This window comes from Prochlorococcus marinus str. GP2 (genome assembly GCF_000759885.1).
Lineage (GTDB): Bacteria > Cyanobacteriota > Cyanobacteriia > PCC-6307 > Cyanobiaceae > Prochlorococcus_A > Prochlorococcus_A marinus_J.
In genome coordinates this window covers 57,672-167,745 of record NZ_JNAH01000008.1, presented here as the reverse complement: position 1 = coordinate 167,745, position 110,074 = coordinate 57,672, and the positions used below count along the sequence as shown (strand labels likewise).

At 31.0% G+C, this 110,074-nt stretch carries 135 protein-coding genes, 4 tRNA genes and 1 other RNA gene (2 of these 140 only partly in view); 63 read left to right on the top strand and 77 right to left on the bottom strand.

From position 1 onward, the window contains the following. Window positions 1-1,318: the 5' portion of a F0F1 ATP synthase subunit beta gene (gene atpD / locus EU91_RS01505; protein ID WP_032524980.1), read on the bottom strand. Its footprint begins 143 nt before the window's first position; only the first 1,318 of its 1,461 coding nucleotides appear in the window; the start codon lies at window positions 1,316-1,318; its stop codon lies beyond the left edge, outside the window. Between the two features lie 220 nt (window positions 1,319-1,538). Between atpD and groES the strand changes: the two genes are divergently transcribed. Beyond that, window positions 1,539-1,850: a co-chaperone GroES gene (gene groES, locus EU91_RS01510; protein ID WP_032524979.1), complete on the top strand. Its 312-nt coding sequence runs from the start codon at window positions 1,539-1,541 to the stop codon at window positions 1,848-1,850. A gap of 51 nt (window positions 1,851-1,901) precedes the next feature. Next, a complete protein-coding gene (gene groL, locus EU91_RS01515) occupies window positions 1,902-3,539 on the top strand; it encodes a chaperonin GroEL (RefSeq protein ID WP_032524978.1) in 1,638 nt (545 codons plus the stop codon). Window positions 3,540-3,611: 72 nt separating this feature from the next. On the opposite strand, the gene secG is transcribed toward groL, so the two are convergent. Then, window positions 3,612-3,839: a preprotein translocase subunit SecG gene (gene secG, locus EU91_RS01520; protein ID WP_032524977.1), complete on the bottom strand. Its 228-nt coding sequence runs from the start codon at window positions 3,837-3,839 to the stop codon at window positions 3,612-3,614. Window positions 3,840-3,863: 24 nt separating this feature from the next. After that, window positions 3,864-5,486 (bottom strand): 2,3-bisphosphoglycerate-independent phosphoglycerate mutase, encoded by a 1,623-nt coding sequence (gene gpmI / locus EU91_RS01525; protein WP_032524976.1) that lies wholly within the window; start codon window positions 5,484-5,486, stop codon window positions 3,864-3,866. A 137-nt stretch (window positions 5,487-5,623) separates the two neighbouring features. Here gpmI and pyrR point away from each other — a divergent pair, with 137 nt between their 5' ends. Further along, window positions 5,624-6,160 carry a bifunctional pyr operon transcriptional regulator/uracil phosphoribosyltransferase PyrR gene (pyrR, locus tag EU91_RS01530; RefSeq protein WP_032524975.1) on the top strand — a complete coding sequence of 179 codons (537 nt, stop codon included), beginning with the start codon at window positions 5,624-5,626 and terminating at the stop codon, window positions 6,158-6,160. 7 nt (window positions 6,161-6,167) lie between these two features. Here pyrR and EU91_RS01535 read toward each other — a convergent pair whose 3' ends face one another. Beyond that, the gene (locus tag EU91_RS01535) at window positions 6,168-7,736 is read right to left on the bottom strand and encodes an Hsp70 family protein (RefSeq protein WP_032525254.1); all 1,569 of its coding nucleotides are present in this window, start codon (window positions 7,734-7,736) and stop codon (window positions 6,168-6,170) included. Window positions 7,737-7,834: 98 nt separating this feature from the next. Here EU91_RS01535 and EU91_RS01540 point away from each other — a divergent pair, with 98 nt between their 5' ends. The 3 genes from EU91_RS01540 (at window position 7,835) to EU91_RS01550 (ending at window position 9,008) form a co-directional block, all read left to right on the top strand. Next, entirely contained in the window at window positions 7,835-8,071 is a 237-nt protein-coding gene (locus EU91_RS01540) for a DNA-directed RNA polymerase subunit omega (RefSeq protein ID WP_032524974.1), read from the top strand. 2 nt (window positions 8,072-8,073) lie between these two features. Continuing rightward, a complete protein-coding gene (locus EU91_RS01545; protein ID WP_032524973.1) occupies window positions 8,074-8,445 on the top strand; it encodes a DUF1818 family protein in 372 nt (123 codons plus the stop codon). Between the two features lie 311 nt (window positions 8,446-8,756). After that, entirely contained in the window at window positions 8,757-9,008 is a 252-nt protein-coding gene (locus EU91_RS01550; protein WP_032524972.1) for a DUF2811 domain-containing protein, read from the top strand. Between the two features lie 4 nt (window positions 9,009-9,012). Here the strand turns inward: EU91_RS01550 and EU91_RS01555 are convergent, their stop codons facing one another. Beyond that, window positions 9,013-9,471 carry an EVE domain-containing protein gene (locus tag EU91_RS01555; RefSeq protein ID WP_032524971.1) on the bottom strand — a complete coding sequence of 153 codons (459 nt, stop codon included), beginning with the start codon at window positions 9,469-9,471 and terminating at the stop codon, window positions 9,013-9,015. A gap of 248 nt (window positions 9,472-9,719) precedes the next feature. On the opposite strand from EU91_RS01555, the gene EU91_RS01560 reads away from it, so the two are divergent. From EU91_RS01560 to EU91_RS01575, 4 genes are all read left to right on the top strand, one after another. After that, window positions 9,720-10,502, top strand: coding sequence for a GTP-binding protein (locus EU91_RS01560; RefSeq protein WP_032524970.1), 783 nt, complete (start codon window positions 9,720-9,722; stop codon window positions 10,500-10,502). 7 nt (window positions 10,503-10,509) lie between these two features. Beyond that, on the top strand, window positions 10,510-11,325 hold the full coding sequence (locus tag EU91_RS01565; RefSeq protein ID WP_032524969.1) for a metallophosphoesterase family protein: 816 nt from the start codon (window positions 10,510-10,512) through the stop codon (window positions 11,323-11,325). Next, window positions 11,322-12,041, top strand: coding sequence for a phosphoesterase (locus EU91_RS01570; protein WP_144010883.1), 720 nt, complete (start codon window positions 11,322-11,324; stop codon window positions 12,039-12,041). Before EU91_RS01565 ends, EU91_RS01570 begins: the two co-directional genes overlap by 4 nt. A 234-nt stretch (window positions 12,042-12,275) precedes the next feature. After that, window positions 12,276-12,470 carry a hypothetical protein gene (locus tag EU91_RS01575; RefSeq protein ID WP_032524968.1) on the top strand — a complete coding sequence of 65 codons (195 nt, stop codon included), beginning with the start codon at window positions 12,276-12,278 and terminating at the stop codon, window positions 12,468-12,470. Window positions 12,471-12,697: 227 nt separating this feature from the next. On the opposite strand, the gene EU91_RS09550 is transcribed toward EU91_RS01575, so the two are convergent. Together EU91_RS09550 and EU91_RS09545 are read right to left on the bottom strand one after the other, a co-directional pair. Continuing rightward, on the bottom strand, window positions 12,698-12,841 hold the full coding sequence (locus EU91_RS09550; RefSeq protein WP_158078868.1) for a hypothetical protein: 144 nt from the start codon (window positions 12,839-12,841) through the stop codon (window positions 12,698-12,700). A gap of 135 nt (window positions 12,842-12,976) precedes the next feature. Then, window positions 12,977-13,114, bottom strand: coding sequence for a hypothetical protein (locus EU91_RS09545; RefSeq protein WP_193741644.1), 138 nt, complete (start codon window positions 13,112-13,114; stop codon window positions 12,977-12,979). A 227-nt stretch (window positions 13,115-13,341) separates the two neighbouring features. Here EU91_RS09545 and EU91_RS01580 point away from each other — a divergent pair, with 227 nt between their 5' ends. After that, entirely contained in the window at window positions 13,342-13,524 is a 183-nt protein-coding gene (locus EU91_RS01580; protein ID WP_032524967.1) for a hypothetical protein, read from the top strand. A 4-nt stretch (window positions 13,525-13,528) separates the two neighbouring features. Further along, window positions 13,529-13,660, top strand: a complete 132-nt coding sequence (locus tag EU91_RS09700) for a hypothetical protein (RefSeq protein WP_257472148.1) — start codon at window positions 13,529-13,531, stop codon at window positions 13,658-13,660. A gap of 472 nt (window positions 13,661-14,132) precedes the next feature. Here the strand turns inward: EU91_RS09700 and EU91_RS01585 are convergent, their stop codons facing one another. From EU91_RS01585 to EU91_RS01605, 5 genes are all read right to left on the bottom strand, one after another. Continuing rightward, window positions 14,133-14,393 (bottom strand): hypothetical protein, encoded by a 261-nt coding sequence (locus EU91_RS01585; protein WP_025932146.1) that lies wholly within the window; start codon window positions 14,391-14,393, stop codon window positions 14,133-14,135. A 61-nt stretch (window positions 14,394-14,454) separates the two neighbouring features. Continuing rightward, on the bottom strand, window positions 14,455-14,721 hold the full coding sequence (locus EU91_RS01590; protein WP_032524966.1) for a hypothetical protein: 267 nt from the start codon (window positions 14,719-14,721) through the stop codon (window positions 14,455-14,457). 628 nt (window positions 14,722-15,349) lie between these two features. Beyond that, entirely contained in the window at window positions 15,350-16,210 is an 861-nt protein-coding gene (locus EU91_RS01595; RefSeq protein WP_032524965.1) for an LOG family protein, read from the bottom strand. A gap of 1 nt (window position 16,211) precedes the next feature. Continuing rightward, on the bottom strand, window positions 16,212-16,730 hold the full coding sequence (locus tag EU91_RS01600) for a hypothetical protein (protein WP_032525251.1): 519 nt from the start codon (window positions 16,728-16,730) through the stop codon (window positions 16,212-16,214). A 72-nt stretch (window positions 16,731-16,802) separates the two neighbouring features. Further along, window positions 16,803-16,985: a hypothetical protein gene (locus EU91_RS01605; RefSeq protein WP_032524964.1), complete on the bottom strand. Its 183-nt coding sequence runs from the start codon at window positions 16,983-16,985 to the stop codon at window positions 16,803-16,805. Between the two features lie 1,458 nt (window positions 16,986-18,443). Here EU91_RS01605 and EU91_RS01610 point away from each other — a divergent pair. Together EU91_RS01610 and EU91_RS01615 are read left to right on the top strand one after the other, a co-directional pair. Next, the gene (locus EU91_RS01610) at window positions 18,444-19,670 is read left to right on the top strand and encodes a hypothetical protein (RefSeq protein WP_032525250.1); all 1,227 of its coding nucleotides are present in this window, start codon (window positions 18,444-18,446) and stop codon (window positions 19,668-19,670) included. 343 nt (window positions 19,671-20,013) lie between these two features. Further along, entirely contained in the window at window positions 20,014-20,121 is a 108-nt protein-coding gene (locus EU91_RS01615; protein WP_206538273.1) for a high light inducible protein, read from the top strand. A 21-nt stretch (window positions 20,122-20,142) separates the two neighbouring features. Here EU91_RS01615 and EU91_RS01620 read toward each other — a convergent pair whose 3' ends face one another. Both EU91_RS01620 and EU91_RS09695 read right to left on the bottom strand, forming a co-directional pair. Next, window positions 20,143-20,331 (bottom strand): hypothetical protein, encoded by a 189-nt coding sequence (locus EU91_RS01620; RefSeq protein WP_032524962.1) that lies wholly within the window; start codon window positions 20,329-20,331, stop codon window positions 20,143-20,145. A gap of 271 nt (window positions 20,332-20,602) precedes the next feature. Then, window positions 20,603-20,728: a hypothetical protein gene (locus EU91_RS09695; RefSeq protein WP_275040675.1), complete on the bottom strand. Its 126-nt coding sequence runs from the start codon at window positions 20,726-20,728 to the stop codon at window positions 20,603-20,605. A 2,328-nt stretch (window positions 20,729-23,056) separates the two neighbouring features. Between EU91_RS09695 and EU91_RS01625 the strand changes: the two genes are divergently transcribed. After that, entirely contained in the window at window positions 23,057-23,215 is a 159-nt protein-coding gene (locus EU91_RS01625; protein ID WP_241433951.1) for a 3-phosphoshikimate 1-carboxyvinyltransferase, read from the top strand. Between the two features lie 27 nt (window positions 23,216-23,242). Here the strand turns inward: EU91_RS01625 and EU91_RS0108855 are convergent, their stop codons facing one another. After that, window positions 23,243-23,623 carry a DoxX family protein gene (locus tag EU91_RS0108855; protein ID WP_032524960.1) on the bottom strand — a complete coding sequence of 127 codons (381 nt, stop codon included), beginning with the start codon at window positions 23,621-23,623 and terminating at the stop codon, window positions 23,243-23,245. A 199-nt stretch (window positions 23,624-23,822) separates the two neighbouring features. Between EU91_RS0108855 and EU91_RS01630 the strand changes: the two genes are divergently transcribed. Further along, entirely contained in the window at window positions 23,823-24,299 is a 477-nt protein-coding gene (locus EU91_RS01630) for a carbon storage regulator CsrA (RefSeq protein ID WP_032524959.1), read from the top strand. A gap of 401 nt (window positions 24,300-24,700) precedes the next feature. Then, entirely contained in the window at window positions 24,701-24,844 is a 144-nt protein-coding gene (locus EU91_RS09540; RefSeq protein ID WP_193741643.1) for a hypothetical protein, read from the top strand. 131 nt (window positions 24,845-24,975) lie between these two features. Here EU91_RS09540 and EU91_RS01635 read toward each other — a convergent pair whose 3' ends face one another. Continuing rightward, window positions 24,976-26,181, bottom strand: a complete 1,206-nt coding sequence (locus tag EU91_RS01635; protein WP_032524958.1) for an LptF/LptG family permease — start codon at window positions 26,179-26,181, stop codon at window positions 24,976-24,978. Between the two features lie 960 nt (window positions 26,182-27,141). Between EU91_RS01635 and EU91_RS01640 the strand changes: the two genes are divergently transcribed. Beyond that, window positions 27,142-27,348, top strand: coding sequence for a high light inducible protein (locus EU91_RS01640; protein ID WP_032524957.1), 207 nt, complete (start codon window positions 27,142-27,144; stop codon window positions 27,346-27,348). A gap of 684 nt (window positions 27,349-28,032) precedes the next feature. Here the strand turns inward: EU91_RS01640 and EU91_RS01645 are convergent. The 5 genes from EU91_RS01645 to EU91_RS09690 all read right to left on the bottom strand — a co-directional run bounded on the left by EU91_RS01645 (window position 28,033) and on the right by EU91_RS09690 (window position 30,753). Further along, a complete protein-coding gene (locus EU91_RS01645; RefSeq protein ID WP_032524956.1) occupies window positions 28,033-28,173 on the bottom strand; it encodes a high light inducible protein in 141 nt (46 codons plus the stop codon). Next, the gene (locus tag EU91_RS0108850) at window positions 28,173-28,280 is read right to left on the bottom strand and encodes a high light inducible protein (protein WP_032520188.1); all 108 of its coding nucleotides are present in this window, start codon (window positions 28,278-28,280) and stop codon (window positions 28,173-28,175) included. Before EU91_RS0108850 ends, EU91_RS01645 begins: the two co-directional genes overlap by 1 nt. Window positions 28,281-28,942: 662 nt before the next feature. Then, window positions 28,943-29,104, bottom strand: coding sequence for a hypothetical protein (locus EU91_RS09535; RefSeq protein WP_193741642.1), 162 nt, complete (start codon window positions 29,102-29,104; stop codon window positions 28,943-28,945). A gap of 117 nt (window positions 29,105-29,221) precedes the next feature. After that, window positions 29,222-30,385, bottom strand: coding sequence for a fatty acid desaturase (locus EU91_RS01650; RefSeq protein WP_032524955.1), 1,164 nt, complete (start codon window positions 30,383-30,385; stop codon window positions 29,222-29,224). 236 nt (window positions 30,386-30,621) lie between these two features. Continuing rightward, window positions 30,622-30,753, bottom strand: coding sequence for a hypothetical protein (locus EU91_RS09690; RefSeq protein ID WP_275040674.1), 132 nt, complete (start codon window positions 30,751-30,753; stop codon window positions 30,622-30,624). Between the two features lie 192 nt (window positions 30,754-30,945). Here EU91_RS09690 and EU91_RS09530 point away from each other — a divergent pair, with 192 nt between their 5' ends. After that, window positions 30,946-31,086, top strand: a complete 141-nt coding sequence (locus EU91_RS09530) for a hypothetical protein (RefSeq protein WP_193741652.1) — start codon at window positions 30,946-30,948, stop codon at window positions 31,084-31,086. Window positions 31,087-31,370: 284 nt separating this feature from the next. Here EU91_RS09530 and EU91_RS09525 read toward each other — a convergent pair whose 3' ends face one another. Together EU91_RS09525 and EU91_RS09520 are read right to left on the bottom strand one after the other, a co-directional pair. Then, window positions 31,371-31,523 (bottom strand): hypothetical protein, encoded by a 153-nt coding sequence (locus tag EU91_RS09525; protein WP_193741641.1) that lies wholly within the window; start codon window positions 31,521-31,523, stop codon window positions 31,371-31,373. Beyond that, window positions 31,516-31,674, bottom strand: coding sequence for a hypothetical protein (locus EU91_RS09520; RefSeq protein ID WP_193741640.1), 159 nt, complete (start codon window positions 31,672-31,674; stop codon window positions 31,516-31,518). Before EU91_RS09520 ends, EU91_RS09525 begins: the two co-directional genes overlap by 8 nt. Before the next feature lie 305 nt (window positions 31,675-31,979). Here EU91_RS09520 and EU91_RS09515 point away from each other — a divergent pair, with 305 nt between their 5' ends. After that, complete coding sequence (locus tag EU91_RS09515; protein WP_193741639.1) at window positions 31,980-32,132, top strand: hypothetical protein; 153 nt, start codon at window positions 31,980-31,982, stop codon at window positions 32,130-32,132. Window positions 32,133-32,135: 3 nt separating this feature from the next. Here the strand turns inward: EU91_RS09515 and EU91_RS01660 are convergent, their stop codons facing one another. From EU91_RS01660 to EU91_RS01665, 3 genes are all read right to left on the bottom strand, one after another. Next, window positions 32,136-33,242, bottom strand: coding sequence for a fatty acid desaturase (locus EU91_RS01660; RefSeq protein ID WP_032524953.1), 1,107 nt, complete (start codon window positions 33,240-33,242; stop codon window positions 32,136-32,138). A gap of 83 nt (window positions 33,243-33,325) precedes the next feature. After that, complete coding sequence (locus tag EU91_RS09510) at window positions 33,326-33,481, bottom strand: hypothetical protein (protein WP_193741638.1); 156 nt, start codon at window positions 33,479-33,481, stop codon at window positions 33,326-33,328. An 86-nt stretch (window positions 33,482-33,567) separates the two neighbouring features. Next, window positions 33,568-33,786 carry a M protein gene (locus EU91_RS01665; protein ID WP_011818999.1) on the bottom strand — a complete coding sequence of 73 codons (219 nt, stop codon included), beginning with the start codon at window positions 33,784-33,786 and terminating at the stop codon, window positions 33,568-33,570. A 206-nt stretch (window positions 33,787-33,992) separates the two neighbouring features. Here EU91_RS01665 and EU91_RS01670 point away from each other — a divergent pair, with 206 nt between their 5' ends. Continuing rightward, window positions 33,993-34,310, top strand: coding sequence for a hypothetical protein (locus tag EU91_RS01670; protein WP_032524952.1), 318 nt, complete (start codon window positions 33,993-33,995; stop codon window positions 34,308-34,310). 11 nt (window positions 34,311-34,321) lie between these two features. Here the strand turns inward: EU91_RS01670 and EU91_RS0108845 are convergent, their stop codons facing one another. From EU91_RS0108845 to EU91_RS01675, 3 genes are all read right to left on the bottom strand, one after another. Next, on the bottom strand, window positions 34,322-34,657 hold the full coding sequence (locus tag EU91_RS0108845; protein WP_025913812.1) for a DUF805 domain-containing protein: 336 nt from the start codon (window positions 34,655-34,657) through the stop codon (window positions 34,322-34,324). A 65-nt stretch (window positions 34,658-34,722) separates the two neighbouring features. Then, window positions 34,723-34,890, bottom strand: coding sequence for a hypothetical protein (locus EU91_RS09505; protein ID WP_193741637.1), 168 nt, complete (start codon window positions 34,888-34,890; stop codon window positions 34,723-34,725). A 575-nt stretch (window positions 34,891-35,465) separates the two neighbouring features. Beyond that, entirely contained in the window at window positions 35,466-35,648 is a 183-nt protein-coding gene (locus EU91_RS01675) for a hypothetical protein (RefSeq protein WP_032524951.1), read from the bottom strand. A 283-nt stretch (window positions 35,649-35,931) separates the two neighbouring features. Between EU91_RS01675 and EU91_RS09685 the strand changes: the two genes are divergently transcribed. Further along, a complete protein-coding gene (locus tag EU91_RS09685) occupies window positions 35,932-36,063 on the top strand; it encodes a hypothetical protein (RefSeq protein ID WP_257008698.1) in 132 nt (43 codons plus the stop codon). A 64-nt stretch (window positions 36,064-36,127) separates the two neighbouring features. Here EU91_RS09685 and EU91_RS09500 read toward each other — a convergent pair whose 3' ends face one another. Together EU91_RS09500 and EU91_RS09605 are read right to left on the bottom strand one after the other, a co-directional pair. Further along, a complete protein-coding gene (locus EU91_RS09500) occupies window positions 36,128-36,298 on the bottom strand; it encodes a hypothetical protein (protein WP_011863490.1) in 171 nt (56 codons plus the stop codon). 92 nt (window positions 36,299-36,390) lie between these two features. After that, the gene (locus EU91_RS09605) at window positions 36,391-36,534 is read right to left on the bottom strand and encodes a cupin domain-containing protein (protein ID WP_275040677.1); all 144 of its coding nucleotides are present in this window, start codon (window positions 36,532-36,534) and stop codon (window positions 36,391-36,393) included. 251 nt (window positions 36,535-36,785) lie between these two features. On the opposite strand from EU91_RS09605, the gene EU91_RS09680 reads away from it, so the two are divergent. Next, window positions 36,786-36,920 carry a hypothetical protein gene (locus tag EU91_RS09680; protein WP_012008254.1) on the top strand — a complete coding sequence of 45 codons (135 nt, stop codon included), beginning with the start codon at window positions 36,786-36,788 and terminating at the stop codon, window positions 36,918-36,920. 195 nt (window positions 36,921-37,115) lie between these two features. Here the strand turns inward: EU91_RS09680 and EU91_RS01680 are convergent, their stop codons facing one another. Both EU91_RS01680 and EU91_RS0108835 read right to left on the bottom strand, forming a co-directional pair. Then, entirely contained in the window at window positions 37,116-37,988 is an 873-nt protein-coding gene (locus EU91_RS01680) for an EamA family transporter (RefSeq protein WP_032524950.1), read from the bottom strand. A gap of 138 nt (window positions 37,989-38,126) precedes the next feature. Beyond that, window positions 38,127-38,363 (bottom strand): hypothetical protein, encoded by a 237-nt coding sequence (locus EU91_RS0108835; protein WP_025954851.1) that lies wholly within the window; start codon window positions 38,361-38,363, stop codon window positions 38,127-38,129. A 185-nt stretch (window positions 38,364-38,548) separates the two neighbouring features. Here EU91_RS0108835 and EU91_RS01685 point away from each other — a divergent pair, with 185 nt between their 5' ends. From EU91_RS01685 to EU91_RS01705, 6 genes are all read left to right on the top strand, one after another. Next, window positions 38,549-39,796, top strand: a complete 1,248-nt coding sequence (locus EU91_RS01685; RefSeq protein ID WP_032524949.1) for an NAD(P)/FAD-dependent oxidoreductase — start codon at window positions 38,549-38,551, stop codon at window positions 39,794-39,796. Between the two features lie 112 nt (window positions 39,797-39,908). Further along, complete coding sequence (locus EU91_RS01690) at window positions 39,909-40,658, top strand: GAF domain-containing protein (protein ID WP_032524948.1); 750 nt, start codon at window positions 39,909-39,911, stop codon at window positions 40,656-40,658. Window positions 40,659-40,745: 87 nt separating this feature from the next. After that, window positions 40,746-41,231 carry a DUF2214 family protein gene (locus EU91_RS01695; RefSeq protein WP_032524947.1) on the top strand — a complete coding sequence of 162 codons (486 nt, stop codon included), beginning with the start codon at window positions 40,746-40,748 and terminating at the stop codon, window positions 41,229-41,231. After that, window positions 41,228-41,770: a DUF1643 domain-containing protein gene (locus tag EU91_RS01700; protein WP_032524946.1), complete on the top strand. Its 543-nt coding sequence runs from the start codon at window positions 41,228-41,230 to the stop codon at window positions 41,768-41,770. The genes EU91_RS01695 and EU91_RS01700 overlap by 4 nt, the downstream gene beginning before the upstream one ends. Window positions 41,771-41,835: 65 nt before the next feature. Then, complete coding sequence (locus EU91_RS09675) at window positions 41,836-41,964, top strand: hypothetical protein (RefSeq protein WP_275040673.1); 129 nt, start codon at window positions 41,836-41,838, stop codon at window positions 41,962-41,964. Window positions 41,965-42,056: 92 nt separating this feature from the next. Further along, complete coding sequence (locus EU91_RS01705) at window positions 42,057-42,788, top strand: pirin family protein (protein ID WP_072012906.1); 732 nt, start codon at window positions 42,057-42,059, stop codon at window positions 42,786-42,788. A 14-nt stretch (window positions 42,789-42,802) separates the two neighbouring features. Here the strand turns inward: EU91_RS01705 and EU91_RS01710 are convergent, their stop codons facing one another. Then, window positions 42,803-43,117, bottom strand: a complete 315-nt coding sequence (locus tag EU91_RS01710) for a hypothetical protein (protein ID WP_032524945.1) — start codon at window positions 43,115-43,117, stop codon at window positions 42,803-42,805. Between the two features lie 86 nt (window positions 43,118-43,203). Continuing rightward, window positions 43,204-44,634: a UDP-N-acetylmuramoyl-L-alanine--D-glutamate ligase gene (murD, locus tag EU91_RS01715; RefSeq protein ID WP_032524944.1), complete on the bottom strand. Its 1,431-nt coding sequence runs from the start codon at window positions 44,632-44,634 to the stop codon at window positions 43,204-43,206. Between the two features lie 100 nt (window positions 44,635-44,734). Between murD and EU91_RS01720 the strand changes: the two genes are divergently transcribed. Beyond that, the gene (locus EU91_RS01720) at window positions 44,735-45,001 is read left to right on the top strand and encodes a hypothetical protein (protein ID WP_032524943.1); all 267 of its coding nucleotides are present in this window, start codon (window positions 44,735-44,737) and stop codon (window positions 44,999-45,001) included. Here EU91_RS01720 and EU91_RS01725 read toward each other — a convergent pair. Together EU91_RS01725 and EU91_RS01730 are read right to left on the bottom strand one after the other, a co-directional pair. Further along, on the bottom strand, window positions 44,996-45,925 hold the full coding sequence (locus EU91_RS01725) for an oxidoreductase (protein ID WP_032524942.1): 930 nt from the start codon (window positions 45,923-45,925) through the stop codon (window positions 44,996-44,998). The genes EU91_RS01720 and EU91_RS01725 overlap by 6 nt on opposite strands. Before the next feature lie 108 nt (window positions 45,926-46,033). Further along, window positions 46,034-46,783 carry an NAD-dependent DNA ligase gene (locus EU91_RS01730; protein ID WP_032524941.1) on the bottom strand — a complete coding sequence of 250 codons (750 nt, stop codon included), beginning with the start codon at window positions 46,781-46,783 and terminating at the stop codon, window positions 46,034-46,036. A 273-nt stretch (window positions 46,784-47,056) separates the two neighbouring features. Between EU91_RS01730 and EU91_RS01735 the strand changes: the two genes are divergently transcribed. Beyond that, a complete protein-coding gene (locus EU91_RS01735; RefSeq protein WP_032524940.1) occupies window positions 47,057-48,211 on the top strand; it encodes an FAD-binding domain-containing protein in 1,155 nt (384 codons plus the stop codon). A gap of 136 nt (window positions 48,212-48,347) precedes the next feature. Then, entirely contained in the window at window positions 48,348-48,899 is a 552-nt protein-coding gene (locus EU91_RS01740) for a DoxX family protein (RefSeq protein ID WP_032524939.1), read from the top strand. On the opposite strand, the gene EU91_RS09495 is transcribed toward EU91_RS01740, so the two are convergent. The 6 genes from EU91_RS09495 to EU91_RS01765 form a co-directional block, all read right to left on the bottom strand. After that, a complete protein-coding gene (locus EU91_RS09495) occupies window positions 48,891-49,064 on the bottom strand; it encodes a hypothetical protein (RefSeq protein ID WP_193741636.1) in 174 nt (57 codons plus the stop codon). The two genes, EU91_RS01740 and EU91_RS09495, sit on opposite strands and share 9 nt — an antisense overlap. Before the next feature lie 74 nt (window positions 49,065-49,138). Continuing rightward, the gene (locus EU91_RS01745) at window positions 49,139-49,690 is read right to left on the bottom strand and encodes a pyridoxamine 5'-phosphate oxidase family protein (protein WP_032524938.1); all 552 of its coding nucleotides are present in this window, start codon (window positions 49,688-49,690) and stop codon (window positions 49,139-49,141) included. Then, entirely contained in the window at window positions 49,683-50,300 is a 618-nt protein-coding gene (locus EU91_RS01750) for a methyltransferase family protein (RefSeq protein WP_032524937.1), read from the bottom strand. Before EU91_RS01750 ends, EU91_RS01745 begins: the two co-directional genes overlap by 8 nt. A 68-nt stretch (window positions 50,301-50,368) precedes the next feature. Continuing rightward, window positions 50,369-50,440: transfer RNA gene (locus tag EU91_RS01755), tRNA-Val, on the bottom strand. Window positions 50,441-50,488: 48 nt separating this feature from the next. After that, window positions 50,489-51,280 carry a photosystem II S4 domain protein gene (locus tag EU91_RS01760; protein WP_032524936.1) on the bottom strand — a complete coding sequence of 264 codons (792 nt, stop codon included), beginning with the start codon at window positions 51,278-51,280 and terminating at the stop codon, window positions 50,489-50,491. Beyond that, window positions 51,281-51,847: a hypothetical protein gene (locus EU91_RS01765; protein WP_032524935.1), complete on the bottom strand. Its 567-nt coding sequence runs from the start codon at window positions 51,845-51,847 to the stop codon at window positions 51,281-51,283. It lies immediately after the preceding gene. Between the two features lie 99 nt (window positions 51,848-51,946). Between EU91_RS01765 and serA the strand changes: the two genes are divergently transcribed. The 4 genes from serA (at window position 51,947) to EU91_RS01785 (ending at window position 55,343) form a co-directional block, all read left to right on the top strand. Next, entirely contained in the window at window positions 51,947-53,533 is a 1,587-nt protein-coding gene (gene serA, locus EU91_RS01770; RefSeq protein WP_032524934.1) for a phosphoglycerate dehydrogenase, read from the top strand. Between the two features lie 17 nt (window positions 53,534-53,550). Next, window positions 53,551-54,462: a 50S ribosomal protein L11 methyltransferase gene (gene prmA, locus EU91_RS01775; RefSeq protein ID WP_032524933.1), complete on the top strand. Its 912-nt coding sequence runs from the start codon at window positions 53,551-53,553 to the stop codon at window positions 54,460-54,462. Window positions 54,463-54,596: 134 nt separating this feature from the next. Further along, window positions 54,597-54,896, top strand: a complete 300-nt coding sequence (locus EU91_RS01780; RefSeq protein ID WP_032520210.1) for a ferredoxin — start codon at window positions 54,597-54,599, stop codon at window positions 54,894-54,896. Between the two features lie 78 nt (window positions 54,897-54,974). After that, the gene (locus tag EU91_RS01785; RefSeq protein ID WP_032524932.1) at window positions 54,975-55,343 is read left to right on the top strand and encodes a hypothetical protein; all 369 of its coding nucleotides are present in this window, start codon (window positions 54,975-54,977) and stop codon (window positions 55,341-55,343) included. Window positions 55,344-55,352: 9 nt separating this feature from the next. Here EU91_RS01785 and EU91_RS01790 read toward each other — a convergent pair whose 3' ends face one another. Both EU91_RS01790 and rnz read right to left on the bottom strand, forming a co-directional pair. Continuing rightward, the gene (locus EU91_RS01790; protein WP_152556182.1) at window positions 55,353-55,913 is read right to left on the bottom strand and encodes a pentapeptide repeat-containing protein; all 561 of its coding nucleotides are present in this window, start codon (window positions 55,911-55,913) and stop codon (window positions 55,353-55,355) included. A gap of 74 nt (window positions 55,914-55,987) precedes the next feature. Further along, the gene (rnz, locus tag EU91_RS01795) at window positions 55,988-56,926 is read right to left on the bottom strand and encodes a ribonuclease Z (RefSeq protein WP_032524931.1); all 939 of its coding nucleotides are present in this window, start codon (window positions 56,924-56,926) and stop codon (window positions 55,988-55,990) included. Window positions 56,927-57,014: 88 nt separating this feature from the next. Here rnz and EU91_RS01800 point away from each other — a divergent pair, with 88 nt between their 5' ends. Beyond that, window positions 57,015-58,400: a SpoIID/LytB domain-containing protein gene (locus tag EU91_RS01800; protein ID WP_052041310.1), complete on the top strand. Its 1,386-nt coding sequence runs from the start codon at window positions 57,015-57,017 to the stop codon at window positions 58,398-58,400. 3 nt (window positions 58,401-58,403) lie between these two features. Here the strand turns inward: EU91_RS01800 and truB are convergent, their stop codons facing one another. After that, complete coding sequence (gene truB, locus EU91_RS01805; protein WP_032524930.1) at window positions 58,404-59,327, bottom strand: tRNA pseudouridine(55) synthase TruB; 924 nt, start codon at window positions 59,325-59,327, stop codon at window positions 58,404-58,406. Between the two features lie 143 nt (window positions 59,328-59,470). Between truB and EU91_RS01810 the strand changes: the two genes are divergently transcribed. Continuing rightward, a complete protein-coding gene (locus EU91_RS01810) occupies window positions 59,471-60,145 on the top strand; it encodes a class I SAM-dependent methyltransferase (protein WP_082303045.1) in 675 nt (224 codons plus the stop codon). Here EU91_RS01810 and rpmA read toward each other — a convergent pair. Both rpmA and rplU read right to left on the bottom strand, forming a co-directional pair. After that, the gene (gene rpmA, locus EU91_RS01815) at window positions 60,138-60,398 is read right to left on the bottom strand and encodes a 50S ribosomal protein L27 (RefSeq protein WP_025937540.1); all 261 of its coding nucleotides are present in this window, start codon (window positions 60,396-60,398) and stop codon (window positions 60,138-60,140) included. The two genes, EU91_RS01810 and rpmA, sit on opposite strands and share 8 nt — an antisense overlap. Before the next feature lie 9 nt (window positions 60,399-60,407). Next, window positions 60,408-60,848 carry a 50S ribosomal protein L21 gene (gene rplU, locus EU91_RS01820; protein WP_032524928.1) on the bottom strand — a complete coding sequence of 147 codons (441 nt, stop codon included), beginning with the start codon at window positions 60,846-60,848 and terminating at the stop codon, window positions 60,408-60,410. Between the two features lie 144 nt (window positions 60,849-60,992). Here rplU and kaiB point away from each other — a divergent pair, with 144 nt between their 5' ends. Together kaiB and kaiC are read left to right on the top strand one after the other, a co-directional pair. Next, complete coding sequence (kaiB, locus tag EU91_RS01825; protein WP_011376985.1) at window positions 60,993-61,310, top strand: circadian clock protein KaiB; 318 nt, start codon at window positions 60,993-60,995, stop codon at window positions 61,308-61,310. Between the two features lie 82 nt (window positions 61,311-61,392). Further along, window positions 61,393-62,922 (top strand): circadian clock protein KaiC, encoded by a 1,530-nt coding sequence (gene kaiC, locus EU91_RS01830; RefSeq protein ID WP_032524927.1) that lies wholly within the window; start codon window positions 61,393-61,395, stop codon window positions 62,920-62,922. Here kaiC and EU91_RS01835 read toward each other — a convergent pair. Together EU91_RS01835 and purD are read right to left on the bottom strand one after the other, a co-directional pair. Then, on the bottom strand, window positions 62,919-64,985 hold the full coding sequence (locus EU91_RS01835; protein ID WP_032524926.1) for a HAMP domain-containing sensor histidine kinase: 2,067 nt from the start codon (window positions 64,983-64,985) through the stop codon (window positions 62,919-62,921). The two genes, kaiC and EU91_RS01835, sit on opposite strands and share 4 nt — an antisense overlap. Before the next feature lie 4 nt (window positions 64,986-64,989). Continuing rightward, the gene (purD, locus tag EU91_RS01840; protein ID WP_032524925.1) at window positions 64,990-66,321 is read right to left on the bottom strand and encodes a phosphoribosylamine--glycine ligase; all 1,332 of its coding nucleotides are present in this window, start codon (window positions 66,319-66,321) and stop codon (window positions 64,990-64,992) included. 136 nt (window positions 66,322-66,457) lie between these two features. Here purD and purC point away from each other — a divergent pair, with 136 nt between their 5' ends. Genes purC through msrA form a run of 7 tightly spaced genes read left to right on the top strand, consistent with a single transcriptional unit; the run spans window position 66,458 to window position 73,313 of the window. Then, window positions 66,458-67,186: a phosphoribosylaminoimidazolesuccinocarboxamide synthase gene (purC, locus tag EU91_RS01845; protein WP_032524924.1), complete on the top strand. Its 729-nt coding sequence runs from the start codon at window positions 66,458-66,460 to the stop codon at window positions 67,184-67,186. A 43-nt stretch (window positions 67,187-67,229) separates the two neighbouring features. Beyond that, entirely contained in the window at window positions 67,230-69,359 is a 2,130-nt protein-coding gene (locus EU91_RS01850; RefSeq protein WP_032524923.1) for a BamA/TamA family outer membrane protein, read from the top strand. Beyond that, complete coding sequence (gene lpxC / locus EU91_RS01855) at window positions 69,360-70,196, top strand: UDP-3-O-acyl-N-acetylglucosamine deacetylase (RefSeq protein WP_032524922.1); 837 nt, start codon at window positions 69,360-69,362, stop codon at window positions 70,194-70,196. Window positions 70,197-70,213: 17 nt separating this feature from the next. Beyond that, window positions 70,214-70,672 (top strand): 3-hydroxyacyl-ACP dehydratase FabZ, encoded by a 459-nt coding sequence (gene fabZ, locus EU91_RS01860; RefSeq protein ID WP_032524921.1) that lies wholly within the window; start codon window positions 70,214-70,216, stop codon window positions 70,670-70,672. Window positions 70,673-70,676: 4 nt separating this feature from the next. Beyond that, on the top strand, window positions 70,677-71,519 hold the full coding sequence (gene lpxA, locus EU91_RS01865; protein WP_032525246.1) for an acyl-ACP--UDP-N-acetylglucosamine O-acyltransferase: 843 nt from the start codon (window positions 70,677-70,679) through the stop codon (window positions 71,517-71,519). Beyond that, window positions 71,516-72,694: a lipid-A-disaccharide synthase gene (gene lpxB, locus EU91_RS01870; protein WP_032524920.1), complete on the top strand. Its 1,179-nt coding sequence runs from the start codon at window positions 71,516-71,518 to the stop codon at window positions 72,692-72,694. The genes lpxA and lpxB overlap by 4 nt, the downstream gene beginning before the upstream one ends. Window positions 72,695-72,710: 16 nt before the next feature. Beyond that, the gene (msrA, locus tag EU91_RS01875) at window positions 72,711-73,313 is read left to right on the top strand and encodes a peptide-methionine (S)-S-oxide reductase MsrA (protein WP_032524919.1); all 603 of its coding nucleotides are present in this window, start codon (window positions 72,711-72,713) and stop codon (window positions 73,311-73,313) included. An 11-nt stretch (window positions 73,314-73,324) separates the two neighbouring features. Here msrA and EU91_RS01880 read toward each other — a convergent pair whose 3' ends face one another. Then, entirely contained in the window at window positions 73,325-74,797 is a 1,473-nt protein-coding gene (locus EU91_RS01880; RefSeq protein ID WP_032524918.1) for a leucyl aminopeptidase, read from the bottom strand. 24 nt (window positions 74,798-74,821) lie between these two features. After that, window positions 74,822-75,427, bottom strand: a complete 606-nt coding sequence (locus tag EU91_RS01885; protein ID WP_032524917.1) for a hypothetical protein — start codon at window positions 75,425-75,427, stop codon at window positions 74,822-74,824. 151 nt (window positions 75,428-75,578) lie between these two features. On the opposite strand from EU91_RS01885, the gene EU91_RS01890 reads away from it, so the two are divergent. From EU91_RS01890 to pyrF, 3 genes are read left to right on the top strand one after another with little or no spacing between them, the layout of a single operon-like run. After that, on the top strand, window positions 75,579-75,902 hold the full coding sequence (locus EU91_RS01890) for a DUF1825 family protein (RefSeq protein ID WP_032525245.1): 324 nt from the start codon (window positions 75,579-75,581) through the stop codon (window positions 75,900-75,902). A gap of 19 nt (window positions 75,903-75,921) precedes the next feature. Continuing rightward, a complete protein-coding gene (gene tyrS, locus EU91_RS01895) occupies window positions 75,922-77,160 on the top strand; it encodes a tyrosine--tRNA ligase (RefSeq protein WP_032524916.1) in 1,239 nt (412 codons plus the stop codon). A 6-nt stretch (window positions 77,161-77,166) separates the two neighbouring features. Next, the gene (gene pyrF, locus EU91_RS01900) at window positions 77,167-77,895 is read left to right on the top strand and encodes an orotidine-5'-phosphate decarboxylase (RefSeq protein WP_032524915.1); all 729 of its coding nucleotides are present in this window, start codon (window positions 77,167-77,169) and stop codon (window positions 77,893-77,895) included. Here pyrF and plsY read toward each other — a convergent pair. Genes plsY through EU91_RS01925 form a run of 5 tightly spaced genes read right to left on the bottom strand, consistent with a single transcriptional unit; the run spans window position 77,882 to window position 82,044 of the window. Continuing rightward, complete coding sequence (gene plsY, locus EU91_RS01905; RefSeq protein ID WP_032524914.1) at window positions 77,882-78,472, bottom strand: glycerol-3-phosphate 1-O-acyltransferase PlsY; 591 nt, start codon at window positions 78,470-78,472, stop codon at window positions 77,882-77,884. The two genes, pyrF and plsY, sit on opposite strands and share 14 nt — an antisense overlap. Window positions 78,473-78,477: 5 nt before the next feature. Then, on the bottom strand, window positions 78,478-79,488 hold the full coding sequence (locus EU91_RS01910; protein ID WP_032524913.1) for a DUF3086 domain-containing protein: 1,011 nt from the start codon (window positions 79,486-79,488) through the stop codon (window positions 78,478-78,480). Window positions 79,489-79,523: 35 nt separating this feature from the next. After that, entirely contained in the window at window positions 79,524-79,928 is a 405-nt protein-coding gene (locus tag EU91_RS01915; protein ID WP_032525244.1) for a DUF3119 family protein, read from the bottom strand. A 4-nt stretch (window positions 79,929-79,932) separates the two neighbouring features. After that, on the bottom strand, window positions 79,933-80,688 hold the full coding sequence (locus EU91_RS01920; RefSeq protein WP_032524912.1) for an MlaE family ABC transporter permease: 756 nt from the start codon (window positions 80,686-80,688) through the stop codon (window positions 79,933-79,935). A 9-nt stretch (window positions 80,689-80,697) separates the two neighbouring features. After that, window positions 80,698-82,044 (bottom strand): MFS transporter, encoded by a 1,347-nt coding sequence (locus EU91_RS01925; RefSeq protein WP_032524911.1) that lies wholly within the window; start codon window positions 82,042-82,044, stop codon window positions 80,698-80,700. 109 nt (window positions 82,045-82,153) lie between these two features. On the opposite strand from EU91_RS01925, the gene EU91_RS01930 reads away from it, so the two are divergent. Next, a tRNA-Gly gene (locus tag EU91_RS01930) sits at window positions 82,154-82,224 on the top strand. Between the two features lies 1 nt (window position 82,225). Here the strand turns inward: EU91_RS01930 and EU91_RS01935 are convergent. Continuing rightward, complete coding sequence (locus EU91_RS01935) at window positions 82,226-84,259, bottom strand: glycogen debranching protein (RefSeq protein WP_032524910.1); 2,034 nt, start codon at window positions 84,257-84,259, stop codon at window positions 82,226-82,228. A gap of 625 nt (window positions 84,260-84,884) precedes the next feature. Between EU91_RS01935 and EU91_RS01940 the strand changes: the two genes are divergently transcribed. From EU91_RS01940 to EU91_RS01955, 4 genes are all read left to right on the top strand, one after another. Next, window positions 84,885-85,160 (top strand): HU family DNA-binding protein, encoded by a 276-nt coding sequence (locus EU91_RS01940; RefSeq protein ID WP_011132955.1) that lies wholly within the window; start codon window positions 84,885-84,887, stop codon window positions 85,158-85,160. Window positions 85,161-85,294: 134 nt separating this feature from the next. After that, window positions 85,295-85,606, top strand: coding sequence for a hypothetical protein (locus tag EU91_RS01945; RefSeq protein WP_032524909.1), 312 nt, complete (start codon window positions 85,295-85,297; stop codon window positions 85,604-85,606). A 55-nt stretch (window positions 85,607-85,661) separates the two neighbouring features. After that, window positions 85,662-85,904, top strand: a complete 243-nt coding sequence (locus EU91_RS01950; RefSeq protein WP_032524908.1) for a hypothetical protein — start codon at window positions 85,662-85,664, stop codon at window positions 85,902-85,904. 60 nt (window positions 85,905-85,964) lie between these two features. Next, window positions 85,965-86,222 (top strand): hypothetical protein, encoded by a 258-nt coding sequence (locus EU91_RS01955; RefSeq protein WP_032524907.1) that lies wholly within the window; start codon window positions 85,965-85,967, stop codon window positions 86,220-86,222. Here the strand turns inward: EU91_RS01955 and EU91_RS01960 are convergent. From EU91_RS01960 to EU91_RS01990, 7 genes are all read right to left on the bottom strand, one after another. Further along, window positions 86,217-86,429 (bottom strand): hypothetical protein, encoded by a 213-nt coding sequence (locus EU91_RS01960; protein ID WP_032524906.1) that lies wholly within the window; start codon window positions 86,427-86,429, stop codon window positions 86,217-86,219. The two genes, EU91_RS01955 and EU91_RS01960, sit on opposite strands and share 6 nt — an antisense overlap. Window positions 86,430-86,431: 2 nt before the next feature. Further along, entirely contained in the window at window positions 86,432-86,677 is a 246-nt protein-coding gene (locus tag EU91_RS01965) for a chlorophyll a/b-binding protein (RefSeq protein ID WP_032524905.1), read from the bottom strand. Window positions 86,678-86,719: 42 nt separating this feature from the next. Continuing rightward, a complete protein-coding gene (gene cbiB, locus EU91_RS01970) occupies window positions 86,720-87,748 on the bottom strand; it encodes an adenosylcobinamide-phosphate synthase CbiB (RefSeq protein ID WP_032524904.1) in 1,029 nt (342 codons plus the stop codon). Beyond that, on the bottom strand, window positions 87,736-88,725 hold the full coding sequence (gene ilvC, locus EU91_RS01975) for a ketol-acid reductoisomerase (protein ID WP_032524903.1): 990 nt from the start codon (window positions 88,723-88,725) through the stop codon (window positions 87,736-87,738). The genes cbiB and ilvC overlap by 13 nt, the downstream gene beginning before the upstream one ends. A gap of 117 nt (window positions 88,726-88,842) precedes the next feature. After that, entirely contained in the window at window positions 88,843-89,448 is a 606-nt protein-coding gene (locus EU91_RS01980) for an ATP-dependent Clp protease proteolytic subunit (RefSeq protein WP_032524902.1), read from the bottom strand. 26 nt (window positions 89,449-89,474) lie between these two features. Then, the gene (locus tag EU91_RS01985) at window positions 89,475-90,137 is read right to left on the bottom strand and encodes an ATP-dependent Clp protease proteolytic subunit (RefSeq protein ID WP_032524901.1); all 663 of its coding nucleotides are present in this window, start codon (window positions 90,135-90,137) and stop codon (window positions 89,475-89,477) included. A 40-nt stretch (window positions 90,138-90,177) separates the two neighbouring features. Then, window positions 90,178-91,287, bottom strand: coding sequence for a PIN/TRAM domain-containing protein (locus tag EU91_RS01990; protein WP_032524900.1), 1,110 nt, complete (start codon window positions 91,285-91,287; stop codon window positions 90,178-90,180). A 95-nt stretch (window positions 91,288-91,382) separates the two neighbouring features. On the opposite strand from EU91_RS01990, the gene hemW reads away from it, so the two are divergent. Then, window positions 91,383-92,606 carry a radical SAM family heme chaperone HemW gene (gene hemW / locus EU91_RS01995; protein ID WP_032524899.1) on the top strand — a complete coding sequence of 408 codons (1,224 nt, stop codon included), beginning with the start codon at window positions 91,383-91,385 and terminating at the stop codon, window positions 92,604-92,606. On the opposite strand, the gene panB is transcribed toward hemW, so the two are convergent. Then, the gene (panB, locus tag EU91_RS02000; RefSeq protein WP_032524898.1) at window positions 92,599-93,372 is read right to left on the bottom strand and encodes a 3-methyl-2-oxobutanoate hydroxymethyltransferase; all 774 of its coding nucleotides are present in this window, start codon (window positions 93,370-93,372) and stop codon (window positions 92,599-92,601) included. The two genes, hemW and panB, sit on opposite strands and share 8 nt — an antisense overlap. A 47-nt stretch (window positions 93,373-93,419) precedes the next feature. Here panB and ffs point away from each other — a divergent pair. Beyond that, window positions 93,420-93,516: signal recognition particle sRNA small type (gene ffs, locus EU91_RS09070), an RNA gene on the top strand. Between the two features lie 12 nt (window positions 93,517-93,528). Here ffs and ftsZ read toward each other — a convergent pair. The 6 genes from ftsZ to EU91_RS02030 all read right to left on the bottom strand — a co-directional run bounded on the left by ftsZ (window position 93,529) and on the right by EU91_RS02030 (window position 98,572). Continuing rightward, complete coding sequence (ftsZ, locus tag EU91_RS02005) at window positions 93,529-94,644, bottom strand: cell division protein FtsZ (RefSeq protein WP_032524897.1); 1,116 nt, start codon at window positions 94,642-94,644, stop codon at window positions 93,529-93,531. Window positions 94,645-94,823: 179 nt separating this feature from the next. Further along, the gene (locus EU91_RS02010) at window positions 94,824-95,543 is read right to left on the bottom strand and encodes a cell division protein FtsQ/DivIB (RefSeq protein ID WP_032524896.1); all 720 of its coding nucleotides are present in this window, start codon (window positions 95,541-95,543) and stop codon (window positions 94,824-94,826) included. Next, complete coding sequence (locus EU91_RS02015) at window positions 95,540-95,950, bottom strand: hypothetical protein (protein WP_032524895.1); 411 nt, start codon at window positions 95,948-95,950, stop codon at window positions 95,540-95,542. Before EU91_RS02015 ends, EU91_RS02010 begins: the two co-directional genes overlap by 4 nt. Window positions 95,951-95,960: 10 nt before the next feature. Then, the gene (locus EU91_RS02020) at window positions 95,961-97,022 is read right to left on the bottom strand and encodes a D-alanine--D-alanine ligase family protein (protein ID WP_032524894.1); all 1,062 of its coding nucleotides are present in this window, start codon (window positions 97,020-97,022) and stop codon (window positions 95,961-95,963) included. Between the two features lie 9 nt (window positions 97,023-97,031). Continuing rightward, window positions 97,032-98,426, bottom strand: a complete 1,395-nt coding sequence (miaB, locus tag EU91_RS02025) for a tRNA (N6-isopentenyl adenosine(37)-C2)-methylthiotransferase MiaB (protein ID WP_032524893.1) — start codon at window positions 98,424-98,426, stop codon at window positions 97,032-97,034. 73 nt (window positions 98,427-98,499) lie between these two features. Then, window positions 98,500-98,572: transfer RNA gene (locus EU91_RS02030), tRNA-His, on the bottom strand. Between the two features lie 129 nt (window positions 98,573-98,701). Between EU91_RS02030 and EU91_RS02035 the strand changes: the two genes are divergently transcribed. After that, window positions 98,702-99,937 (top strand): amidohydrolase family protein, encoded by a 1,236-nt coding sequence (locus EU91_RS02035; RefSeq protein WP_032524892.1) that lies wholly within the window; start codon window positions 98,702-98,704, stop codon window positions 99,935-99,937. Window positions 99,938-99,975: 38 nt separating this feature from the next. Then, window positions 99,976-101,331 (top strand): FAD-binding oxidoreductase, encoded by a 1,356-nt coding sequence (locus EU91_RS02040; protein ID WP_032524891.1) that lies wholly within the window; start codon window positions 99,976-99,978, stop codon window positions 101,329-101,331. On the opposite strand, the gene EU91_RS02045 is transcribed toward EU91_RS02040, so the two are convergent. From EU91_RS02045 to murA, 4 genes are all read right to left on the bottom strand, one after another. After that, window positions 101,328-102,560, bottom strand: coding sequence for a bifunctional folylpolyglutamate synthase/dihydrofolate synthase (locus EU91_RS02045; RefSeq protein WP_032524890.1), 1,233 nt, complete (start codon window positions 102,558-102,560; stop codon window positions 101,328-101,330). The genes EU91_RS02040 and EU91_RS02045 overlap by 4 nt on opposite strands. 11 nt (window positions 102,561-102,571) lie before the next feature. Next, the gene (locus tag EU91_RS02050; protein WP_032524889.1) at window positions 102,572-103,747 is read right to left on the bottom strand and encodes an aspartate aminotransferase family protein; all 1,176 of its coding nucleotides are present in this window, start codon (window positions 103,745-103,747) and stop codon (window positions 102,572-102,574) included. 5 nt (window positions 103,748-103,752) lie between these two features. Continuing rightward, a tRNA-Leu gene (locus tag EU91_RS02055) sits at window positions 103,753-103,834 on the bottom strand. Window positions 103,835-104,362: 528 nt separating this feature from the next. Next, window positions 104,363-105,733 (bottom strand): UDP-N-acetylglucosamine 1-carboxyvinyltransferase, encoded by a 1,371-nt coding sequence (gene murA, locus EU91_RS02060; protein WP_032524888.1) that lies wholly within the window; start codon window positions 105,731-105,733, stop codon window positions 104,363-104,365. A 159-nt stretch (window positions 105,734-105,892) separates the two neighbouring features. Between murA and EU91_RS02065 the strand changes: the two genes are divergently transcribed. The 4 genes from EU91_RS02065 to EU91_RS02080 are packed head-to-tail and all read left to right on the top strand — an operon-like array spanning window position 105,893 to window position 109,840. Further along, on the top strand, window positions 105,893-106,768 hold the full coding sequence (locus tag EU91_RS02065) for a TrmH family RNA methyltransferase (protein WP_342503435.1): 876 nt from the start codon (window positions 105,893-105,895) through the stop codon (window positions 106,766-106,768). A gap of 5 nt (window positions 106,769-106,773) precedes the next feature. Then, complete coding sequence (lpdA, locus tag EU91_RS02070) at window positions 106,774-108,213, top strand: dihydrolipoyl dehydrogenase (protein ID WP_032524886.1); 1,440 nt, start codon at window positions 106,774-106,776, stop codon at window positions 108,211-108,213. A gap of 12 nt (window positions 108,214-108,225) precedes the next feature. Then, window positions 108,226-109,113, top strand: coding sequence for an indole-3-glycerol phosphate synthase TrpC (trpC, locus tag EU91_RS02075; RefSeq protein WP_032524885.1), 888 nt, complete (start codon window positions 108,226-108,228; stop codon window positions 109,111-109,113). Window positions 109,114-109,168: 55 nt separating this feature from the next. Next, complete coding sequence (locus EU91_RS02080; RefSeq protein ID WP_032524884.1) at window positions 109,169-109,840, top strand: hydantoin utilization protein A; 672 nt, start codon at window positions 109,169-109,171, stop codon at window positions 109,838-109,840. On the opposite strand, the gene sodX is transcribed toward EU91_RS02080, so the two are convergent. Next, window positions 109,799-110,074, bottom strand: partial view of a nickel-type superoxide dismutase maturation protease gene (gene sodX / locus EU91_RS02085; protein ID WP_072012904.1) — the 3' portion only. The gene runs 117 nt beyond the window's last position; the window shows 276 of its 393 coding nt (coding positions 118-393); the start codon falls outside the window, past its right edge — the gene reads right to left on this strand; its stop codon occupies window positions 109,799-109,801. The two genes, EU91_RS02080 and sodX, sit on opposite strands and share 42 nt — an antisense overlap.

The following is a 110,074-nucleotide window of genomic DNA, read 5'->3' as shown; positions in this document are numbered from 1 at the left end:
ATTTACCAGACATTCCTGTAAATATTTCTGCTACGAAAAAAGGTTGTGAAAGGAATTTTTCAATTTTTCTAGCCCTATCAACTGTTAATCTATCCTCTTCAGAAAGTTCATCTAAACCAAGAATTGCAATAATGTCTTGTAGTTCTTTATATCTTTGCAAAGTTGATTGTACAGCTCTAGCAGTTTTGTAATGTTCATCTCCAACAACAGATGGTTGAAGCATCGTACTTGTTGAGTCTAGTGGGTCAACTGCTGGATAAATTCCCTTGGCTGCGAGAGCCCTTGCTAACACTGTGGTTGCATCTAAATGAGCAAAAGTTGTTGCTGGAGCAGGATCAGTTAGGTCATCTGCAGGTACATAAACAGCTTGAATGGAGGTTATAGAACCTTCTAATGTAGAAGTAATTCTTTCCTGTAGTTCACCAACGTCAGTCCCCAGAGTAGGTTGGTATCCAACTGCCGAAGGCATTCTTCCGAGTAATGCTGATACTTCAGAGCCAGCTTGCACAAATCTAAAAATGTTATCGACAAAAAGTAGAACGTCTTGCTTATTTACATCTCTAAAATGTTCAGCCATTGTGAGTGCAGACAATCCTACTCTCATTCTTGCGCCAGGAGGCTCGTTCATCTGTCCGAAGCATAAAGCAACTTTTGATTGAGTTAAATCATCTGCATTAATAACACCTGATTCTTTAAATTCTTCATATAAATCGTTCCCTTCTCTTGTTCTTTCTCCTACGCCTCCAAATACAGATACTCCACCATGCTCCTTAGCAATGTTATTAATTAACTCTTGAATCAAGACGGTCTTACCTACACCAGCACCTCCAAATAATCCTACTTTCCCTCCTTGTCTGTAGGGAGCTAGTAGATCGATAACTTTTATTCCAGTTTCAAAAACTTTTGGTTTAGTTTCTAGGTCAGTTAATTTTGGAGCAGCTCTATGGATTGGGGCAGTGTCTTTAGTTTGTACTGGACCTTGCTCGTCTACTGGTTCTCCTAAAACATTAAATATTCTTCCTAAAGTTGCTTCTCCTACAGGTACAGATATTGGAGCACCTGTGTCAATTGCCTCCATACCTCTTACAAGGCCGTCTGTACCACTCATAGCTACTGCTCTGACCCTATGATCACCAAGAAGCTGTTGGACCTCTGCAGTGAGCGCTATCTCTTGTCCAGCGGGATTTTTTGCTTCAATTCTTAAAGCATTTAATATTTTGGGTAATTTTCCGGCGGGGAATTCTACATCTAGAACTGGTCCAATTACTTGACGAACTACGCCTTTTGTTTGTGAAGAAGTTGATGGAGTTGCTACCATTTTTTATTGTTAGGTGATGAATAGCTGATTTAAAACAGCTCATAATCCGAAAATACTACCACCTCATGGGTAGATTCGTTAAATCGGTTCGGCCACCCGAACAGTTAAAGTATGGTTTAAATGCTGCTTTGCGGATTATGTTGTTGATGATACGGATAGAGAAATTCTCTTTCCTCTTTTTATGACGCAAAGCGTCTCAATCATGATCCTCCATTAATCTATGGCAGCTGTTTCACTTACAGTCTCTACAGTTAAACCACTGGGAGATAGAATATTTATCAAAGTTTCCGCATCTGAGGAAAAAACTGCTGGGGGCATACTTTTGCCTGATACAGCTAAAGAAAAACCACAGATAGGAGAGGTTGCTCAGGTAGGTCCTGGGAAACTTAACGAAGATGGTTCTCGACAAACTCCTGAAGTGAGTATTGGGGACAAAGTCTTGTACAGCAAATATGCTGGAACTGACATTAAATTGGGAGGAGATGAATATGTCTTACTCTCTGAAAAAGATATTTTAGCTGTAGTAGGCTAGAATATTTGTTTCAAAAATTATTAAAACTTATTATTAAATTGCTGCCTAAACATGGCTAAAAGAATTATTTACAATGAGCAAGCTCGTAGAGCGCTCGAGAGAGGAATCGATATCCTTGCTGAGTCTGTGGCTGTAACGCTTGGACCAAAAGGAAGAAATGTTGTCTTAGAGAAAAAATTTGGTGCTCCACAAATTATTAATGATGGTGTCACAATCGCTAAAGAGATTGAGTTAGAAGACCACATTGAAAATACAGGGGTTGCATTAATTAGACAAGCCGCGTCAAAAACTAATGATGCTGCTGGAGATGGTACTACAACTGCTACTGTTCTAGCGCATGCAATGGTTAAAGCCGGTTTAAGAAACGTTGCTGCAGGGGCTAATGCAATCACCTTAAAAAAAGGAATTGATAAAGCCACAGAATTTCTAGTTGGTAAGATTCAGGAGAATTCTAAACCTATCAGTGATAGTAATGCTATTGCTCAATGCGGAACTATTGCAGCTGGAAATGATGAAGAGGTAGGTCAAATGATCGCCAATGCTATGGATAAAGTAGGGAAAGAAGGTGTTATTTCCCTAGAAGAAGGAAAATCAATGACTACCGAATTAGAGGTTACTGAGGGAATGCGTTTTGATAAAGGCTACATTTCACCTTATTTCGCAACAGACACAGAGAGAATGGAAGCTGTTTTAGATGAACCATATATTCTTCTAACTGATAAAAAAATTGCCTTAGTACAAGATTTAGTACCTGTTTTGGAACAAATAGCTAAAACAGGAAAGCCACTAGTCATTATTGCAGAAGATATAGAGAAAGAGGCTTTAGCTACTCTTGTAGTTAATAGATTAAGAGGGGTCTTAAATGTTGCGGCAGTAAAGGCTCCTGGATTTGGTGATAGAAGAAAAGCTATGCTTGAAGATATGGCTGTCTTAACTAACGGTCAACTTATAACTGAAGATGCAGGCTTGAAATTAGAGAATGCTACTTTAGATATGCTGGGAACTGGTAGAAGGATAACCATCAATAAAGAGACTACAACAATAGTGGCTGAAGGGAATGAAGAAGCTGTTAAATCTAGATGTGATCAAATTAAAAAGCAAATGGATGAGACGGATTCCTCATATGACAAAGAGAAGCTTCAAGAGCGTTTAGCAAAATTAGCTGGAGGAGTAGCAGTAATTAAGGTTGGAGCTGCAACTGAAACTGAGATGAAAGACAAAAAACTTCGTCTTGAAGATGCTATCAACGCCACTAAAGCCGCTGTTGAAGAAGGAATTGTACCTGGAGGAGGAACAACTCTTGCCCATTTATCTCCAATTTTAAAAGATTGGGCTGATAAAAATTTAGTAGGAGAAGAATTAATAGGAGCTAATATTGTAGAGGCTTCACTAACTGCGCCTCTTATGAGGATTGCAGAAAATGCAGGTTCTAATGGCGCTGTTATCGCTGAGAATGTAAAGTCTAAGCCATTTAACGATGGATTTAATGCTGCTACTGGAGAGTATGTTGATATGTCCGCAGCTGGTATAGTAGATCCTGCAAAAGTTACACGTTCAGGATTACAAAATGCAGCTTCCATAGCAGGAATGGTTCTTACTACTGAATGCATAGTTGCAGATTTACCTGAGAAAAAAGAATCATCTGCACCTGCAGGAGCTCCAGGTATGGGCGGTGACTTTGATTATTAACTAAACAAAAGTTGATATACTAACTTTTAAGTTTAAGGGATCATTTTAATGATCCCTTTTTTTTCGCAAACCTTATCCAATCCAGCCGGCGCTAAGGATAATTGCTAGTGACAAAAATATTACTAAAAATGTCCAAGTTATTTTGTTGAGAGATGCTTCTGCACTACTTGCGCTATTGAACATTGAGCTTCCACTAGCTGCGATTCCGCCCATGCCATCACCTTTTGGGCTATGAAGCAAAACTAGGAGGATCAGAATAGTCCCAGAAAAAACCCATATCCAACTTAAAATTTGAACCATTTCTTAAATTGTATTTTATTAATATTAGACATGTTGTACGACTTTATTATAACCTTTCAACTCGATTTCTTTAATAAGTGATTTTCCTGTCATTTCTTTTGGAGTTGGTAGATTTAATAACTGTAATAAAGTTGGTGCAATATCTGCTAAGCCTGCATTATCCCTTAAATAAATCTCATTTCCCATATTCGGGATTTTTCTTTTTTCTCCCTCGATGAAAATTAATGGAACTTTATTTGTTGTGTGTGCTGTCCATGGTTCGCCTGCAGGCCCTTTCATTACCTCTGCGTTACCATGATCAGCTGTTATAAGAATACTTCCACCCATTTCCCCAGTAGCATTTACTATTTGACCAATACATTTATCTACGGTTTCTATAGCTTTAATTGTTGCATTCATATTGCCTGTGTGACCTACCATATCAGGATTAGCGAAATTTATAACAACAAAAGCATAGTTTCCACTTTTAATAGCTTCAGAGCAACTAATAGTTAATTCTTCGGCAGACATCTCTGGTTCCATATCATAAGTTGCCACTCTTGGAGATGGAATTAAATGTCTCTCTTCTCCAGGTAAAGGGATTTCTACTCCTCCATTAAAAAAATATGTTACATGAGGATATTTTTCTGTTTCTGCGGTTCTGTATTGTTTTAGTCCATTTTCTGAAACTATTTGGCCAATAAAATTATTGAGAGATTCAGGAGGAAATGCAACCTTAACTGATAAATTTGGATCATATTGAGTAAAAGTAACTAAATCTAGCTTAGGGAAAAATTTTCTTTCAAAATCTAAAAATTCTTTCTTTGCAAGGGATTTTATTATTTGTCTAGCTCTGTCTGGACGGAAGTTAAAGCAAATTAAACTATCCCCATCTTTTAGATAGTTTTCAGATATTCGTATGGGCTCTATAAATTCATCAGTTATATTTTTTTTATAACTTTTTTTAATGTAATCCTGAGGAGAAATATTCGTTAATTTAATTTCTGGATCAGTTAAATTAGCATATGCCTTTTCTGTTCTGTCCCATAAAAGATTTCTATCCATTATCCAGTATCTTCCACATATAGAAGCTATTTCACCTGTATTGAATTTTTTTATGCATGACTCTATTTGATTTATATATTTAGATGCACTTTTTGCAGGAGTATCTCTTCCATCGGTAATAATATGAATTGCTACTTTTTTGAGGCCATTATCAGATGCCCATTTTATTAAACCTAATAAATGATCGATATGACTGTGAACTCCTCCATCAGAACATAATCCAGTGATATGCAAAGTAGAATTGTTTTTCTTTAATGAATCAGCCATCTCCTTTAGTTCACCAACCATGCCTAACTGATTGTTTTTTACGACATTTGAGATTCTTACAAGCTCTTGTTGGATTATTCTTCCCGAACCAATGGTAAGATGACCTACTTCTGAATTACCCATTTGACCATCTGGAAGACCTACATCAGATCCACTGGCACTTATCAAAGTGTGAGGATATGCGTGCCATAAAGAATCCATAACTGGTGTACTAGCGCTTTTTATAGCATTGTCTGAAACATCTTCTCTATATCCCCAACCATCTAGTATTGCAAGAACAACGGGAATCTGAGGGGCATTTAACCTATTTATATTTTTGCTGATAATCTTTGACATTTTTTAGATCAAATTACTTATTAAGTGATCCAAGCTTAAATTTAGCTGTAAACGCTGTTCTTTAACAATTTATATTTTACATAGTTAGCTTTTGCTAATTTATGAAAATATTGAACTTATTTTATTTATTGATAAATATGCCAAATAACACAAGAAGGATCGTAATACTTTCCGAAGTGCAGCTTAGGAAAACTGTTTCACGTTTAACTTCCCAAATTGTTGAAAAAGTTAAAAGTCTAGATAATTTGCTTTTGGTTGGTATACCTACTAGAGGAATTGATCTTGCCAAAGTTATAGAAAAAGAATTAATGTCTAAAACAGGTATAAAAGTGAAAACAGGAATTATTGATCCAACTTTTTATAGAGATGATCAAAATAGAGTTGGTACTCGCCTAATAAAAGCAACTGACATTCCAACTCCTATTGAGAAAAAAGAAATTCTCTTGATAGATGATGTAATTTATACAGGTAGAACAATTAGGGCTGCAATGGATGCTCTAAACTCATGGGGTAGACCAAAAAGAGTGATGTTATTAGCAATGGTAGATAGAGGTCATAGAGAATTACCTATCCAACCTGATTTTTGCGGAAAGAAAGTCCCGACTAGGAAAAATGAAATTATTAGTTTACGTCTTAATAGTGTTGATAATGAAGAAGGAGTTTTTCTTGAGTAATTGAAGTTTAAAAGATATTTCCTAAATTATATTCTCCTAAAAATTCATCTTTTATATCAAAACATCTAACTAATAAATCAGCTTTTTTAGTAATGTCAAAGAAAAGTGTCAAGTTATCTTCGCCAGGAATAGTTTTATTTTGCAGTTCTATTTTTAGTGGTTCTTTGTCCCATTTTATAATTTCTTCTTCACTTTGAACTTCTGATAATTTTGGTAATCCATTTTCAAAAATCACATCATATTTTCTTTCTCTTTTTGTTTCTCCAATTACTATTTCAAATATTTTCTGATTATTTCTACTGGCTTGAAGGACAAGTTTAAATGGGTTTTCAGTAGGCCACGTTTGACCTCTGCAAAAAATAGGATGCCAAAAGTGTTTTTGTTCTCTTCTATTAAATAATCTTATAGATAATCCTTTGGTTAATATATCTTTAATTTTTACCCCAGGGGTCATTGCTAGAGCTCCCAAAGCTATTGATTCAATGGGAGGTGGCGATTTTATTTGTATTTTTGAAATCTTTTTTGTTATCCATTCTTTAACTAAAGGTATTTGAGATCCCCCCCCAACCAAAATAATTGCATTTAAATCTTCGACTGTGCAAAATTTCCCTCTTGCTTGATTTAATAAATCTTTAAGCAAAGAGTTAAGATGATTAAGAAGATTGTTTTCAGTAACAATCTTCTCAAATATTTCTTTACTTAGGTAATATTCCTCTTCTTTATTTCCTTCGATTAAAAATTTTATTGGGTATTTTGTTTCATTTTTGATTTCTTTTGAACTTAGTTTACATTTTATTTCTTCTGCCCTTAATGAATTAATTGCATATTCATTGTCCGGAATAAAATAATCTACGATCCACTGATCAATATCTTTACCTCCAATTTTTGAACCTGTTTTACCAATTATTTCAGCGCACCTTATTTTTTGTTTTGAAATTGAGCTAACATCATTTCCTTTGAATTTTAGTAGTTCAGCTATTGGGCCTGATTTCCCTTCCCCTCCCTCTATTTTGACTATATTCATATCGATCGTACTTCCTCCAAAATCTAATGTCATAATTTTGGAACCGAATGGTACATTTATTCCTAAACTTGCAGCAGTTGGCTCATCAACAAGCGCTATTTCATCTACAGTTATTCCTCCACAAAGGTTAACTAACCATTCTCTATAACCTTTATATGTATCAATCGGAGCAGTTAAAACAAGTCTCTTTATTTCATATTTTTGAGGAATGGTTTCCCATAAAAATTTAAGAAATTTTTCTCCACATTCAGTAGGGTTCAAGATATTTTTTTTGTTAATTTTTTCAATAGAATTTCCAATTAATCTTTTAAAATTAGAATGAAAAAAAAGCTCAGAATTAGTGTTATCTCTCATCTTTAAAGCACTAATACCAATTTTAAGAGTTTTTGAAGGTTCCTCGAACCAAACTGCTGTAGGTATAATTCCCGGAGATGATGTTATATTCGGTAATTCGATTAAAATGGCATTGTTATCATTTTGATCCTGAAAAGCTACAACAGTATTAGTATTTCCTAAATCAATAGCAAGTGTTCCAGATAATTTTTTTTTCATATAAATTTTTTTTGAATTAATTAAGTGCTTTTTGTAATTTATGTTTTGAATCGGTCCAATAAACTGTAAAATATATTTTATAATAAAAAATTTTTTTAATGAACATATCAAGTAATGCGGGAATTGATTCTAATGATCTTGCAAAAAGAGGTGAAAGCTTAATTAGAAAATCAACTAACAGATATTTAACAACAGTAAGAATTGCTTTCAGAGCTAAGCAAAGACGTTTTGATGATTTTGATGGACTATTAGAAGAGTCAACTATTAAACCTGTACAAAGGTCAATAATTGAACTAAGCGATGAACAAGACCAACCAGATTTACTTCCTGGTTAATTTTGGTTAAGGACAAAAGAAGATGGAGACTACTTAAAGATTTTAAAAAAGGCAAATTTTGCTTTTTGATTGGTATTGATAATTGGTCAGTTGAGTTACAAAAAAGTGAATTTCATTTGCTTTACCTATTACTTCTGAGAATTAATGACCAACTTATAGATATTAAAAATGAATTAATGGATGAGGAGTCTATTACTCTAGAGTTGGAACAGCTCCCTTGGTATGTTGAGTTGCAAGGAAAAAAGAATGAGTGGAGCTTGAGGTTTGTTTTTGAAAGTCAAGACCAAACAAGATCTTTCGAAATGTATTGGCCGATACCATTAGCACAAAATTTATTTTATGAAATAAAAAAGATGTGGGAATCAATGGATTAAAAGATTAATAAAGTTGGAAATTTTGGAAAATATTTCCCCGAGCTTAAAAAATTTTTTCACATTTTTTCCACAAATATTTTTAAAAAATTATTTAGTTAACTAAGTCATGTGGAAAACTTTTAAAATCAAAATAATCTATATATTTTTGTAAGAATTCTTCTTAGAAAATTAGCTTCTAAGAACCCCATTGTGATGACTATGTTCTCATTATTCTATTCGTGAGACTGTCTTAATAATTAAACATGTTGACGATTTAGTGATTTTGAAGAAAACTAGTTCTTGTAGTTTTAATTTCAATAAATTTTTTGAAAATGCATGAGTTAAATAATGATTTAAATCCTTTAGTTTTAAATCAAAAAGATGAAGTAATTAGTTTTAAATGTGATCTTCACGAAAATCTCCAAAAGGCTTTGAAAGAATTTGTAGAGGAACATCCTAATTGGGATCAATACAGGATATTACAAGCTGCTATTGCAGGGTTTTTGATGCAAAACGGATTTCATAGTAGGGACTTAACGAGACTCTATATTGGAAATATGTTTTCGATGAATTTTAATGACTAAAATTTCATATTTTTTCTAGTAGTATTTTTGCTATATCATTTCTAACAGGCAATATAGACAACCTATTCCCTTTCTTTACGACTAATAAATCATCTTCACTAAATAAAATCCTTAATTCTGGCAAACTTAAAATATTTTTTGACTTTGATATATATTTTACTTTTACACAATCCCATCTCGGATTTTCAGTTTTCGATTTTGGATCAAAATACTTTGAGTCTTTATCAAATTGAGTAGGATCAACAATTTTTAGATCTATAACCTCCATGAGCCCCACAATACCTGGCGGTTTACAGTTTGAATGATAAAAAAAGACTTTATCTCCTTTATTCATATTTCTCATGAAATTTCGAGCTTGATAATTTCTTATGCCATCCCATAAAGTAACTCCATCATTTTTTAAATTGTCGATACTATAAGCATGAGGTTCACTTTTCATTAGCCAGTAGTTTATTTCAGTCATATCAATAATTTAGAAGAAAATTACAATGTGTGAACGGTGTGTGAACAGAATATTAAAAACGTTCAAATCTAGGTTAATTATCCATCAAATTATCTATTTAGGAAAGTGATGGTTGGTATGGAGTAATTAATTCTCTAAATATTAATGTTTTTATCACTTAAATCAAAAAATAAATATTTAAAATCGAAAACAGAAATGATTTTCATTTTCATATTGGTGTAAATTTTATACATTAGGTAGTATTTTTTATGAGTCAAGTCTGTTTAATATCAGGTTCGCCAGGATGCGGTAAGACAAATTGGATATTAAATACTTTTAAGAATTATTCTGGTAATTGTGGTTACTTACGTCTAGGAGGATATTCCGAAATTAATTTAGAGCAAGCAATAAATTCAAAAATTGATTTTGCTTTTTTGAAAGATCAAATTCCTAACTTATTAGACTTATCTATTTCAAACTCAATATCAGAGAAAGATAAAGAAAACATTTTAATTATTATTGAATTTCCACAATTTTTTACACCTAAATCTCAGGGTATTAATGGAGTTGATCTGAGAATTATTAATGAACTTGAAAAATATAATCTCCAACCAAATAGATATCTTCATTTTGGTAGAGATCCAGAATTATCAATTAAAGATACTTTAGATTTTAGAGAAATTGAATCAATAAGCCTTGATCTTCAAAAGCATATTTGGGATCCTGCAAGCTTGAATACTTTTTGGTTTGAATTAGTTAATGGTGCTTATGGGGATGTATATAGAGCAAAAGCATTGATGAACTTACCTGATGGGCGTTACATCTTGTTTAATTGGATAGTCAGTCAGCAAGGATCTCAATATCAAACATTAAACCAAGTTGCCCCTCTTAATGGAAGACCAGAAAGATGTTCTGAAATTGTTATACAAGGGAAAAATTTAAACTTCGAGTCAATAAAAGCAACGATTCATAATTGCCTTCTTAATGATGCTGTACTAGATCATCATCAAACTTCACTTAGAAATTCACAATTACAAACTGCTCGCCGTTAACTTAAAAATGAATCAAGCTGTCATCTCATGTTTACATGCAAATCTACCTGCAGTAGAGGCTGTCTTAAAAGATATTGAACTCCAAGGAATTACAAATATTACCTGTCTTGGAGATCTAGTGGGTTATGGTCCTCAACCTAATGAGGTTATTGAGTTAATAAGAGATAAAGAAATTCCTACTTGTCAGGGATGTTGGGACGAAGACGTTGTTGATGGATTAGATGCTTGCGATTGTAGTTATCCTTCTCAGCTTGCTGAAAAAAGAGGTCATTTTGCTCATCAATGGACTACAGATAAATTAACTACAGAAAATAAGGATTATCTAGCTAATCTACCCTACTCAATACGTAAAGATAAGTGTCTTTTTGTTCATGGTAGTCCTAATAGTCAACATGAATATCTTCTACCCGATATGGATGCATTCGCAGCTCTTGAGAGAGTTGAAAATGCCAGAGCAGAGATTCTATTTTGTGGTCATACTCACCAACCTTATATTCGCGAATTAGCAGATGGTTCAATTGCTGTAAAGATCAAAAATGCTGTTCCCAAAGATACTCAAGAAAAAGAAATTCAATTGCCGATGCGAAGAATAGTAAATGCAGGTTCAGTTGGAGAGCCAAGACATGGAGGAACTAAAGCTACTTATGTTGTTTATAACGATGTCACTAATGAAGTAAAAATTAGAGAAGTGGAATATGATATTGAACTTACTTGTAAAGCAATAATAGATGCCGGTCTTCCTCCGATTTTTGCATGGCGTTTAAAAAATGGATTCGAATTTGCAGAACAAGCTGAAGATGCATCTCATGTTTGTGAAAGATGATAGAACGCTGGGCACTCGTAAGTGGTCTTAAAGGGGATCTAGATACTTATGAACTTATTCAAAAAGACTTAAAAAAAACTCCTGGTAATATAACTCTTTTTGTTTTGGGGGATATGATAGGTCCTGAAAAAAACTGTAATAGGCTTCTCCATAGGTTAATTAATCCAAAAAGTAATGATTTACAACCATGGTGCATATATGGTTGGTGGGAAGAACAAATCCTCTTGGAAAGTGGTTACCGTGGTGATCAAAGAGCTGAAGCTTTGAGAATAAATAAGGGTGAAGAAGTAGTTAAGTCTCTTACGAATGCTGTAGACAAATCATTTCTTGATTGGATAGCAGCACTTCAATTTGGATTTGTTGAACTTGATTGTGGTTTGATTCACGGAAGCTCAAAAGATGTTGGCGAAAATTTAACACTAGATACGCCGCCACTGACACTCCTTGATAGACTTACACGTCTTCAGGTAAACAGATTATTTACTGCAAGAAGTAAACAACAGTTTCACTTGGAATTGACAGAGGGGATTGTTAATTCTGAAGTAGAAGATTTAAATGGAAATCGTAAGAAAGAGCAGAAAGTTCCTCAAAAAGCTGTTATTGGTATTGGGGCAGGAAAAAATTATACTCTTTATGATGTCGGGACTGATAATACTCAATTCGTACAAGCAGGATATAAAACAGAAAAAAGAATTAAGGGATTTGGAAGGCTTTAGTTTTTAGCATCAAGTACCCACTTCATTAGCCAAAAATTTTCTTCAGTCATATCAAGGGATTTGGAGTAATTTATCTGCTAAAATTCTGCTAGAATCAGAATTCTTATATGTTAATTATCCATCAAAGTTTCTATTTAGGGAAGCGATGGTTGGTATGGGGTGCATGCGAATTATCAGCTACTCACACTTGAGCTTTTTATGTAACATAATAAGTTTACATAAAGTAACAATTAAATGAAAAGACTTTTTCCTTATATCGCCTTTGCATGTTTAACTGGTTTTACGGCTACAACCGCTTTACCAGTTATAGCTGGCGGTTGTAGTAGCCACATGAACAAAAAAGCTGAAATCAAATGCGCTGAAGATGATACTGAATGTCAAACTGAAAAAGCTGAAAAGTTTGATTTAAAAGATTCTCTCAAGTCATAAAATCATGACTCAAATCAGTTTATTTATGAACTCTGCCCCAAGAGATTTGATTGAGTTCACATTTTTTTCGGCTGTTGGTTTTACTGCAGGATTATTTGGTCTAATTTAGTTATAGAAAATTGACCCATTCTTTTTTTCTCCTAACCTTTTCAAGTCTTTCTTTCTTTTATGTGATGGCTTGCTTATGGAGAGATTTAATTAATCAAAAGTAAAAAATATTTTTTAAATTATCTTTTATAGATAAATCTTTGTATGTCTTCGAATAGATTAGATTTTGATTTAAAAAATCCATTACTTTTTAAATAAGATTTTCCTTTTTCTATATTTTCAATTCTTTTTTCATAAGAATTTTCATCTAAATTTTTTTGCATAAAAAATTAGTCGGACTCTTATTCTGAATAATGCTCACAAAAAAGCGGTTACCTTAAATACAAAATTTAAATTCTTTTTTGAATTTCTTTTCATTCAAACTAAAGATCAAATAAAAAAGTTTTTTTCTTAGATTTCTAAGAATCTTTTGATATCTTGTTCTTCATCTCCTCAATATTATTAATTAATTTGTCTAACCATTCTGTATTATCTTCTGGTTTTAAATATTTAATTTTGGGTTGATTACTTTCAAGAGTCTCAAAATCTCCACTCATAAATTCTCCTTTGTATATTTGTTTAACTACCTCTTTGTTCTAATTGATTTGACTAAAACACTGCGTATCTAATGTGTGCGGTTTGAGGAACATTTAGGTACGGAAAGAGGTATGTTTTTTTAGCCATTTAAATCTATGGCTGACCTAAATTAGAAATATGGTTGTCATGAGATAGTTGCCTTGCTGCAACTGAAATCAACCATAAACTTTAAATTGCATTTAATAAAATGACTTACTACAGTTGCTTTGATCGAAAAGGAAACATAATTGCTCGCTGTCAGACTAAAGAAGATATAGATGTTCTTAAGAAAATGGGCAGACCAATAATGGAAATAAAAGAAATGAAAAAAGAGGAATCAGTTGTTTGTTCTTTAACTGGTAGTCCATCCGATTACAATGAAGATTATTAAGAGTATGACTCAAAGATCACTTCAATTAAATCAACATGGAAGATCAGTAGTTCTTTTGTTGGTTGCATTGAATAGTATTTGTACTTTCTTTTTTACTTTTGAAAAAGCATTAACTGATCGCGAAAGAGCGAGATAAAAATATTTAATTATTTGTGGATTAACAGTCAATAAATAAAATTTAAGACATAAAAAAAAGACCCTTTTACAGGTCTTTTTTAAATGGTGACGACAGAAAGGAGATCTATTTAATAATCAGATTAAGAATTTTCTTAGAAATTAGTTTTGAAAGTAAAAATGATTACTCACTTCTTCATGCTTTACAAACGACTTTATTTTTAAGATAGTTCAGAATTAATACTGAAAGTTTAATTTCTGATCACTTAACTTACTTTCCGTAAAGGTTAGAAAAGTTAATTTACCTTGGTGTTGCAGACCATTGGTTAGTGAAGATCTAGTTGGTCAACCTTGGTCGAGTCGATCACCAGAACTGTCGTATAAATAAATTAATCGGTCTCAAATATTTTGCATGAATCCTTAAGATTGATTTAATCATGATTAATTAAATCTTTAATCATCAGACCACATCATATCTTAGTGAGCGTTTCAATTTATTCAACTGGAGTTAGTGAATAACAAATGTCTTTATAACCATTTTCTTTATCCCACTCTTTCATCTCTGGAGTACTTGTAGCAGCAGCAAATCCTTCTAAATCTTTGACTTTAAGTATCAAGTGACTTTTATGGTCATTTACCTTGATGAGTTCATATTCTTCGACATATTTATGTCCCTCCTTTTCATGGAAATCGGCTACAAATTTATCGAAATCTTCAAAAGAACAATCAAAAGTAGAAACTATTAAGGTATTCATAAAAAAGATGGTTTTATCCCTCTATGTTAGATCGACTGTCAATCGTATTTAATAGTTACTTTTAAGCAGCATCATATTCTTCATCTTCAAGTTCTCTCATAAATCTTTTATCTAATAAGTAATCGTCTAAAAGCTCTGCTGCCATAAGCATCTCAGGAGCAGGTTCTTGTAAATTTTTATCTAATAAGTAATTGTCTACAAGGTCTAGATTGTTATTTTCTTTAATTTCTTTATCGCTGTCTAATAGCTCTCTTATGTAGGTATATACAAGCTTTTTATCGTACCCACTTTCTCTAATTTCTTTCATCATTTCGATTGGAATTTTCATAATCGTCAACCCCTATGTGAAAGCCTATATACGCATACTTACGAAGATATAAGAAAAATGCAAGAAAGAGGAAGGATGGAAGAAGACTTCTATATTTAAATCTTATTTTTAATAATTAATTAATTTTCTCTTTCCATCTCTATTTTCTACTTTATTTATTCTTAACCCAATAAACAAAGCCCATATAAGTGCAAAGACAATTGGTAAGAAAATGATTGCAAGTTTCATCATTTTTTTAATCCTGTTATTTGCAAAAATAATAACTTTTAAATCAATAAGAAAATATAGGTACTTTATCTAAAAAAGTAGGGTCGAGGTTAGATCGGCTTTCAATCACAAATTATCCTAAATCTTTTCCTCAGAAAATGTCTTTATATTTATTAGTTTTGCTAGAATTTTGCTAGAATAGAAATTTAATAAAATTTGAAAAACCTAGTCATATCAAGCTGGCACATAGTTCATTAGCCAGAAATTTTCTTCATTCATATCAATGGATTTGGGTGAAATTATAGGGTTTGGACAAAGTTTGGGTAACTTTCATATAAACTGATTATCTATCAAATTATCTCTTTAGGAAAGTCTGATGTGTTAAGGGAAACTTCATTATTTTTGTATTGTTATCCTAATTTTAGATATTTGATGATTTGATAATTTCCCATGCTTCAGATGCAGTGTCTGCATATTCAAAAAGATTTAAGTGCTCATCTGCAATTAATCCAAGATCAGCTAAATATTCGAAATTAATTATTTTATTCCAATATTCTCTTCCAAAAAGTATTATTGGAATTTTATTTTTCATTCCTGTTTGACGGAGTGTTAATAGTTCAAATAATTCATCCAATGTTCCAAAACCTCCAGGGAAAAATACAGCTCCTATTGATCTCATGACGAAATGGATCTTTCTTAATGCAAAATAATTAAACTTAAAGCAAAGACCTGGAGTTATAAAAGAATTGGGTATTTGTTCATTGGGGAGACTGATATTTAACCCTATAGATTTGCAATTTGCTTCAAACGCACCTCTATTAGCAGCTTCCATAATCCCTGGACCCCCACCAGTCACGATCACATGTGAATTACATGCTTTACTTTGATTATCAATTGAAGCAAGTTTAGAAAACTCCCTTGCGGATTGATAATAGTGACTCATTGATAACAAATTTTCAAGTCTATTTAAATTGCGTTTAAGCAAAATAGATGAAGGATTTTTTTTAATTAACTTTTTTATGTCGTCAATTTTCTCTTTTGTTTTTGATTCTTCATCAATACTTGCACCTCCAAAAATTATTATGGTTGAAAGAATTTTATTTTCTTCTAGGATTAAATCTGGTTTAGTAATTTCAAGCAGCATTCTGACACCGCGCATTTCGTTTAGGCTGAGCAAACCAAGATCTTCATAAGCCAATTTATATGCTTCAGAATTAATAATTAAATTAAGATTCTTTGAATTATTAAGTTTAGTTGAAAGACCTTTTTTTGTTTTGTTCATATCAAACAAGGGTCTTAATTTTTCGTTCTAACGGATTAAAGCTGACTCGCTTAATTTGATTATCTTCGAAAATCCAATAAACAGGAAGACTCTTTCTCGCCTTAATTAAACTTATTTTATCTAATTTTTGTGGGATGAATTCTTTAGCGGGATCAAAAAATTTATCTCTTTTGGGTTGATTTAAAACAATACTACCTTCTTTCCCTGAAATTGATCTGTGATAAGTCCCAATAGGAATTTTTAATGCCCCCATAGATCTATTTAAAAAAATCACATGATGTGGTTCATCCCATGAAGGATTTATTAAAACAAACGTTCTTTCTCCAGTGATAACTAAGTTGTGATCAATTTGATGATTGTGAACATAATATTGTTCACCTTTAAAATTATCAGGAGGAGATATTGCCTTTCCAGAGTGAATTACTACATCACAACCATTAGATTCCTCCAAACCTGCATCAAAGAATGTCACTTTTGGGGTTTCTCTAAAAATTGTTGTTGGCATAAATTTTAATTTCATAGTTAAACCTCTCATTAAAAATTTATTTATATTTTTAGAATTTATAAGCTATGAAAACTAATTAATAAATAGTCAGTTACAACAAACTAAACAATCTTCTTTAGTTGGGTAATCTTGACATGCTCTCTTAAAAGTTTTTTCTAAAACTTCTGCTTTATTTACATAATCAAGATTACGCAGAGCTTTGTTCGGAACTGTGAATTGTGTTTGAAGTTTCATTTCTTCCTCCTTGTTAATACTGTTTTTTGAAGCCATCTCGGGTTATAGAAAACCTTAATCCTAAATAAGAAATTAAAATTGCCCAAAATAAGATCTCTATAGTTAAATTAGTCATTTGCTTTTCCTCCTTTCTATCTGACTATGGTCTAGTACGGATGATATATAAAAATCAAGCGTAAGAATACTCAAAAAATTGGACTATTAATAGCAAAAAGTTTTGCAATGGTTATTACTAGGATGCTGTTCGCATTCTTTATTCCATTAAACTTCAAGTTTTTTTGTTTTAATATCGAATCAAAGATTTTTTGTATCCTACCCTATCTCTTTGATAGTGAATGTGTCGTTTAGTGCCACAAGAATTACCTATTGACTACACTTATGTTTTAATTCATTTGAATAGTTAATCTCAAGTTTGTTGTGTGCGGTTAGAGGAACAAAATTGTACGGATTAAGGTTCAAAAAACTCTCAAAGTAAAAATAATGAACAGAAAAATATCTTCAAAGGTTTTAATTTTATCTTTAAAAAAGATTGGGTAAAGTTTGGATAAAAATCTCTAAAACTTGTTATCCCAGTAATAGCTAGACGAGTGTTCCGTTCATTAGCTAAAACTTTTCTTAATTCATATCAATGGATCTAGGCTATTTTTAAAGCTTGGAGGACGTGTTATCCAAACTTTTGAGTAAAAATTTATTATCCATCAAAGTATCTAATTAGGGAAGTGATGGGCAATAGGTGGTAGGTAAACCTTTTCTAAACTTATAGATAATAAATCACAAATTTATGACAAAATTTAAGAGCTGATTAATTTAATAGATAGGGGTTGGATGCGGGCTTCTATAGCTGGACGGCAGATCCCTTATTTTTTTATATAATTTTTTGTTGTTGTTCTTGTATCTTCTTTAGTCTTTAGTATTCAACGTGAAGAACACCTAAACTCCTAGCGTCTTTCAATCTTTTTACACCTCACATTAGGAGTTTTGCATCTGAGGGAGAATGTAACTTAATGTTCAAGAAGGATTTCTGAAAGAGAAGAGAATCCGGTTGAAGAAGAGAAGAATTTATTAAATAATTTACCTTCCTTTTCATTAGTTTTTGGCTAGTGAATCAAGTTACCTAAACTTGTTATGAACTTATTTTATCGGTATAAGTGGTTTAAGGACTTGAGTCTTGCGGTTTCAAGGTTAACCCCGCACTCCTACTCACAAGTACAAAAACCATTTTAAATTAATGCACATTAATTCCAAGACACTTAGTTTGCTACTTAATATATTTTTTGTGCTTTGTGTCTTTGTCATTTGAAGACTATTCATCAAAAGAGATTTATAGTTTAAGGGTTTTCTGAAATCGAATTGAACTCAATATCGGAGAGTTTTTTAGTCTATAAAAGTGTGAATAAAGTGTGAATAAAAATCAATCCTATATAAATCTAAAAATTGGATTTTTTATAAGATTAATATATGATGATTTTGACAAATTTTTGTGTGAGGCCTTTTGTGAAAATTTCTCAAAAACTTCTTATCACTCCAGTAGCTCTAGGTCTATTATTTCCTTTATTTGTAAAAGCGAGCGAAGATTCTCTTAGCGGTTTTGTTAATAAAGATCAACTAGCTATAACTAACAGTCGTATAGATACCTTGGAAACTAGATTAAATAAACTTGAAGCTGCTTCCTTTTCTAATATAACCACACTTACTGGTGAGGCTTCTTTCCAACTTGGTTCTGTTGATGAATCAGTTCTTACTGAGGCAGTTACAGCTACTTATTCTTATGATTTTGATTTAAATACCTCTTTTACCGGAGATGATAATCTTTATGTAGGGATTGAGACCGGAAATGGTGTTTTTGGTTTAGTAGATTTCGTAACAGATAACTCTCAGGGAGGAAATGATACTTTAAATATTACCTCAATGTATTATTCATTCCCTCTAGGAAACTATGATTTAGCTGTTGGACCGCTATTGGAAAATGATGATTTAATGCCAACTACTATCTCAAAGTATTCTGATAAATTCTTCATGGCAGCACAGATAGGAGGATTAACAGCGGCTGATTTTACTTCAGCTCCTGGAATTGAAGGAAGTGGAATAGCGATTGGACGTACTTTTGATAACGGTTTTAACGCATCAGCAAGTGTTATTGGAATGAGTGCAGATACTCCTGATGGCTTCCTTACAAGCGATGGAACTGACACTTATACATTATCTGCTGGATATGATGGCGACAATTTTGGATTAGGTTTTATCTACACTGGTATTGATGAGGCTTGCTCATTTTTTGCAGGTTTCCAAACTTGTCAAACTTTGGGATTGAATGCAATAGAAGCTAGTTTTGTAACACTAGGAGCTTACTGGACCCCTAACAATAGTAAAACATCATTAAGTGCAACTTATGGAATTTTATCTCCAGAAGTAACTGGAGTTGATATTGATGACTTAAATAGTTTTCATTTTGGTATTGATCATGAATTTGGTCCTGGAGTTTTGTCTGCGGCTATAAAGTCTCAAGATTTCATTTTATTTGATGCTAATGGCGCAGCTGTAGTTGTAGGGAATAGGGTCCCAGCTGATAGTCTTGGGCAATATGCAGAAATCTACTATACATATTTTGTAAATGACTCTCTTGAAATCAGATCAGGGATCTCTTTTGCAATACCTGATGATGAGGGTGTCTTTTTCTTAGATAGAACTGCAGTAGGAGCAGAAGCAACATTTAAGTTTTAAGACTGAATTAATTTTTAGAAAAAGCAGCCCAGCTTCTTTTACGAATGTGCTACTTTTTTTCTTAATAATTTATGCTGATGATTGGTATTTGAGACTATAGAAAAGAACAAGTAGAAGAAGTTCCATTTTTTCATTACTAATTCAAGTATTTAAATCATTAATAGATTTATATTAATCAGATTCAAATTGAAATCTAATATCTTCAATATTCGTAAAAATCCATTAACTATTAATTTTTAAGGATATCAATTTGGTAGAAAAAACTACATCATTTCAATATTCAAGTGCATAAATTATAGATATCAAATCCAATTTACTTATTATGGAATTCGCTAAAAAATTAATGACTGAAAAAGCTGAAAAGCTTAACGGTAAAGCAGCAATGCTTGGGATGTTTGCTCTAATGGGGGCATACTATTTTACTGGTCAAATTGTGCCAGGTATTTTCTAATAAAAATCTCGTTATGAATTTTTATTTTGGGGCTTTGTAAGCCCCTTTGTTATTTGAATCTTTTGATGGAGACCCCCAATCACAATTCTCTACACATTCATCTAATAATTCTTCAGAGGAACGCTTTAGTTCGCAGCTTCGAAGGCAATCATAGAAGGCATACTTGGGATTTAATAGATTTTTGAATTGTTTATTTCTAAAATTATTCATATTCAAAATTCCTTTTCTTGTTTTTCAAGTTGATTAATTAATCTGTCTAACCATAAGGTGTTGTTGATTTTTTTTGTTTTTTTAAAGTATTTCGTTTTATATGTACTCATGAAGTTAAGCTTCCAATCAGTGGAACTAACTTAGATGTAATGACTGAAATTTCATAGAGCAAAAATACTGATTATGAAAATAGTGAAATATTTCAAAAGTTTTATTTAATAAAAGTAGGAGGGAGAACTTTTATATCACTTTTAATATCAGTCAGTATTTTTTATCCATCTAATCTTTCTGCATATTCTCTTAAAACCTCAGCCATCTTTTGAGGTGGAATTACTTGTTGATATTCTCTAAATAAATCAAAAAATTTATCCAAGAATTCTTTTATTGAAGAGGACATAAAAATTAGCGTTTTATTTTAAAAGTAAAGTATGCAAACCCACCAAGCAATAACAGACTCAGAACACCATAAGTAATTGCTGTGCCGTAAATATGTGTCATTTATTTATAAAAACATAAGCAGAATATAGATAAACTAAAAAAACTCCAATAGCAATAGAACTTCCGTAAATAAGAAAGTTAGAAATTTTATATATTTTTGGTTTTTTAAATTCTTTTTCTTCTTTTTTTGTAATCATTGATTTCCTTTATCTTTTCTAACAGCATTTCCTTTTGCTCTTAAGACCAAAGTTATTGTGAGGGCAGCACTTAATATCGCAGCATCAATTAATAGGTGTGGTGAGATATTCATTAGCTGAGAAGAGAAATGAGAAGAGTCATTATTTTTTCAGCAATAAATCTATTAACCATAAAAAAGAGAGGTTTATCCCTTTAAGTTTAGATTGACTTTTATTCAATGTCTAATTTGGTTTCTTTAAAATAAAGGATGTTAATTAAGTGCAAAATTAAAAAACTTTATTTTATTTGCAATAGAAATAAGTAATCAATTTAACTCAAATAAGTTTTGCAATTTTCATTAAGCTATGAATTTAAATATTGAAACCTTCAAAGAAACTGTCTTAATTCAAGAAAAACTTTTGATTGAATGAGTTTGAACTTCTGCAGATGCCAATGATTCGCCAAAATGAGATTCAGCTGTTCTTATCATCAACCAATAAAAAAAGTTAACTAAAGCTTTTTCCAAGAGGATTTAGTAACTAATTTAAATAATCTCATAATTTTTGAAATGGCAATATAGAACATATTTTTATCAAGCATTCAAGATATTTATCTCATATAAAACATTGAATTATATAGGTTTAAGAAAAATTTATTAGCACTCTCAAGCTTTAGGCAGCGGACTAAATCCTCGGGGAGTATTGGACTTTAGCCCGCTCTATTTGTTTAGCAAAAGAAAAATGGCACTGCAAGGGATCTTGATTACCAATTACCATATTTGATTCTGAATAAGCCTTTATTGGTTAATTAGATTAAGAGTATCTAAGCATAAGTAGATGTTATTTATTGTGTAAAGATTTGACGAGACTCAACGCATATAAATAGATTCAGTATTTCTGCTTATTGATATATTTATTCTTGGAATAATATTATAAATGCTTACAAGAGGTTTAATTTTGATAAAAATAATTAAAATTTTTAAATTATTTAAGAGAAGAATTGAAATTCTAGATGCTGAAGCTGAATTAAAATTTATATTGGAAAATTAATAATGGGGATTCTACATTGCCCTATTTGTATGGTTCTAGTATTTATTTCGGTTTTTATTGGAGTTTCTCGTAGTTATATGTTCTTTATTCTTCTTAAAGAGTTCATTCGAACAGAATCTAATTTTAAATTGAAGTTTATTGCCTATTAATAGTTGACATCTAAGTATAAATACTTTATAAATAAAGTGTAGTAAATACTACAAAATCGTCCGATCTACCATCTGATAGACCGCAGTACGACTCAAGCCATAGGACGGGGACTTGAGCAAGTTCGGGAGCTGCATCATGGTAAACATGTATTTCAATGGCAAGTCATTCGTATATTGTAGAAAACAAGAAGAAAAGTTGATAAAGCTTACTTATAGAGGATCTAGTTACTTGAAATAAGATTTCTACTTTTTTTTAAAATTTTTGATATTTACTGAAGTTTTTAACTCAGTATTTTTTGATACTTTATAAGAAAAACTTATTATGAAGATATTTTTTGCCTATTTAAAAATTAATATATTCGTATATTTCGTAACGAGAAAATAATTTAGAAATAACTAATTTATAATCAGATTTCTATAAGTTATGCAACCTATTTCAGAAGAGCTTTATAAAAAAATAGTTGAGAGTTCTAAAAAATGAGTAAGTTACTTATTGCTTTATTAGCTTTAGATATAGGTGTTAGTCTTTCTAAAGTTTTTATTTTTACCTGAAAATGAATTTACCTTTCAGAAAAGAAGCAATTCCTTTCTAAAAAGAAGATATTAGTTATTCTTTCAATTTTAGATTGACGATTTAATATCTACAATTAGTGGTTGAGATAATTTAAAAAAAAATTCGTTAGTATAAATAAATAATTTCTAGATTTAAAACATAATGAATTCATTTAATAAATTATTACCTGTTAGCAAAAAGGTCAAAAAATATTTGCCTTTCTTTATTGGACTAAAATTACTTACATTTACGGGATTTCTTACTTATATAATGAATCGCTAGATGACATTACCTACGAAATAACCTAATTAAATAAATATCTAGTGAATAAAGAAGAACGAACAAAACGATTCAAATTAATGTCAAGTAGTAAAAGACAAGAATTGATTTTAAAGAAAATGAAAGAGAAAGGGATAGAGGTAGGTAGTGGAATTCCATATAAAAAATATGATAGTAAAGAGGTCTATGAATTAATTCATATTGCAAGTTGCTTCACAGAATTAAGAGAGAAAAAATAAAATTTTGGTTTTACTTGATTAAACTGCTTATGTTGGCTCCCTCAATGCCGAAATAAGTAATCCACCTATCAATCCTAGATTCAAAAGTACTGCTCTTTGATGAAAAGGGAATACATGGAAGATTATTGTCGTTGGAACAAGAAAAAGTAATAAAAAAACCGAACCAATTTTTTGATTTTTTCCAAATATAAAAAATCCAGAACCTAAGATGAGACATATAATAGCCCCTACTAGAAGAATAGATGAAATTGGATCAGGAATACCTTTTGAAGAAATATATTCAACTGTTCTTTCAAAACCATTTATTTTGCCTGGTATAGCTGAGATAAATATTGCCGAAATTGATACCCTAGAAAAAAAATCTAAAAAGGATTTGATACTTTTATTTTTTAAAAAAGAACTTTTCATAATTTAATTATAAAAAAAAAATTTTTTTATTTGATAAATACTTAAATAGTTGGAAATATTTTTAAAATCTTCTCAAAGAAGTTGAAGCGCAATAAATAAAAATCTTTTTTATTAATTTGAATCTTTTAAAGATGAAAAAAAATTATTTATGAGATCTCTTTTTATATGTATGTAATAATAAAATCTAACTTAAAAAAAAATGTTTAAGAAAATTATCTTAACTTCTTTTTTACTTTTTAGTTCCTTTATAACTACGTATCCTTCAGAAAAAGAAAATGTTGATTTTTTCGATTATTGTTATTCACTAGAAAAAATAATTTCCAGAAATTCAGTAGAAAAAAGTAAAAACTTATCTAATGATTTTAAGCCCTATTTAAAAGATATTATTACTCTTGGTACTAATAAAACTAAAGGAGCCTTAGTTAATAAGATAATTGTACAGTATAAAATTTCCAAGAAATCTTATATCTTAAGTATTGTTCCTAATAAATTTTATTGTTTTATAGGATATTGGGTTGAGGAGGTAAGTCCAGGAAAATTTCAATCTATTATTTATGATAAAAGTAAACAAAAAATTAATCAGTATAGGAATACCAAAAAAGAAGTAGATGCATTTTTTAAAGACATTAATTTAGAATATAAATCTATAAAAAAAGAAATTAATGATTTATTTTAGAATAAAATCTTTTTTCTAATAAGATAAAAGTATTTGTTATATGTGATTTTTTCTTCGACATAAAAAAAGTAGAAATCACCAAATAAACCCTAGACATAAATAAGTGTGATTTAAAAAATTCACGAAAAGTTTTTTATCATGTCATTATAAAAATGCACTCTATACATCCTAAAGCAAAGCAGTGATTTTATTGAGTGCGATTATTTTTAATTAACTTATAAGAATTTCTAATTTTATTTTATAATTTTAAGCTAAACCTATTTTTATGCGAAATTTCTCAAACGTTTTTCTGCTTTAATTAAAAGAAAAAGTTTGATTATACATCTATACTAGAACTTTAAAAAGAAACTCACGAATAATATCTAATTGATTTTAATATAGTTCCATTGGAGTTTAGAATTATGAATGTTTACCTATTTTGGATATTATTTTTGGCACTCTGGGCAATAGTTCCACTAATGATTATTAAAGGTCGAGTTGACGAAACTCCAAAGATTCAGTCTTCACCAAAAGTTAAAATAAAGAAAAAAGGTTTGTTCAATTAAGGGAGTTTCTGACTTAGTAAAAATAATCTGAAATATTATTTTTGATTATTAAAATTAAAGTAATATACTACTAATTTTTACGATTTTTTTAGTTTTTTTTATAATTTATGTCTATTTATATTTAATAAAAATCATAATGAACTTGATTTCCTTAAGAAATAAATTCCACCTCCTATAGAAATTAAGACAGGTAACCAAGCAGCAAAAATTGGGTTTAATAAACCTTTTACTCCAAATGAACTAAATACAAATGACATGACATAATAAATTAATATGAGAATCACACTTAATCCAAATCCCTGACTTTTAGAGGATCTTAAATTAGATTTTGCCCCTAAACTGCTGCCTATTAATCCAAATACTAAGCATGCACATGGAAGAGTGAATTTCTCTTGAATTCGTACTTGAATCTTTCTGATTTCTTTAAGATTTCCTATCTTTTTATAAATTCTTTCAGCCTCTAAAGCTTCTTTTAAAGACATGTCGCTCGCATCTTTTGGGACTTTTGCTAGATCTAATGGGCCCTCAACAAAAGGATATGTATATTGTTTGAATTTTATGTTTGTAGTTTGTCCGATAGAGTCAGTTGTAACAATGCTTCCATCTTTAAATATCCAAGAAGAATTATCTTTATCAAAGATGGCACTTTTTGCACTAAGAATTTGCTTTATACCGGCTCTAGAAAAGTCTAAAACTGTAATTTCTCTCATAATATTTTTTTCAAAACGAGAGGCATAGAAAATATGAGTCGTATATGTATTTACTTTTGATGGCTTATTAGTTTTTGCATCTATTATTGATCCTTTTCTAGTGAAAATAATGTTGTATTTATTATTTCCTTTATTAAAAGAACTTCCTATCCCAGATCTTAAAGTTGATTCCGCAAGCTTATTACTGGAGGGAACTAAATTATCATTGAAATAAAAAGTTAATCCTGTCATGAAAATTGAAACTGCAATAGCAGGAGCAATAATTCTAGGTGTAGTAATTCCTAATGACTTTAAAGCTAGTAGTTCAGAATTTGCTGATAGTTTTCCATAAGATAATAGTGTCGATAGCAAAACAGCCATTGGAAATGATAAAACCAAAAAGCTAGGCAGGCTATAAATTAAAGCTTTTACCGCTTCTAACAAAGGTAAGCCATACTCAACTATTTTTCTTATAAGATCGAACATTACCCCTACAGATAATGAAATAACAGTAAAAGCGGAAATCGCGAAAACTAATGGAGGTATTATTTGTCCAAATAACCATCTATCTATTAATGATATGGAATACCAAGGAGTAATTATTTTATTGAGGATTTTTTTAATTGGAAATTGATTTGAAAGTTTCAAAAGTAATTTATTTAAATTTGTACTTTTTTTGCATTATAAATTATCGATGATTTAGAAACCAATATAAATAGCTGCTGAATAAAATAGATTATTGAATTTCAGAAATAATATAGAAAAATAATTAATTAATACTTGCAAAAAAGTGTAAAATTTGTTTTTTTTAATATAAAAAGTTAATTAATGAAAAATAAAACCTTATCTTATAAATGTAATTGTTTACACTGCCAACAAAAACGAGAGCAGATTAATAGTTCAAAACTATACTGGGAAAAATTAATTTTAGGTAAAAATCTTTCTTAGATTTTTTTGTAAACTCTCAAAAGTTCGTCTATTTTAGATAGAAAATATTAAATAAATTTTTAATTTGAAAAATAATTTTTTCTTTAGTTATCTTTATTTTTGAGATTTATATTAATTACCTAGACTTTTGTTCTCTTTTATAGATTCTATTACTTCTATTTAAAAGAAATAGGATAATTAAAATACAAGAAGGAATAAGAATAAAATCTAGAGACATAAATTTCTTATGTATTTTTTCTTTTTAGCAAAAATAACAAAGATTGAAAATATTTTGCATATTTATATTTATAAATTATGGAGAGAAATAAGGGAGATCTTATTTTGTTGAGATTAAATGACTATTAAATTAAAAGAGCTTGCGCGTATCCCAACGGCAAGCTCATGACGAACTAGTTAAATTCAGATTTCCGAAGTTAACTTGATAAGCACTTCCTAAATGCTACATACATTCTAATAAGTAAAATTACTTAGTGTGAGTATAATTGCCTATCATCAGCAATTCATCTGAAGATTGGATTAAAACACATAATTTAATTCATTAATAATTTTTTATTCAAGTTGGGACATAATTATCAAAAGAATGCTTTACACTTAACATTTTTTCCTAGCTTTACATAAGTTAATATTTATGTTACATTAATTAATAATTATAATTTAAAAATGTCAAATTCAGGAGTGACCACAGAATCTGGTGGAAGACAAAATATGTTCCCATCTGAAACCAAACCATATATTGATGAAACTGTATCCTATGATGGCTATCCTCAAAATGCAGAAAAAGTTAATGGTAGGTGGGCCATGATTGGTTTCGTTGCTCTAATAGGTGCTTATGTAACTACAGGTCAAATTATACCTGGAATTTTTTAAGTAATTCTTTATTTAATTTATGAATTTTTACGCTTAAAGCCTATATTAAATGAATTCATAACTGATAAAGAATAATAATTATTAAAAAACTAATTAATTTAATTTTGAAAATAAAAAAAACCAAGTAAACGTAAGAGCGTTAAGTCCAAATATCACTCCAAGAAATATATATGCAAATTTTTTACCAATAAACGCTGTTTCAGGTTCTAATTTTACTCTCATGGGATCATATAATTATCACGATAAAAATAGCATTATTTACTGATTAAAATTAAGTATTAAAGAAAAAAAAGATTAAATTAATGTTTTCGCATATTACTATATTTGATTTTAATTCAATTATTTTTCACTTTTCCAATGTGATTTGTTGGGAAAGTTTAATTTTGTTTTTTCAAACTTATTCCAGGTTGAGTAAGTTTAGCACCAATGTACAAGAGTAAACTTAGCCAAAATACAATTTCCAATACTTGGTTTAACATTTCTTTTACCTACTTTTAATATGAGTAATATAATCTTATTTTTAATTTTTTAATAGAGTTTTTATACTGAATTTTTATAAAATGAATATACGTAATGAGTGCTCATGAACTGATTAAGTGAAGTTTATATCGATTATGTAAATTAAGGAAACAAAAAAAAGAACCAAATTTAAATTTGGTTCTTTTTAAGAATTTAAATTGTTCTTTAGATAAAACCTGGGATAATCTGACCTGTTGTTAGATAGGCTCCAAGTAAAGCGATAAAACCTAACATTGCAAATCTACCGTTTAGTTTTTCAGCAACAATTTTTTCTTTTTCTACAACTTTGGGTTTAGTATTTGTCATTAAAACCAACCAGGGATAATTTGACCAGTTGTTACATACGCACCAACTGCTGCTACGAAACCTAGCATTGCTGCCAAACCATTAAAACGTTCTGCTTCTGGAGTCATTTTTTTAAAATTATATTGTTAACAAATATAACATAATTATTTAGTTATGTAAAGAAAATTATTTGAAATTGCTTATTAAGTGCATGAATTATCGCTTATGAGTCATTTATGTAACAAATAAATATGCTTGTATCGCAATACAATTTAGCCAAAATGCTTATAAATTCGGAACGAAAAACATAAGATAGAAGTCTTTCATTAAAAAAGTAAATCCTCATTTAGAGGAGATTTAAATTAAAATAATAACAAGGTCCAGCTAGTAGGGATACAGGCTGGCCCTTAACTAATTAGAAATTTATTTATTTAAAAATAGTTTTAGAACTTAAATAATTGCTATTAATAAATTAGATATATATTAATTAATGTCATTTGCTACCTATTACATGCATTTAATTTTTGCAGCATTCCCATCTTTAGTTAGTCCTGAATTAATACTTTACTTATTGCCCGCTCTTACAGTTTCAATATTATTCTTTAGCTTTAAAATTATGTTTTTTAAGGCTCCAAAATTGAGAAAAGTAAAATAATGAAAAAATAAGAATAATAATATTTTCTATATTTCTCAAAATTTCTTATTTTGGAAAAAAATTTTTTAAGGCGCTAATTTAAGAATTATTAAGACAAAAATTTATAAGTTTTTAAATAGTATTTGAGTAACAAGGTCAATTCGAAAGTTTTCTGCTCCATTCTTTATGTTTCTTCTCTAAATCTGAAATTTTGTCTCCTAAACTAAGCTGCCTCTCTAATAATTCAACTTTTGTAAGGGTTATTTTCTCCGAGTAAAATTTGATAGGTTGATTACCATGTAAATTGTCACCACTCATAAAATTTTATATATGGGTGATTATTTTTAATATGAAAAACGCACTTTTACTTGATTTTTTACATTCTTTTCAGATTTGCGTAAATTAATGTGAAAATTAATTATTATTTCTTTAAAATTACCTTTTATTGTATCCAGATTGCCAGATGTATCTTCCCTGGTTAATATCAGACTTAACAGCAACGCAATTACAAGCTATATTCCAGAGGGCTTTGGGTATAGGATCAGGGTTATAAAGATATACTTTTTTAAATTCTTTTTTTATTAAAACTGTTGCTTTTTTAGCGTGATAATGAGGGATGGTTGGACAAACATGATGAACAACATGACTGGAACCTATATTATGGTGTAAATAATTCAAAATTTTGCCGTAAGGTCTGTCTATTGATAGAAACGCTCCTCTCATAAAGGAAAATTCCTTATTTGAGAGATGAGGAACATCTGAATCTGTGTGATGAGGCCATGTATACACTACTAACCAACTATTAACCACCAATAAGGGGCCAATATACATTGCAGTTACAGGGAATAATCCATATTGAGATATTAAAAGTATAATTCCCATTATCGTTAAGGCTACACCTATATCTGATATCCAAACTTTCTTGCTCCATATAGATGGCCATAATGCCTTAGAAAATGGTTTGGTTGGCCAAAAATGATTTGAGGTTCCATATTTAATACCTCCTGTACTCCCTGTGAGCAAATAAGCAGGCCAGCCAAAGATTAGATGAAGAATGAGTTGTAAAATTCCGTAATTTTTCTTGCCTATGGAATTCGAAAAATGTAATTCTTTTTCACCGCCAACCTTTTCTGTTACTCCATTTCCCTTAATTACTAAAGGAACGTGAGTTTCGCCATTGGTTACATTATTTGTGAATCGATGATGAACTGCATGTGAACGCTGCCAAGAAAAATAAGGAACTAGTAGTAATGAATGTAATAAATATCCGGTAATAGTTTCCAAGGTCTTGTTCTTAGAGAATGCTCCATGACCACATTCATGGGCAATTACCCAGAATCCCATTGCAGTGGTACCTGATAGGAATGAGTAAATGATCCAGATTGGGATCATTTTTGGAGTAAATGGAATAGATAACCCAATTAAAACTACTAATGATTGAATTAAAAAAGATTGTAAAAGATACCTCAAAGAAGTTTTAGTATTGCACTTTAAATAGTGATCCGGAATAACATCCTGAAATTCTTTTATGCTTGGAATATCTTTATTTTCTATTTCAAGCGCTTGGCCTTTAAGGCCTGATAATTTTACATTACTCAAATTTATGTTATGTAAGAATTTTGTTAAATAAGTATCAATTTATTTATTCTATTATCCGTCACAGACTCTTTATATGTAAATAATTTATTAATTGTCTTTTTATGGATTTTAAAAAATGTATCATCAAAAATATTAATTTAGCTTGAACGTTTTTAATTTTTATCAGAATATCTGAATTTATCTTTGAAATAATTTTTGCACAGTAAATTTGTGATCTTATTAGTATTACATATTATTTAGAGACCACGTATATACCTCTTTGGGAGACCTGATTGTTTTCTTGGTTTTACTAAAATAGGCAAGGCAATTACGCCTACAGTAAAAAGACAGATTGGAGCAACTACCATCAATATAGATTCAAGAGACATAAAAAAATTTTTACTTATTTATAAGTAGCAGATTTTTTTTTTTAAGTCATCCGTATTTATATCTATTTAGTGATAATTTCTTCAAAACTGAAATCAATTATTAAGTAAAAAAGAAAAAAAGATTAAAAAATGTCAGTACTTTCATAATCCATACTATATATTTAAAAAATTTCTATTCTTTTTGAGTTATTTATGGAACGAGAAAAATGGATGATAATGACATATTATTGCCCCACTCATGGAGATTCAGGCATAGTGGAACCTGTTGAGATTACAAAAAAAGAAATTGTTGATTCATACTTGGTTAAAGAAAGGAAACCAAGAGAAATTTAATTATTCAACACTTATACCAATTTTTACAGAAAAGATTTTTTAAAGTCTTAATAATGAAGCATTGATATCTTCCTAAATCTCATCATTACTTTTTAATCAGCAGAATGCATAAATTATAAGTTAAGGTATTTGAAACCTCATTTAAGTTTTTGTTGAAAATGCATCTTAAAAGAAATTATTTTATTTATAAAAATAATATCTATAAGTAAAGTCTATCTTGAGTATGAGGTTTTTTTCCTAAGCTTTAAGATACTAATTTGAAAAAGTTCCAGTATTAATAATTTTTAAACTTGATCAGGATCACATGTTAATTCACATTGATTTAGATCGCTAGATGATAACTTTTCTAATATTCTTAACATATCAATTTCCGAAAGCTCACCATTAGGGTTCCATTTTAAAGTTGTTTTCCTTTGCGGGGTATTCTTTTTATTCATTTTGATTTCCTCCCTTTAAATGAATTTCTAAACAACGAGAAATACATTCTTGATGACCATCAACAATACTGCATTCAGTAATGCATTCAAAATATGAATTAATTGAATCTATTTCTTCATTTTGATTCTTAGAAAAAACTGCATCTTCCATAATATTGTTTAGATTGATTTGAAATAGAGATATAGCACGAAATTATGCTTAATTATTTACTTTATTAAGTTAAAAAGAAAAAATAAGTATTAGTTACTAAATTAGAATTTCTCGTTGATTGCTCTTTAAAAGATTGTAATAATTTTCTTTTTAAATAAAAAAAAAGTAAAAATTTTGAGTATTCCAGTAAAGATTTTTTGTTTATTTAATATCAATTTTTAATTAAGTAAAAAAATCAGCATAAAGACTGATTTACTTTTCAGCAATTTAGTTTGATGATAAAAAAGCGCACTTTTAATTTTCAAATGAAATCAGTAATTAATTGGCTATCAAAAATGTTAGAAAGTATGGCAAATGCTTTTATTCATCCTCTAAAGAATGACTTACCCCCATCTATCGGAACACATTCATACAGTAGTATTCCTATTAAAAAAAAGTTAAGAAGAAGGTTTTATTAGATATTAATTTATTGGAATTAATTTTTCCTTCTTACTATCCCAAATGATGTATCTAAAGCAGTTTGGGAAATCACTTAATTTCAAGAATTTTGCTTGAGTAAGCAAATGTATATTTGCTTTATGGCAAGCTCTTAAATTATAGTTTGGTATTCTTTCTGAGAGGTGATGAATGCTGTGAAAGGATATATCTGCCAAAAACCAATTAAGCCAATTAGGTATATTTAAATTGCTACTACCTAAAATTGCTCCATCGACTATATCCCAATTTTGTGTATTTTTAGCGTAAGCATTTTTATAGTTATGTTGTACGAAAAACACACATATTAGGATTGCTGCTGAAAGTGTTAATACTAAGGAATAAAATGATAGAAAAAAAACTAAACCAAACCATTTGCACATAAATATCCACCCAATTATTACTACTATGTTATTTATTATTAATTCAGAAAGTTCACTAAAATTGTCTCCATAATCAGTAAAAGGTGGTTTTATTCTTGAATTAATAGATAAAAGTTCAGAAAACTTTTTGTTTTTGATTTTGAAAAAAGTCTCTTCTAATATATCTTTAGTGATATTAAAAATAATAATAATTAGTCCTAATCTAGGTTTTAAGACTAAGTAAAAGAATCCACCTGGAAAAAGCATTATCCAATTACGACTTACTTTATAAAATATTTGTTCTCTTTTTGAGAGAGAATTATAATCTTCAAGACTTAAAACATCTACAGGACCTTTATATATTTCCCAATTCCCATTATTTCTATGATGGAACGCATGATCAATTGACCATGATTTCTGTGGTATACCATTAACTAAACCAAGTAAAAATCCAACAAAGCGGTTTAATTTTCTTTTTGTAAAAAGTGAGTTATGACCACAATCATGCATTAATGAAAATGTTCTAGAAGAGAATAGTGTTAGAAGAAAAATAAGGGGTATTAACAAGCAGCTTTTTATTAATAATGTAAAAGGATGAATTGTTATTTGGTAAACAATTAACCAAATAGAAATTACAGGGATAATAGTAGTAATAATTTGATAAAAAGCTTTAAAGTTATTTCTTTTTAGAAATGGCTTAATTACAAAATCGCTCCTTTTAACTTCTTGCATATTCCAAGCTTTTATTTTGAAGATAACAAATTTAATAAATTTTTGATTATTACTATAAAAAATCGAATTGAATTGATAAATGTCTAAAGAATAAATTCTTTAGACATAGTTCTCAATTGATCTAGATTTAATCTTTCTAAGTAATTTTTAAAGTCACTAAGATTCTTATTAGAGTCAGAATTTTTACTCTCGTAAAGAAGACTATTAGAAATTAACTCAATAAGATGATCTTTATCCATATCTCCTTATAGACCAAAAATCCTGTTAAAAAAATTAAGGTCTTGAATTCGAGATCATTAACTCATCTTTATTTAAAAGTAATTTTTTATAAATTTTTTAAATCTTGTTCTATTTTTTCTAATCTTTCATTTAATTCTTTTTGTTCCTTAATTAAGGCTTTTTTCTTTTCTGCAAGCTCTTTATTCAAAGGAGAATTGAAATATTTTTGGTAAGAGACAAAAAAAACTGCTATCGCTACTGCAATGCCAAGAGCACCAATTATTAAAATTGGAGATGAAGGAAAGTCGTAAAATGGAATTGACAATGTACTTTACTAAAAATAAATTCTAGCTATCTCATAAACAAAAAATGAGTAATAAATACTTATTCTTTTAAAAGCTTTATGGTAATTATGTTAGTTTTTTTGTAAAAAAAATAAGTTTAATCTTTAATTGGTTTTTTAAAATGAGTATTTGTACAGCTGTCAAAGATTAAATAACTAATAATGATTAAACTAGTAAAAATTTTTTCATGAAGAAAATCATAAATAAAAAAAATAATAAAAATGAACCATGGTTTAATTGGTTAACGAGAGAACTCAATTCTTATGAAGCTTTTCAGGATTTTGAATCAGGCAAGAATCCACGAGATGTAGCAGAGGACTTTATTTCTAGAAATAGTACTGCTATTTCCGAAGTTTTCGAGAATTTTGATGAAGAAGATAAAGATACACTTGATCAGTTTCTTAAATTAACCGAATGCGAGATGCATGTTTTTAGAATTCTTGAAAAACAAATAGAGTTAAGAAAAAAGGTAAGATTTGTAGATTTTAAAAAAAGAAAAAATTGAGGAGTTAATTTCTATATAAGTTTATTTTTCCCATTACCAGTCTTACCAAAGCCTAGCCAGATGAACCACAAAATCCATCCTAAGATAGGTATTAAATTAATAAAGATCCATTTCCAATCTTTTCCAAAATCTTTGATTCTTCTTACATCAATAGCTATTTGAGGAATGATACAAACTATGCCATAAACATTGAAACCAAAAGTTTTTAAAAATATTGGGATAGTTAGGAAAGAAATTATAAGATTCGCTAGTTGAACTAACCACCAGTCCGATCGAGATGTGAATCCTTTGAAGTCTGTAGCTTTAATCCAAAACTCTTTATATGCGTTTAAAAAGTCATTAAACATAAATTAAAAATTCAAAGAATCTAACATTATCAATTTAATCTTTAATTTATCAAAATATTATTTATTTACTTAATAGGATCAAATAAATTCATATCATTTGAATCTTGTTTTGAAATCTCATCTTGATTTGGTAATGAACAGAATCCGTCTTTGCAAATCATCTTTTCTTTTGCAATACTATTAGTTTTTGAGAATATGTTTTTGTTATTGTTATTTGAAGATTCTTTCAGCATTTATATAAAAAAATTAAATCCAATATTAAATTAATAACTCAATTTATTTTTATAAGCAACAAAATTAATATTAATTATTTATTTACTTTTTTTGATTTGGCAAGTCTCTCCAAAACAGTGCCATTATATAAATGAATAAAGATATAGAACAAATATAAAGTAAAGAATTTAGATGCATTTTTATTTATTAAAGTAATAACAAAGAAGTCCTTTCATAAAAATGGGATTTCAACATTTTTTGACTTAGCAATCAAACAAATTCTAGTATTTATTTAAGTTTTTTATGCTTTTCCCCAACTTTGAGAAGGAAAAGTTTTTAAATTTTGAAATATATCTATTTAGTTAGTAAAACTTATAAATCTAATCAAATTCTACATTTTTGAATGTTTATTGTATTTCACAATCTATCCTTATTTATGTCTGTCAGAGCTTTTCTACCTTCCTTAAGGGTTCTTAAGACGAGCCAGGTTAGAGAGGAAATCATAAGGATGGTAAGTATAATTAGAGAAATATGAGTTGTATCAATATTGTTCACCAATTTAATTAAATTCCTTATGAGTCTTTAATTCAAAAATTCAAACGTCTGATCTAGAGTAAGCAGGTATTAGCATTCCACCATCTTGATCGTCATTATTGTCATCATCAAAACCACCCCCCAGAAGTAATTCAATAATTACAAGTACAGCTACTGGATATAGGCACCATAATATCGCTGTAAAAGGACTTACTAAGGAAGAAGCTGAGTAAAATTCTGACATGATCTGATATTAATCTAAAGAAACAACAATTGTGGATCGTCTGGGTAGTGTTTTATTCAATATTTCTATAAATATTTTTTAAAAACTTTTCTCTTTAGCACGAATAGATCTTTGGTATGTATTGATATTTTTATTCTTAAAATCAATTTGAATAATAATTTTTTGAAACTACTGAGAAACTAATAATGACATAATGAATCGCGCATTTGTTATTTTTTATACTTAACAAAAATTGTACAATTTTGATTCAAAAACTATTATTTATCTTGATTTTATAAATTCTATGTTTTCTTTCACTTTTGATCCTTTGGCTGCGATATTTGGTATATCTGGAATTGTAGGCTTCTTTTTCTTCGTTTCTGCTGCTAAGGGAACTTCCAGTATCAATACAAAACCAAAAAAGGAATTAGATTAGAACTTATTATCTCAGAAAACTAAATTGAAATTTTAAATTTAGTATTTAAAAGGCTTTTAAATTATTACTTATTCCATTGTTTAGAAATAAATTCCAGAAAATCTTTTAGATCCTCTTCAGGACAATTTGTTTGTTTTTGTAAATCAATGCAAATTTGCTTAATATTTTCAAAGGCCTTTTTTACGATTTCGTTTTTTTCAATAACCTCAAAATATTCTTGATCAGTAAAAGGCATAATATTAGTTTCCTTATTGAAAATTTATTTATTAACCATATTTTATCTACATTGACTTAACAGTAAAGAAGAAAAAATCTTTTTTCTTAAATTTAGCTACCCAATCGATAATGTTTTTTAATACTTTTGGTTACTTCCCATTCGCAGTTAAGTCCAGCAGGAAACTCAACTAGATCTCCAGCTTTAATCAAGTAAATGTAAACGTTTTGGGTACTTATTTTCGCTTGACCTTCAATAATTAAGCAAATTCCCTAATCATCTTAATTCCATTGAAATTTTCTTGGCTCACATTCCCAAATAGTCCAACTTTTTATTCCATACTGAATTATTACGCTTGCACTACAGGGGGAAGTTATTAGAACTTTCACGAAATAGTTCGGAGGTATTTTTTATTTTACAAATAAAAGAAATGTTTATTTTAGAGAATGTGTATTTCTTTACTGTCTTTTATTTTTTTTCGTTTATCATAAAAAAAAATTTCTAATTTATGGATGAGCTTTCTGTATTGTCAATTTCGCTATCTATAGCTTCTTTAGGAATATTTTTTTTATTTTTCGCTTCAAATGATGATGATGATCAAGATGGAGGTAAGTTGATTAAATCATTAGAAAGAATTAATTAATTCCAAGTAAATAAAATATTTAATAGAGATTTATAACCTATAAAGCCTGCATAAATGCAGCTTAAAAAAATAACATAAACTTCCAATGTGCCGAGTCTTTTTTTCTTTAAAGTTTTCATTGTTTTGGGTGTTTATAGGGAATTTTATTTAATTTGATTTTTATTAACATGAGTATTTTTTACATTAACTCAGAGATTAAAGAATTATTAATGTCAAGCCAAAAAATAAAAAACAAGTAAAAAATATTATTTTTTTGGTAATTTCTCTTTCCTCAGTCTTAGCAAAAAATAAGGAAATTACTGGAGATATGCTTAATAAAGCCCATCCTACTCCTATGGGAAGGGTTTTAAACACAACTTGTTGTAGAAATATTCCTACATTTGTTCCAAGAAGTATTGAAATAAAAAATCTTTTTTGTTGTTTTTTGTCTATGTTTTTTAAGAAAAAATTAATCTTAAATCCTTTTAGACTAGTTAAAAAAATTATTGCACCTAATAATCTTATTTCAGTTGTAAGGAAAGGAGATAAATTGCTTTGAAGGAAAACTATCCTTGATAAAAGACCTCCAAGAACAGCACATAAAACTGATAAAAAAGGAAAAGCAAAAATCTTAAAGTTATTTTTTTCTGAGAAAGAGGAGTTTTCCTCTTTAAAATCGTTACCTTTTCTGAGAATAATGAATAACGAAATCGTTACTATAATTACTCCAACCCATGATTTAGTTGTTAAATTTTCATTAATAAAAAATTCCCCTGATAAAGCTGCCATTAACGGAGAAAGAGTTTCTATAGATAAAGTTTTTCTTGTGCCAATTGTCTGTAGTGACTTTAAATAGAAAGTATCACCAAAACCAATACCTATTATTCCACTAATTAGTAGAATAAATATGTTTTTTAATTCAGTTGTAGAACTTAGATTGATAAAAGCAGGTATAAAAATTAAAAAAGCTATTATATTTTTTATTAAATTAATATCTATTGATTTATATTTTTGAGTTTGCGAGCGCCAAATAAAGCACGCATATGTCCAAGATGTAGCAGCTCCAAAAGCAGAAAGGATTCCAATCAAAACAAATAGTTCAAAATTTTATTTTATAAATTGAGTAAATGCTAAAAAGAATACATAAATAAGAATCAAAATCCCCGGTAAGTACTGAATCAATGATTTGAAATCAATTTTTTTCATATTTACTTAAAATTATTTATTTTAGACAGTTTTTTTATTAGTAGGGTACAAACTCTCTAACTTCTTTCTTCTTTGAACTTTCGCATTAATTCTTTCTTCTTTTTCTTTTTTCTTGATCTCATCATTTATCTTATTTTGTCTATATCCAAACCAAAGTAGAACCCATATAACAGAAGTTATTAAAAGAAGAGCAGTATATTGACCAGTCATAGGAAAACTGGCCTCAGAATATTTAACGTAAGAAAATAACAAACTCATTTAATTAACTTAAAGCATAAAAATAACGACTGTGTTGATTTTTCTAGAAATTTAAAAATTGGCGAATCGTAGCTATTTATTATGTGGTTTTAAAGTTTTATATTTATTTTTTTATGGTGTTTGGACTAATTTTTCTTTATGACTACTTGCTATTATCAGATTGAAGCATATTAAATAATAAGTTTTTGGAACCTTTTGATTTAGCAGTTGTTGGAGGCGGTGCAGCCGGTTTTATGACAGCAATAACTGCTGCTGAAAATGGAGTAAAAAGAATAATAATTCTTGAAGGAACTTCAAAACTTATGGAGAAAGTAAGGATTAGTGGAGGGGGAAGATGTAACGTCACTAATGCGACATGGATACCGAATGAACTAATTGAGAATTACCCCAGAGGTGGAATTCAGCTCTTGGAATCATTTAATCGTTTTGCTGCTGGAGATGTATACGATTGGTTTGAGAAAAAAGGTTTAAAATTAAAAATTGAGGAAGATCTAAGAGTATTCCCAGCGTCTAATTCTTCTTCAGATGTTATTGATTGTTTGAGAAAAAGTGCTTTATCAAAAAACGTAGAAATACTAACAAAATTTTTTGTAAAAGAAATTTCAAAAACTCCAGATAATATATTCAATATTTTTAGTCTTAAAAAAGCAAAGGTAACTGCAAACAATATTATTCTTTCAACTGGAGGTAATCCAAGCGGATATAAATTAGCTCAAAATCTTGGACACAACATTGTTAAACCTGTACCATCGCTTTTTACTTTTTCCACAAAAGAACCAAATTTGGATGAATGTAGTGGGGTATCGATAAGGGGCATAGATATAGAAATTAATTTAAACAATAAAAATTTTCAAAATAGAGGCGATTTACTAATAACGCATTGGGGGTTTAGTGGGCCAGCAGTATTAAAACTTTCATCAATTGCAGCAAGGGAACTTTATAGCCAAAAATATAAATTTAATTTAATCATTAAATGGTCTTCTTTAAGTTATGAGGAGTTAAAAGAAAAAATTAATTATTTAAGATTAAATAAAGGCAAGGTGAAACTTATTAATAGTAGACCTGTTCCACTATTAACAAAAAGATTATGGATTTTTTTATTGAAGAAAATAGGAATTGATAAAGAGAAAAAGTGGGCTGATTTACTGGCGGATGAAAGAGAGATAATGATAAATACTCTAATTAGGGATAAATATATAATTTCGGGCAAAGGTCCATTTGGAGAGGAATTTGTTACTTCCGGAGGTGTAAAAATTAATGAGGTTAATTTTAAAAGTATGGAGAGCTTAATTTGTCCAGGGTTATTTTTTTCTGGAGAAGTTTTGGATGTTGATGGGATTACTGGTGGATTTAATTTTCAACATTGTTGGACAAGTGGATGGATCGCTGGGATGGCAGTCTCAAAGTTAAATCAATCAATAATTAATAAGTAATAAATCAGTAAGTAACAATTCAATAAGTTTATCTTTTTTTTATTAAGTATTAGACGGAAAAAGTTTTTTGGAGAAACTTTAATTTTAAAGTTTTAATTATTGGTGAAGATTAATGCAGAATCTTGTATCAAAAAAAGAAGAAGAGGAAAGAAGATTAAAAGCTTTAGCAGAATATAGGATTTTGGGAACCAAGCCAGAATCATGTTATGACGATATTACAAAAATTGCTGCTACAACCTGTAATGTGCCTATTTCTTTAATGACTTTGGTAGACAAAGATAAACAATGGTTTAAAGCCAAAATAGGACTTCAAATATCAGAAACTAGAAGAGATTGGTCTTTTTGTACCCATGCAATAAAAGAAAATAGTCCATTAATTATTCATGATGCTTTCCAAGATGAAAGGTTTATAAATAATCCATTGGTAACAGGAGACCCCAAGATTCGTTTTTATGCAGGTTTTCCCCTTAGAAATAGTGATGGTAATAAACTTGGAACTCTTTGTGTAATAGACAGAAAGCCAGGAAATCTAACTACACAACAATTTAATATTATGGAATTATTATCCAAGCAAATAGTTTCATTTTTAGAGCTTAGAAAAAAGTCATTAAACTTGCTAGATGCTTTGTCTAACTTGCACAAACAGGAAGGTATTTTATCTGTCTGTTCATATTGCAGAGAAGTGAAAAATAAGGAGGGCGATTGGATGCATTTAGAAAAATATCTTTCGAAAATTAGTGATATTAGATTCAGCCATGGGGTTTGTGATAATTGTATGGAAAAACATTTCCCAGATGTAATCGAAGTATGGAATAAAAAGGATTTTTTTGAAGATGGCCAGAAAAGGTATTTAGAGTCTTAGATTTAATACTTTGCTTTTAAGTTATTAATTTATTCCTAAACAAATTCTTAATTTGGTGGTTAGGATTGTATAAATTTTGACTAGAAAATGTTATTAGGAACTTTATTTACAGGTGAAATTGCTAAAAGTGCATTAGTAGCATATGTTCATTATTTAGGAATAATATTGTGTTTTGGTTCTCTTTTATTTGAAAGATTGACTCTCAAAGTAGGTCTTAATAGAAATGAGACGATCTCAATGATAATTGCAGATGTGATTTATGGTTTAGCAGGAGTTGCGATATTAGTTACTGGGATTTTGCGTGTTAAGTATTTTGGTCAAGGAGGTGATTTCTATACGGGTAATCCTGTGTTTTGGATAAAGGTTTCGCTCTACATTTTGGTTGGCTTACTTTCTTTATACCCGACGACAACATATATCCTCTGGGCAATTCCACTAAGTAAGAATAAACTACCTGAAATTTCAGAAAACCTAGTGAAGAGGTTTAGACTAATAATTACTACCGAATTAGTTGGCTTTGCAACAATACCTTTGTTCGCAACTCTTATGGCTAGAGGTGTAGGTTTAGGTTGAAAAATTTATTTTTAGAAAGAAATTGTCTAATAAGTGCTAACAAAATATATAGATGGAGTTTAAGTTATAAGATTTCTAAATCTAAAAAAGAAATTATTTTTATTGGTCTAAATCCTTCATTATCAGATACAGTTTTCTTGGATAATACAACAAAAAAGATAATTAAAATCTCGAAAAATAATAATTATGGCAAAGTAAAATTAATAAATTTATTTGCTCTTATTTCAAGTAATCCAGGAAGACTCTTTAATCACAAAAACCCTGTTGGTTATTTAAACAATAATCATATTTATAAAAACTTAAAACACTGGTCTGAAAATAAAAATTGTGATTTATGGTTAGGTTGGGGTAACAAAGGGAAATTTCTAAATAGAAATAAAAGAATATTAAAAAAAATAATGCAATATAACTCAATCAGAAAAAATAATTTTGATAATCCTCTTGGACCGCTTTTAATTAAGAAAACAATTAAAGATAATCCAATACATCCTCTATACTGCTCTGATAATTCCATTCTCAAAGCTGTAAAAACGATTTGATGCAAAGGTTTATGAGGCAGTTAATTTAAACTTATGTTAAAATAACTTTAATAAAGGGTTAAAGTATGGGTAACACAAAGCAACTGCAAAAACTTAAAAACTTAAATGTAAAAGCAGAAAAATGCCTTACAAGAGATGAAGCACAAAAAATATTGATAAAGGCTAATAAGGCTCAGAGTAAAATAAATTTTTAAATTTGATATTTGCTTTTTTTTGGGATAATTTATCAAAAAATTTTACAAATATTTTTCTAATTATTTAGAATTTTTTATTCTATTCAAGTTTGATGGTTTTTAATATTATTAAAATAAGAAAATCCGATGATAGATTTTTATCAAGAAGAGATTGGCTGCATTCAATGCATTCATTTTCTTTCGCAGAGCATAGAGATCCAAAATGGGATAATTTTGGGAAAATTAGAGTTATAAATGAAGATATTATTTCTCCTAATGCAGGATTTAATACACATTCTCATGCAAATATGGAAATAATTACTGTCGTAACAAAAGGAGCAATAACTCATAGAGACTCTTTAAACAATCTTGGAAAAATTCACAAAGATGAAGTACAAGTTATGTCTGCAGGCACTGGAATCTCTCATAGCGAGAAGAATGAAGAAAATGAGAACTGTAAGTTGTTCCAGATTTGGATATACCCTGAAAAAGAAAATATCAAACCTCGATATGATCAAATTTCATTAAATGAAAAGTTGTGGGATAATCTTATTTTTAATTATAAAGACGTTAAAAATAATAAGCTTTTTCTAAATCAAAGGATCTCTTTATGGCGTTGTAAATATAAGCCAATTAAAGAAAAAAAATTGCCATTAAAAATCGATAAATATAATTGGATACAAATAATAGAAGGTAATCTTTTATTAAAAAGTAAAGACTCTAATTCAAATATATTTCTCGAATCTGGAGATGGCTTGGGTTTTGAAGTTGAATATGGTGATGATGTCTCTATAGATACTGAAAAAGACTTAGATTTTCTCTTATTTTCGATGCCTTCCTTATAATTAATCTTTTGCTTTTACCCATCAACTCCTTTATTAAATGCATTTAAGGCTTGCAAAGCCATGTTAAGGTGAACTTCCATTGCACCAAGTGCAATTAAAGAATTTGGTGATTTATCTTTTAGTAAATTCTCTTTTCTTTTTGATAACTCATTAACTACCTTCTTAGTTGAAGCTTCCCAATTGTTTATTAACTCTTCAAATTCTCTTATTTCGGGGCTTTCTATTTCTGCTAATTCATCAGAAAAATGAGCATCCTTTTGTGCTTTAAGCATCAAGTAACTTAATTTTTTATGACTTATTGCTTGAGGTAAATTGTTAGATTCACTCATTGATAGTAGTTAATTTATAGTCAAAATCTAACTAATTAAGTGAATATTTGCTAGAGGGTAAACGGTTGTGATGACCGACCTGAAAATTACGAAATGATACTTGAATAAAAAATGGATTTATTAACCTTTAATTTTTCACTTATTAGTTTCTTGAAATAATCTCCACGCTCTTCATAATTTTTAAATTGATCAAAACTAGAGCATGAAGGTGAGAATAATAATGTCCCAACCCTATTATTTTGTAAATAATGAAAAACAAAATTTAAAAGCTCTTTTAGTTCTGAAAATTCAAAAATATTTTTTTTAAATCCTTCATTAATAAGCGCCATTTTTAGGACTTTTGAGCTTTCTCCAAAAAGAAAAACACATTTAACTTTTTTCTTTAAAACTTTTATCCACTCACTATATTCATTGCCTTTTAATCTACCCCCAGCAATGATTATTATTGGACCTTCAATTGAACTGATTCCCGCAATAGATGAGTCAAAATTTGTAGCTTTACTATCATTAATGATTTCCAGATTATTATTTTTATAAATTGTTTCCATCCTATGGGGTAATTGTTTGTAATTAGATAAAGAATCTTTAATCTTTTTGCCAGATAATCCAACTTTTCTTGCTGCTGCAATTACCAATAAAAGATTTTGAAGATTATGCATTCCTTTTAAAGAAAAATGTTCAAGTTTGAATAATTTCTTTCCTCTCTCAACAATGTTTGCTTGATCATCTATCCAATAATCGCAATGAATAAAATTTGATTTATCGAAACTAGTTGTTATCCAGACCCCTCTTGATAGCGAACTGTAGTGATTTCTTAGATTTTTATCGTCATAATTATAAATTCTAAAATCAGATTTTGTTAACAAGCTTTTTTTTATGTTGAAATAGTTTTCAAGTGTTTTATGTCTTTCAAGATGATCTTCTGTGAAGGTTGTCCATATTCCAATATTAGGTTTTACTTCTGGAGATATTTCTATTTGATAACTGCTTAATTCAGCTACAACCCAATCAATTTTTTCATGTTTTTTGGAGTGAGCATATTTACATAAAGGTGTACCAATATTTCCAGCAAAAGGAGCATATAATCCAGTATCGCAGAGTATATGGCTTAGTAGATGAGTAACAGTGGTCTTGCCATTAGTGCCAGTAATACCTATCCAATTTGTGTCTTTTAAAATTTCCCATGCAACATTAATTTCTCCAATTACTTTAATTCCCTTTTTTTTTAATTCAATAATAGTTATATGGTCATAAGGTATTGATGGACTTACAACAACAGATTCGATCTCTTTCAAAAAAGGTTGAATTTCTTCAAATACAAATTCTTTGTTTAGAGAAACTATTATATTAAGTTCTTCTAATGCTGTTTTTCTTTCTAAGAATTCTATCCCATCTTTACTTTCCCAAACAATTACTCTATTATTAATGCTTCTCAAATACTTGGCAGCCCAAAATCCAGATTTACCTAATCCAATTACAAGATTAATATTTCTTTTACTTGAATGATTATCTATCATTAAATTTATAATTGCATTTATATTAATTGTGTTTAAGGGGTAATTCAATCATGAGATTTTTCTTTAGTGTTTATAGTATTCCTCCAAGAAAAGTTAAATAATGGAAGATAATACTGCAAAATATTGGTTCTCTTGGTTTTATGAAAAGTGGGAGAAAAATGCTCCAGGTGAATTAATTGAACAGGGTTTAACTCCGTCTCAGATTGCTGAGCGATTTGTTAATGAAAACCATGATAGTTTTATTCAATTATCAAAAAAGATTGATGAAAAAAATTTTGATGCTTTAACAGAGTTTATGAAACTTTCAGAGAGTGAATTACATATCTTGAAGTATTTTCTAAAGTTAGTAAAAATGAAAAATTTATAAGAAGTTATTAAGTATTTCGAGGCTTTTTTCCCATAAATTTTTTCTTTCTTTTTTATTCATGGCGAAAGGAGAAGTAGGGGATAGTTTTGGATGACCTCTGAAATTAAATCTAGGACCATAATGATCACCGCCTCTTGCTTCTGGAGAAGTAGCTGCAAAAAGTTGAGGTAAAGCACCCATCTCAGCAGTTTGAAAAATAGGGCTAAATAATTCCAATGAAATTGTTTCTAATGGACCAGGGTTAGGTTTTTGAGCAGTAAAGAGATTTGTTTTTGCAATTCCTGGGTGAGCAGCTAAAGAAAGTATATTTTTGTGCTTTAAGTTCTCGTTTAGTTCCAAAGCAAACATTACATTTGCCAATTTGCTATTGGAGTAAGATTCCCATTTGTTGTAGTAGTTCTCGGCTTTCAGATTTTTCCAACCAACTTTGCCAAAAAATTGTGCTCCGGAAGTAACTGTCACTATTCTTGATTCTTCTTTTTTTTCAATAATTGGAAGTAGCTTTAGAGTCAAAAGCATGTGAGCTAGATGATTAACTGCAAATTGTATTTCATATCCCTGAGCACTAAGAGTTTTAGGCGGATGCATAATGCCTGCATTATTGATTAGTAAATCCAAATTTTCAAAATTATCAAAAATTTTGGACTGAACTTCAACAATATTTTTTAAATCTGACAAATCTAATTCTAAAGGTGTAAATAATCCTTCAGGATTAAGAACTTTAAGTTTTTTGATAGTTTGATTAGCTTTTTCAAGCGATCTACAAGCTATAACAACGTGAGCATTTTTTTCAGCTAAGGCCTTTGCAGTGTAGTATCCAAGACCACTATTTGCACCAGTAATTAGCGCTGTTTTGCCTACAAGGTTTGGAATATTAGATGTTTCCCAGTTAGAAATTTTAGGTCTTGAAATAGTGGCAGTCATTTAGTAATCCTGCAAATTGATTTGGAATTTTACCAAAATTTAATTACTTCTCCACTGTAAATACTGGAAGTCAGTATCGTGAGCTCTGTTTGAGGGTACTATTTAATATTATTTTTGAATTGCATATTGCCATTCGTTATTTTGAGATAAACTTTTCTCTCTAAGTAACTGTAATTTCCTACTATTTATTTTTATAACTATCCCATTAGTTGGATATTTCGCAAATATTTTTCTCTCTAACCAATTTTTTTTATATATGTGGATTTCGCTTGTATGATTTGTGAAGTAACTTTCAGGGGTGCTGAAGCCACATTTTTTAAGATAATTAAGGGTTTCGTATTGATTAAGTCTTCCATTAAGTATTTGGAAACAGCAAAAGCGGAGACTTTCTCCAATCCCTTTTTTATCATTGAGGTATTTTCTTGTAATTCTTTGGGAAATGCCGGCAACTTGGTTTGTAGCGTATAGTTCACCTCTAATTTGAAAATCTCGTTTGATAGGAATACAATCGGGGACATTTTTAATTTGTTTAATTTTGCTTGAGACATCTAATCCTTTTTTTGTAATAGCTTTATTAAAATTGCCATTTATATATCTAATTGCAATAGCACAGCCATCTATTTTTGGTTGAATGCTTAATCTTGTTTTTGTTAATAAACTTTTCAAAAATTCTTTATAATTTTCTTTAGCTAATTTTGGCAAAAGTTTATTATTTTTTTGATTAAAGTAGTCAGTTTCCTGATCAACAGGAATAAAGAGCTTTTCAAGTTGCTTAAATGCACCATCCGAAATTATGCCTTCACCTATTCTGTATTGTTCATCAAGATACTTAGCATCTCTCACTAATAAATTATTCATAATAATTTTGATAAATATTTAAAAACCTTTTAGAAAAAAACATTTAAATAAAGGTTTGAAAATTAAAATTAGATTTAAAAAGTAATTGACCACAAAATATCATCCTACGCAGAGAGCGATTTAAGAGTATAAAATGTACGTACTGGGGGTTTAAATTAAATACTTCAATCAAACATATTTACTTAAAAGTAAAAAAGAAAATTTTAAGGAATAATTTGCGAGCAAATTTTTAAAATTTCTATCAATACCAAAAAAATTTTTTACAATTATAAAATGTCATTTTTATTAAAAGCTCAAAATACCTGGGAAAATTTTGCGAAATACAAAATTAATGATTATGCAAAATTGAGAAATTTTGATTTTGGGCCAAATAACGAAAGTTCAGTTTCAAAATTATCGCCTTTCATTACTCATAGAATTTTATCGGAATATGATCTGATTCATGATATTAAAAGTAAGTATAAAATCAAAAATTCAACTAAATTTGTTGAAGAAATATTTTGGAGAGTTTACTGGAAAGGGTGGATGGAAAATAGACCTAAAGTTTGGAGAAATTTTATTTCAAAAAACAATCTCGATTTTGATTATGAGCTATATGAAAGTGCAATTAATGGCAATACAGAATTAGATTTTTTTAATTCTTGGGTCCATGAATTAAAGCAGTACAACTATTTGCATAACCATACAAGAATGTGGTTTGCGAGTACTTGGATATTTAATTTAGGCCTTCCATGGCAATTGGGAGCAAAGTTTTTCTTTAAATATCTTTTTGATGGTGATGCTGCATCTAATCTCCTTAGCTGGAGATGGGTCGGAGGATTGCAAACGAAGGGAAAACAATATCTTTTTTCATCATCAAATCTAAGAAAATTTTCAAATAATAGATTTAATGCAGAAAAGATCAGTAATCAACAAATTTTTCTTGAAGAATCAAATCAAATACCATTAGAAGATGAGATATATAAAAATGACATGTACCCTAAATCAGATAATCTGATTATGTTTGAAAATGATCTGCACCTTGCAACCTTTAAAAATTTACTTACAAGCTATAAAAAAGTATTTATTATCCTTTTAAAAAATGAACAAAGACAAATTAAATTGTCTGAATCTGTTTTGAAATTTAAACAAGATTTGGTCTCTGAATTTGTAGAGTATTTTGATAATGTTGAACAGATTGATCCTTATTCACTGGAAAATACTTTAAAAAATACCAGGCAAATAGACATTATTTATCCTGGAGTGGGAGAAAATTATGATTTCATAACTGAGTTTAAAAATTTACACCATAAAAAAATTTTTAACCTTGTTAGAGATGAAGATTTATTTGCTTGGAAATTCGCCAAAAAAGGGTTTTTCAAATTTAAAGAAAATATTCCGAAAATCAATCAGAGAATATTAGAAAATTATTCAAAAAATAATTTTTAACCTAGTTGAATTCCTAATCAGAAAAAAAATTCATAAGAGCACTAAGTATAAATACTTAATTAGGTGCGACTTTTCCGGTTTAATCCACGATGGGTACTGTGACTAGTTATTTTTACTTAAGGATAATTTTTTTATAGTGCTTTCAACAATTCTTACCAAGTCGTTTAGCAAAGATACTGCTTTATTAATTCTTAGAGTTATAACTGGAACTGTTCTTATTCATCACGGTTATGAGAAATTAGCAAATATAGAAAACTTCGCTGATGCTTTTGTTAGACCATTACATCTTCCATTCCCAATTTTTTTATCATACGTAGCGGCATTCTCTGAAATAGGTGGTAGTTGGCTACTAATTATCGGTTTAGCTACAAGATTCGGGGCTTTGGCAATAGTTGGAACAATTTCTGTCGCTATATATCATGCACTTGTTACTTCAGGTTTTAATATCTTCTTACTAGAGCTTTTACTTTTGTATTTCGCTTCGGCAACTTCAATCGCATTAACAGGGCCTGGTAATTTCTCTCTAGACGAAGTCATTATCAGAATTTTGAAATCAGAAGATGAAGGCGAAATCATTCCTTCAACAAAATCAAAAAATTCTAAGGAAATTGAAGTTAAAGAAGAAGCAAGCAAAGGTGGCTTATTTCAATTTCTGCAAGCGAACATACTCTCAGATACATCAAGCTAACTTCTTAGGATAGAGATTATTTATTAGTTCTAACCTTTTTCTATAACTATTTCTCTTCTCAAGTTTTATCTTAATTGTTGCTTCAGAAAGACTTATAAACAGCCCAATAGCAGTCACCCAAGATAAAAAAATAAAAGGGTTTTCTGGAATTCCTGAGAAATTCATATGATTAATACTTCTTTTTTAAAACTGACTGATCACTATATGTTTTTCAACCTAAATATACAATTTAGAAATATTTAGGGATTAATTTCAACTTTTTTCCATTTCTTATTCTTTTCCCAAAGATATCTTTTATGAACAGGCTGTTCTAATTTAAGAAGATCTACTGAATCGATTTCAAAATTTAGAACTACAAAATTTTCTGACTTGGGAAGATTGGATAATATTTCATAAGCAGATTGGACTTTTGGGTTTATTTTCTCTCCAGGAGATCCCAAAAACCAAGAAGATTTTGATTTTTCTGATAATAAATCCCAATAATTTTTGTTATCACTTAATTCATGTATTTTTCCTTTAAATCTATATTGTGATTTGGTTTTCAAAAAGAACCATAATATTTCTGCATTAGGGTTGGATTTTAAATGCCCAATTTTTTCACTTCTTCTATCTGTAAAAATAATCATTGAACTATCTTTATGCCACCCTCTGAAAACAACTGTTCTTAATCTTGGCTCATTTTCTTCGCTGACTGTTGCAAGCTGTATCCATCTATTTGAGGGTGATTTGCCCTCTTTTTTTCTAGAAGATTTTAAATCTTGCCTCCAACTGGGTAAGTTGTTATCAGGCATTTAATTTAGGCAATATAAGACCACTTTTCTTTTTGTATTCTTCGAATGCATCATATTTTGAGAGCGATTTATCTTTTTTTATCATTCTTGGTAGAAAAACTACAGAGAAAAATATTGCAAGAATTAGTAATGGTATAAAACTCATTGAAAGTATAGCGAATGATAGATAAATTAGTATTTCTCCTAGATAATTGGTATTCCTTATATTTTTGAAAAATCCTTCTTTAATTAGATCTTTTTTTAATTTAAGAGAAAAATATTTTTGGGCATCACTAGCAAAGTGTAGAAACACACCAATTATATTTATAGATATAGATGCAGCTATTACGATATTTGGAACAGATTTCTGAGATGAGATAAGAATGTAGGGAGATACCCAGTAACTTCCAAGAAAAATAAAACCAGTAACTGAAGTTAAAAAATTGATTTTTTCTTTAAAATAAGGATCTGGGAATATCTTTTCTTTTAGAATCCAAAGTAATCCATAAGTACCATGTAGAGCTAAATAAACGTAGGGAGCGATCGTAAAATTATCAAAAAAAATCATAAGCCCCATTACTACAAATGCAGTGAGTCCCTTATGCAGATTAATTATTTGATTAAGTTTCATTTTTTTTTCATAATCTAAAAAATGAAATTATTTTCTGTGGATATAACCTAGGTCGTCAAAAGTTTTGATGGGCGATACTGGATTCGAACCAGTGGCCACTACCGTGTCGAGGTAGTGCTCTACCACTGAGCTAATCGCCCCAATTGAGGAATTTTAACCCCCCTTATAAGAAAATAGCAGGTTGCGTTTCATTTTCTAAGTAATTTAACTTTCCATCGTTCTCTTTTGGTCATTTCTAAATTTAGAATTTCAATAAAACCTTTATTTTCAAGTTCTAGTTTGTCGCCAATTTTTAGATTAATTGTTGGCTTATTAACTTTGCTTCCATTTAATCTGAGCATTCCATTTTCTATCCTTTCGATGATTTTGGTTCGTGATACCCTAAAACCTGCTGAAGCTATTGCATCTAATCTTGTTGATGCTTCTACTGTATTGACAAGTTTTTTTGATCTTCCTGAAGGTATTTGTAATTCATCTATACCTACTACATTAACTTTTACTTTTACGTCTCTTAAATAAAAAATCTTTTCATCTAAGTGCTTAATATCTGAATTATCAATTATCCCTTGTGCTCCCCTATCGCCAATAGTCCATATATCTCCAACTTTTATTTGATTAACCCCATTTTCACTTAAGAGGGATCTAAAGTCGTCTTGTGTAGCATTATCAAATAAAAAATTTCCATTAATTTTTATTCCTTGAGCTGGAAAATTACTTTTTAGCGCATCCTCTTCAGGAATATTATCTCCTCTGAAGCAAGCTATCCTAGATCTTTGAGAAGAGGAGAATCCTCCATAAATAAAAAATTTGAAATCATTTAAATTTTCAAAATCTTTTAAAATCTCTTCGCAAACATAAGTTGAATTAAACCCAGTCCAATAAGTTTCCCAGTGTTTGTAAGCTAAGTTAGCAATATTTATTAATTCCTCAGTTTCTTTTTTGTAGTTTGAATTTATTAAGATCTCTTTTAAGTCAATCATTTAGCCTTCTAAAAAAATTATATCTTTTGCTTCTGATTGTTTTATCAAAGCCCATGGTAATTCAGCTCCAATTTGATTTTCAAGTAGAACAAGCCATTTACCCTCTTTATTAAAATTAATGATCGATCTTAACTCTTTATTTCTATTAATGTTGATACTTGCAGAAGAAACAATGCTTCCTAAATATCCTGAACCCATTCCTAAAAGACCTCCAATTAATGATTCCCCGATGTTATTTAAACCAAGAAAGCTGAAGGTAGATAAATTTGTCATATTAGAAAAAGCTATTCCAGCTACAAACCCAAATGGCATTAGCCATCTACTCATATCTTGTTGTCTGATCTTTCTATCAAGTTTAGGGTTTAAGATTCTTATATCTTCAAAATTTTGAGATTTGAATAAGATATTTGCTTTCGCATTGAGCAATTCTGTTTCGTCTGATGATATTTTCTCACTTATTGGTGGGATCAAAATAGCTTCAGAAAGCATTACTGATTTTTCTTTGAAAACATCAAATAGCTGGATACATTGATCAATGTCTTCAAATATCACAATACTTTTAGTCAAATTTCAATCCTCAATTGTTTGTGTGTTATTCAAATTAATAAAATAAGATACATACACTATAGATTAAGTTAAAGTAAAAGATTAAAGAACCAATCTTAAATGACAAAAGTTCTCATTACAGATCCAATTGATCAAACAGGAATCGATATTCTTTCACAAGTTGCTCAGGTTGATCAGAAGATAGGAATCTCAGACTCTGAGTTAGCTTCCATTATTAAAGATTATGATGCTTTAATGATTCGCTCTGGCACTCAAGTGACTGAAGAGATTATTAACTCTTCAAGTAAACTGAGAATCATTGGGAGAGCAGGAGTTGGAGTCGATAATGTAGATGTTAAGGCTGCTACGCAAAAAGGAGTCCTTGTTGTTAATTCTCCAGGGGGTAACACAATAGCTGCGGCTGAACATACTATAGCTATGATGTTGGCCTTATCTAGACATATTCCGGTTGCTAATAGTAGTACTTTATTAGGTAAATGGGAAAGAAAGAAATTTGTTGGGAATGAGCTTTATAAGAAAAAATTAGGTGTAGTAGGTTTAGGAAAAATTGGTGCTCATGTAGCGAAAGTAGCTAATGCATTGGGAATGGAAGTTTGCGGATATGATCCATTTGTTTCAACTGAAAGAGCTCAACAAATCCAAGTTAAACTATCTGATCTAGAAGATTTATTCCAACAATCCGATTATGTAACTTTGCATTTACCTCGCACACCAGAGACAGAAAATTTAGTAAATATGGAGGTGCTTAAAAGTATGAAAAGTAGCGCAAAATTAATTAATTGTGCTCGAGGAGGCTTGATTGACGAAGAAGCATTAGCAGAAGCTTTAAATAAATCATTGATTGGAGCGGCTGCAATAGATGTCTTTTCAAAAGAACCTTTGGAATCTAATTCGCCACTTTTGAAGGTTGAAAAGAATCTTATTCTTACCCCTCACTTAGGAGCATCTACTCGGGAAGCACAAGAAAATGTAGCTGTTGACGTTGCAGAACAAATCAGAGATGTCTTGCTTGGTTTATCTGCGAGAACTGCAGTAAACATACCAGGTTTAAGTCCTGATATTATGGATAGTCTTAAACCTCATTTGCAGCTGGCTGAAACAATGGGTCTTCTTATAAGCCAGCTTTCAGGTGGACAGATTCAAAAACTAGAGGTGAAGCTACAAGGTGAGTTTGTTCAACATCCTTCCCAGCCATTAATAATAGCAAGTCTAAAAGGGTTTCTAAGTAAAGCTTTGGGAGATAGGATCAATTACGTAAATGCTTCTCTAGAAGCAGATTCGAGAGGTATTTCAGTAATCGAGAGTAAAGATGAGGCAAGACCTGAATTTGCTAGTGGATCGCTTCAATTATCCACTTATGGAGATAATGGAGACCATAGCGTAGCAGGAAGCATTTTTGCTGATGGGGAATTAAGAATTATTAGTATTGATCAATATCCTGTTAATGTATCGCCAAGTAGATATATGCTGGTTACTAGGCACAGGGATATGCCTGGTATTATTGGCAAGCTTGGTTCTTTATTGGGTAGCAACAATGTAAATATCGCCTCAATGCAAGTTGGGCGCAAAATTGTTAGAGGAGAAGCTGTTATGGTTCTAAGTATTGATGATCCAATTCCTAATAAGTTGCTTGACACCATTATTAAAGTAGAGGGAATTACCAATGCTAATCCAGTTACTCTATAAAAAGGCCTGCTCTATTAATGGTAATTAAAGATTGGTATAAACTAACTTTTCTGATAGAAAGTGATTCAGAAGAAATTATTATTTGGAAATTAAATGAGCTGGGAATATTTAGTTTTTCATTTGAATATTTAATTAAAAATGAAAATAAAAAAAAGGTGAATATATGGCTTCCAGTCGATGATTGGGGAGATAGTTCTAGGTGTAGTTTTGAAAAAATAATTAGAAAACTTCTAAACATTAATGCCCCTAAGAATCAATTTTTTGATTGGAGTATTATCAAAGAGGAGGATTGGTTGACAAGCTGGAAGAAATATTGGGCTCCTGAATTAGTGGGAAATCATTTTTTAATATTGCCTTGTTGGATAAATCTAAATGAAAAATTTAAAGATAAAAAAATCATAAAAATTGATCCTGGAGCAGCCTTTGGTACAGGAAGTCATCCTTCGACTTATCTTTGCTTGGAAAAAATGGAGACTATTTTATTTTCTGATAAAAAAATATTAGATATTGGAAGTGGTAGTGGGATCTTGAGTGTCGCCGCTAGATTACTTGGCGCTAGCGATGTTTGTGCAGTGGATAATGATTATTTAGCTATAAATTCAACTAAATCTAATTTCCAACTAAATTTTGGTAATTTAAAAAACTTAAATACCTTTTTGGGATCTTTTAATGAAGTAATTTTAAAAAATCAACTGCAACAATTTGATTTTGTTTTATGCAATATTCTTGCGGAAGTAATAAAAGGAATGATTCCAAATATTTATAATTGCTTGAGAAACAATGGGGAAGTAATTTTCAGTGGAATTCTGAATTCACAAAAAGATGAAATTATAAAAATATTAATTCAGAATGACTTGAAATTATTGGATGTATCAACTAAAAAGGATTGGGTATGCATTTCTGCGCAAAAAGCCAGCGATCCAACCTAAATATAAGTTTTTCTTATAGATATTCTTTCATACATTTTATTGTGTCATTTTTTACTTCAAAATCTCACATATCGACCTAATCGATGTTAAAAATGTATTTATTAGGTATTAATTACCAACAATTTTTTATTTAAATGGCTTCTTACAAAGTTACACTCATCAACGAAGGTGAAGGTCTCAATTCCACAATTGAAGTACCTGATGATCAGTACATCCTAGATGCGGCTGAAGAGCAAGGTATCGACCTTCCTTACTCCTGCAGAGCTGGTGCATGTTCAACATGTGCTGGAAAAGTTACTTCAGGTAGTGTTGATCAGTCTGATCAAAGTTTCTTGGATGACGACCAATTAGAAGCTGGTTTTGTTCTTACTTGTGTGGCTTATCCAACATCTGACGTAACAATTACAACTCATGCTGAGGAAGAATTGTACTAATTATAAAAATTTAACTTTTCTAAGTTGATTATTAATTATTTATCTGCCACCCTCTATGAAGGTGGCTTTTTTTTGTAAATGGATAAATTTCAATTTTTCAAGACTGGTAGTGTTCAATCAAGTTATGGAGGTCAGTACAGTTATAAGGTAATTGGCCCTTGTTGCAGACTATATGATAGGGAAGAGTTACCTTGGCCCTGCTCAAGGCTTGCTTGGAGAAGTAAGGAGCCTAGTTGGAGAAGAATAGGGTCTAGGTTCGTTGCTGATATGGCTTCAAGAAAATGCCCATCTTACTCAGTTCTGATTTTGGAGCCTGGATCAAAACCTGTTGAGACTGTTATAACTCTTTTTTCAAAGAGATTTTCTTCTGATATACAAGAATGGTGGTATAGCAAAAAACCAGGCTCAAAAGAGCCTGGTAATATCTTCCCTTATGAAATTGGTTAGCTTTAAATATTATGCTTTTGGCTTTGGAGGCATGTAACCTTTTAAGCCAGTGCATTCAAGACTATCAATTGTATTAACTCCAGTTTGTGAGTTAGTTCCACTAGCTCTCTCACATAATGATTTTCTCTGAGAAAGATCAAGATTTGCATCAGTAAAGTCTGCCCCATCAATAATTGCTCCATCAAAAACACTTTTCATTAGCTCACCATTGGTAAGATTTGCATCTGTAAAATCGGCATTATCAAAGCGTGTTGCATATGCAATGAGGTCCGTCATATTGGCTCCTTTAAAACTAGAGTTTTTTGCAGTCGTCACGCTCATATATGCACCTTGAAGATTAGCTTCTCCTAAATCTTGATTAGATAAATCATATTTAACATATTCAGTATTATGAAGGTCAGCACCGTGAAGATCTTCTTTTAGAACGTCAACTGATGAAGGATCACTAGGATAGAGTGCATTTGCAGATATTGGATTAATAAGTAACCCAATAATTAATGGAAGAAAAATGAATAGTCTTTTACAAGACTTATGTAGTGATGAAAAAATAGAGACCATTTCGATCGACATCAAATAGAAAAACCTAAGACTATTATTTCATGGGTTGGTCATTTACAACGCTCCTGCTAACGAACTGTTGCAGTTTATTTTATTTCTGCCGTTAGAAAATCTTTTGCAAGCTGAGTATTTGGAAAAATTTTTTGAGCCTCTTTAAGCAAATCGCTTGGAGTAATTGCATTTTTATTGGTATATCTTGGACTTAAATGAGTAATAATTAATTTTTTTGTGTTAGATAATAATGCTGTTTTGGCAGCCATGATTGTTGTGGAATGTAATTTTTCGTATGCCATGCTTTCATCCTCCTCTGAAAAAGTAGATTCATGTACGAGTAAATCGGCATTTTTTGATAGTGAAACAGCTGATTCGCTAAATATAGTATCTGTGCAATAAACAAAACTCTCACCCTCTCTAGGGGGGCCACAGAATTCTTTCCCATCAAATGTCCTACCATCCGCTAAAACTACTTTTTTACCTTTTTGCAGTTCTGAATAAATTGGTCCAGGTGCTATTTTTAGAGACTCTGCTTTTTTGATATCAAATATACCTGGTTTATCTTTTTCACTAACTCGATAACCATAAGCAGGTATTTTATGTTTAAGACAGGCGCAGTTTACTTTTATTTTATTGTTTTCAAATAGCATTTTATTTTCTGATGCAAAATTTTCAACTTCCACAAAATGCAATGGAAACGATAATTTGCAAAAACTACTTTTAAGTGCAGAATTTATAAAACTTCTCAACTCTGAAGGACCGTAAATTTCAATACCCTTACTATTTCCTGATAAACCTAAGGTAGCCAAAAGTCCAGGTAAACCATAAATATGATCTCCATGCATATGAGTAATAAATATTTTCTTGATTTGTGAAGATTTGATATTGCTTTTCATTATTTGATGTTGCGTTCCCTCTCCACAATCAAAAAGCCAAACTTCTGATGACTGTGATAATTTAAGCGCTAGGGAAGAAACATTCCTCGTCAAGGATGGGACTCCTGAGCTTGTTCCTAAGAAGGTGATGTTCACTTATATTAATATTGTTGTTTTTTTATCTGGATTAAATCTAGACTTTTAGTGAAATTAAGGCAATTTCAAAATTTGTTTTTCAAACAAAGTGATATTAAAGATCATAAAAAACACCCATAACTTTTGTTTAATAAGTATATTAATTTTTTGTTTTTCTCAAAATCGAGCTTTATCAGCTTCAAAAGAACCTAACATAAGTGTTCTAATTTTAAAAGACAAAAAAATTAGAATTAGGTCAGATAGATCAATTCCATTAACAATCAAAGGTCAAAGATTTTCAAATAAAAAAATTAAAGGTTTAACTTTAAAAAAACAAAATAATAGAACTACTCTAATTTTTGATAAGAATAAACAAAAAATTTATGATTTGAAAAATAAAGAAAAATTTTTAGTGAGTTCCTCAGATAGAAGAGGCATTTGGGTTGGTCAGAAAAGATACGCAGGTAAATTGAACATTTTTATAAGTGATAATTACATATTGGTAGTTAATGTTCTTGGGATTGAGAAGTATCTCGCTAGTGTTGTTGGTTCAGAAATGCCCGCTAAATGGCCTTTGGAAGCATTAAAAGCTCAAGCTATCGCATCTAGAACTTATGCTTTGAAGCAAAAAGGAAATCCTCTATACGATATTGATTCGACAAATATGAATCAGGTCTATATAGGACTTGAGGCTGGGACACATAAAACTAAAAGAGCAGTAAACAGCACAAGATCATTAGTTTTAACTTATGAAAACAAATTAATTAATGCTTTATTTCATAGTAGTTCTGCTGGCATGACAGAGAATAGCCAAGATGTATGGAAAAATAAATATCCATATTTATCAAGTGTTAAAGACTTTGATAAAAATAATCCAAAACTTCGATGGAATCAAAAGTTCTCACAATCTCAATTGCAAAAATTATTCCCACGGATTGGAGGGATAAACAAAATTGAAATCTTAAATGTAACAAGTACGGGTCGAGTAAAAAATGTAAGAATTCATGGTGATTTTGGTACTGATCAAATTTCAGGAGTTGATATTCGAAAAAAAATGAACCTTAAAAGTACTTTAGTTAGATTTAAATTTGTCGAAGATAATGAATTTAAATCTCTTAATCATACTCCTAAATTATTATCAACAAATGGATTAGAAAATGAACCTCTTACCCATATTGTTCGAGTTGGAGAAACCTTGATAGTTATTGCTGATCAATATGATGTAAGTGTTGAGGAAATCGTTGCGTTAAATAATATTAAAGATTCATCAATAATAAAGATAGGTCAAAGATTATTAGTTCCCAGAAATCCTCTTAATTCTTCATCTTCTCCAGCAAAGATTTTAGTAGTTTCAGGATTTGGATCTGGTCATGGTGTTGGGATGAGTCAATGGGGAGCTAAACATATGGCGAATCAGGGAGCAAAAGCAAAAACTATCTTAAAACATTTTTATAAAGGAGTTGAGATAAAACCTTTTAAAAAATATTTTTTATAAAAATTATTTTGCATTAAGAACTAATTTTGGATTTATATTAGTTTGATCCTCATTTAAGAAACCTATCCCTAGCAATTTTTGTCTTTTATCTATAACCTTTATGGGTTTTTTATAATCAAAAGTTTTGCTTTTTTTTAAATAATTAATATCAATTTTAATTGCTCTTCCAGTTTGCCAAAAATTGATTTGCTCTTCAAAAGTTAAGACAAATGTTGAAATGTGATTAAGAGCAGAAATTGTTGGAATAATAAAATTTTTCGAGTTATTTTTACCTTTTTCTTTTTCGATATCAGATATTTTTATCGAGTTTTGTTCATCAAAGCCACAAGCTGAAATTCTTTTTAGTTGCAGAAGGCAACCTTCGGAATTGAGAATTTCTCCTATATCTCTTGCGATTGATCTTATATATGTGCCAGCTGAACATTTTATTTTTATTTCTATGATTCCGTTAATTTGGTCCCATTTCATTAAAATAAGTTCTTCTATTTTTACTTCTCTTGGTGCTAATTGAAAATTTTCATTCCTGAACGATTTTTTATAAGCTCTCTCTCCATTAACGTGAACACTAGAAACTTTCGGAGGAATTTGTTTAATGATTCCTCTAAATCTATTTAAGTATTGATCTAATTTTTCATCGCTGATTGTAGGCCAACTTTTTTGACTAATTATTTCGCCTTGAATATCATCTGTGTTAGTTCTTATCCCTAATTTAATTTGTCCTATATAAGTTTTACCCTGAGGAAGATATTGAATAAATCTCGTTGCATTGCCTATAGCGATTGGTAATGTTCCTATAACTTCTGGGTCAAGAGTCCCTGTATGTCCGACTTTTTTTGTATTTAGTAACTTCCTTATTTGTTTAACGCAATCATGAGAGGTGCAGCCTTTATCTTTATTAATTACTAAGAATCCATCTTTAGTTTCCATTTTTAATATTAAGAATACTTTGAGAAAGATTTATGATCATTCTATGATTTTGGTATTGGAAATTTAGAGTAAGAAAATTGAAAAATAATAATTTCATTTTAAAAGAGTTTATAGACAATGCTTTCAATTTGAAATCACACTTAATGGAATACTTATCTATTAGGGAATGTGATTTAGATGGATTCCTTGCAAGTGCAAAGATGAATTTGGCAAATTCACATCCTGGCGATGCTTTGAATGATGTTTCAGATTTTTACACTGATATTGTAGGAGATAGGCATGTAGCTGATTTAGCTGCTTGGCATATCACAAGTAGGGACTATATAGCTGATACTTTAAAACTTCAGCAGAGATTTTCTAAAGGTTTAGTTTTGGATTTTGGAGGAGGTATTGGTACGCATGCCCTAGCTAACGCTATGTCTTCAAAAGTTGAGCATGTTTTTTTTGTAGATATTAATCAAACAAATAGAAATTTTGTTGAATACAGGGCTAAGCAATTAGGAGTTGAAAAAAAACTTACTTTTTGCAAGACAATTCAAGATACACAAATAGTTAAATTTGATACTATAGTTTGCTTTGATGTTTTGGAACATCTTGCAGATCCAGCTTCTCAAATTAATCATTTCAGTGAGATTATGGATAGTAATTCTATTGCTCTATTCAATTGGTATTTCTACAAAGGAGATAACAATGAATATCCTTTTCATATCGATGAAAGTAAAATTATTGAAAAGTTTTTTGAGACTCTTCAATCAAAATTTTTAGAGGTATTTCATCCTATTCTTATAACTGCAAGAGCTTATAGGAAAATTAGATAACTATATTAACTCTTTTTCTATTTCTTAAATTTCGTTTAATGCTTTCGAAACTTACGGTTCCTTCTTTTAGTGCAAAAAGCGTGTCATCTTTACCTTTACCAACATTGTTTCCAGGCAAAAATGATGTACCTCTTTGGCGAATTAAAATTGATCCAGCAGTTACTTTTTCACCACCATAAGCTTTGACACCCAGTCTTTTAGAATTTGAATCTCGACCGTTTCTAGTAGAACCTGTTCCTTTTTTATGTGCCATTAGAAATGTTTAATTTGTTGATTTTTCTGATTTTGGTTTAGCTTCCTTTTTAACAGTTTCTTTTTTTGAAGAAGACTTAGGAGTGCCTTTACCCATTGATATAGATTTTACCATAACTCTTGTAAGTTCTTGTCTATGACCCATTTTTCTTCTTGTCTTTTTTTTCGGACGCATCTTGTAAACAATAATTTTCTTATCTCTTTTATGAGAGACAACTTCTAGTTCAATTTTTGCATCTTTTATGTAAGGTTTTCCTACAGTGATAGAGTCTTTGTCTTTTAAGAGTAAAACTTTTTCAAGTGTTATCTTTTCTTTCTCTTTTGCATTTAACCTGTCAATATCGTAGTATCTGTTTACTTCGAACCAAAATTGTTGACCTGAAGTTTCGGCTATTGCGTACAATTCATTACTTTTAGAAGAATTGTCTGAAGATTTTTTAGAATTTGTCATGTCTAGGAGACGCTATTAGGCTCAAATTTATAATTTGATTAAGCCAAATCAGCAATCAATACAGTTTGTCTATTTTCTTATTTTGTAGTGTAATAAGTCAAGGGTTGTTTTAAATCTTTTATATCAAATTGAGGAATTTTAATAATGGCAGCAAGAAAAACATATATTTTAAAACTCTATGTCGCGGGGAATACTCCTAATTCAATGAGAGCATTAAATACTTTAAGAGAAATTTTAGAAAATGAATTTAAAGGGGTTTATGCCTTGAAGGTTATAGACGTCCTTAAGCAACCACAACTTGCAGAGGAAGACAAGATTTTAGCTACTCCAACCTTAGCTAAAATTTTACCTCCACCAGTGAGAAGGATAATTGGTGACCTTTCTGATAGAGAAAAAGTTTTAATTGGGTTAGATTTACTTTTTGATGAATTAACTGAAACTGAATATAGTGGAGATAAATAACACATAGAAAACTTTTATAATTAAAGATAAATTTAATGTTTATTGTTTATTTTTTATTAAAAAAATTTTCTTGAACAAAACTATGAAAGATAAGAAATTTGGCAAATCAAATAAAATGCAAGTTCAAAAATTACCTACTGGCATAGAGGGTTTTGATGATGTTTGTAGGGGGGGGTTGCCTGTATCTCGAAGCACTCTTGTCAGTGGCACTTCAGGCACAGGTAAAACTGTTTTTTCTCTTCAATATTTGCATCATGGGATCTGTAATTTTGATGAACCTGGGATATTCGTAACATTTGAAGAATCACCTTTAGACATAATAAGAAATGCTGCCAGCTTCGGATGGGATTTACAAGATTTAATTGATCAAAATAAATTGTTTATATTGGATGCTTCTCCGGATCCGGACGGTCAAGATGTCGCAGGTAATTTTGACTTGTCTGGTCTTATTGAGAGAATTAGTTATGCAATTAGGAAATATAAGGCTAAAAGAGTTGCAATAGATTCAATAACTGCTGTTTTTCAACAGTATGACGCCATTTACGTTGTTAGAAGAGAAATATTTAGACTGATTGCAAGATTAAAAGAAATAGGTGTGACTACAGTTATGACTACAGAAAGGGTTGATGATTACGGCCCAATTGCTAGGTATGGAGTAGAAGAATTCGTATCTGATAACGTTGTTTTATTAAGAAATGTTCTTGAGTCGGAAAAGAGAAGAAGAACTCTAGAAGTCTTGAAGTTAAGAGGGACTGTACATATGAAAGGCGAATATCCATTCACTATGGGAACAGATGGTATAAGTGTTTTTGCTCTTGGAGCAATGAGATTAACGCAGAGTTCCTCAAATATTAGGATTAGCTCGGGAGTTAAAGATCTTGACGATATGTGTGGAGGAGGTTATTTCCAAGATTCCATTATTCTTGCCACAGGAGCAACTGGTACAGGTAAAACAATGCTCGTATCAAAATTTGTAGAAGATGCTTACAGCAATAATGAAAGAGCAATACTTTTTGCATATGAAGAATCTAGGGCGCAATTACTTAGGAATGCTACAAGTTGGGGCATAGATTTTGAAAAAATGGAAAGTGATGGTTTATTAAAAATTATTTGTGCATATCCTGAATCAACTGGTTTAGAAGATCACTTGCAAATCATAAAGACGCAAATTAATCAATTTAAACCAAAGAGAATGGCAATAGATTCTCTCTCTGCATTAGCTAGGGGTGTTAGTTTAAACGCATTTAGACAGTTTGTGATTGCAGTTACTGGTTACACAAAACAAGAAGAGATAGCCGGCTTTTTTACTAATACTGCAGAAGAGTTTATGGGAAGTCATTCTATTACTGATTCTCACATCTCAACCATTACAGATACTATATTATTACTTCAATACGTAGAAATAAAAGGAGAGATGGCTAGAGCTTTAAATGTTTTTAAAATGCGAGGATCTTGGCATGATAAAAGAATAAGAGAATTTATTATCACAAATCGAGGGCCTGAAATAAAAGATTCTTTTTCTAACTTTGAACAGATATTTAGTGGTGCACCTCATAGAGTTATTCCTGATCAAAATGTTCAAAATGTTTTTAAAGGGTTAGATAGCAATTAGATGATTTCACTGATTTCAGAGCTAGAAAAGTTATCTGTATTATTAATACTTTGAGTCAATAATTCATCTTTGTCAGATTGTGCCAAGGACAAGTCAAACCAGAAGGTTGTTCCTACGCCTAATTCACTTGCCATGCGTATCTCTCCACCATGTTTTTCAATTATCCCACGCACTATCGATAACCCCAAACCTGTTCCTTGCTCAGTATGCACGGAATTCTCCACTCTATAAAAACGGTCAAATATCTTTTCTTGATCCGCTTGAGATATTCCTGAACCTGTATCAGCAATCTCAATCCTTACTTTGGGTAATGGTGAAATTAACTCACATTGAGGAGCTTCATGATTTCTGTCATCAGGAGGGAATGCAGGACATGAGTCTGGCCAAGTATATGCTCTTATCATAAGGCTGCTGTTTTTAGGACTAAATTTCAATCCATTACCTAGTAAATTATCAAAAACTTGTAAAAGTAAATCAAAATTTCCGAGAATTGAAGGGATAGTTTCTTCAATATCATGTGCCAATGAAACATTTTTTTCTGTAGCATTAAGTCTATAGTTTCTAAGAGTCTGTTCTATTGCAGGTTTAATATCCATTTCTTCTAGCTGAATTATTTTCCCTGACTCTAGTCTTGATAAATCTAAAACATCATTAACTAGCCTTGTTAGCCTATCAGTCTCTGAATTTGCAATTCCTAAGAACTCTAGTTGTTCTTCATTGGAGAGTTGATCTTTTAAATCATGTAAGGTCTCTACATAACTTTTGATATTAAAAAGTGGGGTTCTTAGTTCATGAGAAACATTACTAATAAATCTATTTTGCGCTGCATTTAGTTCTACCTCTCTTGTTAGGTCTTGAATTGTGACTGCAATACCTTTTAATTCAATTTTGTTTGTGTCTAAAACAGATTGTAGAACAATTCTTAAAGTTCTAGCAGGTTCTCCTAAGCTTATCCTTAAATCATCTTTTTCTTTTTCTCTATTTAATAAAGACTCTATATTTATGTGTAAATCATTAGATAGAATTTCAGGGATTTCATTTAAAAAATATTTTCCTTCTAAGAATCTGCCTTCCCAACGAAATAATCTTTTTGCTGTTGGATTTGTAAGTACAATTTTACCTTGGGAATCCAATAGAATTGCACCATCAGCCATAGTAGCTATAAGTGATTGCTGTTTTATTTGAGCTGCTTTAAGTTCTTCAATGTTTGCCTCATCATAATTCTCTAACTGAGTGGCCATTCTGTTAAATCCATTTAAAAGTTCTCCTAAATCTCCTGTCATAGGTAATGAAATTCTGGATTTAAAGTTTCCTTTTGAAATTTCCCTAACACCTCTTACTAATTCCCTTACAGGTCTAGTAATTGTAAGTGCGTTGAATACAGCACCGAGGATTACTAAAACCCAAATAGAGATGAAAACTGCTATGGTCACTTCTCTGGTTAATGCGGCGCTAGCTAAAGCTTTTTTATTAGGTGTAACTCCTAAAGCTAAAGTTCCTAGATATTTCCCTTTCCATAACATTGGAACAAAAACGTCTGTTACTTGACCTTGAGGTGTTACATGTTGCCTAACTAAAGGGAATTGTGGCCTTTTCTTTAACTCTGCGGGTAGCTTTAATTTTCTAGTAAGTTGAAACTGGCTATCTGAACTTGTTGGAGTGGCGCTAATTGGTATTCCAAGTTGCACTATGTCTTCAGCATCAGTAAAAAATATATAACGCAAATTTCGGCTTGATCTCCAAAACTTTTCAGCTACATTTGAAATTTCTTTTTTTTGGTTGTTTGCAACTAATTCTGTTACATTCCCAGATAATAATAAGCCAAGATCCCGAGCATATCTAGTATCATTCATTCCTGCATCTCTTTGAATACTATTTAAAGCAAAGAAAGTTATTCCTGTCATTAGGAGGCTGACAACAAGAGTGGCTATAGCTAACAGTTTTGTTCTTAAACTGAACCCACTCCACCACGCGAGGAGTCTATTGATCCAATAGTTATCATTGATATCTTCACTATCGGCCATATTATATTCTCTACTTTCGTGACTATTAGTATTTACCATAATCCTAGTTCCCCTTGTGATAGTTTTTTCTTACCTGATGACCTATATCATTTCTAAAATAAATACCTTTAAAATTTATTTCGTTCAAATTTTTGTATGCTTTTTCAAATACCAAGTCAAAATCTTTATCTTGACAGACAATACTTAAAACTCTTCCTCCATCAGTTAATAAGTCCCCATTTTTACTTAAAGTAGTCCCCGAGTCGAAAATTTGACAATCATTTGAATCAATCTCACCTAACTTTATTGGAAAGCCTGTTTTATATTCATGAGGATAACCTTTTGAGGTTGCTATTACACAACCACTGACCTTATTAGAAATATCAATTTTTTCATTACCTGTTAAATTTTCCATTGCGCATTTTTCTAAAAGAAACACAAAATTTTGATCCATCAAAGGCATTATCGTTTGGCATTCAGGATCGCCAAATCTGCAATTATATTCTATAACTTTTGGCCCAGATTTTGTGATCATCAACCCAAAATAAATTACGCCTTTATAGTCAATATTCCTTTTATTTAGCTCATCTATTGTAGGTTCAATAATCTCTTTTTTTATCTTATAAAGATTATCTTCTGTTAAAAGTGGTGCTGGAGAATAAGCTCCCATCCCTCCTGTATTTGGACCTTTATCTTTCTCATTAAGACGTTTGTGATCTTGCGCGCTTGGAAGTAATAAATATTTCTTGCCATCGCAAAGAGCAAAAACCGAAACTTCTGGACCCTGAATTTTTTCTTCTAGAACTACTACATTCCCTGAGTTACCAAACTTACCATTAAAGATTGATTCTGCTGCTTCAAGACAATCTATTTTTGAATCTGGAATAAAAACACCTTTACCTGAAGCTAAACCATCAGCTTTCACTACCAATGGAATTGATGATGAATAAATAATTTTTTTTGCTTCTTCTAGAGAATTTACTTTCCAAAATTTTGAAGTCGGAATATTTGCATCTTTCATAAATTCCTTTGCCCAAGATTTGCTATATTCCAGTTTTGCTCCATCTTTGCCAGGACCAAATACTTTAAAGTCTTTTTTGCGAAGGTAATCGGCCAATCCATTCGCTAAAGGTATTTCTGGTCCAATTACAATTAAATCTATTTTTAAAAATTCAAGCTTTTCAACTAATTCTTTTTTATTGTTTATGTCCATTTTTAACCTTTCACATTTGTTTATTCTTTGTGAACCAGCGTTACCAGGAATTAAATAAACTTTTTTTACTAAATCATTTTTCTGAATAATCCAAGCTAAAGAATTTTCCCTTCCTCCATTTCCAATAATTAAAATATTTTCTAGTCTATTGAAATTCTTGGAACTTGTTGAATTAATGCTCATAAATGTGTTTTTTGAAGGTTATGGGGATTCGATAAATAATCAGTTAAAATGGATTAAACTAACTTAGAAAATTGATCTTTAATAAATATGTTAATTAAATATCTTACTTTTAGTAATCAAATGAGGTCTTGAATTCATGAATAACAAATATGAATTAATTTATGAAGGCAAAGCAAAAAAAATATTTACTCATGATGATGCAGATAAAGTAATCATTGAATTTAAAGATGATGCTACAGCTTTTAATGCGTTGAAAAAAGCTAAATTTGAAGGCAAAGGCAAACTTAATTGCCTAATTAGTACAAGAATTTTTGAACTTCTGATACAGAAGAAGATTCCGACTCATTTCCTTGAACTCAAAAATGACAATACAATGATTGCACAAAAAATAAATATAATTCCATTAGAAATTGTTTTGAGAAATACTGCTTATGGATCTTTATGTAAACAGACAACTATTAAATCTGGGACTGTACTGGAAAAACCATTAATTGATATTTATCTTAAGAATGATGAACTTAATGATCCACTAATTACAAAAGATAGAATTCAATTAATGAAAATAATAAGCGCTAAAGATTTAGAATTTATTATAGATTTAACTCTAAAGATTAATATAATCCTTAAAAGTTTTTTTGAAAATATCAAGCTTCAACTTGTAGATTTCAAGTTAGAGTTTGGGTTTGATTCTAAAAAAAACATATTACTTGGCGATGAAATAAGTCCTGATAATTGTAGATTGTGGGATCTAAACCAGAAAAATGATACAATTGTAAGCTTAGATAAAGACAGATTTAGAAATGATTTAGGGGGGCTCATTGAGGCTTATAGTGAGATTAACAGAAGAATAAATGATTTCCTTTAACTCAATTCAATAAATAATGCTTTAATCGAAACAATTAAATACTATGCAAAAACAGTTTTTAAAATTTAGAAAGATTTCCACCAATATTTCTTGTTTCCCTTTGATTTTGTTATCAAATAATTCAGAACTGTTAGCTAGATATTCGCTAAATGACTTTGAGGGATCCACTACAACTTTACAAATAGAAAAAATCAACCATGGTTTATTTCAAGAGTTTCAAAAAAAGCAGGAAAAAAGTTTCTTTATTGCAGAAAATAAAAAAAATACTAAGGCAGAAAGTGTTCTTATTTCAGAAATAATCATCCAAGGTTGGGAAAATCACCCTGAGGGCAGAAAGCTAGAATTAGCTGCATATGACTCTATGAGTATAAAGCCAGGCAGTATCGTTGATAATCAAATTTTAAATCGAGACCTTAATTCAATATACGCTAGTGGCTGGTTTTCGGACGTTAAAATAAAACCTGAAGATGGGCCTTTAGGAGTGAGGCTAATAGTAAATGTAGTTCCTAATCCAATTTTGAGGAAAGTTGAAATTAAACCGATAAACTCTTTGATCTCTGATGAATTCCTAGATAATATTTTTAGTAATTACTATGGAACGACTCTTAACTTAAAAGAATTTCAAAATAAGATAGAAATAATAAAAAAACGTTATGAAAATGAGGGTTATTCCTTAGCTAGAGTTATTGGCCCAGATAGAATCTCAGAAAATGGAATAGTAACATTAAAAGTTTCTGAAGGCATCATATCTGATGTCAAGTTAAGATTTCCAGGATCTGATGGTGAATCTGTAATTGATGGAAAACTAAGAAAAGGAAAAACAAAAGACTGGGTCATAAAAAGAGAGTTGAAATCACAACCAGGTACAATATTTAATAGAAAAATTCTAGAATCTGATATCCGCAGACTATATGCCACATCATTATTTGATGATGTCAAGGTATCCCTTGGTCCAGATGATTTAAATCCTAGCCAAGTCATAATTTTTTTAGATTTAAGCGAACAAAGAACTGGATCATTAACTGGCGGCCTTGGTTACAGCAATGGTTCAGGTATTTTTGCCACAATTGGTTTGCAGGAAACCAATACATTAGGTAGAGCATGGACTACTAATCTAAATTTGAATTTTGGAGAATTTTCAACAACCTATAATTTATATTTATTTGATCCATGGATCAAAGGAGATAAGTATAGAACTTCTTTTAGAACAAATGTTTTTCTTAATAGAGATTATCCACAAGAATTTAATAGTGAAACTAATAGAATTTACGCTGTAGATGATACTAATACTACAAACGCTGATACTTTCTCTTCAATAGTTTTAGAGAAAACCGGAGGTGGATTTTCCTTTACAAGGCCTCTTAATGGAGGAGACCCATTTAAGGTTTCTAAGTGGAAAGTTCTTGCTGGTATGAATTTCAAGAAAGTAAATATGATTGATGGTAGTGGAAATAAAAAACCTTATGGTGATATGACCCCAACTACAGGCAATATAAACGATATTATATGTATTGGATTTACTACAAAAGATGGGTTATGCCCTGCAGAAAATACATTGGTAAGTGTAATTGCAAGTACTACTAGAAATGATTTGAATAATTTTACAAACCCTACTTCAGGAAGTAAATTAAGCTTTGGCTCTGAACAATTTGTTTCAGTGGGTAAAAACTCTCCAACTTTTAATAGAATGAGAGCTAATTATTCATTTTTTGTACCAACAAGATTGATAAATTTAACTAAAGGGTGCAGATCGAGTAATTCTACCAGCGAGGATTGTCCTCAAACTGTGGGGTTTCAATTTACTGCTGCAACTACTATTGGTGAATTACCTCCTTATGAAGCATTTTGTCTAGGAGGAACATCATCTGTTAGAGGTTGGGGATCTTGTGAATTGGCAGTTAGCAAAAGTTTTGTTGAGGGTTCAATAGAATATAGATTCCCTCTTTGGAGAATGTTATCAGGAGCTTTATTTGTTGATGCGGGGAGTGATTTGGGATCCCAAGAGGATGTCCCAGGCAAGCCTGGTAAATTATTACAGAAATCTGGTTCTGGTTATTCACTTGGAGCGGGAGTTGGAGTTAAAACGCCAATTGGTCCATTAAGATTTGACGTTGCGAGTAAGGAACTAAGTGGAGACTGGAGATATACACTTGGAGTTGGATGGAAGTTTTAAGTGTTTTCTTGGCCTACTAATTATGATTCTTGCTATACATTATCTGGGACTATTTCCAGAGAAGGTATAGGTCTTCATAGTGGAGAAAAAACAAGGGTATCAATTTCTTCTTATGAAAAAGAAGGATATTATGTTTCTTTCAGTGATAAACCCAAAGAGATTTTTAAGCTTACACAAGATTTAATAGGAAGTACGATGCTTTGCACAGCTGTTAAATTAGGTGGAAGAAATTTATATACAATTGAACATTTATTATCTTCACTTGCTGGGTGCGGTTTAAGTTACATCCATATTGAGGTTGAAGGGAAAGAAATCCCTCTTTTAGATGGATCAGCAATTCAGTGGGTAAGAGATTTTGAAGGAGTGGGGATAAAAAAAGTCCTCAAACCTAATAATTTTTTTAGAGAGATTAATAAACCAATTATTTTAAATAAAGAAGGGTCAGTTATAGCAGCAACTCCCTATGAAAAAACAACAATTATTTCCACTATAAGTTTCCCTTACAAAGCAATTGGCAATCAAACTTTTGTGATTGACTTAAATCCAAGAAGTTTCGTCGAAATGATTGCTCCAGCACGAACATTTGGTTTTAAAGATCAATTTCAAGAATTAAGTGAACTTGGATTAATAAAAGGAGGAAGTTTAGAAAATGCGCTTGTTTGTGATGGTGATAAATGGGTTAATCCACCATTAAGATTTGATGATGAACCAATAAGACATAAAATTTTGGACCTAATTGGGGACCTGGCTTTGGTAGGGTTACCTAAGGCCCAAATTATAGTTTATAAAGGATCTCACTCTTTAAATGCTTTATTGGCCTCATCGCTAAAAATTTAATTTTATCTTTAATTGTTTTGGAAAAAGAATTATCCATTGAAAATAATCAACTCTCCTCTGAGAACATACTGGGTTTATTACCTCATAGATATCCTTTTGCTCTTGTGGATAAAGTTATAGAATATATTCCTGGTGAGAGTGCTATTGCAGTAAAAAATGTCACTATAAATGAGCCTCAATTTCAAGGACACTTTCCCGAAAGGCCCTTAATGCCAGGGGTACTTATTGTTGAATCAATGGCTCAAGTTGGGGGAATAATAGTAACGCAAATGCCTGATCTTCCTAAAGGACTTTTTGTATTTGCGGGGATAAATAATGTTAAATTCAGAAAGCCTGTTGTACCTGGAGATCAATTGATAATTTCTTGTGAGATATTAAGTATTAAAAGAAAAAGATTTGGCAAGGTTAAAGGAGAGGCACATGTTGATGGAAAATTGGTTTGTTCTGGAGAATTAATGTTCTCATTAGTTGATTAGGGATATGGAGAACAAAAAAATTAAATTAAATTCTAGCTTTAGTGGTGTAAACGTGCATCCAAATGCTTTTGTTGACCCTAGTGCTAAATTACATGATGGTGTCACTATCTCTCAAGGAGCTATTATCGGTCCTGATGTTTATATCGGGGAAGGAACCGAAATAGGACCAAATGCTATTATCACAGGGAAAACTCAAATTGGCAGTAATAATAAAGTTTTCCCAAATGTATTTATTGGACTTGAACCACAAGATCTTAAATATAAAGGTGCCTCTACTGAAGTAATTATTGGAGACAATAATACTTTTAGAGAATGCGTTACTATTAATAAGGCAACTGATGAAGGAGAAAAAACTATTATTGGGAACAATAATTTGTTAATGGCTTACTCTCATATAGGTCATAATTGCGAACTTGGGAATGGCATAGTTTTATCAAATAGTGTACAAGTTGCGGGCCATGTAAAGGTTGAAGATAAAGCCATTATTGGTGGCTGTCTAGGAATCCATCAATTTGTACATATTGGATATTTAGCAATGATCGGAGGAATGACAAGAGTAGATAGAGATGTACCGCCTTTTTGTCTAGCCGAAGGGCATCCAGGAAGATTGAGAGGTTTGAATAGGATTGGAATTAAAAGAAGTGGTTTGATGGAAAACAAAGATTTTGACTTAAAGTTACTCCAAAGTACTTGGAATCTTCTTTTTAAATCTAATGATTCAATTTCAAATTCATTAGAAAAAGCAATGAAAGGGAAATTAGATCTTTCATCATCGAAATTATGTAGTTTTTTAAAAGATTCAATATCTAAGGAAAGACGAGGTCCAATGCCTTTAGTCAATTTATGAGTAAAAAGATTTTTATAAGCACCGGTGAAGTCTCGGGAGATTTGCATGGAAGTTTGTTATCAAAAGCTTTATTTGATGAAGCGAAAAAAAGACATCTAGATTTAGAAATCTGTGGATTAGGTGGGGATAGGATGAAGAAAGAAGGTGTGAAAATTCTTCAAGATACTACTTCAATTAGTGCAATAGGTATTTGGGAGGCTTTACCTCTTCTTCTCCCAACAATAAGAATTCAAAAAAGATTTTATCAGTTACTAAAAAAATATCCACCAGACTGCCTAATCTTGATCGACTACATGGGGCCAAATATAAAAATCGGGATAAAATTAAAAAGATCGAAGACAAAAATTCCAATTTTCTACTACATAGCTCCCCAAGAATGGGCTTGGAGGGTAGGAAATAACACTACGACAAATTTGATAAATTTTTCCGATAAAATTTTTGCGATTTTTAAACAAGAAGCAGCCTTTTACAAAAAAAGGGGTGGTAACGTTTTGTGGGTCGGACATCCAATGATCGATTTAATAAAAAAACTTCCTTTAAAGAAAGATGCCCGTAAAATTCTGAACCTTAGCCCTAATGAAAGTATTCTACTTATAATGCCTGCATCAAGACCTCAAGAATTGAGATATCTATTACCTACTTTTATGAGGACAGCAAGAAAATTACAACAAAAATATCCAACTTTAGTTGTTTATATTCCTTCTTGTAGGACAGTCTTTGAAGAACAATTCAGAAAGGCCTTTCGAAAATATCAAGTTAAAGGGAAAGTGATTTCTCAAAAAGATAATGCACAATTAAAGCCTTATATTTATTCACTAACTAAAATAGCTCTTTGCAAATCCGGGACGGTTAATATGGAATTAGCCTTACATGGAATACCACAAATTGTTGGTTATAGAGTAAGTAGAATTACCGCTTTTATCGCAAGAAAAATCCTTAATTTCAAGGTAAAATTTATTTCTCCTGTAAATTTGTTAAATAACAAATTAATAATACCTGAATTTGTTCAGAGAAATTTTGACGAAAAGAAAATCTTTTATAAATCTTGTAGAGTTCTCGAAAATAAATCAGAAAAATTAAAATTTAAAAATGGTTATGCTTCATTAAAAAGAGAATTAGGCGAGGAGGGTGTTGTCTCAAGAACTGCAAAAGAAATTATAAATTCTATTATTTAAACTTTATAATTGGATTATGAAATATCTGTTCTCTTTCATAGTTTTTTGTTCAATTTTAATTCATCCTTTACAGGCTCTGGCGGAAGAATTGGTTCTTGCAGGAGGTTGTTTTTGGTGTTTAGAACATGACTTACAGTCTTTAAAGGGGATAAATTTTGTGCAAAGTGGTTACTCAGGAGGAAATTTACAAAATCCTACCTATGAAAATCATGATGGGCACCAGGAAGTGGTTTTGGTCGACTATGATTCACAATTGCTAGCTTTACCTGAAATACTTAGGCTCTACTTCAGAAATATTGACCCTTTGGACGCCAAGGGCCAATTTTGTGATCGTGGAGATTCTTATAGGCCAGTTATCTTTTTCAAAGATGAAACTGAGGAAAATGATGCAAAAAATGCGATTGTTTCGGCCTCTAAGGAGTTGCGAGTGCCATTAGAAAAAATATCTGTAGAACTAAAATCAAAAAGCCAATTTTGGTTGGCTGAAGAATATCACCAGGATTTTGCTGAGAAAAATGAATTAAAATATAAATTCTATAGATTCTCATGTGGGAGAGATCAGAGATTGGATAAATTATGGGGGGATAACGCTAGATCAACAAATCTTTGGAATGAATAATTTAAATATAGTTACTTATTTTTAATCCATTGAACAAGAGTTTTAACTCCAAAACCGGTTGCACCTGATGGATTAATCCCCTTATTCTTATCAGTCCAACAAGTCCCAGCAATATCAATATGAGCCCATTTAATCTCTTTATTAAAGAACTCTTCTAAAAACAAAGCAGCAGTTATTGACCCACCTGCTCTAGGACCTGTATTTTTCATATCAGCTATATGAGATTTTAACCCTTCTTTATAAGATTTTTGTAAAGGCATTTGCCATAATTTTTCTCCAGTCTGGGCTGATGCAGCCTTTAGATCATTTGCTAGATCATCATTATTGCTCCAGAATCCAGCTACATCATTCCCTAATGCAACAACAATAGCTCCTGTTAAAGTGGCGAGATCTATTATTGAATCTGGTTTTAAATTGGATGCGTAAGTTAAAGCATCAGCTAATGTGAGTCTACCCTCTGCATCAGTATTATTTATTTCAATTGTCTTACCATTAGATGCCTTAACTACATCTCCAGGATGTACTGCAGATCCATTTATCATGTTTTCGCAAGCTGCCACAATAAAATGTATTTCTAGCCCCTTTGGTTTTAATGCTCCAAGTGCCTTTGCTGCTCCTAAAACTGCAGCGCTTCCGCCCATATCATATTTCATCATTTCAATTTGAGAGGCTCCTACTTTGAGGTTGTATCCTCCAGAATCAAAGGTTAAACCCTTCCCAACAAGTGCAATCTTTTCTTTTATAGGCCCCTCTGACTTCAAAGTAAGATGTATAAATTTAGGATCTAGATCAGAACCTTTTGCTACAGCTAAATATGCACCCATTCCTAAATCTTCACATTCTTTTGCCTCTAAAATTTTTACTTCTAATCCATGATCTTTAGCTATTTGAGAAGCTTGTATTGACATTTCCAGGGGAGTAAGACTATTTGGGGGGGCGGCTACAAGTCTTCTGGCGAGTTCTACACCTTCACATATTTTTCTTGTCTCTTCAAAGCTAATATTCTCAAATTTTTTTAAATTCAAAAACTCAATTTCTTTGAGAATTTTCTTTTCATCTTTTTTCTTATTAAATCTATTGTCCTTATAAGCAGATAATCTAGCTGACTGTGCTAATTGATTTATTTCTAGTTGTGAATTTAATAATTCCCAAGGTAGCAATATACTGATTTTTTCATTTTTAGAAACATTTTCCCTAATTAGATTTCCTATGGAGTTTTCAATATCAATTTTATTTAGATCTTTTGATTTGCCAAGACCAAATATGATTAAAGTTTCTAATTTTTGATCTAAAAATTCAAAGCTTAAAGTTTGGCCTTTTTCTCCTTTGAATTTTTTTTGAGTAACTTTTTTTTGTAATAATTTTGTGTCAACAACAAATTTTATGTTCTCAAGTTGGTTTGCAATTTCTTCCTCTAAAACTCCAAAAATTAATGAAGTACCTTGCCAGTTATCTAGATTTTTTTGGAATGTGGAAAATTGCATTTGTAAAATTGATTTAATTAACTTTTAGTTGTTTGTGAAAGTAGTTGCCCACCTATCTCGAGTTTCTTTATTAAAAGGTGGTAACCATAAATATATCAGTTGCTGTTCTAATTTACGTCTTAATTTTGCTTCTTTAGGTACATCAAAGAAGAAACGAATATCTTGGTGACTTGAGATGTTGTTATGAGCTAGGGTCTCTTTATAGTTCATTAGGTAATTTTTACAGTCATGTTCTCCCTTCCATCTTTTATTTGCTGAATTTGTTTCTCCTATATAGAGAATTATTTTTGAACTCTCCATCGAGTCAATTACGAAATACATTGCTGGACCATTATGTATATATTGATTGGTTCTCCAAAAGTTCAAAGATAATGGCTGCAGGGAAAACGGATCAATTTTTCTTTCATTAGAAATTGTATTTACAGGAAGACTAGTTTGGTGCAAATTATGAGTATCTTTTGAAATTTTGAATTGGTGATTATGGATTCTATTTCTCCATTCAGATAGGATTTCTCCTTTGATTTTAAGATTATTTGAGTGTTGAAAATTAATTGATGTATTTACATTTGAACCAAATAATTCAAATTGCCTATTTTGGTTTGAAATATTATTTTCGTTGAATTTTTCCAATATTTATGAAACATGTCTACTAAATTTAATTCTGAAAAACTATAAATCAAAGAATTATTTATAAACTAAAATTTATTAATGTTCTAATCAATTTAAAAGATTCTTGTTATCTTGTAATTAAGTCTTATTCTTGCGAAGTAAAAAAATAGAAATGGGATTTTTTGAGTCAGACATCGTTCAAGAAGAAGCTAAAAAGCTTTTTTCAGATTACCAAGAACTTATGAAACTTGGTTCTGATTATGGAAAATTTGACAGAGAAGGTAAAAAAATGTTTATAAAAAAAATGGAATCTCTTATGGATCGTTATAAGGTTTTTATGAAGAGATTTGAGTTATCTGAAGATTTTCAAGCAAAAATGACAGTTGAACAATTAAAGACACAGTTAAGTCAATTTGGGATAACTCCTGATCAAATGTTCGATCAGATGAATAAAACCTTAATAAGAATGAAGGATGAACTTGATAAAACTTCTTAAATTTAAAGGTTAAAGCTTTATGTCAGATAATTTAATATTGCCATCATGGCTGTCAAGAGGAATAGAAGAATATTTCCCAATTAAGGGAACAGATCAAACTTTTTCAGAGATATTTGATCATGCGAAAAGAAATAATAAAAAATTAAGGGTAAAACTTGGAATCGATCCAACTGGAACAGATATTCATCTTGGGCACAGCATATTATTTAAAAAACTTAGGGCATTCCAAGATAATGGACATATTGCAGTTTTAATAATTGGGGATTTTACCGCTCAAATTGGAGACCCAACTGGAAAAAACAAAACAAGATTGCAGCTATCGGAAAAACAAGTCAAGGATAATGCAAAAACATACTTAACCCAACTAGGAATGGGTAAACCAGCTAATGAATCTATTTTAGATTTTGATTCAAAAGATAGAATAGAAATTAGATATAACAGCGAATGGTTAAAAGGATTAAATCTTAATTCGATAATTGAATTAATGGGTAGTTCAACAGTTAGTCAAATGCTAGCTAAGGAGGAATTTAATAAAAGGTACACATCGCAAATTCCAATTGCTCTGCATGAATTCTTATATCCACTCTTACAAGGATACGATTCGGTAGTTGTTAGATCAGATATTGAGCTTGGAGGTACAGATCAGAAATTTAATATTGCAATAGGAAGAGATCTTCAAAGATATTTTAAACAAGAACCTCAATTTGGTGTTTTGTTGCCAATTTTGACAGGTTTAGATGGATTTAAGAAGATGAGTAAATCTGAATTTAACACCGTGGGTTTGACTGAGGATCCTCTTTCAATGTATTCAAAATTAGAAAAAGTACCTGATAATATAATACCTACTTACTTTGAATTGCTTACTGAATTAGATTTAAGTTTTCTTGAAAACTTAAATCCTCGTGAATTACAAAGAAGGATGGCTTTAGAAGTTACTACTTTATTTCATGGGACTAAAGAAGCATTAGAGGCGCAATCAAATTGCGAAAAATTATTCCTTGGATACAAAGAAAAAGTTGGAGAAATTCCAGAGATTTCATTAAAGGAAATTGTTTTTCCAGTTAAGTTTTTTTACTTGCTAAGTGCTCTGAAACTTTTCAAATCTAGCAGTGAATCTAAAAGATCTATTAAAGGAGGGGGTGTAAAAATTGATAGTCAGAAAGTAATAAATCCTGATTTAGTTTTTGATTCAAAAAATGATTTGGAAGGGAAAATTTTGCAAATTGGGAAAAAAATAATTAAGAGGTTTGAAAACTGAAAATTGATGAATAACAGATTTAATTCAGAAGATAAAATAATATTGGCAATTGATGGACTAGATGTAAGTCAAGCAAAATTACTTCTAGAAAAATGTCCCAATATTAAGTGGGTGAAAGTTGGTTTAGAGCTTTTTGTTAGGGAAGGTCCAAGAGTTATTGAAATATTTAAAAGTTTAAATAAAAAAATCTTTTTAGACTTAAAATTTCATGATATTCCAAATACTATGAGTGCATCATGTTTTCAAGTTTCACAATTAGGGGTTGATATAATTTCTATTCATGGATCAGCAGGTCTAAAAGCTCTTAAGCATTCGAAAAAAGCATCTTTAGAAGGAGCAAACTCAGTTAGTGTAAAACCACCATTAGTTGTGGGAATAACTGTTTTAACTAGCTTTTCTCTTGAAGATTTTCAAAATGATCTTGATAGAAATAATTCAATTGAAAAAAATGTATTAAGACTTGCAAAGTTGTCTTTTGATGCTGGATTAGATGGGTGTGTTTGTTCCCCTTGGGAGGTAAAAATGTTGAGATCTATTTATAAGGATAATTTTGAACTAATTACACCAGGTATCAGGTTAAAGATTGAGAATAAAGATGATCAAAGTAGAATTATGACTCCCAATGAAGCTATAGATAATGGGGCTTCTAAATTAGTCATTGGTAGATCAATATCAAAAGCTATAGATCCTAATAAAGCTCTAATAGAAATATTTAAATCTATTAATTCTGGTTAATTTTGGATTCTTCTCCCTTGAGTAATCTTGTTATGTTTGATCTATGTTTCCAGATTACTAATAATGACACAATTAAACTTATAAAAAAGTATGAGTGCATAAAATTACCGAGGTAAAAAAACATAAAAATAGGAAGTAAAATTGCGGCTGAAATACTGGATAAAGAAACAAATTTAGTTTTTGTTAGGACTATTAAAAAAATGCCAAGAGATGCTAATCCAACTTTCCAAGAAAGAGCTAGAAACATACCTAATCCGGTCGCAACAGCTTTTCCTCCTTTACCTCTAAGCCATATTGGCCAAATATGTCCTGATATAGCCGATATGCCTGCTATAACTTCTATTAATCCTTGATCAGTATAAAATTGAGCAATTTTTACTGCAATAAGGCCTTTCCCAACGTCAATAATAAATACAAAAAGTGCTGGCCATTTTCCAACATTTCTTAAGACATTTGTGGCACCTGTGGATCCAGAACCTATAGTTCTTAGATCTATATTTTTGAGATATTTCCCTATTAAAAAACCTGTCGGTAGTGATCCTAAAAGATAACTTATAAAAATTATTAAGATTTTCATACAAATTAGTTTAGTTCAAGATCATCGTAAATTTCATTATCTGAACCAGCGAATGCAAGCCACAATGGGAATTGAAGTATTGGAATTTCAACTGATGTTTCTGCTGCATCTATGATAATAAATGGTAATTCTTCATTAGCTTCTAATCTATCAGCTTTTTCGATGACACCTTCAGGTCTTTCAAAAAGAACAATCCCACTATTAGGTCCAAAGTCATCTCTTGTAAGACCAAGTGAATCTTGAAGAATCCTTCTCCATTCTCCTAACCGTTCAGGTTGCGAGGCTAAGATAAGAGTCTGAAACTGATCTCCATACAATTCTCCAAGAATAGATATTAAACCCGCAGATAAAAGAGCATTTTTCTGACGAGATCCTCTACTCTCAAGGGAACCTCTCCCACCCATATTAAAGAACCAATCATCCATTACTTCTATATCTGATAAATTAAGACTGCGTCTTAATTTCCAAGGTTCAGCATAAAAATCAGGTTGTTCTGTGAATCCTGAAAAACAGTTTTTTATAATCTTCTCATCTGGCTTAAATGTTTCAGAAAGTGCAGGAACATTTTCTTCATTGTTTGTGCTATTTTCTTCCTTTTTTGCATCAAGGGGAGATGGCTTTACGATTATTGGTTGGGATACTAATTCAAGTTTTTCAACGTTTTGTGAAAGATTCTGCAAAGCCCCAGTTAAGTAATCTTGAAACCCTTTAACTCTTTTGGCGATATTATCTGACTGTCCTTTGAAATTTGAATCAATATCTTTTTCTAATTCATCTTTTTTTGTTTCCAACTCTTTTATTTCTTTAACTAAAGAGTCTTTTTTTGAAACGAGATCTCTAAAAATTTCATTAGAAATTTCATCAAAAGATTTAGTTGATTTATCGTTTTTTGGTGCAATTTTTTTATTTTGTGTTGTGTTTTTCTTACTAAGTTGTTTGGTTTTTTCATCTGAAATTGACTTTCCTATGATTAATTCCTTCTTAGGATTATTGTTAGAAATTTCTTTATTGTCCATTTAAATAATTTTGATGATTAAGCAAATACTGAATTTTAGGAATTTTTAATTTCAAGGGAGTCAACTTTTTTTATGAGCTCATCTTTTAATTGCTTTGGATTAAATAGTATTGGTAATAAATGAGGACTGGACTTTTCTCTAAAATAAAAAATTCCTGGAATTACAGGGAAAAAGAATTTCCATGATATCCAGTTCTTGAATGGAAAAGTTCTAATCTCTTTCCCTAATTGTAAAACGATAAAATCTTCATTTGTTATTTTTATTCTTAAGGTAAATGACTGAAGTAATAAAAAAAAGCTAAAAGAAGCAAAAACTATTGTTGGAATAGAACCAATATTCAAAAATAAAAGCATAAAACTTAAAACTATTAGAATTATTGGTAATTGAAATGATGGAGATATAACTACGGGCTCTTCTTTTTTTAATTTAGTGTTAAACATAGAATTATCCAAATAAAATTTGTGTTAATAATACATCCATTAAAGATACAGTAACGAGAGTCATTACAACCGCTCCTGTTGTACTTGTTCCAACTTCTTTTGGACCACCTTTAGTGGTGAGTCCATATCCACAAGCAATAATAGAAATTATTAATCCAAATACTACAGATTTTATTAACATTGAAGTTAAGTCTGTAGTGGTTAAACTCACATTACCTGATCTTACAGATGTCCAGAAAACTATTGGAGGCACTTTATAAAAAATTGTGCTCCAAATTTGTCCACTCCATAAAGCTACAGATAAAAACAAAAGACACTGTATTGGAGACATTATTACCATAGATAGTAATCTTGGGACTACCAAATACTGGACTGGTTCGGTCCTTAACATGGTTATTGCCTCAATTTGTTCTGTAACTTTCATGGTGCCCAGTTGAGCAGCATATGCAGTAGCAACTTTCCCAGTCATTAAAGTGGCAGTTAGCAGAGGAGCCATTTCTCTTGCCATGCCTACTGCTAATAAACCTCCAATTTCACTTGAAACCCCCATACTTGTAAGTTGAGATGCAACTTGAATATTAAAAACTGTTCCTGCGGCAATCCCTGTAATTAATACAATTAATAAACTTCCAGGACCTGACTCCATGAGTTGGTCAAAAAGATCATTTTTGGAAATTTTACCTCTAAAAATAAAATTAATTGCTTGCCCGCCAATGATTAAGCTGCTTAGAAGTCTTTTAAAAAAATTAGGGTAATACATATCTTTATATTAGTTTGTAATTAATTTTTGATCCCATTTTCTCATTATTAAAAGACCAATTATTACCAATAGTGAGGGTATAAACCCAATACATAATCTAATAGTTAATTGTGCGGAATAGCATTGTTCAATAATATTTAAACTATCTTTATCAATAAAGCATGATTGATAACCAGATAAATACAACAAAAATCCTAATAATTGAACACTAAATGCGATACCAATCTTCTGAATAAGTACCATCCAAGCAGTATATAATCCTGCTGGTTTCTCTGGATCTTCGTCTATTGCATCAGGTAGTAGTGACCAAGGGATAAGAAAAGCGGTTGAAGCACCAATGCCGATAAGACAGATTATGAAAATTAAAAGAATGAAAAGAAATATGTTACCGGCATTTAAGAATAAACTATCCCCAACTCCTGAAATTTTTGATAATGAAGGTAAAAATAAAGCTGCCGTACATGAAATAATCCACATAATAGCTCCATAATTTAAAGCTGAAATCCTATTAAATTTATTTGATACTCTGGTCCATATTTGAAGACCCATTAGAGCGCTAATTTGGAAAGGTATTGGAATCCACTTCGCAATATATGTTGGTACATTCAGTACATCTTCTACATAAATTAACGCTACTGTTTGCATTAATTGTAAGGCGCACCAGAGAAGAATATAAAGCGTAATAACTTTTATAAATTTTTTATTTCTGAAGATCCTTTTAAATTGAAGCGTTATAGCTTCAACTTTTCCTGAAGGCCTTCTTGCTTTTTTTGCGAATGGAGCCAATCCCCAACAGGAAATTAATGTTGCAGCAACTGCAATACATCCACTTATTTTACCCATTAAAAAATATTCATTATTTGCTGATCCTTCAGAACCTAATACAACTCCTGCAATTATTAAACCAGTTAGTCCTGCAATTATTGAGCCAGTAAATCTAGATGCGTTTAGCCTTGTTCTTACGGCTGTTTTTTCAGAAATTTCAGTAGATAGAGCTGCAAAAGGAAGATTGATACTTGTATAAGCAGTCATCACGACTATAGATATTATGGCATAGTAGATAGTCTTGGTTAGAACTGAACCAGAGGGTGTCCACCATATTGCGGCTAAAGAGAAACCAAGAGGAACAGATGCGGCTACCATCCAAGGGATCCTAGGCCCCCATCTTGATTGGGTACGATCACTTAACCATCCAATTAAAGGATCATTTATTGCATCCCATATTTTTATTAGCATTAATAATGAACCTGCAATAATTACTGGTAAACCAGCAGAAATAAAAAATTTGAATAGAAAAAACCCAAATTGCGTCGCGACTAAACCTGTGCCTGCATCTCCAAGCCCATAAGAGAACATTAATCTCGTTGTTGAGCTAGTAATATTTTTCGAGTGTGAATTTTCCAATCTTTTTACTTTGTTGATTGTTTGATAATGTATTATTGCAACAGTAATTCTATTACTTAATGCGGGCGTGGTTTAGTGGTAAAACCTCAGCCTTCCAAGCTGAAGATGCGGGTTCGATTCCCGCCGCCCGCTTTTAGGATATATTATTTTTTGCCCCAAATACTTGTTCTGAAATTATTAATAAAGAGCTTCTACTGTTTATAGAAACAGATTTTTCATTAATAATTAAGGGCTCAAAAATCTCAGGCATGCTAGTATCAATAACTTTTAACCAATTATATTTACATTTCGGCAAAGCGAAATCGATATTTTTTGAATATGCATTTAAACCTATCCAAACCAAGGGATTAGTATTGCCTTTGTTAATGCTAAAGGCAACTGTGTGAGACCAACTACTCCAATCTGGGCTATCTAATTTTGTTCCATGCCAATGATATATTGGAATATTTTTATTGGTTTGATTGTTAGGGGAGAATGATGGATTAAAAATATTTATTAGTTTTTTCCGAATTTTAATAACATATTTAAAATATTCTAATAATTCCAAATCTTGTTGAATAGGTTCCCAATTCATCCAGCCCAATAAATTATTTTGGCACCAAGAATTATTGTTACCGCCTTGCGACCTTCCTAACTCATCACCCATAAGTATCATTGGAACACCTTTAGAGATAAGTAAACTAAGAATAAGATTTTTTTGTTGTCTTTTTCTTAAATCATTGATTAATAAGTTAGTAGTTGGTCCCTCTGTACCATGATTCCAAGAATTGTTATGGTTATCACCATCTCTATTTTGTTCCCTATTTGCAAAATTATGTTTTCTGTTAAAAGTTACTAAATCTTTCAGGGTGAATCCATCATGTGAAGTTATAAAATTTATTGATTTTGGGAAAATATTATCCTCTTTATAAATCGACGGACTACCTTTTATTTTATCGCTCATATTCCATGCGGTATCTTTATCCCCCTTCCAAAATCTACGCAAGTCATCTCTAAAATGACCATTCCAAGTAAAAGTATTCTTAGATGGGAAATCACTTAATTTATATAAACCACCGCAATCCCATGGTTCACTTATTAATTTGATATCGATAAGTTCTGGTTCACATTCTATATCTTCAAAAAGTGGAGGATTTTCTAGTGGCGAAAGATTTTCTCCTCTTGAGAGGGCAATTCCTAAATCAAATCTAAAACCATCTACGCCGAATTCACTCGCCCAACATTTTAATGATTCAATTATTAGTTTTCTCACTAATCCTCTATTTGCTGCAATAGTATTACCGCAACCAGAGACGTCCTGATAATTTTTATCTTCTCCTATAAAGTAATAAAGATTTTCATCTATACCTTTCCAAGATATTGCAGGTCCTTGAGAATCCCCCTCTGAAGTGTGATTGTATACAACATCTAAGATGACTTCAATATTTGCTTTATGACATTCCTCGACTAATCTTCTAAATTCTTCTCTATTCTTTTCTGCGGATTCATTCGAAAGATATTCAAAATGAGGGGTAAACCAATTGATTGGACTATAACCCCAAAAATTCTCTAAACCATTTGGTGCATCAGTTGGATCAAAACAAAAAATTGGAAGTAATTCAATTGTTGTGATACCTAGTTCTTTGAGGTACGGAATTTTTTTTAAAAATTTCTTGAAACAACTTTCATTTTTGTCAATTGATTCAGTGAAGGATTTGATATGAAGTTCATAAATTATTGTTTCTTCCCAAGCATGTTTCGGTCTTGGATAATCCTTAAAATTAAATAATTTTCTATCGCAAACAACGCTTTTAAGACAAGAATTAGTGTTTTCTTGCTTTTTTAATGCATTTTCTCTTTTATAACTCTCCCATCCGGTAATACCTCTTGAACATGGATCAAGTAATACTTTTTTTTCATAGTTATTATTAATTTCATTATTTTTTTGTTTCACTCTAAAAGCATAAATACAACCTTCATCTAGATTTTTTATTTCCGCATGCCAGTAAGGACCTTTATTATGAGTCTGATCTAATTTGAATATGCTTTTTGGGGAAATAGAGTCCTCTTTCTCAAACAATAAGATTTCTACATATTCTGCATTTGTGGCTATTAAGGAAAAATTAACCCCTTGTGAAGTTAGAGAACTACCTAAAGGAAATGGTTTACCTTTGTTGAGATGAATCACTTTCTCTCTATCATTGATTAGTTAAATATTGAGATAATTTATTTAAATTACTGTTATTTGAATAATAGATGCAAAATTAAAAAAAAAACTCAAATTTAAGGCTTCACTAATCAACTTTATTAGAGCTTGGAGAGTATTGATTTTCTAATTAATTACAATTTTTTCGTCCATCTGCTGAGTGCATAAAACGATTTATAGAGAAAGTTTAATAATGAGAAAACTAGATTTTTCTTGATTTCAAAATACAAATTGTGTTTTTTCATGTGATGAGAAGGAAATATATCTGAAAATTAATAAATCATAATAAATAGCTCAAATTCTTAAATTTACCCCCTCTTGACATTGTGCCCCTTTACTAAATGTAGTTAGATTTTTAGTACTAAATCCAGTGACACCAATGCTTTTTGCTGTTCTTCAAATGAAGAGGCTATTTTTTATAAATAAAAAAGCACGGCTATAAAAAATAAATAATATTGCTAAAAATGTCCTTAAAATTTGTATAAAGCTTTGCGCCGCCGGCATTTTCGGTTGCCGTATTTGTATTTGCTCCATATGATGTGAAAGTTCAAGGTTTAAAACTGATTTCAATCGTTTTTTTTAACCCTTAGCTTTAATTTAAATTTCAATGAACAAAGCTGATTTAGTAAATCTTGTTGCAGCTCGTACAGAGCTCACAAAAACTGATGTTTCTTTAGTTGTTGATGCAGCTATTGAAACTATTGTTGATTCAGTAGTGGAAGGCAAAAAAGTCTCTATACTAGGATTTGGTTCTTTTGAACCAAGAGATCGTTCTGCAAGACAGGGATTAAACCCTAAGACAGGCGAAAAAATAGCAATACCCGCTAAAAGAGTTCCAACATTCTCTGCAGGTAAACTTTTTAAGGATAGAGTTCAAGGTTAATCTTTTAAATCTTTTTCTTCCTTTAATAATAAGGTGCTCTTTTAGGGCATCTTTTTTTATCGGAATAAAATGCAATTAGCTAAATGACCAACACTCTTAACAAGGCATACAAAATTTTTAAATCTTAAGAAGTAATGAAATTTTTAACTATTTTATTCCTGAAATTTTTGTTGTTATCTAATTTTGTGATTGCTGAAACAATACCAACAAAGTCTAAGATTTTAAAACAATCTAGTGATTGTTTTAAAGATTCTCGAAACCAATTATGTAAAGAATTAGTTTCTGAAATAGAAAAACTTCAATTAGTAGTATTTGACCAAAATAGATTCAAATGTCAATCAAGTTTATTGGGGTTGCAAACGGAAATTATTGAAGCTTATTTTTTTAATAATTTCTCAAATGAGAGAATTTCATTAATGATCCCATATGTGATTAAAAATTGTTAATTATTAAAATAATTAATTTTTTTGGAATATTATAAATTTTGTTATTTAATTTGTAATGGTAAAAGGTTTTTCTGATAATGAAGTTAAGAAAAATACTCAAAATACTCAAATAAAAGAAAAAAAAGGCTTAGCTGGTTTTCTTAAAGGCAAGAAATTTACTTACACTTTGCCAGGTAAAAAACAAATAAATATTTTTGGATCAATAGTAATAGGCTTAAATATGATTTTAGTGTTGCTAGTCATCCTGTATTTAAAGAATCAAGCATTCCACGAATTTGTATTTAATGTTGGTCGTTAGCTATATTTTTTAGAATCGAAAAATTTTATTAGATGATATATTTAAATTTTAGAATATCTCATGAAGGTAGTTAATTTAGTTTCTCAAGTATTTTTTTTGTTAATAACTGTTCTATTTTTGATATATTTTCTAACAGGTTATGACTCTGCTTTTGAGGCAGACCAAAATTGTCATTCATATCTTTCAAGTTACGATAACCCCTCTGGAAATTATGGTTGTGATCATGATACTGAGACACATCAGTGGATACTTTACGAGTCCAATGAAAGTAAAGAACCAGCAAAAATTATTAAGAAATTTAGGTACAAGTTTTTATAAATCAATTTTCTTATAAAAAAACTTTGCAGATATAATAGAAATAATCGCTGTAACTGTGAAAGTAAGATATTGATATATGCTTCCTTCTAAGTAAATTTTATTTTTATAAAGAGGATAATCAATCAAGGAACCTAATGTTCCCCAAATTATTACCCATAAACATATGTATAGGATTGCTTTGAATGGATTAGATTTTCTTTCTTCCATTTTTAATTGATACCAAAAATTGAGGAAGTTACAGGCCTGCCACTAAAAACCAACTCGGTTAATATAAGCATTAAGAATCCGATCATTGCAGCTCTACCATTTACAAGTTCAGCACTGCTATTAAATCCAAAAACATTCTTTACCTCATCTCCCTGATTGTCTACCCATTTTGAGTATTCATTATCAGTTGGTGATGTATTAGTAAAATCATCATTTTGATTTTCTATTGGAGAGCCGTTTTCTTGCATAGAATCTTTATCTTTTATTCTAGTAATTTTAAAACTAATTTATTATTCAATTAAACTCGAGATTATAAAAAAAATTAAGACAAAAATTATTATCCATAAAAATTGTAATCTCAAAATTAATTGACAAATTAATTTGATTTTTTCTTCAGTGCAATTTTCTCCAGTCTCATTAATTATTGGCTTTTCAATAATTCCATTTTTATATTTACTTTTACCTCCCAATTTAATATCGGAAATATAGGCAAATATAGCTTCTGAAAGCCCAGCATTAGGCGAATCATATTTTTTACCATCAAGATAACTTTTTTTTATGATTGATCTATAATCATTAACTTTGGAGCTAATAAAAGGTAACGTGATTAAAACTAATCTTGAAGGAATAAATGTAAAAATATCTTCGATTTTTGCACTGAAAAAACCCAAATATCTAAAATAATCATATTTGTAACCTATCATTGAATCTAAAGTACTTATGGCTTTATAAGAAAAACCAAGTGATAAAGGTCCTGGTAGAAAAATTGAAAACTTCATAAAAATAATTCCAATAAAAATCCAAAATAATGGCCCAAATATTCCATCAACAGAATTTTCGGTAAGGCTTTCGGCACTTGATCTTAAAAGATGAGCTATTGAAGATTCCCTTACATCCCTACTTACTATTCTCTGTACCTTTTCTGTGATTATTCTTTTATTTTGGTTATTAATTTCCTTGCGTTCTATTAGCTCTGCAATCTCTTTCACACTTGAAATAAGTCCCTTAGTGGCAATACAACTTGAAAGTCCAAAAAAAATTAATAATCCACCAATAAAATGATTTCTTGATTGCATATAACTGAGTTCTATCAATTTTCCTAAACCAAAACTCATGCCAATAGTCGATATAGCTACGATGAAACCTCCCCAAAACAATATATTTTTATTCTCTCCAAAATTATTTATGAAGTAATCAGATATTTTTTTTATGTAAAAGCCTATTACTTGAACAGGATGGATAAAAAATCTTGGATCGCCGATCAATAAATCAAAACCAATTGATCCAAGAAATATTAAAAATAAACTTATTTCAGCCAACTGAACATCGAGCGTAGCCCTTTTCCTACTTTCTCAATTTCATGTTTTGAGTTCTCTTCTCTTAATTTTGTCATTAAGGGTTTATTTTTATCGCATTCTTCCACAAAATTCTTAGCGAAAGTTCCATCTTGAATATCTTTAAGAATTTTCTGCATTTCTTTTTTTGTATCACTATTGATAAGTCTTTTGCCGCTTACATAATCTCCATATTCTGCAGTATTGGAAATCGAATCTCTCATTTGAGATAAGCCACCCTTCACCATAAGATCAACAATTAGTTTAACTTCATGTAAACATTCGAAGTATGCAAGTTCTGGTTGATATCCTGCCTCTACAAGAGTTTCGAATCCTGATTTAACAAGTTCTGATAGTCCTCCGCATAAAACCGCTTGTTCACCAAATAAATCAGTTTCTGTTTCTTCTTTGAAATTTGTTTCAAGTATCCCAGCTCGCGTTCCTCCGATACCTTTAGCGTAAGCCATAGCCAATGATCTTGCACTTCCAGAAGAATCTTGCTCAACTGCGAACAATGCAGGAACTCCTTGACCATTTTGATATTCCCAACGAACAGTATGTCCAGGTCCTTTCGGAGCAATCATTACAACATCTACAAAACTGGGAGGTTTGATAAGTTCGAATCTAATATTAAAACCATGCGCAAAACTTAATATCTTTCCCTCTTTTAAGTTTGGTTCTATTTCTTTAAGGTAAACATCCTTCTGAAACTCATCTGGTAAGAGAATCATAATCCAGTCTGCTTTTTCGCAAGCTTCAGAAACACTAAATACTTGTAGACCATCGCTAATTGCTTTGCTTTCGGACTTGCTTCCTTTATATAATCCGACAATTACATCCAGACCACTATCTTTAAGGTTTAGGGCATGTGCATGACCTTGTGAACCATATCCAATAATTGCTATTGTTTTATTTTTTAAAAGACTTAGATCTGCATCGGCGTCGTAAAAGAGTTGAGTCATTAGTTGTAGTTTCTTTACATTTGATAATTAATATTTTAGGCATTAAATGTGTAAATAAACCAAAAAATTATTAATTTAAAAATGAAAATTAAAATATTTATTTATCAAATTCAAAGACTAACTTGCTTCGCTTGGATGTGTGATTACTCTATCAATTAGGCCATAGTTTTTTGCCTCTTCAGCACTTAGAAAATAATCTCTATCAGTATCCTTTTCAATTTTCTCAAATGATTGGCCTGTCATATCAGCCATAGACATATTTAACATATCTTTAATTCTTAAAATTTCTTTAGCTTCTATTTCAATATCACTTGCTTGGCGTTGAGATGTCCCTCCTAGGGGTTGATGAATCATTATTCTGCTATGAGGCAAGGCGACTCTTTTACCTTTTGTGCCTGCGGCCAATAGGAACGCACCCATTGAGGCTGCGAGGCCTACACAAATCGTTACCACATCACTTTTTACGTATTTGATGGTGTCGTATATAGCCAGTCCAGCAGTTACTGATCCTCCTGGGCTATTTATGTATAGATAAATAGGTTTGGAATTATCATCAGAATCTAGATAAAGCATTTGTGCAACAAGGCTATTAGCAATACCATCATTCACTTCTTGACCAAGAAAAAGAATTCTTTCAACGCCTAGTCTTGTATAAATATCAACCCATCTTTCGTATTGACTTCCAGGAAGTCTGTAAGGCACGCTTGGAGTTCCTATTGGCATGATTTTAAAGTAATTGTTTGTGAGAGTTAAATTTTATTTGGTAAATCTTTTTGATTTATAAGTATTCTATCGATAACTCCATAATCTAAGGCCTCTTGGGGGTTAAGATAACTCATTCTGTCTGAGTCTTTAGAGAGTTCCTCGATAGTTTTACCTGTATTACGAGATAGAATCTCGAGCATTGATTTTTTATTTTTCAAAACTTCTTCAGCTCTTATTTGTATATCGGTTGCTTGACCTCTTGCTCCGCTTATAGGTTGATGTAAAACAATAGAGGCATGCGGGAGAGCAGCTCTTTGCCCTTTCGTACCTGATGAAAGGATAACTGCTGCAGTTCCCATGGCTTGTCCAATACAGATTGTATGAACTGGAGGCTTAATATAACTTATAGTGTCGCAGATAGCAAAAGCTTCAGTTTCGAAACCAACTGCATCACCAGTGTACCAACTTGTTCCTGTTGAGTTTATATAAAAATAGATGGGTTTGTCTGGGTCCTCAAATTCTAGATAGAGAAGTTGAGCAATGATTAGCTCAGTGACATCCATCCCTAGTTGTCGTTTTGCATCATCATCTGAAAATAATGGTAAACCAAGATAAACTATTCTCTCTTTTAGGAGAAGAGAGGGTAGATCAGGGGGCGGGGTCCTCATAACGGTGTTTTCGCCGTAATAAGGAGCAGATACAGTCATTTGTATCACAAAATTAAAGTTGATTTGATTCTAGCTAGATTTAGCCCTGTGTCGCTGGTGATTTATAAGATTTGTTTGACTCAGGATTATTTATCAGTTTTCCAAATACCATTCTTCCCGTTGGAGTTTGTAATGCTCCTGTGATGACAATATCTAATCTGCTACCCACAAAATTCTTTGCTTCATCAATAACAACCATTGTTCCGTCATCTAAATATCCAATACCTTGCATTTTTTCTTTGCCTTCTCTTACGATTTTTATATTAAGTGATTCTCCTGGCTGTACTTCTGGCCTTAAAGCAATAACCAAATCACTCAAATTCATAACTTTTAATTCTTTAACTTCAGCAATCTGAGAGAGATTATAATCAGCCGTAATTAAAGTTCCTGTCATATCTTCAGTAATTTTCAAGAGTTTTTCATCTACACCATTACCTTCATACTTTGTTGGGTTTATTACAAGTCTTCGCCCGTATAAATCTCTTAATTCTTTTAATAATTTGAGACCTCTTCGACCTTTCGATCTTTTTTCATTACTGCTTGAGTCAGCTAAAGTTTGTAATTCATCAATTACACTTTGAGCAACAATTAATTGCCCTTCCAACAAGCCGCAACTTAATAGACCATTAATTCTGCCATCAATAATTACACTGGTATCTAAAATTTTGGGACTTGCAGCGGGGAGTATTCCTTCATTGACTAGATATGCATCAGTATTATTAGGATTGAATAATCTCAATAGTGTCCTTCCGTGGGTATCAGCCAACTTATACCCAAGTACACCAAAGAAAATGTTGCTTAATATAGCTGCTAAAGGTTTTGCAAAAAAAACTTCTCTAGGGAAAGGGATTAATAATATTGGAGCAAGTAAGAGATTCGCAACAAGTAATCCTAAAATTAATCCAACTGACCTACTTATTAATAAATCCGTAGGCATTGTTCTTATTTGATCAAGAAAAGTCTTTCTAAGTTGAAGAAATACAAAACCAGCTGCTAATCCTATAAAAAGACCTATTATGGCTAAAACAATTCTAAATCCTTCTACATTAGATACCTGTTTCAGGATGTCTACAGGCAATAAATCAACCCCAAGCCATCCTGAAGCAGCCCCAGACAATATAAATAAAATTAATACTAAGATATCTGTCATATCTATAATCTACTAGGATTTATTAATTGAGTAAATAAGGATTTTATTTTTTGCGATCCTTAATACTTTTTGGAGCTTAAAAATGTATCTAGATTATGAATAAGTTTCCAAGAAGTGCTTATGTGCATATCCCTTTTTGCCATAGAAGGTGCTTTTATTGTGATTTTGCAATTATTCCACTAGGAAACAAAGTTGAAACTTTACAAGGTTATGGCAGTAAAACCGTTAAAGAATATTTGCGCTATTTATATAAAGAAATATTGTCAATTAAGCATAAAGCACCTCTTTCGACAATTTATATTGGCGGCGGTACACCATCAATCTTGGACCCCCAACAAATTAAAGGGATAATTGATCTTTTTAAAGAAAATTATGGAGTTGACTATGGTGCTGAAATCACTATGGAGGTTGATCCAGCTAGTTTTAATCAAGATGATCTTTATGGATTCATAAATTCTGGGATAAATAGATTTAGTCTTGGAGTTCAAAGTTTTAATAATGAGATACTTCAAAATTCTGGCAGGAGGCATTTGCGAGAAGATGCTGAAAAATCTTGTTCATGGTTGAAGCAAGCATTTGATAATGGGCTTATAAAAAGTTGGAGCTTAGATTTAATTCAAAATTTGCCGCTTAGTGGATTTAAAGAATGGCAAGATGACTTAAACAAAGCAATGACGTTTTTACCACCTCATATTTCCATTTACGATTTAAATATAGAAAATGGGACTGTTTTTGAAAAATTAGTTAATTCAGGAAAATTAAAAGTTCCAAGTGATGAAGATGCTTTTAGAAATAGCAAATCAACTCATTTAATTTTAAAAAATTCAGGGTACTCAAGATATGAAATCTCAAATTATTGTCTTCCTAGGCATCAATCGAGACATAATAGAGTTTATTGGAGTGGCTTAGGCTGGTGGGGTTTTGGTCAAGGTTCCACTAGTTCACCTTGGGGGGAAAAGCTTACTAGACCAAGAGTTAGTAGGGAATATAAGGAATGGGTAATTAGGCAATATGAACTAAATTTAGATTCATCCCTCATTAATAAAGATTTTGTTTATAAAGAACTTGATGAGAAAATAATGTTGGGCTTGAGACTTAAAGAGGGTATAGATATATATGAGGTATTTAAAGAACAAAACTGGGAAAACAAAAAATGTGAGAGTAATTTAAATAAATTGCTTGAAGAATGGGAAAGATTTTTTGAATGCGGACTTTTAGTGAGAAAGGGGAATAGATTTTTTTTAACTGAGCCTAAAGGGATGGAGCTAAGCAATCAAATTCTTATTTCCATGTTTAAGTGGTGGGAAGACATTAATTAAGTCTTTCAGAATCTACCCATTTTTTTAATTTTTCCTTGAACAAATTCTTCCCTTGAATAATCGGTTGGCAAAATGGTGGTTGATCATCATTAAGGCCTAATAAATCTGCAGTAACTCTTACTTGGCCATCGCAATCATTACCTGCTCCGATGCCTATTGTGGGAATTGTTAAGTTTTTTTGTATTTCTTTTGCAAGCAACTCAGGAATATGTTCAAGAACTATTGAAAAGCACCCTAATTTCTCAAGAATAGAGGCTTCTTTCTTTATTTTTTCTTGGCTTTCTAGGCTTTCACCTTGTTTTTTTAATCCTAGATTTAAGTAGCTTTGCGGTGTGAGACCTATATGACCCATAACAGGGATTCCCATTCTTATTAATCTAGAAATAACTTTTTGTATTTCTGGTTCGGCCCCTTCTACCTTTACGGCTTTCGCATAAGTGCTTTGAATTATTCTCCCTGCATACTCCACAGCTTTATCTTCTCCACATTGATAAGTCAGAAAAGGCATGTCGGCAACAACTAAAGGTTGTTCTTCAATACTCTTTTTAAACCCTCTTGAAACAGCATTAGTGTGATAAATAATGTTTTCTAAAGTTAGTGGTAATGTGGATTTGTATCCCAAACAAACCATTGCTAAGGAATCTCCGACTAAGACAAGATCTACATTAGCTTGTTCTGCAATAGATCCTGAGATGGAGTCCCAAGCTGTTAATGCAATAATTTTTTGAGATTTTTCTTTATATTTAACGAGTTCTGAAGGTAACATAAGAATTTTATGTATCTTTTTTAATCAAGAATTGCTAAAATATCAATGACTCGGCCTTTCGCGGTTTTAACGCCTAAACCTGGTCAGGACCGGAAGGTAGCAGCCACAAGGGATGCTTGAGGCAGGCGAGATAACCGAGTCACTCTATTTTACCTTTTAATCTATATCTTTTTTATTTTGCCTTAACCTTAAAAATTCTGGAATATTTGCTCCTGTATCTTTATTGTCAGAAACACCATAAAAAGATTGATTAGATAATCTGTTTTTAATTCTTTGTTGCTTCAATGGCTGGTTTGTATCAAAACCTGTTGCGATGACTGTAACTTGTATCTCACCCTCCATATCTTCATTAACCGCTTGACCAACGATAATATTTGCATCCTGATCTACAACATCGCTAATAACCTCTCCAACTGAGTTCACATCATCTAGAGTTAAATCTCTTCCTCCAGTTATATTTACAAGGCAACCTTTAGCACCATCAATTCTTCCCGCTTCAAGTAATGGGCTATTAATTGCAGCTTGAGCAGCCTCTATAGCTCTAGATCGACCAGATCCAATACCTACGCCAAGAAGGGCAGTGCCAGCTTCAGTCATAACTGATCTCACATCAGCAAAATCAAGATTAACCTCACCAGGGCGGGTAATTACTTCACTTATACCTTGCACTCCCATTCTTAATACATCATCCGCATTCATAAAAGCTTCTTGGATAGAAGCACCTGCAGAAACTTCTTTTAACCTATCATTTGGTATGACAATAAGGGTATCAACGTTTTCAGCCAATCTCGCAATTCCTTCTTCTGCTTGACGCATTCTCCTTTTGCCTTCGAAAGAAAAAGGTTTAGTTACTATCCCAATTGTTAATGCACCGCTTTGCTTTGCCACTTCAGCAACTACTGGAGCTGCTCCTGTGCCGGTACCTCCACCCATTCCTGCTGCTATAAAAACTAAGTCAGAGCCTTCAAGTGACTGTTGAAGTTCATCTCTAGATTCTTCTGCTGCCTTTTGACCGATACTTGGATTACCTCCCGCTCCAAGACCTCTCGTTAAGTTCTGACCTAATTGAACCCTGCGCTCTGCAGAGGACTGCAGTAATGCTTGGGCATCAGTATTAAGAACTCTGAATGAAACTCCTTCAAGTTCACTATCAATCATTCTGTTTACAGCATTACTTCCACCACCGCCAACGCCAATTACTTCAATTTTGGCATTCTGACTTGGAAGGATGTTTGTTGATTGATCAAAGTTTGGATTGTTACCGAAGCTCATCTCTTAATAAGGATCTAATACTAGTATTGGGTGCATTATGAACTTACAAAGCTCATCTGTAGGAATTTGTTGAGGAAAATCCTTAAAATATTTACTTAATAAAAATTTTGTTTTAAATGCTAAACCCTTATCAACACTACATTAATTAAAAAAAAATATTTGAAATCTCATCTCAAATATTAGGGTTTGAACACTTTTATTTTTGGTTTATTTGGATCAGTAAGATCAATATTATCTATTTTTTTAGAAAAGGTATTTTTCACAAATTCATTTTTAAGGTTATTGATAATTTGTAATTGATGGTTGATTAAATTCGGATTAAATCCTAACAATATTGTTTTTAAATCTTTTTCCTCAATAGATAAAAATCCATTTGGAGAGAAAGTTATCTTAACTATATTTAATTTATAATTGTCTTGGGCTATTAAAATTTCAGATATTGTCTTTTTAAATTTTTCTTTCCATCCAAAAACTTGAAGGTTTAATTTGTTTAAATTTTTTTCGTCTGCATTTTTTCTATCAATAAAAATCCCATCTTTATCAATAAAGCCTAAAATTTTTTCGTTATTTAATATTTTTTCGCCGTAAGCTATTGGAGTCCTAGTTTTAATTTTGACTTTCAAACCAAAAGGAAATAATTCTCTATTTACCGAAACATTCTTGAGTGATAAATTTTGTTTTAACTCATTTTCTAAAAGCTTAGTTTCAATAAGAATTAATCGGATTGGAAATTTTAAGGATGAATTTTTTACCAAATCATTTTGTGAGAATAATTCGCTTCCATAAATTCTAATGTCCTGATTATTTACCTTTTTAAATGTTTTTAGTGTTAACAAGCTTGTTGAAAATAAAATTAGTAGTAAAAAGCTTCTTTTGTTAATTATTTTCTCGTTTTTCACAAATCACATCGAGCTTTTTCCATCAATTGCTCCATCCATTCTCTAGCCTGGTCTGCATCTGAAAATGGCACATCCATTTCTTTCCCATCACCAACTAATCTCAACCTGCACTTTCCTTGAGATTCATTTGTAAGGGGAGCTTCTCCTGAGGTAAGAGCCATTAATTCAACTAATTCTAATCTCTTGATTGTGAAACTATCTTTTTCTTCAAATGTACCAGCTTCAAATGCGCTCCACTTTAATTCTCCATCTTTTAAGGACGCTGCACCTGAACTATCTAACTTACAAAGTTCAGAACCATTTGCCCAGCTCCTAAAAAGATTTTGCCTTCTTCTTTCTAACCAACCTAGAGCAGTTAGTAATATAAAGATAAAAAGCAATGGTAACCAAAGTAGTCCATGCAACATTTGATTTAAATTATAAATCTAGAGATATATCTATCAGTTTAGCCACAAGTTGTTCAATATTTAAACCTGAAGCTTTCCAAAGCATTGGAAACATACTTTTTTTGGTGAAACCTGGAATTGTATTTATTTCATTTAACAATATTTTATTTGAAGATTTTTCTAAAAAGAAATCGACTCTAGCAAAACCAAAAATATTTAGTGCTCTACAACTTTGGATAGCAATTTCTTTGATTTGCTTGGTTATTTTTGCATCTATTTCGGCTGGTATAGATATATTATTATTATTTGAGTTATATTTCGAATCGTAATCATACCAATCACTTTCGTAAGTTACTTCTCCTATCTCAGAGGTTAATAGTTTCGAATTCCCAATTATTCCGCATTCAATTTCTCTTACTTCAAGGCCTTCCTCCACTAAAAACCTTGGATCTATTTCCCAAGCTTTTTCTATGGCATGCAATATTTCTGATTCATTTATGACTTTAGAGATACCAAGAGATGATCCAGAGTTAGATGGTTTAACAAAAACAGGAAAATTTAAATTTTTTACAATCTCACTAATTAGTCTGTTTTTTACTTTTATATCATTGAGATCTTCATTTTGAAAAGCAAGATACTTAACTTGTGGGATTTTGAGATTTGAGAAAATTGTTTTCATCATTATTTTATCCATCCCTATTGCAGAACCTAAAATTCCACATCCGACTAAAGGTTTTTTAGTGAATTTAATTAAGCCATGAATTGATCCGTCTTCACCATTAAATCCATGCAGAAGAGGAAACCACACATCAATATATTGAAAGTCAATTCCGTCTAAGAAGTTTATCTTTCCTTGATTAGACTTTTTTATATTATTGTGATCAATTTGATCAAGTAGGATTTTTTCTGATAAATCACTATCAATCCACTCTCCATATTTATTTATGTAAAATGCCTTAATTTTATAACGTTGTTTGTTTATTTCTGAATTAAAGGCTTCAAAAACTGTTTTTGCAGAGGATATCGATACTTCATGTTCATTGGAATACCCACCAAATATTAACCCAATACATCTTTTCTTTTCCTCAATCATTTAGAAAAACTATAAGCAAAGTTCACCTGTTAAAGAAAAAGGCCTTGCTTCATTAATTCTGACGTCTATCTCATCTCCTAATGAAAAGTCAAATTTGGTGTTTTTGGGAATTCCTACGAAAGTTAATCTATTTGTCCTTGTTCTGCCCATAATTTGCGAAGAATTTTTTGGATTTAAACCCTCAATTAAAACTCTTTCAATATTATTAATGTATCTTTGGTTTCTGCTCTTAGCAGTTCTCTCGACCAAAGTATTAATTTCCTGCAATCTTTCTTTTTTTACTTCTTCTGGAAGTTGATTCGACCAAACTGCTGCAGGCGTATTTGGTCTTGGGGAGTATGCTGCAGTATTAACTTGATCAAAGCCAATATCTGATATAAGTTTCAATGTATCTTGATATTGTTGTTCGGTTTCACCTGGGAAAGCAACTATAGCGTCCGCTGTTATTGATGCATCTGGCATTAATGATCTTATATTCTCAATTATATTTTTATACTTTTTGATAGTATATCCTCTAGACATCCGTTTTAAGATTTCGTCATTTCCACTTTGGAAGGGAATATGGAAATGTTCACAGACTTTATCAAGTTCATAACAAGCTTGAATCAATCTTTTTGAAAAATACCTTGGATGGCTAGTAGCAAATCTAATTCTACTAATCCCATTAACATCATGAATGTAATATAAAAGGTCAGTTAGAGTATTTTCTTTTCTCCCCTCTTTTGTTGTCCCAGGAAGATCTCTTCCATAAGCATCAATATTCTGCCCCAAAAGAGTAATTTCTTTAAAATTATCATCCGCTAATTTTTGAATCTCACTTTTTATAGCACTTGGATATCTTGATTGCTCTTTCCCTCTGACAGAGGGAACTACACAATATGAACATCTTTCATTACATCCATAAATAATATTAACCCATCCACAAATAGAGCTTTCTCTTCTGGCATTTGTTATATCTTCAGAAATGAAGGTTTCTTCAGTGGCAGCAACTTGATTTCCTAAATCAACTTTTCCCAGAAGATTCTCAAGGTTGTTTACGTGTTGAGGCCCCATTACTAGATCAAGTTCTGGGACTCTTCTTAGTAAGGACTCTCCCTCTTGCTGAGCAAGGCAACCTGCTACAACAAGTTTTAGATTGGGCATTTTGTGCTTTCTTTTTGCTTGTCTTCCTAGAAAGCTATAAACTTTTTGCTCAGCATTATCTCTGATAGTGCATGTGTTGTACAAGACCAAATCGGCATTTAATTCATTATCTGCTCTGGTATATCCCATTTTCTCTAATGTCCCAGCCATTCTCTCAGAATCAGCCTTGTTCATTTGACATCCAAATGTAGTTATCCAATAACTGCCTGTAGTTGAATTCCTTTGAAATTTTTTTTCGTCTAGGTTTGTTTTTGTTAGCACTTTGCTAGGAATTTTTTATGATTTTTTAATTCAAAATTACAAGTTAAATAATTTTGCTGCAATTTTTTTTGAGGGCGAGCGAGGGGATTCGAACCCCCGAATAGCGGCGCCACAAGCCGCTGCCTTAACCACTTGGCGACGCCCGCCTCACATTTATAAATTTAACAACTCAAGGGTAATTTTTCATAGTTATTTTATTCTTTTAGCGAAATTTGAATTATTTACTAATTCAGTATAGTTTTCTTATGATTTAAAATAAAAGAAAATTTAAAAATTTGAGTAATTCCGGCACAGCTGAGGTTCTTATTCCCAGAAGCCTTTGTTTAATAGAAGATATTGATAACCTCATTATTGATGTAGAGGATTTATGTTCAGTTTCCATTAGTTGGGATGATGGATTTGTTACTGAGTTAAAGCCTTTAAAAAATAAAGTTACAAAACCAAGAAACATTTTATTCCCAAGATTTGTCGAAACGCATTCGCATTTTGATAAATCTTTTACATGGGAGGATTTTCCTAACCTGGAATCAAACTATGGAGGAGCATTATCAATAAATCTTGAAGAACATAAAACTAGAACTACAGATAAGGTTCTAGAGAGAGTTGAGAAGTCATTAAAACTTGCTATAAAAAATGGATACCGAGCTATTAGAAGTCATATTGATACATACAAAAGTCAATCAATTAATATTTGGATTGAACTTTTCAAATTACAGAAAAAATTTTCATCTGAGTTGACTTTGCAATACGTTGCTCTAGCCCCATTGGAATTTTGGGATACTTCTAATGGAGAAGAGTTGGCAAAAATATTTTCCTCTTTTGGAGGCATTTTAGGAGGTGTTATTGTCCCCCCTTTCAATAAAAAAGATACAAGCAAATTTCTCGCAAAGATGCTTCTTCTAGCGAGTAAATATAAATTAGAAATTGATTTGCATATAGATGAATCGATCATTGAGCCTGGGGCCGGAATAAAAGTTTTATTGGAGACAATCGAAAATTTAAAGATTAATAATATTCCAATTACCTGTAGTCATTCGAGTAGTCTTATTTCTTTAAGTCAAAGAGAGATTTTAAATTTAGGAGAAAAAATGGCTGAGAAAAATATCAAAGTTATTGCTTTACCTCTAACAAATTTTTGGCTGCTCAATCGAAGTAATAAAACTACTTCATTAAAAAGACCAGTTGCGCCAATAAAGCAATTACAAAAAGCACACGTGGATGTATCTATAGGTAGTGATAACGTTCAAGATCCCTGGTTCCCATTTGGTAATTTTGATCCTTTTTATATGTTGTCTTGCTCAATACCTATGCTTCAAATAAATCCCTGGGAGAGAATGACTCTATCTTCTATTTTTTTAGCTCCAAGCAGATTATTAAACTTAAAATGGGATGGTTTAATTAAAAAGGGTTGCCCTGCTGACTTTGTAATTTTAGATGCACAAAGATGGGCAGATGTTTTTTCGAGTACCTTAAAGAGAAAAGTGTATATAAAAGGCGATTTATATTGCTAATTGGCTAATTTATATAAAACATAATAAAAATTCTATTAATGACATCAAATAATTTTAAATTTATAGACAGATTTAGGGAAGTCAAAAATTTAGAGATTATTGAAAGCCAATCTGACATAAAAAGACTTTCAAAAGATTTTTATAACTACTCTCCAATCCTTACTGAAAAATTAGACGGATGTATTGCTGATTTGGTGGTAAGACCTAGTGATCACAAAGCGGTAAAGGAAGTTGCAGAAATTTGTTGGGATTTTTCTATCCCACTTACTTTAAGGGGTTCAGGTACAGGTAATTATGGACAAGCTGTCCCATTGTTTAAAGGAGTTGTAATGCAGATGAGTAACTTAAATAAGTTAGAAGAATTTGATCCGGATACAGGTTTTGTAAAAGTACAGTCTGGCTGCGTGATGGGAGATTTGAATAAACAATTAGAGAAATATGGGAGGGAATTAAGGTTACTTCCTAGTACTTGGAAAACTGCAACAATTGGAGGTTTTATTGCAGGTGGATCAGGAGGTATTGGGTCCATTAGGTGGGGATTTTTAAGAGATCCAGGAAATCTTATTGGTTTAGAGGCAGTAACGATGAATGAAAAACCTGTATTATTAAAATTTGATGCTCAAGAATCTGAACCTCTTAATCATGCTTATGGGACTAATGGAATAATTACTTCTTTATCACTTGCTACTGATATAAAACGTAAGTGGTATTCAATAATTATCGACTGTATTGAATTTGAAAAAACAATAGAAATATTAAAAAATCTTACGAGCGCAGCAATTGATCTGAAACTGGGAGCAATTCTTGAAGAAGAAATTGTAGATCAAATGCCAAATTGGTTTAAAAGTAATTCTAGAAGTCACAAGATATTAATTCAATCTACTCTTGGAGGAACAAAAACCATCAAGCTAATTTGTAAAAAATTTAAAGTTGAATCTACCTTCCTTGGGGAAGAAGAAAAACTCGTTAATGGAATTTCTGAAGTCGTATGGAATCATACAACTCTTCATATGAGGTCTAGGGATAAGAATTGGACGTATTTACAAATGCTTTTGCCACTTTCTAATGAAATAGAATTGATTAATTTTATGAAAAAAAAATGGGGTAGGAAAGTTCTTTGGCATTTAGAGGCAGTTTCTCAACAAGGATCACCCCGATTAGCTGCTTTGCCTGTATTAAAGTGGAATGGGATAGATGAATTAAATGAAATAATGGAAGATTGTAAGAAACTTGGTGCGTTTATTTTTAATCCCCATGTTCTAACTGTCGAAGGCGGAGGCCTAGGAGTAGTTGACGCAGATCAAGTAAAAGCGAAATTGAAATTTGATCCTAAAGGTTTATTAAATCCAGGAAAATTAGAAGGTTGGGAAGTAAAGGAACAATTTAATATTTAACATTTCTGTTTTTTTGCATATTTAATAAATTCAGCAACTAAAAAAATAGAACCTGCTAGGACAGGATGATTAGGTGGCCATTTTTCTAGGGAAAATAAATACTCAATAGCAAGTTCAAATGTTTTAAATTCAATTGTTTTTTGAAAGTCAATTTCTTTAATCTGAGAGAGTTCGTTTAATTTCCAACTAGGTTGGTTTGGAACTGGCACAAGCAATAAGTGATCATTTTTCTTTAGAAGTGTTTTTAATATTGCGTAAATGTCTTTTTGTCTTTGGACACCTAAAATCCAATAAATTCCTTTATCTTCATTCTCCCAATTGCTTCGCTCTTTACTAAGTGCTTTTGCAGCAGGATAATTATGCGCACAATCCACAAGAATTTCTTTATTGAAATAATTTATTATTTCTAGCCTTCCGTTCCAGGCTGTCTTTTTAAGACCTTCATATATGTATTTTTCTTTAATATTAAATCCCAAATTATTAAGCGCTTCAATTGCTCCAACAGCTACTGAAGCATTTTGCTTTTGGAAAATTCCTTTTAATCCAAGCTCATAGCTGTTTGAAATTGCATCTTTCCAGATAATTTCTGCTCCAACCTCTTTAACTTTATTGGTTATTAAATTTTTAACTTGACTATTTTGGTCGCATGAGATGACAATTGAGTTTTTTTCGATAACTGCTAATTTTTCTTTGGCAATTTTTTCAATCGTATCTCCAAGAAATTCTTTATGGTCTAAGCCAATATTTCCAATAGCAATTATTGGTCTAGATTTATGGGCAGTTGTTGCATCTAATCTTCCCCCTAAGCCAGCTTCAAGAATGAGCAATTCAACTTTTTTACTTTCAAAAAAATTTAGTGCGCAGCAAATTATTTTTTCAAAAGGAGTTAATTCAAATGTTGAAAAATTTTTTTCTATAAATCTATAGATTTTTTCAAAATCAGTTTTGTTAATATTTTTTTTATTAACTCTAATCCTCTCGCATATGTCAAAAAGATGAGGAGATGTCGTTACACCAAAATTACATTTAGCTTCAAAAAGTATACTTTCTAAATATGCCGCGATTGATCCTTTCCCATTGGTTCCAATAATTTGAATAGCAGGGATATTTTCGCATGGATTACCAAGTTCTTGAAGTGCTTTTTTAATTCTTGATAAACCTAACTTGATATTATCCCTCTCATATTTAGGTGATAATAATTCAAAAATTTTTAAATTTGCATTTTTCAAAATTTAAATAGCTATAACTCTTCAAAAATTGAATTTAGCTTATCCAAAAGAATATTAATTTCTCTTCGAGATATAACTAATGGTGGGACAATCCTTACAACGTTTCCTCCTGCAGGAACTACCAGTAATCCTTTATCAAAAGCTTTTAATGTAATTTTTTTTGCATCAGCATAATCTTCATTGATTACAAGACCTTGTATTAAACCTAAACCTCTTTTTCCGCTGATAATATTTGGAAATTTTTTTGTCAACTCTTCAAAACCAGCACTTAATTGTTCCCCTCTTAAATAAACGTTATTGACAAGATTTCTTCTATTTATTTCTTCTAAAACAGTTAAGGCAGCTTTACAAGCGAATGGGTTTCCTCCAAAAGTACTTGCATGATCTCCTAGAGAAAATATGTTGGCTTTTTCTTTTACCAATAATGCTCCAATTGCATGACCTCCTCCTAATCCTTTAGCAAGCGTGAATCCATCAGGTTCAATTCCTAAATTCTCATAACCCCACATTTTTCCAGTTCGACCTACCCCACTTTGGACCTCATCTAAAATGAGAAGAGAATTAGATTTATCACATATATCTCTTAGGCTTTTGAAAAATATTTTACTTCCAGGAATTACGCCACCTTCTCCTTGTATTGGTTCAACTAAAACGCCTGAAATTTTTTGATTATTATTTTCACACTCTTCAAATAATTTTTTTACCGAATCAAAATTGTTAAATTTAAAAAATTTGAACCCTTGAATCAATGGTTCGAAGCCTTTTTGATATTTGGGCTGTCCAGTAGCACTTAATGCTGCCAGCGTCCTGCCGTGAAAACTAGATTCTGCTGCAAGAATAATTGATTCTTTATTTTTATTTATTGTATTACCATATTTTTTAATTAATTTAATTGCTGATTCATTTGCTTCCGCACCACTGTTGCAGAAGAAGACACTTTTGGCACAACTCATATTCGTTAAAGTTCTGCTTAATTGTTCTTGTTCTTCAATGTTGTAGAGATTGGAAATGTGCTGGATCTTTCTTAGTTGAGTTGATAGTCTTCTTCTTAAAACTCGATCGCTATGTCCAAGACTACAAGTTGCTATGCCAGCGACTGCATCAAGATACTTTTTACCTGTTTTGTCCCATAGCCAACAACCTTTTCCTTTTTTGAAAGATATATCGAATCTACTATAGGTATTCATCAAAGTGGGAGCGGTCGGACTTGAACCGACATACCCGAAGGTGCCGCATTTTGAGTGCGGTGCGTCTACCAATTCCACCACGCTCCCAAGGCTTTTGCAAAAATGAACTTTTTTATTATAACAAAAATCAACTTATTGACTATTGTTTTGGTCAATAAACAGTAATCAAGATAACGATTGTTAATAGCTACTCTTTTCGTTAAAAACGTAGAATTATATTCATTGAATTTGCTGATAATAAAAAAGATTTAAATGCATACTTTAACATATATGTTACAATTATGTAGCAAATATCAAATTAAAAATCTATTTTCGCGAATAAAGCTTCACATTCAGTAATATTATGTTATATTTAAAGAAAAAATTTACAATGTCCAAAACTAAAGCAAAAAAATTATCTTTAAAGTTTGTACCTTATTTTTTCGTCGCCATAACGATTTTTACAGCATTTGGATCTAACAACGGGACCTGGGCATGAATCAATCTAAGTTTGACGGTTTGAATAAAATATGGTCTAACCGTTTTTTGGTTTTATTTTTATTATTTTTAGGTTGTATTTCACTTATTAATATTGCTTACGTTTAAATAGTTAATAATCCACATATTTTTTGCAATTTAGGCTACTTTAAATCGAGGAATATCTGCAGGGTCTGAACTTGTTTTAAATTCCTTATTTGTCGAAGTACTTTTGTTAAACTGTCTGGTTATTTTTATACCCAATATTTTTAGTTTTGATTCAAAATTTTCATAACCTCTATCTAGATGCTCTAAACCATAGATCCTGCTATTACCTTTTGCTATTATCCCAGCAATTATTAATGCAGCTGATGACCTTAAATCTGAGGCAAGTAAATCCATGCCCTTAATTGTTTTTACACCTTTGATAAAAGCTACGTTTTTGTCCAACTTTATATTTGCACCCATTTTATTAAGTAGATGAACATGATTCATTCTGTTTTCAAAAATTGTTTCAGTTATTTTTGATTCACCATTAGCTATTGTCATTAGAGCTGTAAATGGTGCTTGTAAATCAGTTGGGAAACCTGGGAAAGGTGCAGTATTTATATTTACTGCCTTAAGCTCTCTAGGATTTATTGTGATTGAATTACCTTTAATGGTAATTTTACTCCCGCTTTTTCGAAGCTTATTAGTTACTGCTTCAAGATGATTAGGAATCACAGGAGAAATTGTTATTGAGGAGGAGGTTGCCGCAGCAGCTATTAAAAAAGTTCCAGCTTCTATTCGATCTGGTATTACTTTATGAATACAACCACCAAGTTTATTAACACCATCAATAATTATTTTTTCTTTACCAGAGTCGTAAATTTTTGCACCCATTGTATTAAGCATTTGGCATAAATCTTGAACTTCAGGTTCTCTTGCAGCATTTTCAATGGTCGTTCTTCCTTCTGCTAATGATGCTGCCATTATTAAAGTTTCAGTTGCGCCTACGCTTGGGCATTTTAGTTTGATATGAGTACCAATTAATCTACTTTTCTTTCCTTTTATTTTTGCTTTGACAATTCCTTCTTCAATAAGAATTTCCGCTCCTAATGCTCTAAGCCCGTCAATGTGCTCATCAATTGGCCTTGAACCAATATTGCACCCACCAGGCATAGGAACTTTAGCCTCTCCAAATTTGCTTAATAGTGGACCTATACAAAAGAAACTAGCTCTTAATCCATTAACAAGCTCATTTGGAAGTTCTTTAATAGAAATATTTTTTGAATCTATTTCTAAAGTATTGTTTTTTTCTTTTAAATTAACGCCTAAATTCTTGAGAATATTACCCATTTTTTCAATATCAGTAAGACGAGGAACATTCTGAAGAACTATTTTTTCATTAGTTAGTAATGATGCAGCCAGCAAAACTAAGGCCGAATTCTTCGCACCACTTATTTCAACGAACCCATTTAATTTGCCTTGGCCAAAAATCTTTAAATTTTGTGATTTAAGATATGACTTCTTTTTGCTTACGCAAATCATTAAAAATTAATTTATTAGATTCATGATGACAAACGAAAATTAGTAAGTCCACCCTATGTAACGTCTTGAAAATTAATTAAAAGTGAAAATGTATTTTTTTGATTTCTTTGGAAATAAAAATTTAAAAATTATTGATCAAAATATTTATGTAATTAAAATATAGTTGAATACGAATCTTTCAAATTACTCATAGAAAATACTTTTTTAAAAATAACTAGTAAAAACAATAATCTAGTTAAAATTTTTAGATCATTTAAGAGCGGATCCTCTAGCAAAGACAAAGATCTTTTTTGTATAGAGGGGACTCATCTTATTGAGGAATTATTGAAGTCTGGAAATTCCCCCTGCAAAATTTTAGTTACTGAAAAATGGCTCAAAAAAAACCAAAACCTTAGTTCACAGTTTGATCAATCACTAATAAACTTGGTATCTGAAGAGGTTTTAGCTTCTGCGATTACAACTGTTAATCCAGATGGCATCGCAGCATTAGTAGAAATTTCATCAATACCTAATTATCAATTCAATAGTCAAGATAATTTTGTTCTAGTTCTCGATAGGATTCAAGACCCTGGGAATATGGGTAATCTTTTTAGAACTGCTCTAGCTGCTGGAGTTAATGCAATTTTTTTAGCTGGAGGTGCACACCCATTAAGCCAAAAGGTGTTAAGAGCATCAACTGGTGCAGTCTTTCACCTCCCATTTCAAAGATATGAGGGTACTGAAGAAGAAATAATAAATTCTTTATTAAAGTCTTTATCTGAATTATCGAATTTAGGATTTAAGATTTTTTCTACTAGTAGCTATAGTAAAAGTTCAAAAAAAACTTCAAAACCCTACTGGGAAATTGATTGGACTAAGTCTACGGTCTTAATCTTGGGTAATGAGGGGCAAGGTATTCATAAAAAAATTAAAGAAGCTTTTTATGAAACAATTACAATTCCGCATAGTGAGCTTGTAGAATCATTGAATGTGGCTTGCGTTGCAGTTCCTTTATTACTTGAACGAAAAAGAGCCGCATACACCTCTAATACGTAGATAAAGTGACTGATTCAAGTTTTGATTTTGATTTAATCGTTATAGGAGCAGGATATGGAGGTTTTGATGCCGCCAAACATGCTGCCGGTAAAGGACTTAAAGTTGCAATAGTAGAATCTTCTGATATGGGCGGCACTTGTGTTAACAAGGGTTGTGTGCCCTCAAAAGCTCTTTTGGCTGCTAGTGGAAAAGTCAGAGAAATAGCTGATTATGAACATTTAGCTAAACTTGGTATTCATGCTGCCCCAGTAAGATTTGAGAGGTCAAAGATTGCAGATCATGCCAATAATTTAGTTTTAAATGTTAGAGAAAATTTAACAAAAACTCTCAAAAGGAGTGGAGTTGAAATTATTTTGGGTATTGGCAGAATTGAAGGAAATCAAAAAGTAGGTGTAAGAGATAAAAACGGTATTGATAAAATTTTCACTTGTAAGAATATTGTTATAGCAACTGGTTCTTCTCCTTTTGTGCCCCGTGGAATAACTTTGGATAATAGGACTGTATTTACTAGTGATGACGCGGTCAAACTTGAATGGCTTCCAAGATGGATAGCTATTATTGGAAGCGGATATATAGGATTAGAATTTGCTGATGTTTATACGGCGCTAGGTTGTGAAGTTACCATGATCGAGGCTTTGGAAAATATTATGCCAACATTTGATCCAGATATTACAAAAATTGCCAAGAAGAATCTTATTCAATCAAGAGATATTGATACAAAATCAAATGTCTTTGCGACAAAAATAACACCTGGCTGTCCTGTAAAAATAGAACTGACAGATGCAAAATCTAAAGAAGTTCTAGAAACTTTAGAAGTTGACGCTGTTCTAGTCGCAACAGGCAGAAGTCCTAATAGTGATAAATTAAATCTTGAGTCGGTTGGGATTGAAACAGTAAAGGGCTTCATTCCTATTGATGATCAAATGAGAGTTAAAAATGGTGATGAAATAATACCTAATATTTGGGCTGTTGGAGATGTAACAGGCAAACTAATGCTTGCCCATACAGCCGCAGCCCAAGGGACTATTGCGGTTGATAATATTTGCGGTGGTAACGTCGAAATTAACTATAAAAGTATCCCTGCAGCAACCTTTACTCACCCTGAGATAAGTTCAGTTGGACTCTCTGAGGCTGAAGCTAAAGAGTTATCGGTAAAAGAAAATTTCCCTTTGGGAGTTGTCAAAAGTTTCTTCAAAGCCAATTCAAAAGCATTGGCAGAATTGGAGAGTGATGGATTGCTCAAGTTGATTTTCAATAAAGATAATGGGAAAGTATTAGGTGCTCATATTTTTGGGTTACATGCAGCTGATTTAATTCAAGAAATTTCGAACGCTATTTCAAGGAACCAAGATGTAATTGAATTATCTAAAGAAGTTCATACTCATCCCACTCTTAGTGAAGTAGTTGAGGTCGCATATAAACAAGCGGCTTCTCAAATAAAGTAATATCTAAAATTAATGGAGATAAGACGCAGGCCACCAAATCCAACAGTAAGGGTAGAAAATTTAGAATATGCTGTACCTCATAGAGAAGCACAACCAAAAAATATTCTGGAAGAAATTGTATGGCACAAGGACATTGAAATTAAGAATTTTAAAAAAATAGTCTCTTTAGAAGATCTCATCAAAAAGATTGAAAACCTTTCCGCTCCAAAGGATTTTTATAAAAATATCTTGGATTCAAAAATAAAACCAGGAGTAATTGCTGAAATAAAAAAAGCTAGTCCGAGTAAAGGAGTTATTAGAAAAGATTTTAACCCTGCAGACATAGCAATTTGTTATGAAGAATTAGGTGCATCATGTATCTCAGTACTTACCGATAAAAGGTTTTTTCAAGGTAGTTATGAAATTCTCGAAACTGTAAGGAAATCAACTAATCTCCCTCTACTCTGCAAAGATTTTATTATTTCTGCTTACCAGATTTATAAAGCAAGGGTATCTGGTGCTGATGCAATATTATTAATCGCTGCGATTTTAAGTGATGACGATTTAATTTATTTAAAGAAAATAGCTGATAATTTAAAGATGAGCGTGCTTGTTGAAGTCCATAACTCTAATGAATTAGAAAGGATTCTAAAGTTAAAATCTTTTAATTTGATTGGAATAAATAATAGGGACTTAAAGACTTTTAAAACAGATTTAAAAACATCAATAGAATTGATGCATAAATATTCAGATATATTTTTAAAACAAAATATTATTTCCATAAGTGAATCTGGGATTAATTGTGCCGAAGATTTAGAATCGCTTAGATCTATTGGAATCAAGGGAGTATTAATTGGTGAAACTTTTATGAGAGAAACTGATATTGAACAATCGTTCAATAAATTATTTAACTCAATTTAATTTTGATTCCAAATTGTGCTATAAAATTGAATAAAAATAGTTGTTCTGAATATATATGCAAGCTGTAATTTTAACAGGTATAGTTGCAGGATTTGTACATGTAGTTAGTGGTGCTGATCATCTAATTGCAATGGCACCAGCAGCGATTAATAATCCCCAAAAAGCTCTTAAAAATAGTTTCTCATGGGGCTTGGGACACTCTTCAGGTGTCCTCTTGTTAGCTTTTCTAGCGATTTTTATTAAGGATATTGCGCAATTAAACAAAATTTCTAATATTGCCGAATTCCTAGTTGGAATTTCTCTTCTAATTGTTGGAGTATTTGCTGTAAAAAATTCTTTTCAATTAAGTATCCACTCTCATTCCCATAAGCATGAGAATGGAATTGCCCATCGTCACTTTCACTTTCATGTTAAGGAACAAAAAAATAATAATAAGCACTCACATGCTTTGACTGGTTTAGGCTTGCTACACGGTGTAGCTGGAGGTTCACATTTTCTTGCAGTTCTTCCTGCTTTAGCACTACCTTTAACGAGCGCTTGCTTATATTTGATTTCATATATGATTGGTTCACTAATATGTATGAATCTTTTTACTTGTTTAATATCTTTTACCACCTTTAAATCAAGTCAAAAATTTATTAAAAGATTAATAGCTGTAGCAGGAGGGCTTTCCTTTTCTTTGGGATTATTTTGGATTCAAAAAAGTGCTTCCGTTTTTTTGAATTAAAAAATTTTTTAATTTAGGAATAATTAATTTAGAGGTGACAATCCCAATTATTTTTTCGTTATTGATTAATCCAAATTTATTACTATCTTCGCTAAATTCAATATTGTCGCCAATAACCTCAACATTATTTTGATTTACTGAATTTATCCTTTTTATTAGGTTTTTATTTTTAAGTGGATGATTAAAGATAACTATTTGTCGATTTTTAAGAATTGATTTATTCTTTTTATATTT

What these genes read in the sequence shown, in the direction of transcription:
- EU91_RS09515 (WP_193741639.1), top strand. Translation starts at nt 31,980, where the DNA reads ATGAAATCAGTAATTAATTGGCTATCAAAAATGTTAGAAAGTATGGCA.
- EU91_RS01760 (WP_032524936.1), bottom strand. Translation starts at nt 51,280, where the DNA reads ATGATTGACTTAAAAGAGATCTTAATAAATTCAAACTACAAAAAAGAA.
- EU91_RS01580 (WP_032524967.1), top strand. Translation starts at nt 13,342, where the DNA reads ATGACTTACTACAGTTGCTTTGATCGAAAAGGAAACATAATTGCTCGC.
- EU91_RS01730 (WP_032524941.1), bottom strand. Translation starts at nt 46,783, where the DNA reads ATGAATAATTTATTAGTGAGAGATGCTAAGTATCTTGATGAACAATAC.
- EU91_RS09525 (WP_193741641.1), bottom strand. Translation starts at nt 31,523, where the DNA reads ATGAATAAAAAGAATACCCCGCAAAGGAAAACAACTTTAAAATGGAAC.
- EU91_RS01565 (WP_032524969.1), top strand. Translation starts at nt 10,510, where the DNA reads ATGAATCAAGCTGTCATCTCATGTTTACATGCAAATCTACCTGCAGTA.
- EU91_RS01640 (WP_032524957.1), top strand. Translation starts at nt 27,142, where the DNA reads ATGTCAAATTCAGGAGTGACCACAGAATCTGGTGGAAGACAAAATATG.
- tyrS (WP_032524916.1), top strand. Translation starts at nt 75,922, where the DNA reads ATGTCAGATAATTTAATATTGCCATCATGGCTGTCAAGAGGAATAGAA.
- EU91_RS01710 (WP_032524945.1), bottom strand. Translation starts at nt 43,117, where the DNA reads ATGAGTGAATCTAACAATTTACCTCAAGCAATAAGTCATAAAAAATTA.
- EU91_RS09510 (WP_193741638.1), bottom strand. Translation starts at nt 33,481, where the DNA reads ATGGATAAAGATCATCTTATTGAGTTAATTTCTAATAGTCTTCTTTAC.
- trpC (WP_032524885.1), top strand. Translation starts at nt 108,226, where the DNA reads ATGGAGATAAGACGCAGGCCACCAAATCCAACAGTAAGGGTAGAAAAT.
- EU91_RS09545 (WP_193741644.1), bottom strand. Translation starts at nt 13,114, where the DNA reads ATGAGTGGAGATTTTGAGACTCTTGAAAGTAATCAACCCAAAATTAAA.
- EU91_RS01695 (WP_032524947.1), top strand. Translation starts at nt 40,746, where the DNA reads ATGTTATTAGGAACTTTATTTACAGGTGAAATTGCTAAAAGTGCATTA.
- EU91_RS0108845 (WP_025913812.1), bottom strand. Translation starts at nt 34,657, where the DNA reads ATGTTTAATGACTTTTTAAACGCATATAAAGAGTTTTGGATTAAAGCT.
- prmA (WP_032524933.1), top strand. Translation starts at nt 53,551, where the DNA reads ATGGTAATTAAAGATTGGTATAAACTAACTTTTCTGATAGAAAGTGAT.
- purD (WP_032524925.1), bottom strand. Translation starts at nt 66,321, where the DNA reads ATGAGCATTAATTCAACAAGTTCCAAGAATTTCAATAGACTAGAAAAT.
- EU91_RS09495 (WP_193741636.1), bottom strand. Translation starts at nt 49,064, where the DNA reads ATGAATTTCTCAGGAATTCCAGAAAACCCTTTTATTTTTTTATCTTGG.
- truB (WP_032524930.1), bottom strand. Translation starts at nt 59,327, where the DNA reads ATGGAAACTAAAGATGGATTCTTAGTAATTAATAAAGATAAAGGCTGC.
- EU91_RS02040 (WP_032524891.1), top strand. Translation starts at nt 99,976, where the DNA reads ATGACATCAAATAATTTTAAATTTATAGACAGATTTAGGGAAGTCAAA.
- EU91_RS09675 (WP_275040673.1), top strand. Translation starts at nt 41,836, where the DNA reads ATGGGTAACACAAAGCAACTGCAAAAACTTAAAAACTTAAATGTAAAA.
- murD (WP_032524944.1), bottom strand. Translation starts at nt 44,634, where the DNA reads ATGATAGATAATCATTCAAGTAAAAGAAATATTAATCTTGTAATTGGA.
- kaiC (WP_032524927.1), top strand. Translation starts at nt 61,393, where the DNA reads ATGAAAGATAAGAAATTTGGCAAATCAAATAAAATGCAAGTTCAAAAA.
- EU91_RS01980 (WP_032524902.1), bottom strand. Translation starts at nt 89,448, where the DNA reads ATGCCAATAGGAACTCCAAGCGTGCCTTACAGACTTCCTGGAAGTCAA.
- EU91_RS01595 (WP_032524965.1), bottom strand. Translation starts at nt 16,210, where the DNA reads ATGAACAAAACAAAAAAAGGTCTTTCAACTAAACTTAATAATTCAAAG.
- EU91_RS01735 (WP_032524940.1), top strand. Translation starts at nt 47,057, where the DNA reads ATGTCATTTTTATTAAAAGCTCAAAATACCTGGGAAAATTTTGCGAAA.
- EU91_RS01780 (WP_032520210.1), top strand. Translation starts at nt 54,597, where the DNA reads ATGGCTTCTTACAAAGTTACACTCATCAACGAAGGTGAAGGTCTCAAT.
- EU91_RS09685 (WP_257008698.1), top strand. Translation starts at nt 35,932, where the DNA reads ATGTTTTCTTTCACTTTTGATCCTTTGGCTGCGATATTTGGTATATCT.
- EU91_RS01955 (WP_032524907.1), top strand. Translation starts at nt 85,965, where the DNA reads ATGAAGGTAGTTAATTTAGTTTCTCAAGTATTTTTTTTGTTAATAACT.
- EU91_RS02015 (WP_032524895.1), bottom strand. Translation starts at nt 95,950, where the DNA reads ATGTTGCATGGACTACTTTGGTTACCATTGCTTTTTATCTTTATATTA.
- panB (WP_032524898.1), bottom strand. Translation starts at nt 93,372, where the DNA reads ATGTTACCTTCAGAACTCGTTAAATATAAAGAAAAATCTCAAAAAATT.
- EU91_RS01705 (WP_072012906.1), top strand. Translation starts at nt 42,057, where the DNA reads ATGGTTTTTAATATTATTAAAATAAGAAAATCCGATGATAGATTTTTA.
- EU91_RS01615 (WP_206538273.1), top strand. Translation starts at nt 20,014, where the DNA reads ATGACTGAAAAAGCTGAAAAGCTTAACGGTAAAGCAGCAATGCTTGGG.
- EU91_RS09500 (WP_011863490.1), bottom strand. Translation starts at nt 36,298, where the DNA reads ATGCCTTTTACTGATCAAGAATATTTTGAGGTTATTGAAAAAAACGAA.
- EU91_RS01965 (WP_032524905.1), bottom strand. Translation starts at nt 86,677, where the DNA reads ATGCAAGAAAACGGCTCTCCAATAGAAAATCAAAATGATGATTTTACT.
- EU91_RS01645 (WP_032524956.1), bottom strand. Translation starts at nt 28,173, where the DNA reads ATGACAAATACTAAACCCAAAGTTGTAGAAAAAGAAAAAATTGTTGCT.
- purC (WP_032524924.1), top strand. Translation starts at nt 66,458, where the DNA reads ATGAATAACAAATATGAATTAATTTATGAAGGCAAAGCAAAAAAAATA.
- EU91_RS01950 (WP_032524908.1), top strand. Translation starts at nt 85,662, where the DNA reads ATGGTAAAAGGTTTTTCTGATAATGAAGTTAAGAAAAATACTCAAAAT.
- hemW (WP_032524899.1), top strand. Translation starts at nt 91,383, where the DNA reads ATGAATAAGTTTCCAAGAAGTGCTTATGTGCATATCCCTTTTTGCCAT.
- EU91_RS01985 (WP_032524901.1), bottom strand. Translation starts at nt 90,137, where the DNA reads ATGACTGTATCTGCTCCTTATTACGGCGAAAACACCGTTATGAGGACC.
- EU91_RS01925 (WP_032524911.1), bottom strand. Translation starts at nt 82,044, where the DNA reads ATGTTCTCTTATGGGCTTGGAGATGCAGGCACAGGTTTAGTCGCGACG.
- EU91_RS01550 (WP_032524972.1), top strand. Translation starts at nt 8,757, where the DNA reads ATGCATGAGTTAAATAATGATTTAAATCCTTTAGTTTTAAATCAAAAA.
- EU91_RS01620 (WP_032524962.1), bottom strand. Translation starts at nt 20,331, where the DNA reads ATGAATAATTTTAGAAATAAACAATTCAAAAATCTATTAAATCCCAAG.
- EU91_RS02080 (WP_032524884.1), top strand. Translation starts at nt 109,169, where the DNA reads ATGCAAGCTGTAATTTTAACAGGTATAGTTGCAGGATTTGTACATGTA.
- groES (WP_032524979.1), top strand. Translation starts at nt 1,539, where the DNA reads ATGGCAGCTGTTTCACTTACAGTCTCTACAGTTAAACCACTGGGAGAT.
- EU91_RS09540 (WP_193741643.1), top strand. Translation starts at nt 24,701, where the DNA reads ATGAATGTTTACCTATTTTGGATATTATTTTTGGCACTCTGGGCAATA.
- pyrF (WP_032524915.1), top strand. Translation starts at nt 77,167, where the DNA reads ATGAATAACAGATTTAATTCAGAAGATAAAATAATATTGGCAATTGAT.
- EU91_RS01915 (WP_032525244.1), bottom strand. Translation starts at nt 79,928, where the DNA reads ATGTTTAACACTAAATTAAAAAAAGAAGAGCCCGTAGTTATATCTCCA.
- lpxB (WP_032524920.1), top strand. Translation starts at nt 71,516, where the DNA reads ATGAGTAAAAAGATTTTTATAAGCACCGGTGAAGTCTCGGGAGATTTG.
- murA (WP_032524888.1), bottom strand. Translation starts at nt 105,733, where the DNA reads ATGATTTGCGTAAGCAAAAAGAAGTCATATCTTAAATCACAAAATTTA.
- kaiB (WP_011376985.1), top strand. Translation starts at nt 60,993, where the DNA reads ATGGCAGCAAGAAAAACATATATTTTAAAACTCTATGTCGCGGGGAAT.
- EU91_RS01835 (WP_032524926.1), bottom strand. Translation starts at nt 64,985, where the DNA reads ATGGTAAATACTAATAGTCACGAAAGTAGAGAATATAATATGGCCGAT.
- EU91_RS09520 (WP_193741640.1), bottom strand. Translation starts at nt 31,674, where the DNA reads ATGGAAGATGCAGTTTTTTCTAAGAATCAAAATGAAGAAATAGATTCA.
- EU91_RS01920 (WP_032524912.1), bottom strand. Translation starts at nt 80,688, where the DNA reads ATGTATTACCCTAATTTTTTTAAAAGACTTCTAAGCAGCTTAATCATT.
- serA (WP_032524934.1), top strand. Translation starts at nt 51,947, where the DNA reads ATGACAAAAGTTCTCATTACAGATCCAATTGATCAAACAGGAATCGAT.
- EU91_RS01585 (WP_025932146.1), bottom strand. Translation starts at nt 14,393, where the DNA reads ATGAATACCTTAATAGTTTCTACTTTTGATTGTTCTTTTGAAGATTTC.
- EU91_RS09550 (WP_158078868.1), bottom strand. Translation starts at nt 12,841, where the DNA reads ATGCAAAAAAATTTAGATGAAAATTCTTATGAAAAAAGAATTGAAAAT.
- EU91_RS0108855 (WP_032524960.1), bottom strand. Translation starts at nt 23,623, where the DNA reads ATGAAAAGTTCTTTTTTAAAAAATAAAAGTATCAAATCCTTTTTAGAT.
- EU91_RS0108835 (WP_025954851.1), bottom strand. Translation starts at nt 38,363, where the DNA reads ATGAGTTTGTTATTTTCTTACGTTAAATATTCTGAGGCCAGTTTTCCT.
- EU91_RS01960 (WP_032524906.1), bottom strand. Translation starts at nt 86,429, where the DNA reads ATGGAAGAAAGAAAATCTAATCCATTCAAAGCAATCCTATACATATGT.
- EU91_RS01990 (WP_032524900.1), bottom strand. Translation starts at nt 91,287, where the DNA reads ATGACAGATATCTTAGTATTAATTTTATTTATATTGTCTGGGGCTGCT.
- EU91_RS01675 (WP_032524951.1), bottom strand. Translation starts at nt 35,648, where the DNA reads ATGTCAGAATTTTACTCAGCTTCTTCCTTAGTAAGTCCTTTTACAGCG.
- EU91_RS01555 (WP_032524971.1), bottom strand. Translation starts at nt 9,471, where the DNA reads ATGACTGAAATAAACTACTGGCTAATGAAAAGTGAACCTCATGCTTAT.
- EU91_RS09530 (WP_193741652.1), top strand. Translation starts at nt 30,946, where the DNA reads ATGGAACGAGAAAAATGGATGATAATGACATATTATTGCCCCACTCAT.
- EU91_RS01910 (WP_032524913.1), bottom strand. Translation starts at nt 79,488, where the DNA reads ATGGACAATAAAGAAATTTCTAACAATAATCCTAAGAAGGAATTAATC.
- EU91_RS01590 (WP_032524966.1), bottom strand. Translation starts at nt 14,721, where the DNA reads ATGAAAATTCCAATCGAAATGATGAAAGAAATTAGAGAAAGTGGGTAC.
- EU91_RS01850 (WP_032524923.1), top strand. Translation starts at nt 67,230, where the DNA reads ATGCAAAAACAGTTTTTAAAATTTAGAAAGATTTCCACCAATATTTCT.
- pyrR (WP_032524975.1), top strand. Translation starts at nt 5,624, where the DNA reads ATGCCAAATAACACAAGAAGGATCGTAATACTTTCCGAAGTGCAGCTT.
- EU91_RS01725 (WP_032524942.1), bottom strand. Translation starts at nt 45,925, where the DNA reads ATGACTGCCACTATTTCAAGACCTAAAATTTCTAACTGGGAAACATCT.
- gpmI (WP_032524976.1), bottom strand. Translation starts at nt 5,486, where the DNA reads ATGTCAAAGATTATCAGCAAAAATATAAATAGGTTAAATGCCCCTCAG.
- EU91_RS0108850 (WP_032520188.1), bottom strand. Translation starts at nt 28,280, where the DNA reads ATGACTCCAGAAGCAGAACGTTTTAATGGTTTGGCAGCAATGCTAGGT.
- EU91_RS09680 (WP_012008254.1), top strand. Translation starts at nt 36,786, where the DNA reads ATGGATGAGCTTTCTGTATTGTCAATTTCGCTATCTATAGCTTCTTTA.
- EU91_RS01630 (WP_032524959.1), top strand. Translation starts at nt 23,823, where the DNA reads ATGTTTAAGAAAATTATCTTAACTTCTTTTTTACTTTTTAGTTCCTTT.
- EU91_RS01880 (WP_032524918.1), bottom strand. Translation starts at nt 74,797, where the DNA reads ATGCAATTTTCCACATTCCAAAAAAATCTAGATAACTGGCAAGGTACT.
- EU91_RS01575 (WP_032524968.1), top strand. Translation starts at nt 12,276, where the DNA reads ATGAAAAGACTTTTTCCTTATATCGCCTTTGCATGTTTAACTGGTTTT.
- EU91_RS01720 (WP_032524943.1), top strand. Translation starts at nt 44,735, where the DNA reads ATGGAAGATAATACTGCAAAATATTGGTTCTCTTGGTTTTATGAAAAG.
- lpxA (WP_032525246.1), top strand. Translation starts at nt 70,677, where the DNA reads ATGGAGAACAAAAAAATTAAATTAAATTCTAGCTTTAGTGGTGTAAAC.
- EU91_RS01605 (WP_032524964.1), bottom strand. Translation starts at nt 16,985, where the DNA reads ATGGCTTCAAAAAACAGTATTAACAAGGAGGAAGAAATGAAACTTCAA.
- EU91_RS09535 (WP_193741642.1), bottom strand. Translation starts at nt 29,104, where the DNA reads ATGAGTGGTGACAATTTACATGGTAATCAACCTATCAAATTTTACTCG.
- msrA (WP_032524919.1), top strand. Translation starts at nt 72,711, where the DNA reads ATGAAATATCTGTTCTCTTTCATAGTTTTTTGTTCAATTTTAATTCAT.
- EU91_RS09695 (WP_275040675.1), bottom strand. Translation starts at nt 20,728, where the DNA reads ATGTCCTCTTCAATAAAAGAATTCTTGGATAAATTTTTTGATTTATTT.
- EU91_RS01560 (WP_032524970.1), top strand. Translation starts at nt 9,720, where the DNA reads ATGAGTCAAGTCTGTTTAATATCAGGTTCGCCAGGATGCGGTAAGACA.
- EU91_RS02050 (WP_032524889.1), bottom strand. Translation starts at nt 103,747, where the DNA reads ATGAATACCTATAGTAGATTCGATATATCTTTCAAAAAAGGAAAAGGT.
- EU91_RS01625 (WP_241433951.1), top strand. Translation starts at nt 23,057, where the DNA reads ATGTCAAGTAGTAAAAGACAAGAATTGATTTTAAAGAAAATGAAAGAG.
- EU91_RS09505 (WP_193741637.1), bottom strand. Translation starts at nt 34,890, where the DNA reads ATGCTGAAAGAATCTTCAAATAACAATAACAAAAACATATTCTCAAAA.
- rplU (WP_032524928.1), bottom strand. Translation starts at nt 60,848, where the DNA reads ATGACAAATTCTAAAAAATCTTCAGACAATTCTTCTAAAAGTAATGAA.
- EU91_RS01690 (WP_032524948.1), top strand. Translation starts at nt 39,909, where the DNA reads ATGCAGAATCTTGTATCAAAAAAAGAAGAAGAGGAAAGAAGATTAAAA.
- EU91_RS01890 (WP_032525245.1), top strand. Translation starts at nt 75,579, where the DNA reads ATGGGATTTTTTGAGTCAGACATCGTTCAAGAAGAAGCTAAAAAGCTT.
- EU91_RS01670 (WP_032524952.1), top strand. Translation starts at nt 33,993, where the DNA reads ATGAAGAAAATCATAAATAAAAAAAATAATAAAAATGAACCATGGTTT.
- rpmA (WP_025937540.1), bottom strand. Translation starts at nt 60,398, where the DNA reads ATGGCACATAAAAAAGGAACAGGTTCTACTAGAAACGGTCGAGATTCA.
- EU91_RS01945 (WP_032524909.1), top strand. Translation starts at nt 85,295, where the DNA reads ATGAAATTTTTAACTATTTTATTCCTGAAATTTTTGTTGTTATCTAAT.
- groL (WP_032524978.1), top strand. Translation starts at nt 1,902, where the DNA reads ATGGCTAAAAGAATTATTTACAATGAGCAAGCTCGTAGAGCGCTCGAG.
- EU91_RS01940 (WP_011132955.1), top strand. Translation starts at nt 84,885, where the DNA reads ATGAACAAAGCTGATTTAGTAAATCTTGTTGCAGCTCGTACAGAGCTC.
- EU91_RS09700 (WP_257472148.1), top strand. Translation starts at nt 13,529, where the DNA reads ATGACTCAAAGATCACTTCAATTAAATCAACATGGAAGATCAGTAGTT.
- EU91_RS01535 (WP_032525254.1), bottom strand. Translation starts at nt 7,736, where the DNA reads ATGAAAAAAAAATTATCTGGAACACTTGCTATTGATTTAGGAAATACT.
- EU91_RS01540 (WP_032524974.1), top strand. Translation starts at nt 7,835, where the DNA reads ATGAACATATCAAGTAATGCGGGAATTGATTCTAATGATCTTGCAAAA.
- EU91_RS01600 (WP_032525251.1), bottom strand. Translation starts at nt 16,730, where the DNA reads ATGAAATTAAAATTTATGCCAACAACAATTTTTAGAGAAACCCCAAAA.
- EU91_RS01750 (WP_032524937.1), bottom strand. Translation starts at nt 50,300, where the DNA reads ATGAAACTTAATCAAATAATTAATCTGCATAAGGGACTCACTGCATTT.
- plsY (WP_032524914.1), bottom strand. Translation starts at nt 78,472, where the DNA reads ATGAAAATCTTAATAATTTTTATAAGTTATCTTTTAGGATCACTACCG.
- secG (WP_032524977.1), bottom strand. Translation starts at nt 3,839, where the DNA reads ATGGTTCAAATTTTAAGTTGGATATGGGTTTTTTCTGGGACTATTCTG.
- ilvC (WP_032524903.1), bottom strand. Translation starts at nt 88,725, where the DNA reads ATGACTCAACTCTTTTACGACGCCGATGCAGATCTAAGTCTTTTAAAA.
- EU91_RS01810 (WP_082303045.1), top strand. Translation starts at nt 59,471, where the DNA reads ATGGAATACTTATCTATTAGGGAATGTGATTTAGATGGATTCCTTGCA.
- EU91_RS01745 (WP_032524938.1), bottom strand. Translation starts at nt 49,690, where the DNA reads ATGCCTGATAACAACTTACCCAGTTGGAGGCAAGATTTAAAATCTTCT.
- EU91_RS01790 (WP_152556182.1), bottom strand. Translation starts at nt 55,913, where the DNA reads ATGTCGATCGAAATGGTCTCTATTTTTTCATCACTACATAAGTCTTGT.
- ftsZ (WP_032524897.1), bottom strand. Translation starts at nt 94,644, where the DNA reads ATGAGCTTCGGTAACAATCCAAACTTTGATCAATCAACAAACATCCTT.
- EU91_RS09690 (WP_275040674.1), bottom strand. Translation starts at nt 30,753, where the DNA reads ATGTCTCTTGAATCTATATTGATGGTAGTTGCTCCAATCTGTCTTTTT.
- EU91_RS01570 (WP_144010883.1), top strand. Translation starts at nt 11,322, where the DNA reads ATGATAGAACGCTGGGCACTCGTAAGTGGTCTTAAAGGGGATCTAGAT.
- EU91_RS01660 (WP_032524953.1), bottom strand. Translation starts at nt 33,242, where the DNA reads ATGCAAGAAGTTAAAAGGAGCGATTTTGTAATTAAGCCATTTCTAAAA.
- EU91_RS02020 (WP_032524894.1), bottom strand. Translation starts at nt 97,022, where the DNA reads ATGATTGAGGAAAAGAAAAGATGTATTGGGTTAATATTTGGTGGGTAT.
- EU91_RS01785 (WP_032524932.1), top strand. Translation starts at nt 54,975, where the DNA reads ATGGATAAATTTCAATTTTTCAAGACTGGTAGTGTTCAATCAAGTTAT.